The sequence below is a fragment of the Parasedimentitalea denitrificans genome, from assembly GCF_011813015.1.
In the GTDB taxonomy this organism is placed as follows: domain Bacteria; phylum Pseudomonadota; class Alphaproteobacteria; order Rhodobacterales; family Rhodobacteraceae; genus Parasedimentitalea; species Parasedimentitalea denitrificans.
The window spans coordinates 1-82,765 of sequence record NZ_QHLQ01000018.1; the positions used below are offsets into that span (position 1 = coordinate 1).

General features: G+C 56.0%; 104 protein-coding genes. 46 read left to right on the top strand and 58 right to left on the bottom strand.

The window, feature by feature from the left end; all coding sequences use genetic code 11:
- The 3 genes from DL239_RS15865 to parC all read right to left on the bottom strand — a co-directional run.
- The coding region (locus tag DL239_RS15865; protein WP_167683455.1) for a GTP-binding protein at positions 1 to 511 on the bottom strand (511 nt) is incomplete at its 3' end.
- Between the two features lie 132 nt (positions 512 to 643).
- Positions 644 to 1,222, bottom strand: coding sequence for a YnbE family lipoprotein (locus tag DL239_RS15870; protein ID WP_167685085.1), 579 nt, complete (start codon positions 1,220 to 1,222; stop codon positions 644 to 646).
- Between the two features lie 132 nt (positions 1,223 to 1,354).
- A complete protein-coding gene (gene parC, locus DL239_RS15875) occupies positions 1,355 to 3,703 on the bottom strand; it encodes a DNA topoisomerase IV subunit A (protein ID WP_167685086.1) in 2,349 nt (782 codons plus the stop codon).
- 227 nt (positions 3,704 to 3,930) lie between these two features.
- On the opposite strand from parC, the gene DL239_RS15880 reads away from it, so the two are divergent.
- From DL239_RS15880 to DL239_RS15905, 6 genes are all read left to right on the top strand, one after another.
- Positions 3,931 to 4,590, top strand: coding sequence for an SH3 domain-containing protein (locus DL239_RS15880; protein WP_167685087.1), 660 nt, complete (start codon positions 3,931 to 3,933; stop codon positions 4,588 to 4,590).
- A 42-nt stretch (positions 4,591 to 4,632) separates the two neighbouring features.
- On the top strand, positions 4,633 to 5,463 hold the full coding sequence (locus DL239_RS15885) for an SDR family NAD(P)-dependent oxidoreductase (RefSeq protein WP_167685088.1): 831 nt from the start codon (positions 4,633 to 4,635) through the stop codon (positions 5,461 to 5,463).
- Positions 5,464 to 5,545: 82 nt separating this feature from the next.
- A complete protein-coding gene (locus DL239_RS15890; RefSeq protein WP_167685089.1) occupies positions 5,546 to 5,752 on the top strand; it encodes a twin transmembrane helix small protein in 207 nt (68 codons plus the stop codon).
- Position 5,753: 1 nt separating this feature from the next.
- Positions 5,754 to 6,326, top strand: a complete 573-nt coding sequence (locus DL239_RS15895; RefSeq protein ID WP_167685090.1) for a cob(I)yrinic acid a,c-diamide adenosyltransferase — start codon at positions 5,754 to 5,756, stop codon at positions 6,324 to 6,326.
- A gap of 219 nt (positions 6,327 to 6,545) precedes the next feature.
- Positions 6,546 to 7,304: an electron transfer flavoprotein subunit beta/FixA family protein gene (locus DL239_RS15900; RefSeq protein WP_167685091.1), complete on the top strand. Its 759-nt coding sequence runs from the start codon at positions 6,546 to 6,548 to the stop codon at positions 7,302 to 7,304.
- Complete coding sequence (locus tag DL239_RS15905; RefSeq protein WP_167685092.1) at positions 7,304 to 8,233, top strand: electron transfer flavoprotein subunit alpha/FixB family protein; 930 nt, start codon at positions 7,304 to 7,306, stop codon at positions 8,231 to 8,233. Before DL239_RS15900 ends, DL239_RS15905 begins: the two co-directional genes overlap by 1 nt.
- 101 nt (positions 8,234 to 8,334) lie before the next feature.
- Here the strand turns inward: DL239_RS15905 and DL239_RS15910 are convergent, their stop codons facing one another.
- Positions 8,335 to 9,171, bottom strand: coding sequence for a DUF6473 family protein (locus DL239_RS15910; protein ID WP_167685093.1), 837 nt, complete (start codon positions 9,169 to 9,171; stop codon positions 8,335 to 8,337).
- Positions 9,172 to 9,327: 156 nt separating this feature from the next.
- On the opposite strand from DL239_RS15910, the gene DL239_RS15915 reads away from it, so the two are divergent.
- Positions 9,328 to 10,203, top strand: coding sequence for a 3-hydroxybutyryl-CoA dehydrogenase (locus DL239_RS15915; protein ID WP_167685094.1), 876 nt, complete (start codon positions 9,328 to 9,330; stop codon positions 10,201 to 10,203).
- 113 nt (positions 10,204 to 10,316) lie between these two features.
- On the opposite strand, the gene DL239_RS15920 is transcribed toward DL239_RS15915, so the two are convergent.
- From DL239_RS15920 to DL239_RS15950, 7 genes are read right to left on the bottom strand one after another with little or no spacing between them, the layout of a single operon-like run.
- Positions 10,317 to 11,210: a lysophospholipid acyltransferase family protein gene (locus tag DL239_RS15920; protein WP_167685095.1), complete on the bottom strand. Its 894-nt coding sequence runs from the start codon at positions 11,208 to 11,210 to the stop codon at positions 10,317 to 10,319.
- Positions 11,211 to 11,244: 34 nt separating this feature from the next.
- Positions 11,245 to 11,514 carry an HPr family phosphocarrier protein gene (locus tag DL239_RS15925; RefSeq protein WP_167685096.1) on the bottom strand — a complete coding sequence of 90 codons (270 nt, stop codon included), beginning with the start codon at positions 11,512 to 11,514 and terminating at the stop codon, positions 11,245 to 11,247.
- Positions 11,515 to 11,523: 9 nt separating this feature from the next.
- On the bottom strand, positions 11,524 to 11,922 hold the full coding sequence (locus DL239_RS15930) for a PTS sugar transporter subunit IIA (protein ID WP_167685097.1): 399 nt from the start codon (positions 11,920 to 11,922) through the stop codon (positions 11,524 to 11,526).
- A gap of 15 nt (positions 11,923 to 11,937) precedes the next feature.
- Positions 11,938 to 12,810: an RNase adapter RapZ gene (rapZ, locus tag DL239_RS15935; protein ID WP_167685098.1), complete on the bottom strand. Its 873-nt coding sequence runs from the start codon at positions 12,808 to 12,810 to the stop codon at positions 11,938 to 11,940.
- Complete coding sequence (locus tag DL239_RS15940; RefSeq protein WP_167685099.1) at positions 12,797 to 13,246, bottom strand: HPr kinase/phosphorylase; 450 nt, start codon at positions 13,244 to 13,246, stop codon at positions 12,797 to 12,799. The genes rapZ and DL239_RS15940 overlap by 14 nt, the downstream gene beginning before the upstream one ends.
- 3 nt (positions 13,247 to 13,249) lie before the next feature.
- The gene (locus tag DL239_RS15945) at positions 13,250 to 14,959 is read right to left on the bottom strand and encodes a sensor histidine kinase (protein ID WP_167685100.1); all 1,710 of its coding nucleotides are present in this window, start codon (positions 14,957 to 14,959) and stop codon (positions 13,250 to 13,252) included.
- A gap of 33 nt (positions 14,960 to 14,992) precedes the next feature.
- The gene (locus tag DL239_RS15950) at positions 14,993 to 15,700 is read right to left on the bottom strand and encodes a response regulator transcription factor (protein ID WP_167685101.1); all 708 of its coding nucleotides are present in this window, start codon (positions 15,698 to 15,700) and stop codon (positions 14,993 to 14,995) included.
- A 338-nt stretch (positions 15,701 to 16,038) separates the two neighbouring features.
- Between DL239_RS15950 and DL239_RS15955 the strand changes: the two genes are divergently transcribed.
- Positions 16,039 to 17,637, top strand: coding sequence for a phosphoenolpyruvate carboxykinase (locus DL239_RS15955; protein ID WP_167685102.1), 1,599 nt, complete (start codon positions 16,039 to 16,041; stop codon positions 17,635 to 17,637).
- A 65-nt stretch (positions 17,638 to 17,702) separates the two neighbouring features.
- Here the strand turns inward: DL239_RS15955 and DL239_RS15960 are convergent, their stop codons facing one another.
- The 3 genes from DL239_RS15960 to DL239_RS15970 form a co-directional block, all read right to left on the bottom strand.
- On the bottom strand, positions 17,703 to 18,131 hold the full coding sequence (locus DL239_RS15960) for a GFA family protein (RefSeq protein WP_167685103.1): 429 nt from the start codon (positions 18,129 to 18,131) through the stop codon (positions 17,703 to 17,705).
- Positions 18,132 to 18,274: 143 nt separating this feature from the next.
- Positions 18,275 to 19,171, bottom strand: a complete 897-nt coding sequence (locus DL239_RS15965; protein ID WP_167685104.1) for a cation diffusion facilitator family transporter — start codon at positions 19,169 to 19,171, stop codon at positions 18,275 to 18,277.
- A 10-nt stretch (positions 19,172 to 19,181) separates the two neighbouring features.
- Positions 19,182 to 19,949, bottom strand: coding sequence for a sulfite exporter TauE/SafE family protein (locus tag DL239_RS15970; RefSeq protein ID WP_167685105.1), 768 nt, complete (start codon positions 19,947 to 19,949; stop codon positions 19,182 to 19,184).
- Positions 19,950 to 20,120: 171 nt separating this feature from the next.
- On the opposite strand from DL239_RS15970, the gene DL239_RS15975 reads away from it, so the two are divergent.
- The 3 genes from DL239_RS15975 to DL239_RS15985 all read left to right on the top strand — a co-directional run bounded on the left by DL239_RS15975 (position 20,121) and on the right by DL239_RS15985 (position 23,011).
- The gene (locus DL239_RS15975) at positions 20,121 to 21,779 is read left to right on the top strand and encodes an acyl-CoA dehydrogenase family protein (RefSeq protein WP_439650873.1); all 1,659 of its coding nucleotides are present in this window, start codon (positions 20,121 to 20,123) and stop codon (positions 21,777 to 21,779) included.
- A gap of 138 nt (positions 21,780 to 21,917) precedes the next feature.
- On the top strand, positions 21,918 to 22,598 hold the full coding sequence (locus tag DL239_RS15980) for an SGNH/GDSL hydrolase family protein (RefSeq protein WP_167685107.1): 681 nt from the start codon (positions 21,918 to 21,920) through the stop codon (positions 22,596 to 22,598).
- Between the two features lie 20 nt (positions 22,599 to 22,618).
- A complete protein-coding gene (locus DL239_RS15985) occupies positions 22,619 to 23,011 on the top strand; it encodes an META domain-containing protein (RefSeq protein ID WP_167685108.1) in 393 nt (130 codons plus the stop codon).
- Here DL239_RS15985 and recO read toward each other — a convergent pair.
- Positions 22,995 to 23,720 carry a DNA repair protein RecO gene (gene recO, locus DL239_RS15990; RefSeq protein WP_167685109.1) on the bottom strand — a complete coding sequence of 242 codons (726 nt, stop codon included), beginning with the start codon at positions 23,718 to 23,720 and terminating at the stop codon, positions 22,995 to 22,997. The two genes, DL239_RS15985 and recO, sit on opposite strands and share 17 nt — an antisense overlap.
- Positions 23,721 to 23,856: 136 nt before the next feature.
- On the opposite strand from recO, the gene DL239_RS15995 reads away from it, so the two are divergent.
- Positions 23,857 to 24,162: a hypothetical protein gene (locus DL239_RS15995; protein ID WP_167685110.1), complete on the top strand. Its 306-nt coding sequence runs from the start codon at positions 23,857 to 23,859 to the stop codon at positions 24,160 to 24,162.
- Here the strand turns inward: DL239_RS15995 and DL239_RS16000 are convergent, their stop codons facing one another.
- The 11 genes from DL239_RS16000 to folK all read right to left on the bottom strand — a co-directional run bounded on the left by DL239_RS16000 (position 24,163) and on the right by folK (position 32,787).
- Complete coding sequence (locus tag DL239_RS16000) at positions 24,163 to 24,492, bottom strand: DUF1491 family protein (protein ID WP_167685111.1); 330 nt, start codon at positions 24,490 to 24,492, stop codon at positions 24,163 to 24,165. It abuts the gene before it with no gap.
- A gap of 126 nt (positions 24,493 to 24,618) precedes the next feature.
- The gene (era, locus tag DL239_RS16005; RefSeq protein ID WP_167685112.1) at positions 24,619 to 25,524 is read right to left on the bottom strand and encodes a GTPase Era; all 906 of its coding nucleotides are present in this window, start codon (positions 25,522 to 25,524) and stop codon (positions 24,619 to 24,621) included.
- Positions 25,521 to 26,207, bottom strand: a complete 687-nt coding sequence (gene rnc, locus DL239_RS16010; protein ID WP_167685113.1) for a ribonuclease III — start codon at positions 26,205 to 26,207, stop codon at positions 25,521 to 25,523. The genes era and rnc overlap by 4 nt, the downstream gene beginning before the upstream one ends.
- Positions 26,204 to 27,043, bottom strand: a complete 840-nt coding sequence (lepB, locus tag DL239_RS16015; protein WP_167685114.1) for a signal peptidase I — start codon at positions 27,041 to 27,043, stop codon at positions 26,204 to 26,206. Before lepB ends, rnc begins: the two co-directional genes overlap by 4 nt.
- Positions 27,044 to 27,106: 63 nt before the next feature.
- Entirely contained in the window at positions 27,107 to 27,532 is a 426-nt protein-coding gene (gene acpS / locus DL239_RS16020) for a holo-ACP synthase (RefSeq protein WP_167685115.1), read from the bottom strand.
- A 28-nt stretch (positions 27,533 to 27,560) separates the two neighbouring features.
- The gene (locus DL239_RS16025; protein WP_167685116.1) at positions 27,561 to 28,019 is read right to left on the bottom strand and encodes a hypothetical protein; all 459 of its coding nucleotides are present in this window, start codon (positions 28,017 to 28,019) and stop codon (positions 27,561 to 27,563) included.
- Between the two features lie 35 nt (positions 28,020 to 28,054).
- Positions 28,055 to 28,804 carry a pyridoxine 5'-phosphate synthase gene (locus tag DL239_RS16030; protein ID WP_167685117.1) on the bottom strand — a complete coding sequence of 250 codons (750 nt, stop codon included), beginning with the start codon at positions 28,802 to 28,804 and terminating at the stop codon, positions 28,055 to 28,057.
- A gap of 72 nt (positions 28,805 to 28,876) precedes the next feature.
- Positions 28,877 to 29,563, bottom strand: coding sequence for a DUF2062 domain-containing protein (locus DL239_RS16035; protein ID WP_167685118.1), 687 nt, complete (start codon positions 29,561 to 29,563; stop codon positions 28,877 to 28,879).
- Positions 29,564 to 29,608: 45 nt separating this feature from the next.
- On the bottom strand, positions 29,609 to 31,738 hold the full coding sequence (locus tag DL239_RS16040) for a RelA/SpoT family protein (protein ID WP_167685119.1): 2,130 nt from the start codon (positions 31,736 to 31,738) through the stop codon (positions 29,609 to 29,611).
- 32 nt (positions 31,739 to 31,770) lie between these two features.
- On the bottom strand, positions 31,771 to 32,124 hold the full coding sequence (rpoZ, locus tag DL239_RS16045; protein WP_167685120.1) for a DNA-directed RNA polymerase subunit omega: 354 nt from the start codon (positions 32,122 to 32,124) through the stop codon (positions 31,771 to 31,773).
- 93 nt (positions 32,125 to 32,217) lie between these two features.
- The gene (gene folK, locus DL239_RS16050; RefSeq protein WP_167685121.1) at positions 32,218 to 32,787 is read right to left on the bottom strand and encodes a 2-amino-4-hydroxy-6-hydroxymethyldihydropteridine diphosphokinase; all 570 of its coding nucleotides are present in this window, start codon (positions 32,785 to 32,787) and stop codon (positions 32,218 to 32,220) included.
- A gap of 139 nt (positions 32,788 to 32,926) precedes the next feature.
- On the opposite strand from folK, the gene DL239_RS16055 reads away from it, so the two are divergent.
- The gene (locus DL239_RS16055) at positions 32,927 to 33,499 is read left to right on the top strand and encodes a LabA-like NYN domain-containing protein (RefSeq protein ID WP_167685122.1); all 573 of its coding nucleotides are present in this window, start codon (positions 32,927 to 32,929) and stop codon (positions 33,497 to 33,499) included.
- Between the two features lie 111 nt (positions 33,500 to 33,610).
- Here the strand turns inward: DL239_RS16055 and DL239_RS16060 are convergent, their stop codons facing one another.
- A complete protein-coding gene (locus DL239_RS16060; RefSeq protein WP_167685123.1) occupies positions 33,611 to 34,072 on the bottom strand; it encodes a c-type cytochrome in 462 nt (153 codons plus the stop codon).
- 140 nt (positions 34,073 to 34,212) lie between these two features.
- Between DL239_RS16060 and ispH the strand changes: the two genes are divergently transcribed.
- The 5 genes from ispH (at position 34,213) to DL239_RS16085 (ending at position 37,617) form a co-directional block, all read left to right on the top strand.
- Complete coding sequence (ispH, locus tag DL239_RS16065) at positions 34,213 to 35,163, top strand: 4-hydroxy-3-methylbut-2-enyl diphosphate reductase (protein ID WP_167685124.1); 951 nt, start codon at positions 34,213 to 34,215, stop codon at positions 35,161 to 35,163.
- An 89-nt stretch (positions 35,164 to 35,252) separates the two neighbouring features.
- Positions 35,253 to 35,867: a LysE family translocator gene (locus DL239_RS16070; RefSeq protein WP_167685125.1), complete on the top strand. Its 615-nt coding sequence runs from the start codon at positions 35,253 to 35,255 to the stop codon at positions 35,865 to 35,867.
- A 23-nt stretch (positions 35,868 to 35,890) separates the two neighbouring features.
- Entirely contained in the window at positions 35,891 to 36,490 is a 600-nt protein-coding gene (locus tag DL239_RS16075; RefSeq protein WP_167685126.1) for a class I SAM-dependent methyltransferase, read from the top strand.
- Positions 36,483 to 36,953, top strand: coding sequence for a ribonuclease HI (gene rnhA / locus DL239_RS16080; RefSeq protein WP_167685127.1), 471 nt, complete (start codon positions 36,483 to 36,485; stop codon positions 36,951 to 36,953). The genes DL239_RS16075 and rnhA overlap by 8 nt, the downstream gene beginning before the upstream one ends.
- A gap of 22 nt (positions 36,954 to 36,975) precedes the next feature.
- Entirely contained in the window at positions 36,976 to 37,617 is a 642-nt protein-coding gene (locus DL239_RS16085; RefSeq protein ID WP_167685128.1) for a trimeric intracellular cation channel family protein, read from the top strand.
- 48 nt (positions 37,618 to 37,665) lie between these two features.
- Here DL239_RS16085 and DL239_RS16090 read toward each other — a convergent pair whose 3' ends face one another.
- The 6 genes from DL239_RS16090 to def (DL239_RS16115) are packed head-to-tail and all read right to left on the bottom strand — an operon-like array spanning position 37,666 to position 40,605.
- Complete coding sequence (locus DL239_RS16090; protein WP_167685129.1) at positions 37,666 to 37,902, bottom strand: GlsB/YeaQ/YmgE family stress response membrane protein; 237 nt, start codon at positions 37,900 to 37,902, stop codon at positions 37,666 to 37,668.
- Positions 37,903 to 37,907: 5 nt separating this feature from the next.
- Positions 37,908 to 38,144, bottom strand: a complete 237-nt coding sequence (locus tag DL239_RS16095; RefSeq protein WP_167685130.1) for a hypothetical protein — start codon at positions 38,142 to 38,144, stop codon at positions 37,908 to 37,910.
- 12 nt (positions 38,145 to 38,156) lie between these two features.
- Positions 38,157 to 39,062 (bottom strand): methionyl-tRNA formyltransferase, encoded by a 906-nt coding sequence (gene fmt / locus DL239_RS16100; RefSeq protein WP_167685131.1) that lies wholly within the window; start codon positions 39,060 to 39,062, stop codon positions 38,157 to 38,159.
- 36 nt (positions 39,063 to 39,098) lie between these two features.
- Positions 39,099 to 39,596 carry a peptide deformylase gene (gene def, locus DL239_RS16105; RefSeq protein WP_167685132.1) on the bottom strand — a complete coding sequence of 166 codons (498 nt, stop codon included), beginning with the start codon at positions 39,594 to 39,596 and terminating at the stop codon, positions 39,099 to 39,101.
- Positions 39,593 to 40,090, bottom strand: coding sequence for a peptide deformylase (gene def / locus DL239_RS16110; RefSeq protein ID WP_167685133.1), 498 nt, complete (start codon positions 40,088 to 40,090; stop codon positions 39,593 to 39,595). Before def (DL239_RS16110) ends, def (DL239_RS16105) begins: the two co-directional genes overlap by 4 nt.
- Positions 40,087 to 40,605 carry a peptide deformylase gene (gene def / locus DL239_RS16115; protein WP_167685134.1) on the bottom strand — a complete coding sequence of 173 codons (519 nt, stop codon included), beginning with the start codon at positions 40,603 to 40,605 and terminating at the stop codon, positions 40,087 to 40,089. Before def (DL239_RS16115) ends, def (DL239_RS16110) begins: the two co-directional genes overlap by 4 nt.
- Before the next feature lie 96 nt (positions 40,606 to 40,701).
- Here def (DL239_RS16115) and DL239_RS16120 point away from each other — a divergent pair, with 96 nt between their 5' ends.
- Positions 40,702 to 41,874: a MalY/PatB family protein gene (locus tag DL239_RS16120; RefSeq protein WP_167685135.1), complete on the top strand. Its 1,173-nt coding sequence runs from the start codon at positions 40,702 to 40,704 to the stop codon at positions 41,872 to 41,874.
- Positions 41,875 to 41,970: 96 nt separating this feature from the next.
- Here the strand turns inward: DL239_RS16120 and DL239_RS16125 are convergent, their stop codons facing one another.
- Entirely contained in the window at positions 41,971 to 42,327 is a 357-nt protein-coding gene (locus DL239_RS16125) for a hypothetical protein (RefSeq protein ID WP_167685136.1), read from the bottom strand.
- 218 nt (positions 42,328 to 42,545) lie between these two features.
- On the opposite strand from DL239_RS16125, the gene DL239_RS16130 reads away from it, so the two are divergent.
- On the top strand, positions 42,546 to 43,538 hold the full coding sequence (locus DL239_RS16130; RefSeq protein ID WP_167685137.1) for a glutathione S-transferase family protein: 993 nt from the start codon (positions 42,546 to 42,548) through the stop codon (positions 43,536 to 43,538).
- On the opposite strand, the gene DL239_RS16135 is transcribed toward DL239_RS16130, so the two are convergent.
- Positions 43,535 to 43,897: a response regulator transcription factor gene (locus DL239_RS16135; protein WP_167685138.1), complete on the bottom strand. Its 363-nt coding sequence runs from the start codon at positions 43,895 to 43,897 to the stop codon at positions 43,535 to 43,537. The two genes, DL239_RS16130 and DL239_RS16135, sit on opposite strands and share 4 nt — an antisense overlap.
- A 177-nt stretch (positions 43,898 to 44,074) precedes the next feature.
- On the opposite strand from DL239_RS16135, the gene cobD reads away from it, so the two are divergent.
- The 3 genes from cobD to DL239_RS16150 are packed head-to-tail and all read left to right on the top strand — an operon-like array spanning position 44,075 to position 47,155.
- Positions 44,075 to 45,037, top strand: coding sequence for a threonine-phosphate decarboxylase CobD (gene cobD, locus DL239_RS16140; RefSeq protein WP_167685139.1), 963 nt, complete (start codon positions 44,075 to 44,077; stop codon positions 45,035 to 45,037).
- Positions 45,034 to 45,945 carry an adenosylcobinamide-phosphate synthase CbiB gene (cbiB, locus tag DL239_RS16145; RefSeq protein WP_167685140.1) on the top strand — a complete coding sequence of 304 codons (912 nt, stop codon included), beginning with the start codon at positions 45,034 to 45,036 and terminating at the stop codon, positions 45,943 to 45,945. Before cobD ends, cbiB begins: the two co-directional genes overlap by 4 nt.
- Before the next feature lie 40 nt (positions 45,946 to 45,985).
- On the top strand, positions 45,986 to 47,155 hold the full coding sequence (locus tag DL239_RS16150) for a lytic murein transglycosylase (protein WP_167685141.1): 1,170 nt from the start codon (positions 45,986 to 45,988) through the stop codon (positions 47,153 to 47,155).
- A gap of 37 nt (positions 47,156 to 47,192) precedes the next feature.
- Here the strand turns inward: DL239_RS16150 and DL239_RS16155 are convergent, their stop codons facing one another.
- From DL239_RS16155 to DL239_RS16175, 6 genes are all read right to left on the bottom strand, one after another.
- Positions 47,193 to 47,528: a YbjN domain-containing protein gene (locus DL239_RS16155; protein ID WP_240931893.1), complete on the bottom strand. Its 336-nt coding sequence runs from the start codon at positions 47,526 to 47,528 to the stop codon at positions 47,193 to 47,195.
- On the bottom strand, positions 47,525 to 47,665 hold the full coding sequence (locus DL239_RS21740; protein WP_240931894.1) for a hypothetical protein: 141 nt from the start codon (positions 47,663 to 47,665) through the stop codon (positions 47,525 to 47,527). Before DL239_RS21740 ends, DL239_RS16155 begins: the two co-directional genes overlap by 4 nt.
- 143 nt (positions 47,666 to 47,808) lie before the next feature.
- On the bottom strand, positions 47,809 to 48,276 hold the full coding sequence (locus DL239_RS16160) for a YbjN domain-containing protein (RefSeq protein WP_167685142.1): 468 nt from the start codon (positions 48,274 to 48,276) through the stop codon (positions 47,809 to 47,811).
- Positions 48,277 to 48,346: 70 nt separating this feature from the next.
- Positions 48,347 to 51,802: a chromosome segregation SMC family protein gene (locus tag DL239_RS16165; RefSeq protein ID WP_167685143.1), complete on the bottom strand. Its 3,456-nt coding sequence runs from the start codon at positions 51,800 to 51,802 to the stop codon at positions 48,347 to 48,349.
- Positions 51,803 to 52,050: 248 nt separating this feature from the next.
- Complete coding sequence (locus tag DL239_RS16170; RefSeq protein ID WP_206188488.1) at positions 52,051 to 52,311, bottom strand: hypothetical protein; 261 nt, start codon at positions 52,309 to 52,311, stop codon at positions 52,051 to 52,053.
- An 82-nt stretch (positions 52,312 to 52,393) separates the two neighbouring features.
- Entirely contained in the window at positions 52,394 to 53,605 is a 1,212-nt protein-coding gene (locus DL239_RS16175; protein ID WP_167685145.1) for an aminotransferase-like domain-containing protein, read from the bottom strand.
- 171 nt (positions 53,606 to 53,776) lie between these two features.
- On the opposite strand from DL239_RS16175, the gene DL239_RS16180 reads away from it, so the two are divergent.
- Positions 53,777 to 54,547, top strand: a complete 771-nt coding sequence (locus tag DL239_RS16180) for a FadR/GntR family transcriptional regulator (protein WP_167685146.1) — start codon at positions 53,777 to 53,779, stop codon at positions 54,545 to 54,547.
- Between the two features lie 178 nt (positions 54,548 to 54,725).
- Here DL239_RS16180 and DL239_RS21745 read toward each other — a convergent pair whose 3' ends face one another.
- Positions 54,726 to 56,333, bottom strand: coding sequence for an adenylate/guanylate cyclase domain-containing protein (locus tag DL239_RS21745; RefSeq protein WP_167685147.1), 1,608 nt, complete (start codon positions 56,331 to 56,333; stop codon positions 54,726 to 54,728).
- Positions 56,334 to 56,476: 143 nt separating this feature from the next.
- On the opposite strand from DL239_RS21745, the gene DL239_RS16190 reads away from it, so the two are divergent.
- From DL239_RS16190 to DL239_RS16200, 3 genes are all read left to right on the top strand, one after another.
- Positions 56,477 to 57,250: a substrate-binding periplasmic protein gene (locus DL239_RS16190; RefSeq protein ID WP_167685148.1), complete on the top strand. Its 774-nt coding sequence runs from the start codon at positions 56,477 to 56,479 to the stop codon at positions 57,248 to 57,250.
- Between the two features lie 318 nt (positions 57,251 to 57,568).
- Positions 57,569 to 58,474 carry an alpha/beta fold hydrolase gene (locus DL239_RS16195; protein WP_167685149.1) on the top strand — a complete coding sequence of 302 codons (906 nt, stop codon included), beginning with the start codon at positions 57,569 to 57,571 and terminating at the stop codon, positions 58,472 to 58,474.
- Between the two features lie 133 nt (positions 58,475 to 58,607).
- Entirely contained in the window at positions 58,608 to 59,153 is a 546-nt protein-coding gene (locus DL239_RS16200) for a dienelactone hydrolase family protein (protein WP_167685150.1), read from the top strand.
- Here the strand turns inward: DL239_RS16200 and DL239_RS16205 are convergent.
- From DL239_RS16205 to DL239_RS16235, 7 genes are all read right to left on the bottom strand, one after another.
- Complete coding sequence (locus tag DL239_RS16205; protein ID WP_167685151.1) at positions 59,125 to 59,538, bottom strand: ACT domain-containing protein; 414 nt, start codon at positions 59,536 to 59,538, stop codon at positions 59,125 to 59,127. The genes DL239_RS16200 and DL239_RS16205 overlap by 29 nt on opposite strands.
- A gap of 131 nt (positions 59,539 to 59,669) precedes the next feature.
- Positions 59,670 to 60,230, bottom strand: a complete 561-nt coding sequence (locus tag DL239_RS16210; protein ID WP_167685152.1) for a F0F1 ATP synthase subunit B — start codon at positions 60,228 to 60,230, stop codon at positions 59,670 to 59,672.
- A 4-nt stretch (positions 60,231 to 60,234) separates the two neighbouring features.
- Entirely contained in the window at positions 60,235 to 60,783 is a 549-nt protein-coding gene (locus tag DL239_RS16215; protein WP_167685153.1) for a F0F1 ATP synthase subunit B', read from the bottom strand.
- Between the two features lie 85 nt (positions 60,784 to 60,868).
- Positions 60,869 to 61,105 (bottom strand): F0F1 ATP synthase subunit C, encoded by a 237-nt coding sequence (locus DL239_RS16220; protein ID WP_138163833.1) that lies wholly within the window; start codon positions 61,103 to 61,105, stop codon positions 60,869 to 60,871.
- Between the two features lie 82 nt (positions 61,106 to 61,187).
- Positions 61,188 to 61,991: a F0F1 ATP synthase subunit A gene (locus DL239_RS16225; RefSeq protein ID WP_167685154.1), complete on the bottom strand. Its 804-nt coding sequence runs from the start codon at positions 61,989 to 61,991 to the stop codon at positions 61,188 to 61,190.
- Positions 61,991 to 62,353, bottom strand: a complete 363-nt coding sequence (locus DL239_RS16230; protein ID WP_167685155.1) for an AtpZ/AtpI family protein — start codon at positions 62,351 to 62,353, stop codon at positions 61,991 to 61,993. The genes DL239_RS16225 and DL239_RS16230 overlap by 1 nt, the downstream gene beginning before the upstream one ends.
- A 180-nt stretch (positions 62,354 to 62,533) precedes the next feature.
- Positions 62,534 to 63,451 (bottom strand): DMT family transporter, encoded by a 918-nt coding sequence (locus tag DL239_RS16235; protein WP_167685156.1) that lies wholly within the window; start codon positions 63,449 to 63,451, stop codon positions 62,534 to 62,536.
- Between the two features lie 86 nt (positions 63,452 to 63,537).
- On the opposite strand from DL239_RS16235, the gene DL239_RS16240 reads away from it, so the two are divergent.
- Positions 63,538 to 63,873: an ArsR/SmtB family transcription factor gene (locus DL239_RS16240; RefSeq protein ID WP_167685157.1), complete on the top strand. Its 336-nt coding sequence runs from the start codon at positions 63,538 to 63,540 to the stop codon at positions 63,871 to 63,873.
- Between the two features lie 2 nt (positions 63,874 to 63,875).
- Here DL239_RS16240 and DL239_RS16245 read toward each other — a convergent pair whose 3' ends face one another.
- Together DL239_RS16245 and DL239_RS16250 are read right to left on the bottom strand one after the other, a co-directional pair.
- Positions 63,876 to 64,778, bottom strand: a complete 903-nt coding sequence (locus DL239_RS16245; protein WP_167685158.1) for a DMT family transporter — start codon at positions 64,776 to 64,778, stop codon at positions 63,876 to 63,878.
- Entirely contained in the window at positions 64,775 to 65,653 is an 879-nt protein-coding gene (locus tag DL239_RS16250; protein ID WP_167685159.1) for a LysR family transcriptional regulator, read from the bottom strand. The genes DL239_RS16245 and DL239_RS16250 overlap by 4 nt, the downstream gene beginning before the upstream one ends.
- Before the next feature lie 129 nt (positions 65,654 to 65,782).
- Here DL239_RS16250 and DL239_RS16255 point away from each other — a divergent pair, with 129 nt between their 5' ends.
- A complete protein-coding gene (locus tag DL239_RS16255; RefSeq protein WP_167685160.1) occupies positions 65,783 to 66,364 on the top strand; it encodes an FMN-dependent NADH-azoreductase in 582 nt (193 codons plus the stop codon).
- 424 nt (positions 66,365 to 66,788) lie between these two features.
- On the opposite strand, the gene DL239_RS16260 is transcribed toward DL239_RS16255, so the two are convergent.
- Both DL239_RS16260 and DL239_RS16265 read right to left on the bottom strand, forming a co-directional pair.
- Positions 66,789 to 67,286, bottom strand: a complete 498-nt coding sequence (locus DL239_RS16260; protein ID WP_439650874.1) for a prolyl-tRNA synthetase associated domain-containing protein — start codon at positions 67,284 to 67,286, stop codon at positions 66,789 to 66,791.
- A 163-nt stretch (positions 67,287 to 67,449) separates the two neighbouring features.
- Entirely contained in the window at positions 67,450 to 69,372 is a 1,923-nt protein-coding gene (locus DL239_RS16265; RefSeq protein WP_167685162.1) for an elongation factor G, read from the bottom strand.
- Between the two features lie 138 nt (positions 69,373 to 69,510).
- On the opposite strand from DL239_RS16265, the gene DL239_RS21815 reads away from it, so the two are divergent.
- The gene (locus DL239_RS21815; RefSeq protein ID WP_255456305.1) at positions 69,511 to 69,633 is read left to right on the top strand and encodes a hypothetical protein; all 123 of its coding nucleotides are present in this window, start codon (positions 69,511 to 69,513) and stop codon (positions 69,631 to 69,633) included.
- A gap of 171 nt (positions 69,634 to 69,804) precedes the next feature.
- Here DL239_RS21815 and DL239_RS16270 read toward each other — a convergent pair whose 3' ends face one another.
- The gene (locus DL239_RS16270; protein ID WP_167685163.1) at positions 69,805 to 70,311 is read right to left on the bottom strand and encodes a hypothetical protein; all 507 of its coding nucleotides are present in this window, start codon (positions 70,309 to 70,311) and stop codon (positions 69,805 to 69,807) included.
- Positions 70,312 to 70,757: 446 nt separating this feature from the next.
- On the opposite strand from DL239_RS16270, the gene DL239_RS16275 reads away from it, so the two are divergent.
- Positions 70,758 to 71,573, top strand: a complete 816-nt coding sequence (locus tag DL239_RS16275; protein ID WP_167685164.1) for a DUF2189 domain-containing protein — start codon at positions 70,758 to 70,760, stop codon at positions 71,571 to 71,573.
- 103 nt (positions 71,574 to 71,676) lie between these two features.
- On the opposite strand, the gene DL239_RS16280 is transcribed toward DL239_RS16275, so the two are convergent.
- The gene (locus DL239_RS16280; protein WP_167685165.1) at positions 71,677 to 72,189 is read right to left on the bottom strand and encodes a ricin-type beta-trefoil lectin domain protein; all 513 of its coding nucleotides are present in this window, start codon (positions 72,187 to 72,189) and stop codon (positions 71,677 to 71,679) included.
- Positions 72,190 to 72,487: 298 nt separating this feature from the next.
- On the opposite strand from DL239_RS16280, the gene DL239_RS16285 reads away from it, so the two are divergent.
- From DL239_RS16285 to DL239_RS16350, 15 genes are all read left to right on the top strand, one after another.
- A complete protein-coding gene (locus DL239_RS16285) occupies positions 72,488 to 72,922 on the top strand; it encodes a hypothetical protein (protein ID WP_167685166.1) in 435 nt (144 codons plus the stop codon).
- A 143-nt stretch (positions 72,923 to 73,065) separates the two neighbouring features.
- Positions 73,066 to 73,218, top strand: coding sequence for a hypothetical protein (locus DL239_RS21525; RefSeq protein WP_206188489.1), 153 nt, complete (start codon positions 73,066 to 73,068; stop codon positions 73,216 to 73,218).
- A gap of 40 nt (positions 73,219 to 73,258) precedes the next feature.
- Positions 73,259 to 73,561, top strand: a complete 303-nt coding sequence (locus tag DL239_RS16290) for a hypothetical protein (protein WP_167685167.1) — start codon at positions 73,259 to 73,261, stop codon at positions 73,559 to 73,561.
- Between the two features lie 57 nt (positions 73,562 to 73,618).
- A complete protein-coding gene (locus DL239_RS16295) occupies positions 73,619 to 74,119 on the top strand; it encodes a hypothetical protein (RefSeq protein ID WP_167685168.1) in 501 nt (166 codons plus the stop codon).
- A gap of 162 nt (positions 74,120 to 74,281) precedes the next feature.
- Entirely contained in the window at positions 74,282 to 75,796 is a 1,515-nt protein-coding gene (gene ffh / locus DL239_RS16300; RefSeq protein ID WP_167685169.1) for a signal recognition particle protein, read from the top strand.
- Positions 75,793 to 76,131 carry an NIPSNAP family protein gene (locus tag DL239_RS16305; protein WP_167685170.1) on the top strand — a complete coding sequence of 113 codons (339 nt, stop codon included), beginning with the start codon at positions 75,793 to 75,795 and terminating at the stop codon, positions 76,129 to 76,131. The genes ffh and DL239_RS16305 overlap by 4 nt, the downstream gene beginning before the upstream one ends.
- Entirely contained in the window at positions 76,131 to 76,670 is a 540-nt protein-coding gene (locus DL239_RS16310; RefSeq protein ID WP_167685171.1) for a GNAT family N-acetyltransferase, read from the top strand. The genes DL239_RS16305 and DL239_RS16310 overlap by 1 nt, the downstream gene beginning before the upstream one ends.
- Positions 76,670 to 77,275 (top strand): GNAT family N-acetyltransferase, encoded by a 606-nt coding sequence (locus DL239_RS16315; RefSeq protein WP_167685172.1) that lies wholly within the window; start codon positions 76,670 to 76,672, stop codon positions 77,273 to 77,275. The genes DL239_RS16310 and DL239_RS16315 overlap by 1 nt, the downstream gene beginning before the upstream one ends.
- Positions 77,268 to 77,564 carry a chorismate mutase gene (locus DL239_RS16320; protein WP_167685173.1) on the top strand — a complete coding sequence of 99 codons (297 nt, stop codon included), beginning with the start codon at positions 77,268 to 77,270 and terminating at the stop codon, positions 77,562 to 77,564. The genes DL239_RS16315 and DL239_RS16320 overlap by 8 nt, the downstream gene beginning before the upstream one ends.
- A gap of 96 nt (positions 77,565 to 77,660) precedes the next feature.
- Entirely contained in the window at positions 77,661 to 78,017 is a 357-nt protein-coding gene (gene rpsP, locus DL239_RS16325) for a 30S ribosomal protein S16 (RefSeq protein WP_167685174.1), read from the top strand.
- Positions 78,018 to 78,021: 4 nt separating this feature from the next.
- Positions 78,022 to 78,663, top strand: a complete 642-nt coding sequence (gene bluB, locus DL239_RS16330) for a 5,6-dimethylbenzimidazole synthase (protein ID WP_167685175.1) — start codon at positions 78,022 to 78,024, stop codon at positions 78,661 to 78,663.
- On the top strand, positions 78,660 to 78,815 hold the full coding sequence (locus DL239_RS16335; protein WP_167685084.1) for a hypothetical protein: 156 nt from the start codon (positions 78,660 to 78,662) through the stop codon (positions 78,813 to 78,815). Before bluB ends, DL239_RS16335 begins: the two co-directional genes overlap by 4 nt.
- Positions 78,808 to 79,311, top strand: coding sequence for a ribosome maturation factor RimM (rimM, locus tag DL239_RS16340; RefSeq protein ID WP_167685176.1), 504 nt, complete (start codon positions 78,808 to 78,810; stop codon positions 79,309 to 79,311). Before DL239_RS16335 ends, rimM begins: the two co-directional genes overlap by 8 nt.
- A gap of 180 nt (positions 79,312 to 79,491) precedes the next feature.
- A complete protein-coding gene (trmD, locus tag DL239_RS16345) occupies positions 79,492 to 80,298 on the top strand; it encodes a tRNA (guanosine(37)-N1)-methyltransferase TrmD (RefSeq protein ID WP_167685177.1) in 807 nt (268 codons plus the stop codon).
- Between the two features lie 112 nt (positions 80,299 to 80,410).
- Positions 80,411 to 80,746 (top strand): YegP family protein, encoded by a 336-nt coding sequence (locus tag DL239_RS16350; RefSeq protein ID WP_167685178.1) that lies wholly within the window; start codon positions 80,411 to 80,413, stop codon positions 80,744 to 80,746.
- On the opposite strand, the gene DL239_RS16355 is transcribed toward DL239_RS16350, so the two are convergent.
- The 3 genes from DL239_RS16355 to DL239_RS16365 form a co-directional block, all read right to left on the bottom strand.
- Positions 80,734 to 81,273, bottom strand: coding sequence for a P-loop nucleotide/nucleoside kinase family protein (locus DL239_RS16355; protein WP_167685179.1), 540 nt, complete (start codon positions 81,271 to 81,273; stop codon positions 80,734 to 80,736). The genes DL239_RS16350 and DL239_RS16355 overlap by 13 nt on opposite strands.
- A gap of 21 nt (positions 81,274 to 81,294) precedes the next feature.
- The gene (locus tag DL239_RS16360; RefSeq protein WP_255456306.1) at positions 81,295 to 81,723 is read right to left on the bottom strand and encodes a nuclear transport factor 2 family protein; all 429 of its coding nucleotides are present in this window, start codon (positions 81,721 to 81,723) and stop codon (positions 81,295 to 81,297) included.
- Positions 81,724 to 81,849: 126 nt separating this feature from the next.
- Positions 81,850 to 82,765: FkbM family methyltransferase (locus DL239_RS16365; protein WP_206188490.1), on the bottom strand; the 916-nt coding region annotated here is incomplete at its 5' end.

The window sequence follows — 82,765 nt, forward strand, 5'->3', positions numbered from 1 at the left end:
GAGCCGAACCAGGAATCACAGGAATGTCGTCGCCAGGGTATTCGTAAGAAGACAGCAGCTCGCGGATTTCCATTTCCACCAGTTCCAGCAGCTCTTCGTCGTCTACCTGGTCAACTTTGTTCATGTAGACAACCATGTAAGGGATGCCAACCTGGCGACCCAACAGGATGTGCTCACGTGTCTGAGGCATTGGGCCGTCAGCAGCGTTAACAACCAGGATAGCGCCGTCCATCTGAGCCGCACCAGTGATCATGTTTTTCACGTAGTCAGCGTGACCTGGGCAGTCAACGTGAGCGTAGTGACGAGTCTCTGTTTCGTACTCAACGTGAGCAGTCGAAATGGTGATACCACGTGCTTTTTCTTCCGGTGCGCCATCGATCTGGTCGTAGGCCTGGAAGTCACCAAAGTACTTGGTGATCGCTGCTGTCAGCGTGGTTTTGCCGTGGTCAACGTGGCCGATGGTGCCGATGTTGACGTGTGGTTTGTTACGTTCGAACTTTTCCTTAGCCATAATCTAGGCGCCCTTTTGGTAAGTGGGATCGGCAGTCGACCCTGGTCATTGTCGCGGGCGACATAGTGCTTTTATGCACAGAGATCAAGCAATTCGAAAATGAAACTTAAATTACACCCACCGCTCGGTGTTTTAACTGGGCGCAGCGGGGTCCACTTCGGGTGTTTCCGAGGTCGCATCAAACCAACCGTTCGTCTGATGCTCTTCCAGTATCCATTCTTCGATCTGGCCAACCGCATTGCGCGCCAATCCACGCAGCTGCTCTTCTTTGCTTCGAGTATGCCCTGATCCAACCAAGAAACTATCTGCAGTTGTGGTTTCAAATACGGTGAATGTTTTGGCTTCGGGGTTCAGCTTTACCCCGGCGGCATCGTCCCAGACCGTAACTCTGATCGCCAGAACGGACTTTGGGCTTAACACCAGCGGAACACCTGGAGGGGCAAGAAAGAAGCCCTCGATGCTGATTCCAAAGTGATAAAGCTGATCCCCTTCATAACGTGCGAATCGGGCATCTACCTCGCTGGTCAGGACCTCGGTCCACTCTTCTTGGGTTGCGTCACGCGACCCAGGCACCTCTTGCATCTTGGAAGCGATAACAATGTTGTGCCCCAATGAGAACGCACCTAGATCCTCTAGCGGTTCGTCCGGTGTTGCAGGGGTGCAGGCCGCCAGCATGGAAATCGAGGCCAGAAACGCAAGAATTCGGATCATTGGTTAGTCTCTTTTCATAAAATCAGTCCTGAACTGATAGACCGCTATCTAAGGTTGGGTAAAGCGAGACAACCCAACGCCACCAGAGCAAACGCCTCCGGTGGCAGGGGTGTCACAGGTCAGGGCCTGCAATCAGTCAAATTTGTAGGTGCGAGGGAAACCATGCGGCGGGCGCTTGCCCACACCAGCACGTTTACCCAGCCAAGAGCTCAGGTCCGGTTCATGGCGGGTTTTGCCACCGCCCATTTCCCAGGTCAGACCGTCATCCCAGTTGAACGTGGTGATATCGCTTAGCCCGCCATCCAGCTCCAATGCGCCCTGCTTGCCACGGGCCATATTGTACTTCTGCAACCGCACACCTTTGCCACGTGTCAGGTCGGGCATTTCTTCGACTGAGAACACTAGGAACTTGCCGTTTTCAGAAACCACCGCAACGTGATCACCGACCACCGGCACACAGACCTTGGCCCGGTCATCATCCTTGACGTTCAGCACCTGCTTGCCGCTGCGCGTCTGGGCAACGATCTCTTTCTCGGCACAGATAAATCCATTCCCCGCCATCGAGGCCACCAGCAGCTTGCCCTCGGGTTGGTGAATGAACAGATCAACGATTTCAACTTCGTTTGGCAAGTCAACGATCAGTCGCAACGGTTCGCCCATGCCACGCCCACCAGGCAGGTTGGCGGCACTAATCGTATAGAAGCGCCCATTGCTGCCAAAGGCCAGCAGACGATCTGTGGTTTCGGCATGGAAGACAAACCGAGGACCATCACCATCTTTGAACTTTAGCTCACGGTTCAGATCGATGTGGCCTGTCATTGCGCGAATCCAGCCCATCTGGCTGCACACCACCGTTACCGGCTCACGGTCGATCATCGCCTCCAGCGGCACGTCTTCGACCTCGCCCGCCTCGGAAAATTGGGTCCGTCGTGCGCCACCTGCATAGGTCTTGCCGAACTTCTTCTTGGTTTCCTTCAGCTGCCCCGAAATCGTGCTCCATTGCAGATCCTCAGAGGCCAGCAAAGCCACCAACCCAGCACGCTCTTCGCGCAATTCATCGCGCTCGCGGACCAGTTCCATCTCTTCCAAACGGCGGAGGGACCGCAGGCGCATATTCAGAATCGCCTCGGCTTGCACCTCGGTCAATTCACCCGAACCTGCCTTAGGCGAGATGTACTCGGCTTCGGTCAGCGCACGTGGATGATCCTGATCCCAGTTTTCACGCATCAGCGCTGCTTTGGGGTCATCATCGTAGCGGATAATTTCAATCACCCGATCCAGATTGAGGAAGGCAATGATAAAGCCCGCCAACACCTCTAACCGGTGATCGATCTTGTCCATCCGGTGCTGCGAGCGGCGAACCAGCACATCACGTCGGTGATCAAGGAACGCGCGTAGCACCTCTTTCATCGAGCAGACCTTGGGGGTGACCCCGTCAATCAGCACGTTCATGTTGAGCGAGAATCGCACCTCGAGATCCGAGTTGCGGTACATCATGTTCATCAGAACCTCGGGATCAACGTTCTTAGAGCGCGGCTCCAGAATCACCCGGATGTCTTCTGCCGACTCGTCGCGGATATCGCCCAGAATCGGAACCTTCTTGGTCTGGATCAGCTCGGCGATTTTCTCGATCAGCTTGGATTTCTGTACCTGATACGGAATTTCGGTGACGACGATCTGCCACTGGCCACGGCCTAAATCCTCGACCTCATACTTACACCGCAACCGAAACGAGCCACGGCCGGTCCGATAGGCCTGCGCGATATTTTCAGGCGGTTCAACGATGATGCCGCCGGTTGGAAAATCAGGGCCCGGCACATGGTTCAGCAGGGTATCGTCACGCGCATCCGGTGTCTTGATCAAATGCTGGCAGGCGTCGATCAACTCAGCAATGTTATGCGGTGGAATATTAGTTGCCATCCCCACCGCAATACCCGCAGCCCCATTGGCCAGAATATTTGGGAAGGTTGCAGGCAGTACCGACGGTTCGGTCAGACGTCCATCATAGTTGTCACGGAAATCCACCGCGTTTTCGGCCAGACCTTCCAGCATAGCCTCGGCGACGAATGTCATCCGGGCTTCTGTATAGCGCGAGGCCGCAGGATTATCGCCGTCGATGTTGCCAAAGTTACCCTGACCATCGACCAGCGGGTAACGAACGTTAAAGTCCTGCGCCAGACGCGCCATTGCATCATAGATCGCGGCGTCACCATGCGGGTGAAAGTCGCCCATGGTATCGCCTGAAATCTTGGCCGACTTCAGAAACCCACCGGTTGACGTCAGCCGAAGACGGCTCATCGCATACAGGATCCGCCGGTGCACAGGCTTCAACCCATCGCGCGCATCAGGCAAGGCCCGGTGCATAATCGTGCTCAGCGCATAGGTTAGATAACGCTCGCCTATTGCGCGGCGCAGCGGTTCCAGGATCTCATCTCCATCAGGAGAAGAGGGCAAGTCGGAGTGGTCTACCAGATCGGTCATACAAGGGTGATACTTGCCCGGCCGATATTGGTAAAGCGGCTGCAACAAAATTCCTTAGATCTGGGGCGTTACCGCCAGAGATTTATCCTCTGGGGGAGATTTTCACTAACTCTCCCCTGTTTTTCGGCAAAGAAATTACGCTACGTTAAAAACCAGCCGGTACTCTGCCACCGGAATTCTCTTGTGCATTTTTTCTGAAACTAAGTTTTACCCGGGGGGTTAGCGCCATGTCACGGTTTGTGATGGTATCTTTCATGTTCATGGGCTGGGCTTTTTACGAGGTCAGCGGCGGGGCGGATTTTGCACCGCCAGAGAGACCCACGGCCATAGATGTGGCCAAAATGCCTCCTATTGCGGACCAGCATGTGACAGCAGCGTCGCTGGTTACAAAACCTGTAATCCAGCCAGAGCAGACACCCGTTTTACAGCCGAGCATTCCCCATGCGGCAGCCGCCCTGCCCGATCGCCCCAAAGCAGACCCCGACCTGAGATCCAGGGTTGTTCTGAGCCAAATTGCCGCTGTGGGCGAGACAACCTTCGGCTTTGGGATCCAAACGAGCACCACTCCATCGAATGACACATCAGTGCAATTAGCCTCGCTGTCAGGCGGACTGACATCATTAGCCGACAACAAAATCGTATCAGACACTCCGGCCGAGCCGATCACCCCGTTGATCCCGGCAGCTGATTTGCGCCACGTGACCGCCAGCCGCGTCAACATGCGGGACGGCCCCGGCACCTTGCACCCAGTCGTGAGCAAACTGAACCGGAACGCCGCTGTCGAAGTTCTGGGTGATAGCGGCACCGGATGGCTGCGGCTACGAGTCGTTGACGGTGAACAAGTCGGCTGGATTGCCGCTTCCCTGATTAGCCATAAACGCCCATAACCCTGCAAAGGTACCCTTGGTACATCAGGGAATGAGGCGTTTATGAAAAAGACCATTCTGATTACAGGCTGTTCCTCAGGGATTGGCCTGGACGCGGCACGAGGCATGCGAGACCGCGGTTGGACTGTGTTTGCATCATGCCGCCAACAACGCGACTGCGACCGGATGCGCGCCGAAGGCTTTGACAGCCCGCTGATTGATTACACCAAGCCCGACACTATTGCCTCTGGGTTGGATCACGTTCTGAACGCAACCGGCGGAACGCTGGACACCTTGTTCAACAATGGCGCACACGGTCTGCCCGGCGCGGTAGAAGATCTTCCAACAGAAGGGTTGCGCACAATTTTCGAGGCTAATTTCTTTGGCTGGCATGAGCTGACTCGCCAGGTGATTCCGGTCATGCGCAAACAAGGCCACGGGCGAGTCATCCAGAACTCCTCGATTCTTGGATTTGTATCGTTTCCCTGGCGTGGCGCCTACGTTGCGACGAAATACGCCATCGAGGGCCTAACCGACACTTTACGGATTGAATTAAGGGACAGTGGCATCCAGGTCATTCTGATTGAACCCGGCCCGGTCACATCCAAAATCCGCGAAAACTCCATCCCTCACTTTGAACGCTTCATTGATTGGGAAAATTCGGCGCTGCGTGATTTGTACGAAAAAAGCCTGCTGAAGCGCCTGTACAAGAGTTCGGGCCCCGATACGTTCGAACTCCCTGCCTCTGCCGTTACATCCAAATTGATCCACGCCTGCGAATCCCGTCGGCCAAAGCCGCGGTACTATGTCACGACGCCCACCCATGTTGGGGGTCTTCTTAAGCGGATCCTGACAACCCGCGCCACCGATCGCATTCTGGCCAAACTGCGCTGAAAATCCCCGTCGTTTTCAAGGTCGCTTTCCCTGCGCTCCCGCGATAGACCAATGCAAAGAACTTCATAGTCACGAGGGCGTAATGGCTGATTCACTTTTCTATCTGGTTGTTGCTGCAATGGCTTCTGTTGTTGTGGTGCTGGTTATTGGCATTGCGGGTTATGGCAAGGGCGGCGATTTCAACCAAAAACACGGCAACAAGATGATGCGGCTGCGGCTACTGTTTCAATTCATCGCCGTCCTACTGATCGTTGCCTACGTTTACCTGAGGAGCCAGGGAGGCCAGTAACATGGTTGTTCTGAACAAGATCTACACCCGCACAGGCGATAAAGGCGACACCGCGCTTGGCAACGGCGAGCGCGTCGCCAAACATGCCGCCCGCGTCAACGCCTACGGCACCTCGGACGAGCTGAATGCCTTTGTTGGTGTTGCTCGCCTAAAAGCCGAGGGCGAAATGAATCAGGCTTTGGCGCGCATCCAGAATGATCTGTTCGATCTTGGAGCCGACCTGTGCCGCCCCGAAATGGATCAGGATGCTAAGGCCGAATACCCGCCACTGCGTGTAGTCGCGTCACAGATTGACCGGCTCGAAGCCGAAATTGACGCCATGAACAAGGATCTGGCACCGCTGCGCAGTTTTGTCCTACCCGGCGGCTCGGCCTTGTCTGCCCACCTGCACGTGTGCCGCACTGTTGCCCGCCGAGCCGAACGTCTTACAACCGATCTAGCCAGTGCCGAAGACATCAATCCAGTCACCGTCAAATATCTGAACCGACTGTCTGACTGGTTCTTTGTTGCATCCCGCGTGGCCAATCAAAATGGCGCCGGTGATGTATTATGGGTGCCCGGCGCCAACCGATAACAGCGGTTCCGATATCAGACCTTCAACTATCGGTATAAATACCCCAATTGCGCAATATTCTTGCAATGAAGTTGTCCCAAACCAATAAACGCGACGTCGGTGATGGAAAACGTGACGATTTTGCGCTGTTGTGCTGACTTGTGAGCCGATATCAACATCGCGAGAGCATTAAGGGGAGTCGCCCACGCGGCTTGCCATTTGTTAAGGAGAGAACGCAAAATGAAGGTACTCGTGCCTGTCAAGCGCGTGATTGATTACAACGTTAAGGTCCGTGTGAAAGCGGACGGCAGCGGTGTCGATCTCGCCAATGTTAAAATGTCGATGAACCCCTTTGACGAGATTGCCGTCGAAGAGGCGATCCGCCTGAAAGAGGCCGGCAAGGCAGATGAGATCGTTGCGGTCTCGATCGGCGTCAAGCAGGCGCAGGAAACCCTGCGCACCGCGCTGGCCATGGGTGCGGATCGCGCCATTTTGGTAGTCGCCGCCGAAGACGTGCAAACCGACATCGAGCCACTGGCCGTTGCCAAGATCCTTGCCAAAATTGTCGAGGAAGAGCAGCCCGGACTGGTTCTGGCTGGCAAGCAAGCCATCGACAATGACATGAACGCCACCGGCCAGATGCTGTCGGCGCTGCTGGGCTGGTCTCAGGGTACATTCGCATCCGAGCTGGACATCGACGGCGAGCACGCTGTTGTGACCCGCGAAGTGGACGGCGGATTGCAGACCCTCAAGGTTGCGATGCCTGCCATCGTCACCGTTGACCTGCGCCTGAACGAGCCACGCTATGCGTCGCTGCCGAACATCATGAAGGCCAAGAAAAAGCCGATGGATACCAAGACCGCCGAAGACTACGGCGTCGACGTCACTCCACGTCTGGAAATCGTGTCGACGACTGAGCCCGAGGCCCGTTCGGCCGGTATCATCGTAGGTTCGGTTGACGAGCTAGTTGAGAAACTCAAAGAAGCGGGGGCTGTGTAATGGCTGTTCTTCTCCTTGCTGAAGTGTCCGACGGCGCGCTGGCGCTGGATGCCACTGCCAAAGCTGTGACCGCTGCCGGTTCGCTGGGCGATATCACTGTGCTCTGCGCCGGTGCCACCGCTGCTGCTGCCGGTGACGAAGCCGCCAAAATTGCTGGCGTTGCCAAAGTCCTGGTCGCTGAAGACGCATCCCTGGGCCACCGCCTAGCGGAACCCACTGCGGCGCTGATCGCTAGCCTGGCTGGCGACTACGAGCACATCGTTGCTCCAGCTACCACAGATGCCAAAAACGTACTGCCACGCGTCGCTGCGCTGTTGGACGTGATGGTGCTGTCGGATGTCTCGGGTGTTGTCGATGGCAACACATTCGAGCGCCCAATCTATGCTGGCAACGCAATCCAGACCGTTAAATCGTCGGACGCCAAGAAGGTGATTTCCTTCCGGACATCCACCTTTGACGCAGCTGGCGATGGCGGCTCAGCTTCGGTTGAAACCATTGGCGCCGCTGAAAACCCAGGCCTGTCGGAATGGGTTGAAGACAAGGTTGCCGCATCTGACCGCCCCGAGCTGACCTCAGCTGGTGTGGTTGTGTCCGGTGGTCGCGGCGTTGGCTCCGAGGACGACTTCAAACTGATCGAAGCCCTGGCCGACAAGCTGGGCGCTGCGGTTGGTGCTTCGCGTGCTGCGGTGGATTCAGGCTATGCCCCGAACGACTGGCAGGTTGGCCAGACCGGCAAGGTGGTTGCACCGGATCTGTATGTTGCCGTCGGCATCTCAGGCGCGATCCAGCACCTGGCAGGTATGAAAGACTCGAAAGTCATCGTGGCGATCAACAAAGACGAAGAAGCACCGATCTTCCAAGTTGCTGACTTTGGTCTGGTGGCGGACCTGTTTCAGGCCGTACCAGAGCTGACTGAAAAACTGGGCTAAACCCCAAACGGTGCGTGTCGGCACGCACCACACACCAATAGAAAAAGGCCCGCGGATCACCGCCGGGCCTTTTTATTTGGAAAGAAGGGTTAGCTTGGCTGTCAATCAGCCTCCAGAACCTCACGAAGCCCGTCAGCGGCGGCATCGGCGATGCGGATATGCTCCATTGGGCCAATCATATGCCCAGCAGCAGGCAAATCCATCTGCCCCAGAACCATTCCATCGACGTCATCCGCAGGACCTGCTGTCTGCACTGGCACCTCAATGACCGCCTGCACTTGTGACCGCAATGCGTCAATCATATCGGCCTCAATCAATGATGGTTCTTGCCCGAAGGGGCTACCTTCATTGTCCCCTTGCTCCAACTCATAACGCAGCCACAACAGGACAACCTTTCCCTCCAGCTCCCTGATCATCTTGGCCATCCGCTTTACCCAAGCGGTCTCCAGCTCAGCGCGAACTGCAACAAAGCGATCAACCGAACAAGCCTCCAGCCCAGTCAGCAGGTGCTTATTGAAATGGTATTCGGTAAAATCAACCTCGTCGTACAACGCGCACAGCGTGTCACTGGCTTGCAAAAAGCGATCATTGCGCCGGGGATGCACCCGGTACATTCTGTTTGAGAGGTTCTGAGCGCCAAGCACCTGCAGCACCGTCATGTCAGCGCCTCGCGCGACCTGCTTCAGCTCTTCATCATTCACAAAGCTGTCCAGCCCGGCGTTTACACTGCCAAGGTTCACACAGGTCTGCCCCAAAGTCTCTTCCAGCCGGGACACAAAGGGGCGTTCAACGAATCGCCCATAAACCTCTGTCCCACCCATGAACGCCACATACGGCGCCTCAAGGTCCCGTCGTGGGCCTCGCACTAATAACTTCGACTCGCCATACCTACATGGCTCGTCTGAAAGCGCTGACGCGCCTGTCAGTTCATAACTCATAATTCCCACCAAATATTCACCCGAGATCCACTGTGACGTGAGTCTCTTGCCAAATTACTAATGTTAAAAATCGCTTAAATACGGCGCGATCCCACTTGTACCTGCCTCAACCTGCTCGCTAAGATCACGCCGCAGGCAACCCGAAAGGCCCAAGGCATGACTATTCAAAAAATCGGCATTATCGGAGCAGGACAGATGGGCAACGGTATCGCCCACGTGATGGCTCTGGCAGACTATGATGTTGTTCTTAATGACATTAGTCAGCAGGCGCTGGACGATGCTATCGCCTCGATTGAGAAAAATATGTCCCGCCAAGTCAGCAAAGGCAAGGTTTCAGACACAGCGATGACAGCTGCGATGGCACGTATTACGACGTCTCTGACCTTGGCCGACGTCGGCGCAACCGATCTGGTCATCGAAGCTGCAACCGAGCGGGAAACGATTAAACAAGCAATTTTCGATGACTTGCTCCCACATTTGTTGCCTCACACCATCCTCACGTCGAACACATCGTCGATCTCAATCACCCGACTCGCGTCTCGCACTGACCGACCAGAGCGCTTCATGGGCTTCCACTTCATGAATCCCGTACCGGTGATGCAATTGGTCGAGCTGATTCGGGGCATCGCGACGGACAAGGAAACCTACGAGGCCTGCCATAGCGTGGTCGAGCGCCTGAACAAAACCGCTGCCAGCGCCGAAGATTTCCCTGCCTTCATCGTCAATCGTATTCTGATGCCGATGATCAACGAGGCGGTCTATACCCTCTACGAGGGCGTTGGCTCGGTGCAGTCAATTGACCTGTCGCTAAAGCTGGGCGCCAACCACCCGATGGGACCGCTGGAATTGGCGGACTTCATTGGCCTGGACACCTGCCTGGCGATCATGAACGTGCTGCACGACGGGCTAGCCGACACCAAATACCGCCCCTGCCCGCTACTGACCAAATACGTCGAGGCCGGCTGGCTGGGCCGCAAAACCCAACGTGGTTTCTATGATTATCGCGGAGAGACACCGGTCCCGACCCGCTAACCGCAGCCTGAACCAGCGCGTCACGTGGAACGCCTTATCTACACGTGACAGCGCGGCCCGCTCTATGGCGAACAAACCAGAGCGCCAAAGGCGCACATTTCTTAAAACTGGGATTAAGTCTTGTCGCCTAGGTTTAGCGTGTGCTGCCGCAGCCAAGCCATGAAGCCACGTGGATCACTTTTCAGTTGCTCCATCTGTTCGTCGTTCACGACCTCACCAATGACAGGCGACTGCGGGCGATTACACGACCGAACAATTTCATGCAGCAGTAGCCCCTGACGCAGCACCGCCGAGATCCTGTTGGCAATCTGATATGCCCGCGAATTGCTGCCCGGAAAATACAGCGGCACGACCTTGGCACCTGACCGACGGATCATCTGCGCGGTGAAAACATTCCACTCAGCCTCTTGCGCGGGACCAAACATCGTTTCTGACGACATCACCACCCCCGAAGGGAACAGGGCAACAACGCCGCCCTCTTTCAGGTGCGCCATCGCCTTGGCCCGCATTTCAACCATCTTGCGTTGCGCCTCGGGGTCGTCCGGGAACGGCACAGGAATCATGAAAGACGTAGCTGCCTCGTCCAGACCGGTCAGCACCGAGCGGGTCAGGATGCGGTAGTCCTGACGTACCCGCCCAACCAGTTCAGCAATGACCATACCATCGACCATGCCGTGGGGATGGTTTGCCACCACAACAACTGGCCCCTTGGACGGGATGTTTTGCAACTGATCAGCTGGGGTTTTCAGTTCGATCCCCATGGTATCCAAAGCGCCGCGCCAGAATTCCTGGCCCCGGAACTTTGCGTTGTTCTTTTCAAACTTGTTGACCATGCGAAGGATAGACAACTTGCCCGTGGCCCATTCGATGGTCTTGATCGCCAATGACGTCCAGCGATCGTCGAACGAATTGGCATAGGTCAGGGTGCGGCGATCATAGACCTCGCCGTCTTGCCCTTGCGCCTGCGTGATGCGGGAGCCGTCCCTATCCTGAGTGGTATCCGCCAAAGCGCACGTCCTGTCTTCTCAAATGCTGGTCAGGCTAAAAGCCTTCGCCAAACTTATCAGCAACCAATGTCTCCAGCGCCTCCGCCAGTGCAACACTATCCGGACCCGAAGTTTCGACGTCAATAGTCGTTCCCATCGAAGCTGCCAACATCAAAAGTCCCATAATACTATCGCCCGAGGCGGACAACCCGTCCCGTGAAACCTCAGCCGAGGCGTCAAAGCCTTCGACCACTTCTACCAACCTGGCGGATGCACGGGCATGCAGTCCTTTTTGGTTCACAATTTTGAGTGTTTTCTGCGTCATCGAAATCGATTATTCCCCCTCGGGGCTGATGTTCTGCGAATTGATATATTTCTTACCTGCTTCCAGTGCTTGGCGCACTGCGTCAGCAACCGGCAAGTGGCGTGTTTTAGCCAGCTTGATCAGCAAAGGCAGGTTAGCCCCATAAAGAATGCGCCGATTGGACGGAGCGCACGCTTGCAGGCTCAGGTTTGACGGCGACCCGCCAAACAGGTCAGTGACGACCACAACACCGGACCCGCTGTCCACCTCATCGGCGGCAGCACAGATCTCTTTTTGCTTGGCGTCCCGGTCATCTTCCGGGCCGATAGATATCGCCTTCAGATGCGGTTGTTCACCGACAACATGCTCAACTGCGGCCACGTATTCCCTGGCCAGTCCACCATGAGCAACAATCACAATCCCGATCAATACGGCCTCTCTGTTCTACTGCTGGCCCTGCAGCTCGCGATGTCTAATTGACACCTGCTGGCCATCTTCTGCAAGGGCCTTGGCCAGTGTTTCTGCCAATGTCACTGATCTATGTTGCCCACCAGTACACCCAAATGCGATTGAAAGGTGTGATTTCCCCTCTTCGCGATAGGCTGGCAGCAGCATTTGGGCCAAACCCAGCACCCGGTCAAAAAACTCGCTGTACCGAGGGTCGGCCTTTACATGCGCCTGCACCGCCGCATCGCGCCCATCCATCCCACGCAGACCTTCCTGCCAATAGGGGTTCGTTAGAAAACGACAATCGAACACCATATCAACGCTATGTGGGATACCGCGCTTGTATGAAAAGCTTTGCACTGACAGCGCCAGTGATCGCCCATTGGGGGCAAACCAGTGTTCGATCTCGGCCTTTAGCTGGTGCACATTTAAGTCCGAGGTATCCAGCAACAAGTCAGCCCGCTCGCGAATTGGACGCATCAAGTCCAGATCACGGGTAACGCCGATTTCTGGCGTTTCCGCAGGCGCCAGCGGGTGACGGCGGCGGGTTTCAGAATATCGCCGCAACAAAACATCCGGGCGTGCATCCAGATACAGAACCGTCAGCGCAATATTCTGATACCCTTCAAAAACCGCGATTAGCTCTAGCAAGGCTTCCGGTGTGAAATCACGATTTCGGCAGTCTAACCCCAAGGCCATCGGCGATTCGATTTTGTCGGTCATCACCAATCGCGGCAATAATCGTAGCGGCAGATTATCAATCGCCTCAAACCCCAGATCCTCAAGCACATTGATTGAACTGGACCGCCCCGCACCAGACGGGCCAGTCACCAACACCAAAGGCGTAAGAGTATCTTTACGTTGCTCCATCTGAGTCTGGGTCCTGTCGTCCGCGCTTGAGGTATTGTAACAGAGCGGGCGCCAAATGGGCAGTGCTAGGTCTGTGTAACAATGTCACCGACTGCCCCAAGAGCATGACTGTACGGATTGGCGGCAGTCGATCTGTTTCTGGGGTATCCATATCGATCACCGTGTCAACAACGGTCTGAAAGCAACGGTCAGCGCTCAGAATGCCCAATCCACGGGCTTCGATCAAACCAGCTATAGAATCGGGTGCGCGGGCAATCAGATCCCCCTGCTCTAGCGTAAGCAGCACCCTGTCATCGGCAACCAACTTGGCCCCCAAAGCCATCAGCGACAGGGCCAGCGTTGATTTGCCACTGCCCGAGCCCCCCCGGATCAGCAGTCCATTCCCATCTAAAGAGACGCAACTTGCATGCAAGCACAGATCACCGGTGCCGCCCATGTTTTAAACCGGCAGACCAACGACAAATCGCGCGCCCAGTGGTTCTGACGTCATATCAACTTCTGTTGGGCGAATGTTTTCGGCCCAAACCACACCACCATGCGCCTCGACAATCTGCTTTGAGATCGCCAGCCCAAGGCCCGAGTTATTGCCAAAGTGCTCGTCCGGGCGCTGCGAATAGAATCGTTTGAAGATCTTGTTCAACGCCTGTTCGGGAATGCCGGGGCCTGTATCTTCGACCACGACAAGCACTCTGTTCGCGCGGCGTCGGGCCCAAACGCGAATCGCGTCACCCTCGTCACAAAACGAAATGGCATTGGTGATCAGATTGACAAAGACCTGCGCCAACCGTGCCTCTAGCCCGGAGAGCATGATCGGACCTTCGGTCATGTCAGTGATATAATCGATTCCCTTGGCGCGGGCATCTTCACCCAAATACTGGTTCAGGTTGCCAATCATTTCCAGAAGATCAAACTGCTCTTCTTCTTCTTTCACTAATTCCGCATCCAGACGTGAGGCGTTGGAGATGTCGCTAACCAGCCGATCCAGCCGCCGCACATCATGTTCAATCACCGACAATAGGGTTTCACGCTGATCCTCGCGCTTGACGATACGCAGCGTTCCAACCGCCGATTGTAGGCTAGCCAGAGGGTTCTTGATTTCATGCGCCACGTCCGCGGCGAATTGTTCATTGCTATCAATACGACTGTAGAGCGCCTTGACCATCCCACGCAGAGCCCGGCTTAGGCGGCCAATTTCATCTGGGCGGGCCGATAGATCCGGAATACGAATGCGGCCTGGTTGAACCCGACGCGCATCACGATCACGGCCCAATTCAGCTGCTTCGGCAAGGTCTGCCAATGGGTTAGCGATGGTCGACGCCAGCACAAGCGACAATCCGACAGATACCAGAAGCGCAATGACAAACATTTGGTAGACGCGCTCGCGTTCGGCCCGGACAAATGCGTCGATTTCGCCGGACGGCGATGCGACTGCGACCACACCAATCGGTTGACCATTTTGCACGATTGGGGATACGGCAGTGTAGACAGTACCACCTTTGGCGTCGCTGGCGGACTGAATTCTGGTGCCTTCTGACAGAGCCTGAGGCACCATGGTCCGCAACTGACTTTCCAGACTTTCGAACTCCTGAGCAGTCCCGGAAGGCGAGATCCACTCAGCCACGCCCCAAACTGCAGACAGTCCATCGCTGATCATAGTACGACCAGATGAGCCACCATTCAGCTGGTCCAACACTTGATTTTCTGATTCGCCAACCGTCTTTTCAATCAGATTTTCCGAGGTATCGAAGATGTAGACTTCGACACCAGTTCGCAGGCTCAGTTTCTGCAGAGTACCGCTCACATCAATACCATCCGCCGAAGCAAGTCTCACCGAACCGTCAGTTGGCAATTGCGCTTCAAACACATCTGCAATCAACCGCGCTTCGCCAGCCACGGCGCCCGCGCGCTGTAAAACAAGGCTCTGACGTGACGAATTAAGGTACAGGATGCCTAAGACCAGTATCACCAACGCAATTAAATTGAAGATGATGATTTTTCGCGTCAGCGGCGATCCCTTGAGTGAAAACAGCCCACGACGTGCGCGCTTGGCCAGCATTTCACGCTCGACAATGCTCTCCGGGGCGACCCAATCGTCGCCCAGGACAACGTCACCGTCGTTCTGGCTGTGTGTCATTCCCGTGTCGCGCATTGGCGCCCTTCCAGCAAGACCCATCAGGGCCACTTAGTCTTCGTTGTACCGGTAGCCGATGCCATACAGAGTTTCGATCGCAGAGAAGTCGGAATCGGCACTGCGCATCTTTTTACGTAAGCGTTTGATATGACTGTCGATTGTACGGTCATCCACATACACTTGATCGTCATAGGCCACATCCATCAGCTGGTCACGGCTTTTGACAAAACCCGGACGCTGGGCCAGGGCCTGCAGCAGCAGGAATTCGGTTACCGTCAGCGAGACGTCCTCGTCTTTCCAGCGAACCGAATGGCGCAGCGGATCCATGCGCAGCTGACCACGTTCCATAACCTTGGTTTCCGCCACCGGCGCACCACTTTCCGTGTCGCCGCTGATTGCATCCTGACGACGCAGCAAAGAGCGGATACGTTCAACCAGCAGACGCTGTGAGAACGGTTTCTTGACGTAGTCGTCCGCCCCCATGCGCAGGCCAAGAACCTCGTCGATTTCATCGTCTTTGGAGGTGAGGAAGATCACCGGCATCTGAGATTTCTGCCGCAAGCGCTGCAACAAATCCATGCCATCCATACGCGGCATCTTGATATCCAGAACCGCCATATCAGGCAGTTTTTTGTTGAACGCGTCCAACGCCGCCTGACCATCGTTGTATGTTTCGACCTCAAAGCCTTCGGCTTCGAGTGTCATTGAGACGGAAGTCAGGATGTTCCTGTCATCGTCGACCAATGCAATCTTTGACATCTTTGTGCCCCTAATCTGCTCTGTACTGCCTGTTTTTTTGCAGTATTCATCGCTGTTCTGCCGGTTCGAATCAATCCCCATTAACGAATTGAGACAATGTTGCGTCTATATAGAGACAAAAATACCTTAGTATTCCCTGAACAGGTGCTGCAGTTTTCATCGTTAGAAAGATGGTTGCGCTAAAATTTACAATGGTTGCGCTAACTGCGCGGAAGCGTCCTGTTCACGCCCTAAATCACCATGTTATGACCCCCTTTATCGGTCGCTTGATCGTTTCCATAATCCCACGGCGAGGCAGATCATCGTAATGGTGCCCGCCGACATAGGAGAAAGAACTGATGACATTAGGACGGGTTAACCCGCAATTCCGACTCGAAGATCAGGGCATCGAGGGTCTGGGACATGTCTATTATAACTATATGGAACCGGCACTGATCGAAGCTGCGCTAAAGCGTGGCGAGGGGACTTTGGGTAACGGCGGAGCCTTCTTGGTTACCACCGGCAAGTTCACTGGTCGGTCGCCAAAAGACAAACATGTGGTGAAAACCGCGAATGTTGCTGACACCATCTGGTGGGAAAATAACGCAGAGATGAGCCCCGAGGGCTTCGACGCTCTCTATGCGGACATGCTAGAGCACATGAAGGGCAAAGAATATTTTGTTCAGGATCTGGTCGGTGGTGCGGACCCTGCGCATTCGATCAATGTCCGCATGGTGACCGAGCTTGCCTGGCACAACCTGTTCATCCGCCACATGCTGCGTCGCCCGGACCGTGAAGATCTAAACGACTTCCTTGCCGACTATACAGTCATCAACTGCCCCAGCTTTCAGGCTGACCCAAAGCGTCACAACTGCCGCTCTGAAACCGTCATCGCGATGAACTTTGAGCGCAAAATGATCCTGATCGGCGGCACCGAGTATGCTGGCGAAAACAAAAAGTCGGTCTTTTCGCTACTGAACTACCTGCTGCCGGAAAAAGGCATCATGCCGATGCACTGTTCCGCGAACCACGCCACAGGAAACCCTGTCGATTCGGCCGTGTTCTTTGGCCTGTCCGGCACCGGTAAGACAACCCTGTCGGCAGATCCGTCGCGCACCCTGATCGGTGACGACGAGCACGGCTGGTCCGACAACGGTACGTTCAACTTCGAAGGCGGCTGCTACGCCAAAACCATAAACCTGAACGCAGAAGCCGAACCTGAAATCTATGCCACCACCTCGAAGTTCGGCACCGTGATTGAAAACATGGTCTACGACGAGGAAACCAAAGAGCTGGATTTCAAGGACGACAGCCTGACAGCCAACATGCGCTGCGCCTACCCTCTGGAATACATCGCAAACGCGTCGAAAACCGCGATGGGTGGCCACCCCAAGAACATCATCATGCTGACATGTGATGCCTTTGGTGTACTGCCTCCTATTGCCCGTCTGACCCCGGCGCAGGCAATGTATCACTTCCTGTCTGGCTTCACCTCCAAGGTGGCCGGAACTGAGCGCGGTGTAACCGAGCCCGAGCCAACATTCTCGACCTGCTTTGGTGCTCCGTTCATGCCACGCCGCCCTGAGGCTTATGGCAACCTGCTGCGCACAAAGATTGCTGAGCATGGTGCAACCTGCTGGCTGGTGAACACTGGCTGGACTGGTGGTGCCTATGGCATCGGTTCACGGATGCCAATCCGTGCAACACGCGCCCTGCTGACAGCTGCGTTGAACGGATCCCTGGCCGAGGCCGAGTTCCGCAAGGACAGCAATTTTGGCTTTGACGTTCCAGTAGCCGCCCCCGGTGTTGCCGAGGTCCTGCTGGACCCACGCCGCACTTGGGACGATCAGGCTGCCTATGACGCTCAGGCTGCCAAACTGGTACAGATGTTCTCGGATAACTTTGAGCAGTACCTGCCCTACATTGACGAAGACGTCAAATCAGCCGCAATCAGCTGAGCCTAACCAGTCACAAACAAAAGGCCCCGGTATTCCGGGGCCTTTTTTGCATTCGGCCTCGCGACCTATTCATCCATAGTATCGCCACTCCCGCCTAACTCTGCCGGGAAATCACGTAGCTTCGGCAACCCATCTTTGATTGGTAAAACTGTCTCGGCATAGTTCACGTGCAAGGCCGGTTCGAATTTTTGTGTTGGGATAGAGGCGGCATAGACATCAACCAGACCGAAGCCCTTGTGCCCGGTCATCACATGCCCTCCGCACTGCGTACAATACTGCCGCTGACTGTTCTCCGTCTTCTCAAACGTCGCCAGATGCTCGGCCCCTTTGGTCACACTCACGGCTTCTGGCTTCCACAGAGTGAAGGCATTCACCGGACCAGCCGACCACGAGCGACAGGATTCGCAGTGGCAATATCCCATTGCCTCGGGGGCGCCTGTCACTTCGATAGCAACGGCACCACAGAAACACTGTCCTTGTTGAACGTCAGTCATCGGTCACCCCCAAATCTAAATCGCACACCCTTTCTCCGATGCCGAAGACCGGAGATCAAAACCCATGAGGAAGTGCTCTGCATTTCACGAGACGTGTGCAGCGCTCCAACACGCGCCCTATACTGGCCGAGACATAGAGTGGCTTATGCCGGGTTCAAGCCTACCGGCTCTAGCTTGCTGTCTGGCTCGACATGAATGGTGGCGTTAATACCGGGGATCTGCGCCCGCAGCTCCGCCTCTATCCGATCACAGATTTCATGTGAGGCAGCTACCGTCATGGTACCTGATACCACCATGTGGAACTCGACAAACAAAGCCTGCCCTGCGCGACGGGTTCGAATGTCATGCACCTGCAACGCTCCATTGGCCGCCGCGTGAATAGTCTTATCAATCTGTGCCTGCTCATCCGGTGACGCTGCCGAATCCATCAACCCGCCAATCGAAGAACGGATCACATGAAGACCCTCGCGCAGGATGTTCAAAGCCACGATGATGGCCAGCAATGGATCCAGTATCGCCCATCCTGTCAGCACAGCCAGCAGTAGCCCCGCCAGCACGCCAACTGATGTCCACACATCGCTCATCAAATGGCGCCCGCTGGCCGCCATGGCTGGCGAGTGATGCTTTCGCGCCCAAACGATCAATACCCGCGCCCAGGCGAAATTGATCACCATCGCCACTGCGTTCACAGCCATACCAACTGGCCCTAATTCACTAAGATCGGGCGCATAAATCGCGTCCACCGCCTGATGAACAATCAACAACGCAGCCACCACAATCATGATGCCTTCAGCTACAGCAGAGAAGTACTCGGCCTTGTGGTGCCCATAGGGATGACCACGATCAGCCGGCCGCTGCGCATAACGCACGGCGATCAAAGCCAGTGCAGCCCCACCAACGTTGACCAGCGACTCTAGCGCGTCGGAATACAGCGCCACAGATCCGGTCATCCACCAAGCCAGAAATTTGAGCCCCAGAACGAGCAACGACACCACTATAGAGCCTAATGCAAGGCGTTCGGCCGAGACTGAACTGCTCATGGCGCTGTCCTCATCCAAACACGCCCCGGCGCACCAGGTTCAATCCAGCGACGGATAGCACCACCAGCGTAGCCTTGCGGAATGTGGCTTGGTCGATACTGTCATGCCAGCGAACTCCAAACCACATACCCATCATCGCAGGCGGTAATAGAGCGAGGGACAGTGGCAGGGTCTCTGCCCGCAACACACCTGACCCGGTGTGGGCCGCCAGTAGTGCCACAGCCCCTAGCCCGTAGATCACCCCCTGCACCCGGATGTGCTCACCCTTTGGCGTGTCCAATGCTGTTAGATAGGCCACCGTCGGAGGTCCCCAAACGCCGGACAACCCGCCGATAAAACCCGCAAAGGCGCCAACTGCCGCCTCAATTCGGGCGGATGGCTTAGACAGGTGAAACCGCAGGCCAAACAGTTGCAGGAATGCGAAAACTGTAACCGGTACTCCTAGCACCAGCAATAATACCTGAGTGGGCAACAACCGCACTAGCTGCGCGCTGGACACCAGAAATACAAACCCAACCAACAGAAACACACGGAACCGCTTCACCGACTGCCACGCGGCAGACCAGCCCTGTCGTAGGGCCTGCACACCATTGCTCGCCACTGTCGCCAGAATCAGCCCCGCCAGGGCCAGTTCCGGGCTTAGAAACACGCTAAGGCCGGAAATAAGGATCATCGGCATGCCGAACCCCACCATGCCCTTGATCACTCCTGCAAGCAGGGCAACACCAACGGCGGCGGCCAATTGAAAGGGAGAAATCAATAAGAATAAGCTATCCATAGAACCCCTGTAGCATATCCACAGCAAGCTGCATGCAGGAAATGACCGCGCAACAATTGTCCAAAATGCCGCGATGCAGCGTATTTTTGTTGCGCTGCAGTTGCAAAGTGATTACCACCTGACAGGACTGAACAGATGTGCCCCATCGCCCAAGACAAACTGGAACTGCTTATGACACCGATTCTTCTTAGTGATCTTTTGGCACTAACCAACGCCGCACTGCCGCCCGTTGACCAGCTGTTCCAAACCGCCCGCACATCCGTCGCCGCGATGGTCAGCGAAAATGGCCGCATCTCGGGTCGGCTGATCGAGCAGAACCAAACCGCAGCCCACGGGTTGTCATGGCTTGCCACTTATCAGCAAAGCCTTGTGCAGATGCAGAAGTGGGCCGAACGCCTACAGGCCAACGGGAATTTTGGCGAAATAGAACAGCTGATCCATCAGATCGCCTTTGGGGAATATCTTAGCCAGATCCATGGCGGCATTCAGATGAACCAGGGCGAAGTTGTCCGCGCTCAGGACATGGGCCTTAGTCTAGATGACCTGAACGCGATGATGGAACCAGCGGTTATTGCCCTGACCCAGAACGGCAATACTCAGGCGGCACGTACCCGTTTGGTCGAACTGATGCAGGAACAATCCGCCAACCTGACCACCGGCGCCACCGGGTTGGACGAAGAGCTGGAAATGATCCGCGAGCAGTTCCGCCGTTTTGCGGTCGAACGGGTCGAGCCCCACGCCCACGACTGGCATCTCAAAGACGAACTGATCCCAATGGAGATCATCGACGAGCTGGCAGAGATGGGCGTGTTCGGCCTGACGATCCCCGAGGAACACGGCGGCTTTGGCCTGTCCAAAGCCTCGATGGTAGTGGTGTCCGAGGAACTGTCACGTGGTTACATTGGCGTAGGCTCACTGGCGACGCGTTCAGAAATCGCAGCCGAACTGATCATCTGCGGCGGCACCGACGAACAGAAAGCCAACTGGCTGCCCAAAATCTCAAGCGCTGAAATTTTACCGACGGCGGTGTTCACCGAGCCAAATACAGGCTCTGATCTTGGCTCTTTGCGCACCCGCGCGACCAAGAGTGAGGCCGGGGACTATACCATTACCGGCAACAAAACCTGGATCACCCACGCCGCCCGCACACATGTCATGACACTACTGGCGCGCACCGATCCCGACACCACTGACCACCGTGGCCTGTCAATGTTCCTAGCCGAAAAGACCCCTGGCACCGAGCAAGACCCATTCCCAACCGAAGGCATGACAGGCGGCGAGATCGAAGTGCTCGGCTATCGTGGCATGAAGGAATACGAGCTGGCATTCGACGGTTTTCAGGTCAAAGGTGAAAGCCTGCTGGGTGGCGAAGAAGGCAAAGGCTTTAAACAGCTGATGGAAACCTTCGAATCCGCCCGCATCCAAACCGCTGCCCGTGCCATTGGCGTTGCGCAATCGGCACTGGATATCGCCACCCAATATGCGCAGGACCGTAAACAGTTCGGCAAGTCGCTGATCGAATTCCCTCGCGTATCAGGCAAGCTGGCAATGATGGCTGTCGAGATCATGATTGCCCGTCAGCTGACTTATTTCTCAGCCTGGGAAAAAGACAACGGCCACCGCTGCGACCTAGAGGCCGGAATGGCCAAACTGCTTGGTGCCCGTGTCGCATGGGCTGCTGCTGACAACGGCTTGCAGATCCACGGCGGCAACGGGTTCGCGATGGAGTACAAAATCAGCCGCGTACTTTGCGACGCCCGCATTCTCAACATTTTTGAGGGCGCCGCTGAAATTCAGGCACAAGTTATCGCGCGTCGCTTGCTAAGCTAAGCCATATCACTTTGCAGAAACAGACAGCCCGGCCATTGCGCCGGGCTTTTCTTTGCGCGATGGCCCCTCACTTCTCGGAAAGGGACTGTTTCTACGCGATACTATTATCTTACGTCAGCTTTCTCGCTATAGAACCCCATGCGAATTTTTATACACCTGCTAGCCGTGACGGCCCTGTTAACCGGCTGCGCCGACACCACACCCAAGGATCAACCTACCCGTATTCTAGCGATGGGCGATTCCTTGATGGCCTGGAACAACATCAGCAGCCAGTCGATCCCGAATACGGTTGCCAAAACTCTGGATGAACCCGTCGTCGACCGGTCAGTTTCCGCCGCGCGGATTATCTATCGCTTGCCAATATCCGGTAGCGCAGGCCTGAATATTGGCAAGCAATACCAAACAGGCGAATGGGACTGGATTATCGTGAACGGCGGCGGCAACGATCTGCTGCTCGGCTGCGGCTGCATGGCCTGTGATCGCAAGCTGGACAAACTGGTCACCGATGACGGCACCACAGGCGCGATTCCCGGCATGGTGTCAGAACTACGTAAAACCGGGGCCAAGGTAATCTACGTCGGATACCTGCGCAGCCCGGGTGTTGGTTCTCCGATTGAACATTGCCGCTATGAAGGTGACATTCTAGAGCAGCGCGTTGCGCGCATGGCTGACCTAGACGCTGGCGTCTATTTCCTATCGCTGCGCGATCTGGTTCCCCATGGCGACCGGTCCTACCACACGCTCGACATGATCCACCCGTCGATCAAGGCCAGTACGGCAATTGGTAACAAGATTGCTCAGATCATTCAAAGCGAGTGACACAGCGAACGGAGCCCCTGATGTTACGGACCATCTTACTACTGACATTGATCTTGATGACGGCCTGTACAGGTGATGAAACCGTTGCCGCCTATGGAGCCGCCGAGATCGAATGGCGGCTGGTTGAAATGGACGGCCAACCCTTTACAGCAACCACTACTCTACACTTCCCCGAACAAGGGCGCATTGCGGGGGCTGCCCCCTGCAACACCTTCACCGCGACAATGGATGCCCCCTACCCTTGGTTCGAGATCCAAGAGCTTAGCCTGACCCGCATGGCCTGTGACGACATGACGATGGAACACCAGTTCCTACAGACCCTACAGGACATGACCCTATCCGAAGTTTCGGCAGGCACCATGATCCTTAGTAACGTCGACGGCCGTGAAATGGTTTTCAAAGCCGCCGAGTAAGCGCATCAACAAACCGACCGCGTGCCTCTGGCAGTGGATTACGACCCAGCGATGGGGCCAGTCGGGTTTCAAGAAAGAAACCTGTGGTCCGCAAACCTTGTACGATCTCAGCATCATCCGCGTCGCCCTCACCCAGCAAAACCGGTGGCAAAGCCAGCAAGCGGCTGACCCAGTCCCCTGCCCCCTTGGCTGACACCGCCCGCCCAGATTTCGGAGAGACATAGATCAGCCCTTCGGTCGCCCCTGTTACCGCGCAGTTGGTTAGATCCAGGCCAAAGCCCATCTCCTCTAACAACATCATCTCCCAGCGCAGATATGCCAGAGGCCACAGCTCTTCCTGCTCTAGCAGATCCAGCAACTGCTCTGACTTCGCATACAGGCTGGCATGGGCTTCGCGTTCCGGTAGGCAAAACGACAACAACGCCGTCACCGCATTCAACCCCGCCAAAGCCAAACGCCCCGAAAATGCCGCTACCGCGCGACTACGCAGCAACTCCGCCTGATAGCTTCCTAGATGGTCTTCTAACCGTGCACGCCAGATCAGATCCAGTTGCGCACCGGGTTGTAAGATCGGCGCTTGCTTGCGGCTGGCACCGCCACGCACCACTCCTGCATGGCGGCCGTGCTCCGCAGTAAAGACATCTATGATTGCCGAGCTTTCGCCATGGCGGCGCAGACTTAGCAAAATGCCGTGATCACGCCATTCCACTGGCTGCTCTCCCTACTCGGATCCGATTTCCCGGCCAACAGACCGCAACACACAACAAACTGCAAGGTACCCCTTGTATCGCTGCACCCATTGCCTACCTTTGATTAACTATTTTGTTAATTACAGGAAATCCACAATGCGCGGCATAACGATCACTTACAAATACAGCGGCGACGAAACCATCTGGCAAAGTGCCATGTCCGATTTTATCTCTGCTATCGACAACGATCCAGAGATCGCGGGTAAGTTCACCTATCAAGTGGCCACCGCCGATGACAAGGAAACCAGATTTCACTGGGGCCGTTGGGACAGTGCCGAAACTTTGAAACACGTCCAATCACAGGAGTACTTCAAAACCTTCGCTGGACGGGTAAAGGAATTTGCCGGTGGCGTACCCTCTGCGACAGGCCATGACATCTCGCACAAAACCACCGGCTGGTAGTTACTCTAGTCCCGGCTCATCCAGCAAATGGCGGCCTTGCCGGTCCTCGACCTCGATCACCCATAGATCGGGGTCAAACTCCCCCTGCTTACAAACCGAGGCATCCACCTCGCGCTCGTCGCCATTGGCCAGCTCAACCCATTTCCGCTCGCCGCTCATCAGATCATATGAACGATGAAATGCTACCGCCTGACCGTCCAGCGTATTCAGCTTAACCAGCACAGCTCCAGCCGTGTCGTCACCATGTGACACTACAAAGGCCGGTATCTCCTGAAATCGAAGCCGCGCCAAATAGGCCTGCACCCAGAATTCGGCGGTTAGCCGGGTCACGGTGCAGCGCGCTCAACACAGGGCCGCACGCGGCCCGTTGATGCCGCCGGGTGTGGTCGGGGGCAAAAAGATCCGACATTAGCCTCGGCGGCCACCGATCCTGATGCGCCCGATACAATCACAGTCCTAGTTCCCGTCTTTGAAATCGAGCCCCATTTCAGAGTACCGCTCGGACTCGTCCTGCCAGTTTGGCCGCACTTTGACCTGCAAAAACAGGTGCACTTTGCGGTCCAGAAACTCAGTCAATTCGGTGCGCGACGCCTGACCAATCGACTTGATCGTTTCGCCGTTTTTGCCCAGCACAATGCCCTTGTGTCCATCACGAACCACATAGACCACCTGATCGATCTTGACCGATCCATCCTTGCGATCTTCCCAGCCTTCGGTCTCAACAGTCATCTGGTAGGGCAGTTCCTGATGCAACCGCAGCGTCAGCTTTTCGCGGGTCATCTCAGCGGCAATCATCCGCAACGGCAGGTCGGCAATCTGATCTTCGGGATACAGCCACGGGCCTTCGGGTACTTTTCCAGCCAGCCAGCTGCGCAGGTCGTCGACCCCATGGCCACGTTCGGCAGAGATCATAAAGGTCTCAGCAAAGGCATAGCGCTCATTCAGCTTTTGGGCCAAGCCCAACAGAACCTCAGTTTCCACCTTGTCGATCTTGTTGATCGCCAGTGTCACAATGCGGCCTTCGCCGATCTCGGCCAGGCCTTCCAGGATCTTCTCAACCCCTTCGGTGATACCGCGGTGGGCCTCTACCATCAGTACGATCACATCAGCATCCGCAGCCCCGCCCCATGCAGCAGCAACCATCGCCCGGTCCAACCGGCGACGCGGCGCAAACAGGCCGGGGGTGTCAACAAACACGATCTGGCTTTGATCATCCATCGCAACACCACGAATACGCGCGCGTGTGGTCTGCACCTTATGGGTCACAATCGACACCTTGGCCCCAACCATCCGATTCAGCAGCGTCGACTTGCCTGCGTTCGGTTCACCAATCAGAGCCACAAATCCGGCACGAGTACTCATTGTTTTTGCTCCAGCTTACTAAGCAGCGCGGTGGCTGCGGCCTGTTCGGCCTGACGTTTTGATCCAGCAGTGGCCTGCGCCTCGGCGCCATCGTCCAACCGCACAGCTATTGTGAAAACCGGCTGATGATCCGGCCCAGTCCGTGACACCAGCTCATACGCCGGTGGTTTTTGCCGCTTGGCCTGAACCAGTTCCTGTAGCGAGGTTTTCGCATCGCGAGCATCTGCCTCGACCGAAGTAATGCGATTACCCCAAAGCCGCAGGATCATCGCCTGTGCGGCCTCAAACCCGGCATCCTTATAGACAGCGGCAATCACCGCCTCCATCGCATCACCCAGCAGCGCCAGCTTGCGTCGCCCGCCTGACATCATCTCTGACCGGCCCAGCTTCAGGACTTCGCCCAGATCGATTTCGCGCGCCACATCTGCACAGGCTTCTTTGCGCACCATAGCATTGAAACGAGGCGCCAACTGGCCCTCGGATGCCGACTTGTCATCCTCTAGCAGCGCTGTTGCCATCACCAGCCCCAGCACCCGGTCACCCAGAAATTCTAGCCGCTGATTGTCACTGCGTGTCGGTGACGAAATAGAGGCATGTGTCAGCGCCCGCACCAACAGTTCGGGCCGGGCAAACTCGTGCCCAATCCGATCCTGAAAGCCGCGCATTTCTTTTGACAGCTTCACTTGATCCCCTTGAAGAAACGATCACTGCGCCACGTCCAGAAGTACAACATCGAACGCCCCGCAGATGAGAACATAATACGATCCGCCCGGCCGATCAGGTTTTCGTAAGGCACAAACCCTACGCCACCCGCCGACTGAGGCACCCGGCTATCGGTCGAGTTGTCGCGATTGTCACCCATGAAGAAGTAATGCCCCTCGGGCACCAGATACACGCCGGTGTGATCGGTGGACTGATTGCCGATGTTCAGAATTGCATGCTCGACACCGTTTGGCAGAGTTGCAATCTGACGCGTCTTTTTACAGATGCCACCTTCACCGACGGCTCCGTCATTGTGGCAACGCGGGTACCGCCCCTGTGGGCCTTGGCGTTCCATGACTTCTTCGAAATCACCGGCGTCTTTTAGGGCAACCGCTGTATCGTTGATATACAGAACACCGTCTTTGACCTGAATTTTGTCGCCAGGCAAACCAACCAGCCGCTTGATAAAGTCAGTATTGTTCACAGGGTGCCGGAACACAGCCACATCTCCACGCTCAGGCGTTCCGCCGAACAGTCGGGTGTTGTCTCCATCCAGGAATCCGCAGATGTCCTCGGCGTCGATATCGACCCCAAAACGCGCCATTCTCACGCTTGGACAGGACGCATAGGAATAGCCATAGGCCATCTTGTTGACGAACAGAAAATCACCGATCAGCAGGGTTTCTTTCATCGACCCTGACGGGATCCAGAATGGCTGAAAGAACAGGGTGCGGAAAACACCAGCAATCAGCAACGCGTAGACTATGGTTTTGATCGTTTCAACGATCGAATTTCCCGCTTGGACTTTGGTCGCCATCAGGCTCTCCGGTTCTAAAATAGGTCCGAGGCTACATGCGGCGCGGATGGGGGTAAGTCAAGCTTAGCCCCTATCCCTACGGTCAAGATCAGCAATCACCCGCGCCTCTATCACCACAAAAGCCTGCGCCCAGGGGTGATCATCGGTCAAAGTCACGTGAATCACTGCTTCGTGGCCCGGCGGCGTCATCTCCTCTAACCGCGCGGCCGCCCATCCGGTAACATGCATCACCGGTTGCCCGGTACGCAGATTGCTAACTGCCATGTCCTTCCAGGCGATTCCCATGCGCAATCCTGTGCCTAGCGCCTTGGAACATGCCTCTTTAGCCGCCCAACGTTTGGCATAGGTACCAGCCACATCCAGACGACGCTCAGCTTTGCGCTGTTCAACGGTAGTGAACACCCGGTTCTTGAACCGATCCCCAAACCGGTCCAGCGTTCGCTGGATCCGGTCGATATTTGCAAGATCGGTTCCGATACCAAGGATCATGGTTCACTCAACTGTTGTTTGCCATTGATCAGTTGCTGGCTTTCTTTTTCAAGACGTTGCCAGACTTGGTCAGCATCTCAATCTTGACCACACCAGTCGCTTGGTTGATCCGCACGGGGACGCGCATCGGATTGTTGGAATCAGAAGAACCGGTGGCTGGGTCAAAGCGACCAACAGACACTTGCAACAGTATCCCCTTACCTGGATCATAACTTGATTCAATCCCAGAGGAGAAAACCCGGCTAAACCCCACGCCAGGTTGGTCAGACAGCACATGACAAGCCTGACCGTATTCCGGATTTGGGGACAGGATCAACAAATGGCTAGAACAGCACGCAGGTTCACCACCGGTATCCAACTCCGCCACCCGGATATCACCATTTGCAAAGGTACGGCTGGTTTCCGACCAAGGCTCAACCAGATTGGCCGCCGAGGCGACCCAATCACAGCTCTGAATCGACTGAGACGCCCCTGATGTTGCAAGCAAACAAATAGCCGCGGTGGCAGTCAGAATCTGGGCCTTCAAAGTTCTCTGGCCTCATCCATCAGACGGCGCATTTCATGCACCGCTGGAGTCAGACCACGAAACACAGCTTCGCCAATCAGAAAATGGCCAATGTTCAATTCGCACACCTCGGGAAAGGCCGCGATAGGTTTAACGCAGTCATAGGTCAATCCATGGCCCGCATGCACCTCTAGCCCAAGAGAATGCGCATAGGTGGACATCTCGCGCAGGCTCTCAAACTCGGCGTCGCGTGTTTTGAAATCACCTTCGGCGTGGGCATCGCAATAGGCCCCCACGTGCAACTCGATGATATCAGCGCCAACCCGATGCGCGGCTTCGATCTGTTTCATATCAGCGGCGACAAACAGCGATATGCGGCTACCTGCCTCACGCAGCGGCGCAATGAAATCAGCCAGCTTGTTGTGTTCACGCGCCACTTCCAACCCGCCCTCGGTAGTGCGTTCCTCGCGCTTCTCCGGGACAATGCAAACCGCATGCGGTTTATGACGCAATGCAATCTTCTGCATCTCGTCCGTGGCTGCCATTTCAAAATTCAGCGGCAGTGTCAGCGCCTGCATCAGATTTTCAATGTCTGCGTCAACCATATGGCGGCGGTCCTCACGCAGGTGCGCGGTGATGCCATCAACACCGGCTTCTTGCGCCATTAATGCAGCCCGAACCGGGTCAGGATTAGACCCGCCCCGCGCATTGCGCAGCGTCGCGACATGATCGATGTTCAGCCCTAATCGCAAAGAATTATCAGCCATAATTGCAAGTCCTAACAAGCCCATTTTCTCTGACATTAGACATCAGAGCAAAAAGAGCAAACTGCAAAAACTCTACTGTACCTTGTGCGACGGGACTTTCATTGAAACTGGCGTTTTGGGGATCCCGCTTTTCACCTTTGCACGCGCCTTGATCGCCTTGAACTTGGCTTTGATCTTAGAGCGGCGGCGCTGCTGATACACTCTGATCAACGGCACGCTAAGGACATAACAAACTGTCGCTACGACCAGACCTGGAACCACTCCGCCGATCAAATATGGCAGGAACACCTCGTTGTAGAAAAGCTGCAATCCCTGCCAGTCAGCTTCGCGATCCGCAATCAGGGCTACCAGATTATTCCATATATCCTTGCTGACACCAAAAAACTTGCCAATCAGCGAGTGGTCTACCTCAGTGTCAAATTCAGTTCCCAACAACCAATGGCCGGTCTGCAGCGACGCCACGCCAATTGGCACATAGGTCAGTGGGTTGCCAAAGAAGGTCCCACTCAGCGCGGCAAGGATATTGCCGTTGATTAAACGCGACACCAATACCGCCACAACAAAGTGCAGCCCGTAGAACGGGGTAAAGGCGGTAAATACGCCAGCCGCAATTCCACGCGCAATTCGTTCAGGCGAATCGGGCAGCCGACGCACCCGGTGTTTCACGTAATGGAATGCCCGCGCCCATCCGCCACGTGGCCAGATGAAGTCCGCAATCACACGAATCATAGAACGTCGGTCACGGCGCCTGAATACCAACGTTTGCGTCCTTCCAAGTTACGGCCCGACTTAGCGTTAGGGCTTCTAGTTTGTGCTGGTTTTTACAGGGTGATCTCGCAGCCGCTCGACTGCGGCGACATCACTTTCTGCTTCCAACATTAGTATCAGCGAGTGCAGCTGTTCAACATCTCGTAGCTCGACATTTATCACCAAACGGTAAAAGTCTGGTTTCCGATCAATAAACTCCAAGTCCGAGATATTGGCCTTTTTCTCGCCAATCAATGTGCAAATTCGTCCCAGCACCCCGGCATCGTTGCCAATGGTTAGCCCAAGGGTAACGCCATATACCGCAGGGTGGGTACCATCATGCCAATGCACGTCCACCCATCGTTCTGGCTGGTCTTCATAATTCCCAAGATGGTCACAATCTGCGGCATGAACCACCACACCGCGACCCCGATAAGTAATCCCGATGATTCGCTCACCCGGTAACGGCTGGCAGCAGGTCGCACGTTCAAAACTCTGCCCCGGTTCAAGACCGATCACCGCGCGCCGCGGAGAGATTTCATCCCCCGTGTCCGGGGCCAGATCCGGATAAACCGCCTGCACAACATCATGACCGGTAATTTCAGCGGACCCAAGGCGTGCCAGCAACTCATGCGCATTGCCCAACCGCAGTGCCCGCGCGGCAGTTTCCAGAGTCTTGTCGGTGGACTTGCGTCCAACGTGCTCAAACGCCGACCGCGCCAGTTCGCGCCCCAGCTTCACAAACCGTTCGCGGTCTGCATCCCGCAAGGCACGGCGGATGGCAGTACGCGCCTTACCTGTGGTGGCGATTTCCAGCCAACTGATCTGCGGCGTCTGCCCTTCGGCGGTGATGATGTCGACCGACTGACCATTGCGCAACCGGGTCCACAGCGGCACTCGAATGGCATCCACCTTGGCACCAACACAGGCATGGCCGATCCGAGTGTGGATCGCATAGGCATAATCAATCGGTGTCGCCCCTTTGGGCAGCTTGATCACATCGCCTTTGGGCGTAAAGCAGAACACCTGATCCGAATACATCTCCAGCTTGACCGCCTCGAGGAACTCGTCGTGGTCCTCTTCTGCATCAAACTGTTCAGTCAGCGATGCGATCCATTTGGCTGGGTCCACCGCAAACGGGTTTTGTGTCCGCACGCCATCACGATACGACCAGTGCGCAGCCACGCCGGTTTCAGCAACGTCGTGCATCTGCCGGGTACGGATCTGCACCTCGACCCGCTTGCCGTCGCGCCCAGAAACCGTGGTGTGAATCGATCGGTAGCCGTTTGTTTTTGGCTGACTGATATAATCTTTGAACCGTCCCGGCACAGCCCGCCAGCGCTGGTGAATAGCACCCAGCGTGCGATAGCTATCTTCTTCAGTGGCGGTAATGATGCGGAAACCATAGATGTCGGACAGGCGTGAAAACCCCTGATCCTTTTCCTGCATCTTCCGCCAGATCGAATAGGGTTTCTTAGCGCGACCAAACACTTCGGCTTCAATACCCGCCTTCTCTAGCTCACTGCGCATGTCGCCGGTGATCCGGTGGATCACGTCGCCGGTTTCACGTTGCAGGGTGATAAAGCGGCGGATGATCGACTGTCGGCCTTCGGGATTCAGAACGCGAAACGCCAGATCCTCCAGCTCTTCCCGCATCCACTGCATCCCCATACGGCCCGCCAGCGGTGCATAAATGTCCATCGTCTCACGCGCTTTTTGCGCCTGCTTATCCGGACGCATCGCCTTGATGGTTCGCATGTTGTGCAACCGATCGGCCAGCTTGACCAGAATGACCCGCAGGTCCTTGGACATCGCCATGAACAGCTTACGAAAGTTTTCGGCTTGCTTGGTTTCCCGGCTGGATAGCTGCAGGTTGGTCAGCTTGGTTACACCATCGACCAGCTCAGCAACCTCTTTGCCGAACCGCTCCGAGACCTCATCGTAATTGGCCTTGGTATCTTCGATTGTGTCATGCAACAGAGCGGTGATGATGGTGGCATCATCCAGGCGCTGTTCGGACAGAATGGCCGCAACTGCAACCGGATGGGTGAAATAGGGTTCACCTGAATGTCGGAACTGCCCCGAATGCATTTCTTCGCCATAGGCGAAAGCCTCGGCGAGACGCTTTTCATTGGTCTTGGGATTGTAGTTGCGGACCAGCGCAATCAGATCTTCAGTTGCAATCATTTCCGGTCCGCAGCCTCAATTATGTGTGCGGCTTAGCCCTGTCCTTGGGCTTCCATCAGCGCACGAAGAAGTTTTTCTTCGGACATGTCATCGTCTGCCGGCTTGTCAGCCTCGCCGCCCATCAACAGAGCCATCGAATCTTCTTCGGGCTCGTCGACTTCGATCTGGCTTTGGTTGCTTTCGATCAGACGCTCACGAAGCGAATCGGCGCTTTGTGTTTCGTCAGCAATTTCACGCAGGGACACGACAGGATTCTTGTCATTGTCACGCTCAACAGTGATCGGCGCACCAGCCGCGATCTCGCGGGCACGGTGGGCAGCCAACATCACCAGCTCAAAGCGGTTGGGAACTTTATCAACGCAGTCTTCAACCGTTACGCGGGCCATTAGCGACTCTCCAAATGAGTAAGGATCCAGAAAGCTGGTATGTAAGCCCGAATCTTTGTCTTGACAAGCGCTGAATACAACACTTTTGCCGCATCACAGCGGTTGAACCTCGGCAACGGAACCTTTTGGAAGAGCTGCCAGCATTTCCATTGCCGACACCCCAAGCACCGGATGCACCCAGTTCGGCGCAATATCACATAGCGGCACCAATACAAAACCACGATCCTGCAGACGGGGATGTGGCAATATCAACTGCTTAGGAGCTTGGCGCACTTGTTCGTCTGGCGGTAGATTTTGCCAATGCTTATACGTCCTCAAATCCGGTGAAACCTGATCATCACGCGCGATCAGATCCAGATCAAGCGTCCGCATCCCCCATCGCTGATCCCGCACCCGTGCAAACTTCGCTTCCACTTCATGTAGAATCGCCAACAGATCCGCGGACGGAATATCCGTTTTCACCTGAATTACCGCATTGACATAATCCGGCCCTGCACCGGCTGGGAAACAAGGCGTCCGAAAGAATCGGGAAAGTAACTGCACATACAATCCACGCCGCGAAAGCTCTGCAATCGCAGCGACTAAGGTGCTTTTCGGCTCTCCAGCCGCCGATGGCAAATTTCCGCCTAGGGCAATTAACGCTTTTGACCGGAATTCGGTCATTTTTGACCCCATTTCATATGTTCATTCCACTTGCAGCAGGTGGTAAATAACTTACATTAGATGCATTCGCATTGTGTGATTTAAGCATTCACTCACGGAACATACAGCACATTGCGATTTATACCGGAAGGACATTATTATGTTTTACAAAGACGAACGGCTTGCGCTGTTCATCGACGGGTCGAATCTTTATGCTGCAGCCAAGGCGCTCGGCTTTGATATCGACTACAAGTTATTGCGTCAGGAATTTATGCGCCGCGGCAAAATGCTGCGCGCATTCTACTACACTGCGCTGCTTGAGAACGATGAATATTCGCCGATCCGACCGCTGGTAGACTGGTTGCATTACAATGGTTTTACCATGGTGACCAAACCCGCCAAGGAATACACCGATAGCATGGGCCGCCGTAAGGTTAAGGGCAACATGGATATCGAACTATCTGTGGATGCCATGGAACTGGCTCCGCGCGTTGATCACATTGTGCTGTTTTCCGGGGATGGGGATTTCCGGCCGCTGGTTGCCAGCTTGCAGCGTCAAGGTGTTCGCGTGTCGGTCGTGTCGACCATTCGCAGCCAACCACCAATGATTTCGGATGAACTGCGTCGTCAAGCCGACAATTTCATCGAACTCGAAGAGCTGAAGGACGTTATTGGACGCCCTCCACGCGAAATGCCAGCTGAAGAGCGCAATGTTGCGTTTGCCGGCAAGTAAAATTCCTCACGAATTCTGAGGTACAACCAAACAGGCGCCGGATGAGAATCCGGCGCCTGTTTTTGTTTAACTGACAATATTCTGGCTGGTGCACCCACGCAAAGTACCGCTTTACCCGCCAACCTGTGCGTTGATCTCATTGTGGCGTTCAATCACCTCTGGCGGCCATGTGCTTTTGATAAAGGCCAACACCGCCAGAATATCCTGCTCGCTCAGAATATCCTCATAGCCCTGCATCCGACTACGATAGCCAGACCCTACCAGGGCCTCTGTCCCTTTCAGGGTCGTCGCCAGCAACTGTGCATCGCCATGGTGCCAGGTATGGCCCGTCGCATCATGCGGAGGCGCAGGCAGATACCCTTCGGCATCGCGTTCCCGCCAGTTTGGCTCGCCCTGCAACTGCCCCCCATGGCAGCTGGCACAATAGTCTTGATAGACCTCTGACCCGCGCGCCACTGCAGCTTCATCCTGATACGGAAGCACCCCGGCTGCCTGTACGGCAATCCCTTGGCTCCACAACAATGCCGCAACCGCAACCGCGCCAACTGCGGCGCCAACGAAAATAATCTTCATCACTGGTCCTTTTTCACCTGTATTTCGCCCCCCCCCTGCCACCTTCCCGCGCAGGAAGCTCTAGTCACAAAATCGCGATCACCACACCCTATGGACCTGACGTCGCGAAAGCCGTACCTCTACGGCACAAGGAGACACCAATGACCAAACCCGCCCTTACTTTGTACCTTGCCGCTCCACGCGGATTCTGCGCTGGTGTCGACCGCGCGATCAAGATCGTTGAAATGGCAATCGAGAAGTGGGGCGCACCTGTCTATGTGCGCCACGAAATCGTGCATAACAAATTTGTGGTGGACAGCCTACGCGACAAAGGGGCCATCTTTGTCGAAGAGCTAGAGGACTGCCCCGATGATCGTCCAGTAATATTCTCCGCCCACGGTGTACCGAAATCCGTCCCCGCCGCAGCCACACTGCGCCAGATGGTCTATGTCGATGCGACCTGCCCGCTGGTCTCCAAAGTACATATCGAAGCCCAGCGCCACGCAGCGTCCGGCTTGCAGATGATCATGATCGGCCACAAGGGTCACCCCGAAACGGTCGGCACCATGGGCCAACTTCCCGATGGTGAGGTTTTGCTAGTGGAAACGGTAGACGATGTCGCCACTGTCGAGGTGCGCAATCCAGAGCAACTGGCTTTTGTCACCCAGACCACCCTATCGGTCGATGACACCAAGGACATCGTGGCCGCCTTACACACCCGGTTCCCCGCTATCATCGGGCCCCACAAGGAAGACATCTGTTATGCCACCACCAACCGCCAGCTTGCGGTCAAAGCGGTGGCCCCAAAAAGCGATGCCCTGCTAGTGGTCGGTGCGCCAAACTCCTCGAACTCGCGACGCTTGGTTGAGGTCGGAGCCAAGGCCGGATGCAAATACTCACAACTGGTGCAGCGGGCTGAAAACATCGACTGGCGCGCCCTTGATGGCATTCGCAGCATTGCCATCACCGCCGGCGCCTCGGCCCCTGAACTGCTGGTGAACGAGGTGATCGATGCCTTCCGCAGCCGCTATGACGTCACCGTCGAAGTGGTGGAAACCGCCATAGAGGACATCGAATTCAAAGTCCCCCGTGTGCTGCGTCAACCGGCCTAGGCTCGTCACAGGCCTTTTTCAAGCCTGTGCCAAACACTCAACTTCGTGTTAGGCCTTGGGAATTGATAACCCATACCCGAGGCCATTTGATGATTTCCCTGCATTTCCTGCTGACCGCATTTGTCGTTGTTCTGGCTCCCGGAACCGGCGTTATCTACACGCTGGCGCTTGGGCTGGGTCAGGGGCGTCAGGCAGCGTTCTGGGCTGCATTGGGATGCACGGTTGGCATTATTCCGCATCTGGCAGCTGCCACCCTTGGTCTGGCCGCTGTCCTGCACAGCTCTGCTGTTCTGTTCCAAGTCGTCAAAATCGCTGGCGTCCTTTACCTGCTGTATCTTGCCTGGCAGGCGGTGAAATCCGGCGGCGCACTGGCGATCACATCAAAAACCACCACCCAGTCCGGCCTGAAAATCGCCCAGCGTGGCGCCCTAATCAACATCCTGAACCCCAAGTTGTCGATCTTCTTCCTCGCCCTGCTGCCACCGTTCCTCAGCGGCAACCCTGCATCGGCCACCATGGAAATGACCCTGCTAGGATCGGTGTTCATGGCACTAACCTTTGTTATTTTCGTAATGTACGGGTTATTCGCCGCCACTGCCCGCGACTACGTACTGGGATCGGAACGCGTACTGGCTTGGCTGAACCGGGGTTTCGCCGCCATCTTTGCCGGTCTTGCCGCCCGTCTGGCCATCGAACGCGCCTAACGCACTCTGCAAGTGGAACAACCATGACAGACTGCGAAACCATGGAAGTCTACGCCAAGGCCGCAGAAGAATACGCGGCCAAGTTTGCCGACACGGATGGCGAAAACCAAGACGACGACTTTGACGCCTTTCTAAACAACATCCCCGCCGATGGTCGGGTTCTTGATCTAGGCTGCGGTCCAGGGCACTGGGCCGCACGTTTACGCGATACGGGCCGGACCGTTGATGCTATGGACGCCTCACCCGAAATGGCACAGCTCGCGAAAGACAAATTTGGCATCGACGTTCAAACAGCCCCTTTCGAAGGCCTAACAGCACAGAACCGCTATGACGGCATCTGGGCCAACTTCAGCCTGCTACATGCGCCACGTGCCGACTTCCCCAACCATCTGGCGCGCATTCATTGTGCCCTGCGGTCTGGCGGCTGTTTATCTATCGGCATGAAAATTGGCACCGGCGAACACCGCGACCACCTAGGCCGCTTCTATGCCTACTACGGTGAACAAGAACTGCGCGATCTTTTGACCGATGCAGGGTTCACCGTAACCCGTACTAGACTTGGAAATGGCAAAGGATTGGCTGGCAGTGACGATACCTTCGTAGTAATGACCGCGCATGGCTGACTTATATGCATATACCGACGGAGCATGCTCCGGTAATCCCGGTCCCGGTGGATGGGGCGTGCTGCTGCGCGCCCTCGATGATGACGGCAAAATTGCCAAAGAGCGTGAGCTGAAAGGCGGCGAGCCCGACACCACCAACAACCGGATGGAGCTACTGGCTGCGATCAATGCGCTAGAGTGTCTAAGCCACCCCTCGACCCTGACCGTAGTGACCGATTCCGCCTACGTGAAAAACGGTGTCACCGGCTGGATCTTCGGCTGGAAGAAAAACGGTTGGAAGACCTCTGCCAGGAAACCGGTCAAGAATGTCGATCTGTGGAAGCGCATTGACGAAGCACAGCTGCGCCATCAGGTGACATGGAAGTGGATCAAGGGTCACGCCGGCCACGAAGAGAACGAGCGCGCTGACGAACTGGCCCGGGCAGGTATGGAACCGTTCAAGCCCAAGAAATCCAAATCGTGAAACCACGAAGGGGCAGACTGTCATGAGCCTTCTGTCCCTGCTGGATTACGCGTCCGTCTTGGTCTTTGCCCTAACCGGAGCGCTGGTCGCCAGTCGCGCCCAGCTGGATATCGTCGGATTTGCCTTTGTCGCCTGCCTGACCGCCGTCGGCGGCGGCACCATCCGAGATCTGCTGCTGGACCGGCACCCGGTGTTCTGGGTGGGCGAACCAACCTACATTCTGCTCGCTACCGGCGCTGCGGTGCTTGTCTTTTTCACAGCTCACCGCGTTGAAAGCCGCCAGACGTTGCTGATCTGGTTGGATAGCTTTGCCCTCGCCATAGCTGTATCCGCCGGTACAGGCGCTGCATTGGAGTTGGACAAATCACCCGTCATTGTGGTCCTGATGGGAATGGCCACCGGCTCGCTTGGCGGGCTGATGCGCGATGTGGTTTGTAACGAGGTCCCGCTAGTGCTGAAACAGGGCGAACTATACATCACCTGCGCCATGGCCGGAGCGATAACCGCGGTAGGAATAGAAGCATTAGGCATCGCCGAGGACTTCGGCCTGCACGACCTCACCGCTCTGATCGCATGCGCCATTGTCTGCTGGGCATTGCGGGCTGGATCAATCCTGTTTGGCTGGCACTTGCCCGTCTACAAAAGCCGTCCGCCAAAAAACTAGGGCTGCGCTTAACCTATCAGCCGGGCAACCGGTTTAAAAAGGCTCTGCCTACTTTTGAAAATAATTCTGCCACAACCAGATCAGCAGCAGCGCCCCCAGCACCGCACCAACAAACCCGGCCAGCATCCCCATCACTGTCAGCAGGAACCGCAACACCAGCCCGCCAATCAGTGCCCCGGCCATGCCGATGACCACCGTGGTCACCACATTCGCTTCGATTTTCATCAACCGCGTCGCCAGAAATCCAGCCGCAGCACCGATGATAATAAGCGCTATAATTGGCATATCCGTCACCTCTTCCAGTGAAAGGGCACAATGATTAGCGCCCCAATTGACGATACAATGGCATTCCAGCCCGCCGCTTGAAACCCGATACCAAACATCAGCCGAACGAAATAGAACAGAAATGCGCCACCAACACAGATGATGATCGACGGAATATAGCCGTTACTGGTGAACCCGGACCGCTCGGCCGCGTAGCCAACAATCCCGGCTATCACCACCGTACCCATCAAGGTCAGAAACATCCGGCTCTCCGTTTAAAAACTGTCGCCCGGCGTTACTGGGAACCCACGCAAGAATACTTCACGATCCTGCGCGCCCTTGCCTGCCCGTTGCAAGCGCAGCAACTCAACTGCACCGGAACCACAAGCAATGGTGAGGCTTTCGTCCAACACTTCACCCGGCGTCCCCTGCCCTTTGGCCAGACGCGAGGCGAGCACCTTGACCCGCTGCCCGCCAAGTTCGCTCCAGGCCCCGGGAAACGGAGAAAGCCCACGAATCTGCCGGTCCACCTCAACCGCCGGGCGGCTCCAGTCGATCCGCGCTTCTGCCTTGTCGATCTTGGCGGCATAGGTCACGCCATCCTCGGGTTGCACATCAGGCGAGAGCCCATCTAGGTGGCGCAGCGCGGTGACAATCAACGAGGCCCCCATCTCTGACAGGCGGTCATGCAACTGCGCGGTTGTTTCCTCTTCGCCAATTGGCGTGCCTTCGCGCAGCAGAACAGGCCCAGTGTCCAACCCGGCCTCCATCTGCATGATACAAATCCCTGTCTCATCATCGCCCGCCATGATCGCCCGGTGAATAGGCGCCGCGCCGCGCCAGCGCGGCAACAGGCTGGCGTGAATATTCAGGCATCCCTTGGCGGGCGCATCCAGAATGACCTGCGGCAGGATCAGCCCATAGGCCACTACCACCGCCACATCGGCGCCCAGCGCCGCAAACTCTTCCTGCGCCTCCGCTGTTTTCAACGACACCGGGTGCCGCACCTCCAGCCCCAGCTCAACCGCGCGGGCATGAACAGGCGTTGGCCGGTCCTTCTTGCCTCGCCCAGCCGGGCGTGGTGGCTGACAATAGACCGCAGCAATCTCGTGCCCGGCATCCACTAAGGCTTCCAAAACCGGAACCGAAAACTCGGGCGTTCCCATAAATATGACGCGCATTGCTCTGCCTTCTGTTTGGGGCGGACTAGTTGGCTCTTAACCGTTCAACTTCTTGGCCTTGCGCAACAGCATGTCACGTTTGACCTTGCTCAGGTTGTCGAAAAACATCTTGCCGTTCAGATGATCAATCTGGTGCTGCACACTGGTCGCCTCGATGCCAACAAAATCCCGTTCTTCAACCTCACCCGCCTCATTCAAGAACCGCACTGTCACCGCACGCGGCCGTTTGATCTTGGCAGACACACCGGGCAGGTTCGGGCTGGCCTCTTCGTGCTCGCGTAGCTCGATCGAGGCATGCAACACCTCGGGGTTGGCCATCTTCACCGCCTTGCCCCGCTCTTTTGATCCATCCACAACAGCCAACCGCTGCATCACCCCGATCTGCGGCGCGCCAAGTCCAACACCGGGCATCGCCTCCATGGTATCCACCATGTCGTTCCAGATGGTGCGGATCTCATCGGTGACCTCTATCACCTCCTCGGCCTGAGTACGCAGGCGCTTGTCAGGCCACGGCAGGCAAATACGGGATGTCATGAGTGTTTCTCCAGAAATTCGGCCTCGGCCTTGCTACGTTCCGCTGCTGGCAAATGGTCAAAGGTCACAACGCCGTTCAGATGATCGAATTCGTGCTGAATGCAGCGCGCCTCGAACCCGTCAAAGTCAGCCATGTGGATGTCCCCCTCGGGCGCGGTCCATTGCACTGTCACCGCCTTGGGTCGCTCAACAGGCACTAGGATACCCGGGATGGACAAGCAGCCTTCCTCGACCACCTCGGGGATACGTTCTGCTGCCATGATGGTTGGGTTGATCATGGCCATCGGCGATTTTTCTCCCTCTTTCCATGTGCAATCCATCACAAACAGCCGCTTCATCACACCAACCTGCGGAGCGGCCATTCCACGACCCTCGGCCGCGTACATCGTCTCGAACATATCCGCGATCAAATCATCCAGATCCTCACCCTGCACAGAATCACAACGCTGAGACAGGCGGGCATCCGGCCAGATCAAAATCGGCAATATGCTCACTTGCGTGCCATCTCGCGTTTCAGCTTTTGCATTTTGCGGGTAATCATCTGGCGCTTCAGCGGCTTTAGGTAATCGATGAACAGCTTGCCTTGCAGGTGATCAATCTCGTGCTGCACACAGGTCGCCCACAGATCATCAAATGTCTCACGCTGTGCATTGCCGTCGCGATCCATCCATTCAACGTCTACCACCTTGGGCCGGGTCACCTCGGCATATTGCTCGGGGATCGACAGGCAGCCTTCCTCGTACACGTTGGTCTCATCCGACGAGGCCACGATAACAGGGTTGAACATCACCAAGGGGCGCGGAGCTTCACCGTCCTCTTTGACACAGTCCAGTGCGATAATCCGGTCCATGATGCCGATCTGCGGTGCCGCCAGGCCAATGCCTGGCGCGTCATACATGGTTTCCAGCATGTCATCAGCCAGCTTGCGCAGATCATCAGTGATATCACTCACTGGCGCACAAACCTTCTTCAGGCGAGGGTCGGGATGGATCAAGATACTACGTTTCATGCCCCCGATTTAGGCCATTGCCTCAACCTCCGCAACGCCCCCCTTGCACCTATCGAAATTAGCAGTAGCTTCACGCCAAGCAAAGGAGTGACCTGAATGAGTTTTGACGACCCTATCGACCGCCGCGGCACCAACAGCACCAAATGGGACAAGATGGAGATGCTATACGGCGTTTCCCCAGATGACGGTCTGGCAATGTGGACGGCAGATTCGGACTACGCCACTGCCCCCTGCGTCATCGAAGCTATCCACAAGGCCGCCGATCACGGTGTCTTTGGCTATTCGTGGGATCACCCCGATTATCTGGCCGCCGTCCAATGGTGGATGAAGAACCGCCACAACTGGGAGATTGAGCAGGACTGGATCCTCACCTCGCAAGGGCTAGGCAACGCCATCGCTCTAAGCTTGGATGTCTGGAGCGAACCCGGCGACGGTGTGGTCATTTTCTCGCCTGTCTACCACGAGTTCGCATCCAAGGTCGCCAAGACAGGACGCACGCTGAACGAATGCCCGCTGAAACGCGAAGGCGACACCTACGTTCTGGATCTCGATGACGCCCAAAGCCGTCTGACCGGCAACGAGAAACTGCTGCTGTGGTGTTCACCACAGAACCCTTCAGGCCGCGTCTGGACACCCGAAGAACTGCGCGAGGTCGCAGCCTTTGCCACCCGCAATGATCTGATTTTGGTTTCGGATGAGATCCACCACGACCTTGTCTACCCCGGCAGCACTTTTGTCCCGATGGACGTCGCAGCCCCTGACGCCCGCAACCGGACCGTAACGCTGACCGCGTCCTCCAAGACGTTCAACATTGCGGGACAACGCACCGGCAACATGATCATCCCAGACGACACACTGCGCAAGGCGATGAAACATCGTCTCTCCACGCTCGACTACGGCGCTGGCAGCTTGGCGATCAACATGATCACCGCCGCCTATTCGCCAGAAGGGGCCGAATGGGTCGACGCACAGATTGCCTACCTTGAAGGCAACCGCGAGATCTTTGACAAGGCGATCAACGCAATCCCTGGCCTGAAGTCACTGCCGCTGAAATCCACCTATCTGGCATGGGTCGATTTTGAAGACACCGGCATGACCCATGACGAGGTTGCAGCCCGCATCCGCGACGTCGCCAAGATCGCAGTCTCCCAAGGCCCCGGATTTGGCGCAGGTGGGGAATTGTTCCAACGCTTCAACCTAGCCACCCAGCGCAGCCGCGTGATTGAAGCCTGCGAACGCATGACCCGCGCATTTTCGGATCTGCAGTAAGCGACTTCAGACGAATCATGCCAACGGCATAGTCGTTATTAGACACTAAAAAGGCCCCGCATTCGGGGCCTTTTCTATTCGATTTGCAAAATGCGTTTAGGCCGCGTCATTCCCGATCAAAGCTACCGGAGCATCCGGCGCGAGATAGAAATCCAGCGCTGGTTTATCCGCAACCGCAGTGGCGCGTTTAAACTCATATTGCATCTCACCGCCCTCGGCCTCGGTTCCTACAATCAGACACTGATACAGGTGATTGGTGCCGTCATATATATCAACCAAACCGCGCAGGTTCGGGACAACCCCATCTTCAACGGCAAAGCCGTCTTTCCACATCCGCAATACTCGATAGACTTCGCCCTCGACACAAACCCGCAGACGGCTGGACTTCTTCATCGCCTTGATACGGGCGGCGTCCAATCCTTCTTGAACTTCTTTCGGTAGGTATGTCGACATCTGGCTAACCTCTACTGTTCCGAATCTAACAGTGCTTTTCTAAAGTCTAAAATCAAGTGAACTTTTTTAAAATTCGACAATCCCATACATCTTTTTCACCATTGGCTCACGTGCAGCAAAGCTTGTGCACCAACGCAGAGGTCTTGCGCGTATCCGGCGATAGGACTGCTCGCCAGTCCACACTATCTTTGCTCCAGAACACAAATAGGAGCAGCCACATGGGACTGTTAATTGACGGAAAATGGCACGACCAGTGGTATGACACTAAAACCACCGGCGGCGCCTTTAAACGCACCGAAGCCAAGTATCGCAACTGGATCACAGCGGACGGCCAGGCTGGCCCCTCTGGTGATGACGGGTTCCAGGCTGAAAGCGGCCGTTACCATCTATATGTCTCGCTGGCCTGCCCCTGGGCGCATCGCACACTGATCTTCCGTCAACTCAAATCCTTGCAGGACCACATCAGCGTCTCAGTCGTGCACCCTGATATGCTGGGCGAAGGCTGGGGCTTTGAAACGGACGAACATGGCGCAACAGGCGACACACTGTTTGGCTATTCAAACCTGCATCAGGTCTACACCCGCGCCGATGCGGACTTTACCGGTCGTGTCACGGTTCCAATCCTATGGGACAAACAGCGCAACGCCATCGTGTCGAACGAAAGCTCCGAAATCATCCGGATGCTGAACTCTGCTTTCAATGACATCACCGGCAATACCGATGACTATTGGCCCGAAGAACTGCGCGAACCGATCGAGGCCGTCAACGCTCGCATCTACAGCACGCTGAACAACGGCGTCTACAAATGCGGTTTTGCCACCACACAAGAGGCCTATGACGCAGCAATAGAGCCGCTTTTCGACACTCTGGAATGGCTAGATGACCTGCTGTCCGAACACCGGTATTTACTGGGTGACACACTAACCGAAGCCGACTGGCGCCTGTTCACCACTCTGGTCCGCTTCGATTCCGTCTATCACCTGCATTTCAAGTGCAATCGCAAGCGGCTGATCGACTACCCCAGCCTTTGGGCCTACACCCGCGAGCTGTACCAATGGCCCGGCGTTGCTGAAACAGTTGGCATGCAGCATATCGTGCGACACTACCACTACAGTCACGAAACCATTAATCCGTATCGGATTATCCCGACCAATCCGGTACTGGACTGGACCGCACCTCACGGGCGCACAAGCGCACGTTCTGCGGCCTAGTGGTGCCCCGCATAATGTTCGACCATCGCCGCCAGATCCTCTGGCGGCGTCCCGCTCTGCACAAATGCACAGGCGTTGGGACTATGGGCAAAGATCGACCCATCTGAGAAGAAACTGGTGTCGGTGACAAAAATCACCCGCGCGTTTGGTCGGCGATAGCTGGCAAAATCAGACACGGCCAGCGCACTGCCATCATCAATCACCAGATCCAGAACGATAATGTCATAATCGTCGTCAGTCAGGGCAATGATTGCAGCCTCTTGACTCTGCACCAATGTAACCTCAGCCCTTTGTCGCTCCAGATGCCCCTTCCAAAGCACCCCCAGATCCGAGCTACTCTCAACAATCAAAACACTCATACAACAACCGGGCACACTCGTTAACACAATGGTTCTCCCACTCGTAACCGTTAAAATAATGTTACCAAATTTTACGGTGATCACCAAGTATGGTTGCCTGATGCGCAGTCTTGCACCATATGCACGTAACCATGTTCAAAGTGGCTGAACCTTCAACAGTATTCGTCAGGCGTTGCCATGCCCAGTTCAACCAATAAAATACCGCAAACTCAAAGAGATCACGGCGGAGGCCTTGACGCCGCCGTGACGCTATATGGCGGCACCCGATCCGACTGGCTGGATCTTTCTACGGGGATCAACCCGGAATCTTTCCCCATACAGAACATACAACCCGAAGCATGGACTGCGCTTCCAGACCACAACGCACACAAGAACCTAATCGAATCAGCCCGAATCACTTGGCAGGTGCCTGCAGGGGCAGCGATTCTCGCCGCACCTGGTGCTTCGGCTCTAATTGCTACTTTACCTGCGCTTGCGTCCCCGAAAACGGTGCAAATTACCCCACCCACATACAATGAACACGCCGCCGGATTTCGCGCCCACGGCTGGGCAGTTAGCGATGCAGGCCCCGCCGAGGCGCGGGTTCTCGTTCACCCTAACAACCCCGATGGTCGGCTATGGTCAGCGCAGGACATCACCGCTCCACTAACCGTCATAGACGAAAGCTTTTGCGACATCTGCCCGGAACAGAGCCTGATTTCATTGGCCGACCACCCCGGCGTCATCGTGCTGAAAAGCTTTGGCAAGTTTTGGGGATTGGCCGGGTTACGGCTTGGATTTGCCATCGGCCACCCAGATCTGATTGCCCAACTGGAAACATGGCAGGGGCCATGGGCGGTTTCAGGCCCTGCACTGCAAATCGGGGCACAAGCCCTACAGGACGACGCCTGGGCCACCACCACCCGCAAGCGGTTAACGCAGGATGCCGAGCGACTGGATGCGCTGGTGCTGGCGCGTGGGGGGCAATTGGTCGGCGGCACGCCTTTGTTCCGCCTATACGAGGTCGACGATGCCGCCGCTTGGCACGATCGGCTTGCCCGCTCTCATATCCTCAGCCGTGTTTTCCCCTACTCAAAAACCTACCTACGCCTTGGCCTACCACCCTCTAACGGTTGGAACCGGCTAGAGGCTGCCCTATGAGCACCGCCGCCATGCTGGTGGCGGCCTTGCTGCTGGATGCCGCGCTGGGTGAACCAAAATGGCTTTGGTCCCGCCTGCCCCACCCTGCGGTCCTGATGGGGAAACTGGTAAATGCGCTGGATCAGAGCCTAAATAGCGGCAGCGCTCTCCGCATAAAGGGCGGTATCACCGCCGCCGCGCTGATCGCAGCCGGGCTGATCCTTGGCTGGCTGCTCTCGCTCTTTGGGCCAATCGTCGAAATCACCTGCGCGGCAATTCTGATCGCACAACGCTCGCTGGTGGATCACCTGTCCGCCGTCGCAACCGGCCTGCGCCGATCTCTACCAGATGGTCAGCGTGCCGTGGCAATGATTGTCAGCCGTGACACCGCCACCATGACCAGCCCCCAAGTCGCACGTTCCGCCATCGAAAGCGGAGCTGAGAATTTCTCGGACGGTATCATCGCCCCCTCTTTCTGGTTTCTGGTTGCAGGCCTACCGGGGCTGCTGGTCTACAAGATGATCAACACCGCCGACAGCATGATCGGCTACCGCAATGACCAATACGAAGAGTTCGGCAAAGCATCTGCCCGTATGGATGATCTGCTCAACCTGATCCCCGCCCGGCTGACCGGCTTTCTGATCGCTCTTGGCAGTGGTCAGTTGCGCCACTGGCGCGCTATCATCAGCGATGCTCACCAACATCGGTCACCTAACGCCGGCTGGCCCGAGGCCGCAATGTCGCGCGCTCTTGGCCTCGCCCTTTCGGGTCCCCGCTCCTACGACGGGCAAATGCGAGATTTCCCGTGGGTCAATGAACCCGCGAACAAAGCGATCAGCGCCTACGACATTGACGCCTGCACCAGTAAACTCTGGCAGGTCTGGGGAATTGCTCTGGCTATGACGGTTGCTTTGGCACTGCTGTTCTAGCTAACAAGGGGCAACCTTTTTTCATTACGGATTGCCCCACATGCGCCTATTGCCCCTTGCCCTAGCGGCCTGCCTTTTACCCGCCTCTGTCTTTGCCCAATGCGGCGGCAGTTTTTCGGGTTTTGTCAAAGACCTGAAACGCGAGGCCATCGACAATGGCCACAACGCTGCCGCCACCAAGGCCTTTTTCAAATCCGTCAAACAAGACCCCAAGGTACTGCGCGCCGACCGCGCCCAGGGCGTGTTCCAGAAACCGTTCATTGAATTCACCCGTCACCTGATCTCGCAGAACCGGGTTGGTCGTGGTCGTTCTATGGCCAAGAAATACAACGCCACCTTTGACCGGATCGAAGCAACCTACGGCATCGACCGTGGCGTACTGCTGGCGTTCTGGGCATTTGAAACGGACTACGGTGCCTTTCAAGGGAACTTTAACACCCTGAACGCGCTGGTAACCCTGTCGCATGACTGCCGCCGCCCCGAACTGTTCCGCCCACAAATCTTTGCTGCGCTAGAGCTCTATGAACAGGGCGCCTTTGACCCGATCAAAACCACAGGCGCATGGGCCGGTGAAATCGGCATGGTGCAAATGCTACCCCGCGACATTCTGGAAAACGGTATTGATGGCGATGGCGACGGCAAGGTCAGCCTGAAAACTTCGGCCCCAGACGCGCTGATGTCGGGCGGCAAGATGCTGTCTCATCTGGGCTGGAACCCCGGCCAACCCTGGTTGCAAGAGGTGACGATCCCCAGCGGATTGGATCTGTCGAAAACAGGCCCTTCGCAAAAGAATTCGGTCTCTAACTGGGCCAAAATGGGCGTTCAGCCACGCGCAGGTTCACTAGCCAACGGCAACCTTCAGGCCTCGCTTTTGCTGCCACAGGGTCACAAGGGACCAGCCTTTCTGGCCTACCCAAACTTCGACGTCTATTTTGAGTGGAACCAAAGCTTTACCTACGTCCTGACCGCCGCTTACTTCGCCACCCGCCTAGAAGGCGCCAGTGTCTATAAGGCTGGGAAACCCGATCAGGGCCTAAGCGGCGCACAGATGAAGCAGCTACAAAAGAAACTACAGGCGCGCGGTTATGATGTGGGTAAGGTCGACGGGATTTTAGGTTCTAAAACCCGTATCGCTGTTCAAAAAGAACAGCAACGTCTGGGCCTGCCCGCCGATGCCTGGCCTACGCCAACTCTGCTGAACAAGCTCTAAAACAGCAAGGGCGGGGAATATCCCCGCCCAGCTAAACTCACCAGTCGATGAACTCTTCGAAATTCTTCTGTTCCCGAACCCACGTGTCGGCCAAAACAATAAAGTCATAATGCGACACGCCGGTCTGACCAAGGTAGACATAGTGCCGGATCTGAGCCGATCCGTTGTCCGAGATATACGCTTGGGGAAACCGGTTTTCCGCATTCCATTCGTTGGCCTTCGCCTTCCGCACCCTACCCTTGGTTTTGTAACCTGAAGCAAACTGGATTGAGTCGCAGTTGGTTTTGTTAGAACAGCCGTAGAAATAGACGACGAAATCCGCACCATCAAAATTTACCTGCAATTTTGGATCACCATCCGAATCTTTGGTCAATTCGACGTCGGCGTCCAATTCATAAAAAACCCCTTCAACCCCTCGGATGAACCAGCGACAATGTTTGGATACTCAGCCGCCAAAATGCCCGGCAGAGCAATCAAGGTTGCTGCCGCAAGTTTAGCTAGAAAATTCATATTCAGTTCCTGTATTTACAATGCAGCCCGTGTGACCTGAGTCACGGACACCTCAAATGCAAACAGCCCCCAACCATTAGGTGAGGGCTGTTGTTATTCCGAATCGCTGGCATTAAGGGATTTGCCCCTCCGCCCAGCTAAACTCACCAGTCGATGAAATCTTCGAACTCAGCTTCGGCTTTGCTCCATTTGGCAACCAGCGCGGCAAAGTCATCCGCATCGATGCCTGCGTTGCCAAGATACAGATCGTGTTCAATCCGGGCTGATCCGCTGTCAGAGATGTACGCGCGCGAGAAACGGTTCTCGGCGTTCCATTGGTTCACTTTAGATTTGCGTACGCTGCCCTCGGTTTTGTAGCCCGAGAAGAACTGGATTGATTTGCAATCGGCATTGTCAGTGCAATCATAGAAATACAAGATAAAGTCCGAACCGTAGTATTCGACCTTCAGCTTCGGATCACCCGCATTGTCCACGGTGCGCTCTACATCGCCACCTTCTTCGACAAAGAACTCAAGCAGAGTGTCAGGGTCAGTTGCCACCAGCATTTCAGCGGATGCCAGCGAAGGCAGGGAAAGCGCGGCAACGGCCGCCAGCTTTGCAATAATTTTCATGTGTATTTCCTTTTTTCTTACAAACTCACGCTATCTAAACTTGGTCCCATCCCGCAAGAAATAAAGGAGATCAGGCCACCATCGCCTCAGCCTTTTTCAGGTCAACCGACACCAGCTGACTCACCCCTTGTTCCTGCATGGTAACACCAAACAACCGATCCATGCGCGCCATTGTTACGGCGTGGTGCGTGATGATCAAGAACCGCGTGTCCGTTTGACGGCACATTTCGTCCAACAAATCGCAGAACCGGGTGACGTTAGCATCATCCAACGGCGCGTCGACCTCGTCCAGCACACAGATCGGCGCTGGGTTCGCCAGGAACACCGCAAAGATCAGCGCCAGCGCGGTCAGGGTCTGTTCACCACCCGACAGCAGCGACAGTGTCGACAGCTTTTTGCCCGGCGGCTGGCACATGATTTCTAGCCCCGCATCCAGAGGGTCGTCGCTTTCAACCATCACAAGGCTTGCCTCGCCGCCGCCAAACAGATGCCGGAACAGCGATGTAAAGCTACCGTTGACCTGTTCAAATGCCGTCAGCAGCCGTTCGCGCCCTTCGCGGTTAAGACTGGCAATTCCGTTGCGTAGGGTCTTTACCGCCTCTTCCAGGTCGGCCTTTTCACTAACCAGAGTGTCGTGCTCTTCCTGTATCTCACGCGCGTCTTCCTCGGCACGCAGATTGACCGCTCCCAATGCATCGCGCTGCCGTTTGTGGCGGTTCACTTCAGTTTCAAGCACTTCGGCGTCGGGCATATCCTCGGGATTGGCATCCAACTGGTCCAGCAATTGCTGCGGCGTCACCTGCTGATCCTCGGTAATCCGCTCGGCAGCATGGGCCACGGTTTCGCGTGCAGCTTCGCTCAGGGCTTCGGCACGGGCGCGGGCCTCTCGTGCCTCTGACGCCAGCCTCTCGGCCTCACGTTCGGTCTGCACCTTGTCACGCAACATGGTTTCAGCCCCGACCAATGCGTCACTGGCCAAGGTCTTGCGCGCCTCCGCGTCCTCGATCGCCTCGGTCAGCTCCTCGCGCTTTTCAGCAATCTCAAATGGAACCGCATTGGCCTCTTCCAGTTCCTCCTGCGAGGCCTCGCGGCGTTCGGCCAGTTCGGTGATCCGCCGGTCAGCGCTGTCTAGGCGGTGCTTCCAGCCACTGATCTCTTTTGTCACCTGTTGCGACCGTTTGGTCCGCGCTTCGCCCTCTCGACGTAACTCGTCATGGGCAGATCTGTTCGACAGCATGGTAACGCGAGCGGCCTCTACTACCTGCTTGACGTCCTCAACACTGGCACGAGCTGTGGACAGGTCGCCAAGCTCCTCTACCGCTTCCTTCGCTTCCAGCAATTGCGCCTGCGCCGCTTCGGCGTCTTCATCATGGCGTGCCACCGCGATGCCCAGCGTCTCCAGCCGTCCCTCGGCCAGGTTTCGGTTGGCCTCTGCCCGGCTAAGCGCCCGCGCACTGTCGGCCACGCGCTGATCTGCAACGCGACGGGCTTGCCGTGCATCCTGATCCGTCTGGGCCACTTGCTCCAACTTACGCACCAGCACCTCATGCGCAGCACGCGCACCGTCGGCGCGGGCCCCTACCCGCTCCATCTCTTGCTTCAATGCTTCCAACCGGTTCAGCTGCTCCAACCGCAGTGCCGCTGCACTTGGTGCATCTTCGGCCCAAGCCCGGAAGCCATCCCAACGCCACAGATCCCCCTCAAGCGAAACCAGCCGCTGTCCCGGCTGCAACTGCGCCTGCAACCGTGGCCCGGTATCGCCATCGACCAATCCAATCTGCGCAATCCGCCGTCCCAGAGTTTCAGGCCCTGACACATGCCGCGCCAAGGGCTGAGCCCCTTCGGGCATCGGTAAATCCCGATCATAGACAGGCAGATCAACCCACCCCGTAGGCCCATCAGCGGCCACCAGCGGCACCCGCAGATCATCCGCCAGCGCTGCCCCCAGCGCCTTTTCATAACCCGGCTCTACGTGCAGTTCGTCCAACACCTGACCGCCCTCAGCGGTGTCGCGTTCCACCAGTTTCGCCAGCGCCGTCACCTCGGCCCGCAACGCGCCCAGTTCACCCTCGGCCTCGGACCGTTGCGCCCTGGCATCCGACTCGCGCGCCTGTGTTTCACCGCGCATCTCATCCGCAGCCACCATCGCCTCTTCGGCTTGCTCCGCTGCCTCTCGGGTTTCTTCCTCTGCTTCGATTGCGGCTTCAAACTCGGATTCCACCCGTGTCAGAGACACTTTTGCCTCGTCCACAGCTGCCCGTGCCTTGTCACCTTCTGCTGTCGCCCGCATCAGTGACCGGTTGTGGTCTTCGACCAAACGCTGCGCCGACTGATGCCGCGCCGCCAACCGGGCCACATCTTCGGTCAACTGCGCCAGATGGTCCTCATGCCCCTGCAAAACACCCGAGGCATCGCGAGACCGTTCAACCGCCTCAGCCAGTCTTTCCTCTTGCCCCTCACCAGCCTTGGACAGTTCACGGGATTCCCATTCCAACTGTTCAATTGTTTCTCCCGCGTCCCGGTTCAACCCGCTTTCACGGTCGATGTCGCGGCCCAGCTGCAAAACCCTGTTGGTAAGAGTCTCAATCGCCTGCCGCGCCTGCGCTTCCTGCGCAGTCAGCGCACCACGCTGCACCACCAACCGCTGCAAAATTGCTGCCGCAATGGCATCCTCTTCCCTCAAGGGCGGTAGATTACTCTCCGCTTCGGTCCGTTGCTCTGCCGCCAGTCGCGCCATGGCTTCAGCCTTGGCCGCCTGAGTAACCCGTGCACGATCGACCTCTTCTGCCTCTTGCCGGGCGTCATCCGCCTCGCGCCAACGGCGATACAGCAACATACCTTCAGCCCGGCGCAGTTGCTCGCCGATATCACGATACCGCTGCGCCTGCCGTGCCTGCCGCGCCAGTTGGGACAGTTGCGACGCCAGTTGCTCGATCACATCATCGACCCGCAGCAGATTGGCTTCGGTGCCCTTCAGCTTCAACTCGGCCTCGTGCCGCCGTTGGTACAGGCCGGAAATCCCCGCCGCTTCCTCTAGGATCCGCCGCCGCGCCTTGGGCTTGGCGTTGATCAACATCGAGATCTGCCCCTGCCCAACCAGCGCCGGGCTATGCGCCCCGGTTGATGCATCGGCAAACAACATCTGAACATCACGGGCCCGCACGTCTTTGGAGTTGGCTTTGTAGGCACTCCCCACATCCCGCGTAATCCGCCGCACAATTTCTAAATGATCACTGTCGTTAAACCCCGACGGCGCCAGCCGCTCAGTGTTGTCGATCTGCAAACTGACCTCGGCAAAGTTGCGCGCCCCGCGTGAACTGGCCCCGGCAAAGATCACATCCTCCATGCCGCCGCCACGCATCGACTTGGGCCGGTTCTCACCCATCACCCAGCGCAAGGCTTCCAAAAGGTTAGATTTTCCACAGCCATTCGGCCCGACAACGCCGGTCAAACCATCCGAAATAATCAGGTCGGTCGGGTCCACAAAACTTTTGAAGCCCGTTAGTCTGAGTTTGGAAAAGCGCAAAACCGCCCCTTTTGATTCCGTCTAACAGAAATGTGAGCGGTTCTAGGGACTTGAGTCAACAATGCAGCCCCAAAACCCAGCCTTTGACGGCCCCATAACCACTATATGTTGCGAATATCACCGCTTTTTCAGGGTTTAGGCGAACATCCATAGGCCGGATAGGCCTGTTCCCTGCCCTATTTCAGCCACTGAAGAACATCCAGGCAGCCATAAAGGCCCTAAACAGCAACACGAAGCCGTGTCAGGTTTTAGCCAAGGATAGAAAAGACCACCAACACCACAATAAGAAGAAGAGAGCCTGTCACAGATAGATTGAGTAGAAGACCATAGCCGAAAAACATTAGAAAAGTTGCAAACAATTCGACGCGGTCTGCAGTCTTAAAGTCTTCGAACTCTCTCGTTTTTTCAAAGGTAATTGATCCAAGCAACATTAATAATGCCCCTACCGGCATTAGCCAATATTCTAGAAGTACACCCAGAAATTCCTGCATATTGGTATTATAGCACATTTAGAGCACCTCAAGCTACGCGCTTGAGGTTTTTTCAGCCAACAGACAACGACTCAGTCCAGACTTGATTAACAGACGCTGTTCAGCAGGTGCGCACCACGTGCCCCAACCGCCGTATGCCTTCATTGATTTCATCCGCATCGGACAGTGAAAAACTCAGCCGAATGGTGTTCGCGCCGCTCTCATCTGCATAAAATGCGCCCCCCGGGACAAAGGCCACACCGACAGTCTCAATCGACTTCGCCAGCAGCGCGGCCCCGTTCAGCCCCGATGGCAAGGTCAGCCAAACAAACATACCACCTTCAGGCCGGGTCCAGCTCACCCCCTCGGGCATATGCTCACTCAGCGCCGCCAGCATCGCATCCCGCCGCTGCCGGTACGCACTGCGCACCGTTTCAACATGACTGTCAAAAATGCGCGAGGCCACATCATGCACCGCAATCTGGTTCAGGCTCGGCGTGTGCAAGTCCGCCGCCTGCTTGATCAGTACCATCTGCGAAATCACCGGCTTGGCCGCAACAACCCAGCCCACCCGCAATCCCGGCGACAGGGTCTTGGAAAACGACCCGCAATAGATCGTCCGGCACTCCTCAATCGATCCCTTCCGCGCAATCTCGGTCGCAAGAACAGGCTGCACCGGGTCCCCGTCATACCGCAGCGACTGATAGGCCGCATCCTCGATCACCGCACAGCCCAACTCCTCGGACAACGCCAACAAATTCTCGCGGCCCTGCTGCCCCAATGTCTCACCCGTCGGGTTGGCAAAATCCGCCGACAGATAGGCAAACTTCACTTCACTGCCATCCGCCCCGGCGCCCTCGGCATAACTTGCCGCCGTGCGGTTGCCACTTACACTCAACTGATCATACCGTGGCTCATAGGCATTGAACGCCGCCAGCGCGCCCAAATATGTCGGATAGCCAACCAGCGCCGTATCACCGGGCGACAGGAACAGTTTGCCCAGATAGTCCAGCGCCTGCTGCGAGCCCGAGGTGATCAGCACGTTGTCCGCATCACAGGGCACACCAATCTTGGCAATCTGCCCCACGATCCATTCCCGCAGCGGCAGATAGCCTTCGCTCACCGAATACTGCAATGACTGCGCCTGCTGATCAGGCTCTAACCCACGGGCAAAGGCATCGGCAAACTCCTGCGCCGGGAAAAGCGCTGGATCGGGAATGCCCCCTGCAAATGAAATCAGCCCCGGCTTGTCCAACAGCTTCAACAGCTCACGAATTTCCGAAGCCGTCATGCGCGACGCGCGACTGGCAAAGCTCTCTGGTAAGGACGACATGCTGGCTCCTGTTCGCTGGTTAGACCTACGAAGCTAAGCAATGCCAATTAAAAGTCAACAATACTGACCTAATATTTCAGCATCGTGATAACTCGCGCAATATTCGTTCCCTTGCAGCACTCCGCCACTCGTGGTCAAATGAATTGACCAATTCGCCGCCAAGAGCCTCATATGCCGTTTCAAAAAGTCCAGCCCGAGAAGATCTCTGTCTCTGTCGTCCGCCAGATCGAACAGTTGATCCTGCGCGGCATCCTGTCACCCGGCGAACGCCTGCCCTCTGAACGCGAACTGGCCGAACGGCTCGGCGTCTCTCGCCCCTCACTGCGTGACGCCATATCAGAACTGCAAGAGCGAGGCCTCCTTGCATCCCGCGCCGGGTCCGGCGTGTTCGTTGCCGACGTCCTCGGCTCCGCCTTCTCACCAGCGCTGATCCAACTGTTCGCCAGCCACCACGAGGCAGTGTTCGACTACCTCTCCTTCCGCCGCGATATGGAGGGCCTCGCCGCCGAACGCGCAGCACGTTTCGGCTCTGACGCCGATCTCGCGCTTATCCAGACTATATTCGACAAGATGGTCGCCGCCGGTGACCCATCCCTGTCAGACGAGGCCGCCAATCTGGACGCCCAGTTCCACTCGGCCATCATGGATGCCAGCCACAACGTGATCATGCTGCATATGATGCGGTCAATGTTCGACTTGCTGCGCGAAGGCGTGTTTTACAACCGGCGGATCATGTTCAGCCAACACATCACCTATGACGCCCTGCTGGAACAACACCGCGCCATCAACGCCGCCCTACAAGCCCGCGACCCCATCGCCGCCCGCACCGCGGTTGAGACCCACCTAGACTACGTCCAGCAAGCGCTAAGCGACCACCAAAAAGCCGAAGCCAACGCCGCCATAGCGCAACAGCGACTACAGCATGAAGCTGAGAAAGGGTGAGGTGATTGGCGTGCCATTAGTCCCATGTTTTCAACAATTAGCGCAAAAATCTGAAGTTCGAATATTTCCTCACAAGTGACATTTCCATCCCGAAACAGACACTCGTTTTGCTTGCCAGGCCTACAGCGTAAATCATGCGGAAAAGGGGGGAGCTTTCTTGGGGTAGACTGATTACTGTCTATCCATCTTGATCTCGTCGCGGATCTCCAGTTGTTCGGTCTTCACATGACAGCTGTTTTAACGCCTGCTGTAGGATCGAAGCGGCCTTGTCCCGCTCATCTGATGTCATTTGGTTGGTGTTGAATTTAATCGTGAGCGACGGGAGACTTTCGTAGAAATGCCCCGTTTCGCGCTGGTCTACATCTACGGTATCTACAACCTGGTAAGTGCTTATTGGATAGGCAATGCCTTTAACCTCAACTTTATCGCGCTCGCGACAGCAGATTTCCTCTGACACCAGAGCATAGGTTTCATAAGAAATCAGAATCCCGCCCGGAGGGGCAATTGCTTCCAACCGGGCGGCAGTGTTCACCGCTCCTCCGATGATGGTGTAATCCAGTCGATCATCGCTGCCGAAGTTGCCAACGGTGCAATATCCGGTGTTGATCCCCATCCTGACCTGTAATGGTTTTTCGATACCCGATTGGCGCCAGATATCGGCCAGTTCCCGCATACGTCGTTGCATTTCAATCGCCATGCGCACGCAGGCCAGCGCATCCTGCTGAACACCTTTGGTTTCTGGGTCCCCAAAGAAAATCATGATGGCGTCCCCAACGTATTTGTCGATGGTCGCACCATGCTCAAACGCAATCTGGGACATCTCGGTCAAATAGCGGTTCAACAGCTGCGTGAGTTCCTCAGACTCCATCCGATCGGCCGTTTCTGTGAATGCGACGATGTCCGAGAAAAACACGGTCAGCTTCTTTCTTGCCGAGGTGCGCACCACCTTTTGGCTGCCTGAAAATATGGAATCGTAGATTTGCGGTGAAAGGTATTTGGCGAGCTGACTGGACAACTGCTCCATTTGCCGACTTTTGATGGCCAGTTCTTCGGTCCGCTCAATAACCCGTTCTTCGAAAGTGTCACGCGCGGACCTTAGTTCTGTTTCGTAGTCCTGCTGGCGGGTCTGCATTTGGTTATAAGCGTTGATAACCTGCCCCAGTTCGTCGGTGCTGTTCCAGATCACTTTCTTCGGGCTGGCAGCCGTGCGCTTCTCGTCAATAGACGACAACAGCCGTTGCAGCGGCTGCCCAACAATACGGCGCAGCGCAAACAGCGCCGATGCAACCTCGATTGACACCGCAACCAATGCAACGACTGCGGCGATCACGAGCCGTTTTCGGGTGTTCTCTCTGACAAATTGTCTGGTGGCTATCAGCTCCAATGCCCCGATCATGCGGTCGCCATTTCCGGCATTGTAGAGGATGTCTTGGGAGAGCGGAATGAGTTCAGAAGGAGAGGCATTATCGGGCACACTTCCAGCCGCACTCATCACATTTCCTTTCTCATCAAACACTGTTGCGGAGAAAATTTCGAGGTTTGTGACAACAGCCTGAAGACTCAGAAGGATCTGATCACGATCAAGGTTCCAAACTGGATTGGAGAGCGCGGCAGCCTGAGTCCGGATGATGCCTTTCAACGTCTGCTGCAACTGGTCTACCGATGTCCGATGTGCAAGCAGCTCGATCACGGAAAACACCCCAGCTACAGATAAGAATATCAGCGGGATGGTAATGCGCAGGAATTTACCGCGCAGTGTCTGGAGCGCCTTTTGCTTCGAACGCATGGTGCCCTTTCATAGATCGGCGAAGCAGACCGCAATTGGGCCGGACTAACGTTGTGTTCGAGCTACATAATAGGGCGATTTGGTCAGGCCGGCCAAAATACATGGAACGAAGGCCTGCTAGTTGCAGTGAAAGGAATATCAAAATGCGCGCGCTACAAGCCATCTTCGTTTCACTTCTGCTTGCCTTGGTCAGTTTTTCTGCCACGGCTCAGGAAACTCTCCGGATTGGCTACTTCGATATTCCACCACATGTCACTGGGGTTAAGGATGGTAGACCTCGCGGAGCCGCTATTAGTTACTTCGAAGAGCACATTGCGCCACGTTTAGGTTTGCCATTTGAATGGGCAACCGAAGTGACCGCCCCCACCCGACTGATGAGTCAACTGAAAGAGGGGGAAATCGACGCGATGATTTTCCTTGGGAAAACAGATGAGCGCACGCAGATATTTCACTATCCCAACCCCTATCTTATTATCCCTGAGGCCATCGCCCTAAAGGTAGAGAACCCGCTTGAGCGGATCAGCTCCATTGACGAGCTTTATGGTCAAAGACTTGGTTTCTTGGTCGGCGGGCGCATCCCAGAACCCCTGCAATCTGACCAGATCACATATGATTTAATAGCTGGAAAGCGTCTTATGGAGCGGAATGTTGAAAAGCTGCTGATGGGACGTATTGACGGAATATATGCTCCGCTTTCAACAGCAGTTTCGAACATTCTTGAGGACACCGGCGCGTTCGACGAAGTCAAGCTGGTGCCGATAGAGTTTCTGGCCCCTGTCGAGATTTACACCGTTTTTTCCAAGCAAACCGTCCAACTCGACACTATTGATCGCTACAACACCGCATTGGCAGCTGCCTCAGCTGAGGTCGAATACAAAGAGTATCTGAAGGGTTATTTGTCTACCGCTCCAGACTAATCACGAAAGAAAACTCTTAATCCGCGAAGTCCAATCAGAAAGGCCGTTTTCAACGTTGGCCTCGAAGTTTCGCACAGAGCCGGTCATTTGGTGACAAAACGTTCAGCCGACGCAACTGTAAAAAGGTCAATTTCTCCGCACTGATGCCGGTTGAAAACTGTAGAATGCGACACACTGGGCTCAAAGAAGACCTATACAATTGTCACCTACAAAAGACAGAAACCAACGCCGCCATAACGCGCAATCATCGACCTTTCACCAATGTCTGCTTTTACCTAAGGTACGGGGAAGTGTACCCAATGACCTGCTGGAAAGATGATGCTGAATAGTTTTAGCGATGACATAATCGAACTGCCATCCGGCATAAAATTGCGAGTAAGATGCGCAGGCAATGGACCTGTTGTCTTGCTGCTGCACGGATATCCTCAAACCCATGTGTGCTGGCACAAGGTCGCTCCGCTACTTGTTGATGCAGGGTTTTCGGTCGTGCTCAGCGACCTGCGTGGCTACGGCGATTCAGATAAACCACCATCTGATGAAAACCATTTGCCCTATTCCAAGCGAGCTATGGCAGCAGATCAGGCCGAACTAATGCGGCATCTGGGGCATGAAACCTATTTTGTCGCAGGGCATGATCGCGGTGCACGCGTTGCCCATCGACTTGCCCGAGATTTTCCCGATGCAGTTGCGGCGGTATCGTTTCTGGACATCGTGCCGACCGAGCATATGTACGCGCATACGGAACAAACCTTCGCTACCGGCTATTACCACTGGTTCTTTTTGATACAACCCGCGCCTTTGCCTGAGCGGTTAATCGGTAACGAGCCCGGCTTCTACCTTACCTCCAAGCTTAGTGCCTGGAGCAAGGGCAACGACAGCGCATTTGAAAGCGAAGCTGTCGCGGAATATATCCGCTGCTTTGATGCCGCATCCATCCATGCAACCTGCGAAGATTACCGGGCGGGTGCATCCGTTGATTTACAGCATGATGCACATGATCAAGGAACTTTGTTGAAGATGCCAGTGCAGGCCTTGTGGGGGCAAAAAGGACTGGTTGCAAAGCTCTACAACGTGCCTGAGGTCTGGCAAGGCTATGCTGAGAATGTGGTAGGTGAGGCCATGCCATGCGGACATTTCCTACCAGAAGAAGCGCCCGAACAAACAGCCAATGCACTGGTTGATTTCTTCAAAAGCAGTGACAGTAGCAAGGCTGAAGGATCGTAAAGCGGCCATCGGTAGAGACCGTGGAATTGCTCACCAAGGCCTCATTTCAAACCTGCTGACCATAGTCACCAACCAAGTGATCTAGGCCAACGCCCGGATTGCAGATCGCGTTGCCGCACAATACTACCGGCGCATGAAACTCTATGTCATCACAGATATTCACAACAAGCCCACTCAGAACCAGTGCTTTTCTACAGGCATAATAGGCTCCGCCCAAGTGATCAGGCTGGCGTTGAATGAGCTGTCTGGTCGGCCAGAACTGACCGGAGAGGCCTTGCATCAGCATCTATTTCGTCACGGAGGCATGGACGACGTTGTAACTGCTCTCAAACAGATCCTGAAGGGAGAGTTTGCAGGTTTGGGCTACAGCGCCGGTGGCACAGCCCTTTGGCGCGCTGCCGCAGTAGGATGCTCTTTCACCGCACTGTTCTGCGTTTCCTCGACCCGCCTCCGAGACGAAACAGCGATTGCTGCACCGAACCATGTGTTTTTCGGTAGCGAAGACCAAGGAAAGCCATCCTCGCAGTGGTTCGCAACCGTCCCAGATCAGTCCACAGTATTCGAAGACGCCGGGCATACATATTACCTTCACCCATCATCCGCCGCTGCACATGAAACCCAAGCCCAAATTTCAGCTCGCATGATGCTCTCTACTGCTGTTCCTCGTTCTGCAAACTGACCAGCACCTGCATTGCCTGCTCGCTCATCTCAGCGGGCACAAAGACATGATCATGATGATAAGCCGCCACCATATTGCAGGGGATACCGACCTCCCCCAGCGCATTGGACACAGCCGCTGTCAAACCAACGCCTTGCAACGACGAATAAACGTTCAGGGTAATACAGCACATTTCATCTTCAACACTGATGCCCGCGCCCTTAGCCACATCGACAGGAAGGATCAACGATATCCCTTCCGACTCTTTGAAGACAGAGATTGCCTGCTGGATTAGATCGCCTTGATCCTTGCCATCTGGGAAAGTCGCAAACACAAAGCCCCCAAGTTGCAGTTCTGGGGTCATATTGGAAATCATGTCTGACTTGGTTTCTGCAATGTTGCCCATGAATGCGTCCTTTAGATAATCAACCAAACAACAAAACCAGTGTAGGCCACGCATTCATCTACACCACCCCAAAAGCAAAAGACCCAGGCCAAGGCCCGGGTCTCTTTGATCTCGTCAGTGTGGCCCGCAGCTTAGTGCAGCTTGGCGTCCACGTCTGTGATAGCCGCGTCGATCAGCTTGTTGGCTTCGGTTGCGGTCATCTGCTTGGCGATAACCTGATCCGCTGCCGCAATGGCAATGGTGATTGCCTGATCGCGCACGTCTTTGACCGCAGCAGCCTGGGCCGAGGTGATCTGATCTTCGGCGGCAGCCAGACGGCGTGCAATCGAAGTTTCCAGATCGGCTTTGGCCTGTTCCGCCGCAGCAGAGGCATCTTCGCGGGCTGCCGCAACGATGCGGTCGGCCTGATCCTGAACCTCTTTGTGCTTACGCTCATAAGACGCCAGAACAGTCTGGGCCTCTTCACGCAGCGCACGGGCTTCGTCCAGCTCGGACTGAATACCAGCAGCGCGGTTGTCCAACTGACCACCCAGCATGCCAGGTACTTTGACCAGCAACAGGATACCTACGAACAGCAGGAATGCCAGCCACACAACAAAGTTGGTGTTCGCCATCGAGAAGAAAGGACCCGATGCAGCCAGCGCAGGGCTTGCAGCACCAAATGTCAGGGCAAGAGCAATAATAGTACGCATGGTCTTATCCTTTCATCCGGTTAGAAACAGCCGCAGCAATTGCTTTGGCGTCAGCTTTGCCGCCCAGGGCAGCTACAACTTCGGCAGCAGTATCGTTGGCAACAGCGGTGATGCTGTCCAGCGCGCCTGCTTTGATCTCAGCAATGGCTTTCTCAGACTCAGCCGCCTTGGCAGCAATGTCTACGTCAGCCTGAGCAATCGCTTCGTCCAGACCGGCCTGAATTTCGGCACGGGTTTCAGCAGCGATACGCTGAGCTTCGGCACGGGCATCCGCCAGCGCCTTGTTATATACGTTTTCAGCCTCGACCGCTTTGGCTTTGAGATCCTCAGCCGCTGCGATGTCATTGGTGATGGTTCCCTGACGCTCGGCCAGAACTGCCGCAATACGAGGCAGCGCAACGCGCGACAGGATAAAGTAGATCGCTACGATCGCGACCGCGAGCCAGAAGATCTGGTTCGAAAAGGTAGAGAAGTCCAGCTGCGGCATCGAAGATCCGCCACCGTGGGCGGCCTCGGCTGCACCGTGACTAGCCTCTTGCGTAGTTGATGCCATGTCGTCCTCCAAAGGAACTTGCCGTTACATCGGGCAGTACGTTGATCGCACTGCCCGACCGTAAGGATTTAGGTTCCGTAGAGTCTTAGACTGCGAACATCAGCAGCAGAGCGACCAGGAACGAGAAGATGCCCAGGGCTTCTGCAAAGGCGATGCCGATGAACAGAGTAGCAGTTTGGCCAGCAGCGGCCGAAGGGTTGCGCAGTGCGCCTGCCAGGAAGTTACCAGCTACGTGGCCAACACCGATCGCGGCTGCGCCGGAACCGATTGCTGCCAAGCCTGCGCCGATGAACTGACCCATTTCTGCGATATTACCTTCCATGTGTATTTCTCCTTACGATGGAATGTTTTGATTAGGATTGGATGGGTCTGACGACCCAGCCGGTAAACTTTCAGATCCTGCCTTAGTGGCTCGGGTGCAATGCATCCTTCAGATACACACAAGTCAGGATGGTGAAGACATATGCCTGGATAAAGGCCACCAGGACCTCAAGGGCGTAAACTGCGGTGATCGCAAAGATCGGCAGGAAGCTGAACAGACCCAGTGCGCCAGCAAAGCCTGCGAACACTTTCAGAACCGCGTGGCCCGCCATGATGTTGCCGCCCAAACGAATGGAGTGGCTCACGGGGCGCACAAAGTACGAGATCAGCTCGATGATAGCGAGGATCGGACGCAGGGCCAGTGGCGCGCTGGATACCCAGAACAGACCCAGGAAGCCTGCACCGTTCTTGACGAAACCAACGATAGTCACAGTCAGGAACACCAGCATCGCCAGTACAGCTGTAACCGCGATGTGCGACGTTGTTGCAAAGCTCTGCGGGATCAGACCCAGTGCGTTGGACATTACGATGAACATGAACAGGGTCATGATATATGGGAAGAACTTGACGGCGTCCTTGCCAGCAACGTCTTCGACCATTTTGTAAACAAAGCCATAGGCCAGCTCAGCAATCGACTGACCGCGCGAAGGAACGATTGCACGGCGCGAAGAACCCATCACCATCAGCGCGAAAACAGCGGCTACAGCCAGCAGCAGCCACAAGGTAGCGTTTGTTGGGGTGTACCAGGAAATCTCACCGTGGCCAAACAGCGGCTGAACGATGAACTGCTCCATCGGGTGGATCTGCAGGCCAGCCTGCTCGGGCGCGAAAATCAGGCCGGAAACAACGGCCAGTGCCAAAGCCACGTAAAAGAAAATCTTACCCATCAGTCCGCTTCTCCTGTCGCCGGGGGCTCACCCCGGTCTTTCGCATTTTTTTCGGCCTCGTCGGCCATTGTCTTTTCCTGGATCTCTTGCGCGCTGCGAAGCATAGTCTTCACCCCGGCCGCAAGACCCAGCATTATAAACAGCACCATGAAGATCGGGAGAGTCCCGAACAGGCTATCCAGCCCGTATCCGATGCCAAAGCCGATCCCTAGACCGGCAACTAATTCTATTACCATCCGCCAGGCCATATTGGCCATCGAGTAGTGTTCATCCGCGCGCGGCTTGGGCTCTTGGGCCTTACGCGCCGCTGCGAGGCGATCCTCGAGCTGCGCCATGCGCTGCTTTTGATCGTCATCTGTCACGGCGCCATCCTCACGCGAAATCTGTCTGTGGTGCTAAGGGCCTAGGAGCACAGAGTCAATTATTCAATTGTTAGCGCCGAAATTTCACCAAGTCGTTGTTATATAGAGCATTTTAGCGAAAAAGAAACACGGGCGGGCGCCGCAGTTTGCGGCGCCCGTGCCCAAATGGAGGTGAATCTGTTATTCAACCGTTGGGTTGATTTTGGTTTCTACAGGGGTTGGTCGCATTGCGCGCACTATCCGACCGTCGATCAGCAGCAACCCCGCCAAGATTGCCGCCATCCCCATCAGATGTGCAGGCAACAAAGTTTCACCTAAAATCCAGCTCCCGAGGATCAGGGCTGAAATCGGCGCAATAAATGTAACCATGGTGATATTGGTTGGCCCCACTCTGGGCAGCGCCCAGTAGAACAGGATGAAGGCTGCCGAGGTTAAGATGAACCCAATAACGGCCAGCGAGGCCCACGTCTCAACCTTCGTGATCACCGGAAAACCCTCGCTCCATAGGGCCAGCGGAATGATCGCAATCGTCGCTCCGGTCAGGGCCAGGGCAACCAGCACAACCGGCTCCATATCACGAAAGGCGCGCGCCAGATTGACCGACAACGCATAGCAAAGAGGTGCACATAGCGTCAGCAGCACGGCCCAAAGCGCTGAGGTCTGACCAGATTGCAGCACCGGCAGCGATAGGACCACGATACCGCCAATACCGCAGAGCACGCCGAATGACTTAAGCACGGTGGCGCGCTCGCCGCCGGGCCAGAAATGCGAAACCACAACGGCAAAGGCTGGGGTGATGGCGTTGATGATGCCGGCCACACCACTGGCGATGTGTTGTTGGCCCAGCGCGTAGAAGGCAAATGGCGCGGCATAGCTCAGCACACCAAATCCCAGCAACGCCACGGCTCGGCGCAAAGTGATCTTTACCGGCTTGCGAGCAGCCAGCACATAGATCCAGCAGCCCAGCGCGCCCAGACCAACCCGGCCCATCGAAACAGACAACGGCCCCAGCTCGCGCAGCAGGATGGCGTTGAACATGAACGACATGCCCCAGCCGATGCCCAGAACAAAAATCACCGCCCAATATTTAAGTGCCATTGCGCCTATCCCCGTGCTGCAGGCGCTCTTATGACCGCAAACCATCGGGATTGTCGATCCGGAACTTGCGGTTTAGAGGTAGGCGCATGAGTGACCCGCTTGATACCGTCTTTGCCGCATTGGCTGATCCCACCCGCAGGGCGATCCTGACTATGCTGTTAGAGGATGATATGGCGGTGACCGATGTTGCCGAACCGTTCGAGATTTCACTGGCAGCAATTTCCAAACACCTGATGATCCTTGGCCGCGCCGGCCTGATCGCGCAGGAAAAACGTGGCCGGGTGAAATGGTGCAAACTGCAACCCGACGCCATGCGCAACGCCAGCATCTGGATGCAGGGCTTTGGCCAGTTTGAACCGGTTCATCTAGAGGCATTCGAGCGGTTTCTGGCGGCCGAGCTACCGGATACCGCTCAAGACTAAGGTCAGGCTTTGACCTGCTTTGGCTTGGTATGATCCTCAAGCAGCATCACCAGTGCGATCACTGTCATCACAATCCCCACCAAGACCATCCCGGCCGGGGCGGGACGACCCTGAGCGATTTCCCAAATGATAACCCAACTGGGGGTCAGATAGGTATAGGCCATCACCTTGGCCGACGGCAGATGCAGTGTGGCAAACTGCAACAACACAAAGGTGGCAGAACTGGCGCATATCGCCAGATAGCCAAGCCCAATCCAGACAATTGTTGGCAGGTTCATCCAGTCTGTGGCGCGGATTTCAGACCAACCAAACACCAGCAGGATTGCGGCACCGGCCACCAGCATTCCAAATGTAAACACCACCGGCGGCTCACCCCGGTTCAATTTACGCACCAGCGGCGTATAGACTGCATGCGCCACGCAGCCCCAGAAATAGATCGCCTCGCCAGTGCCTAGTTGAAACGCACCAAGCGCCGCCCAGTCCGCGTCAAATATCACCCACAAAGCTCCGGCCCCACCGATAGCCAGCGCCAAGGCCATGCGCGGCGTCGTGACCTGACGCAGCAAGAACCACCCCGCAATTGCGCTTAGCACCGGGGTAAGGGTGAACACCGCAGCCGCACTGACCGGTGCAGCGGTTTTGAGCCCATAGAACATCAGCACAAAATAGCCAGCGAACATGCCACCCAGCAGCATATACCGCCAGGGTGCGCGAAACTGCTCTCTCCGTAACCCGTGGGTGACGCTGGCAACCGTGCCAATCACCACGGCCGCAATGACAAACCGGGCTGCGTTTAGCGCGGCAGGCGTGATCTCATTCGCGATCATGGATCCCAGCGAAAACGACCCGGCCACCAGCGCCGAAAACGCCAGCATCGCCAGATGGCCACGTAGCGCGTTACTCATTTGCACCAGCCCTTGGCGTGTTCCTTCAGGAAGGTCAGAAAGGCCTGCACTTTGGTTGTTCGGTGCAGATCAACATGGGTGACCAGCCACAACGCGCCCTCCCATTCAGCCTGCGGTTCCATCATCTGCACCAGATCCGGATGACGCGCCGCCTCCCAGACGGACATAAACCCGATCCCAGCACCACACAGCACTGCCTCTTGCATGGTAAACCCGTTGGTGCAGCGGAACGTGATCGCCTCAGGCGGAGCATATTCCCGCAGCCATTTGCTGAACGGCGCGCGGCTGTTGTCGTCATCAGAACCGATAAAGCGGTGATTGGAAAAATCCTCGACGCCGTTTAATCTCCCGTGACGTTCAATATAGGCGCTGGAGGCATAAAGACCGATGCGCTGTTTGACGAAAGGTTGCACCACGTTGTCAGGCTGATCAGGGGCGGCCCCAGCCCGGATTGCCACATGCGCCTCACCATATTCCAGCCGGAACAACCGGTCGCCCGTCAGGTACCGTAAGATCAGCCCCGGATGCTGCTCCTGAAATGCCGTCAACACCGGCACCATCATCGGTGCCTGGGTCGCCAGGGATGTCACCACCAGCTCGCCCGAGACATCATCGCCCTGCCCCTTAAGCCGCCCAACCAATTGGCCAAACTGATCATCCGTCGCCTGCGCCACTCTCAGCAGATCAGCACCTGCTTCGGTAGCGGTATAACCGCGGGCATGGCGTTGGAACAGTTTCACGCCCAACCGCGCTTCAATGGCATCGATATGGCGAATGACCGTAGCGTGGTGCACGCCCAGAACCTCAGCAGCGCCACTGACCGTTCCCATACGGGCCACTTGATATGCGGTGCGAACTTCGTCCCAGTTTTCCATTTTCTTGCTCCCTGAATTTCGCGTCGACATACACATTTTCGCACACGACATGTGAGCTATCCATCATTGCGTTCGAAATTGCAATAACCCAAGTAAGTACCAAGCAACACAAACCAAGGATCCAAAGATATGACCCAGACTGTTCTGCACATCGACGCCTCCGCCCGCACCCAAGGCTCCACCTCGCGCGGTCTATCCGCGAAGATCATCGAGCGTTTAAACGCCGACACAGTGATCCGCCGAGATCTGACCAGCGCCCTGCCGCATGTGACTGAGGACTGGATCAACGCCAACTTCACCCCAGCCGACGACCGCGACGCAGCCCAGCGCGATTTGCTTGGCCTGTCCGACCAGTTGGTTGAAGAGGCAAAAGCTGCAGACACTCTGGTGATCGGCGTCCCAATCTACAACTTTGCAGTGCCAGCCAGCCTAAAGGCGTGGATCGACCTGATGGCTCGTGTTGGCCTGACTTTCTCATATACCGAAAACGGCCCCGAAGGATTGCTGAAAGGCAAACGCGCCATCATCGCCGTGGCCTCTGGTGGGACACAGGTTGGTTCAGATATCGATTTTGCGACCGGTTACCTGCGCCATATAATGGGTTTCATTGGCATCACCGATGTGCAGTTTGTAGCTGCCGACGCGCTAATGGCAGATGCAGATGCCGCGATGGCGCGTGCCAACAGTGCAATCGAGGCCCTTGCCGTTTGATCAGACGATCGAATTTGAGTATTTTTAGCAAAAAGAAGCCAAAGGGGCGCACAATCCCCATGCTTCTTTTTGCCTCCCAATACTCATATCGCAACGTTTCCACGCGATCCGCTTTATCAGATAAAGCGTTGCGTGCAGGGCGAACGGTCAACTCATACAGTTTTATCGTTCGCCTGTCATAGTGCAGCCCAATCGCGATTACCGCCGGGCCTGACCCCCCCGGCACCAGGAACAGGGTCCCGAAAAGCTAGGGGCGCGCAGAGACAACGTTTAGCACGCGGGACTGATCTCCCGTCCGCATCCGCTTTGGCGACGTCGCCACTCTTACCATTTTGCCGATCCAACATACGGCATGGCACACTCAATTAGCCTTAGAATTGGCACTTACCGGCATGGCATTCGTCTTGGCGGCAAATAACTTATGTCAAACCCAAGTAACCGCACAGCCGATACGCTCAAAGAAAGCCATCAAATCACTGCGTTTCAGTCCCACGGTCCGGGTGTTCACCAGCGGATGCATATAGATCACATCAGCCTGCTGCGCGGCGCTGTCCATGTAGAACGCCACGTCTTTCTCTACTCCGTTGATCATCGACAAAGGCGTCACCGCACCGGGCAAGATGCCCAGATGCTGCATCAACCGCTCGGGTGAGCCGAACGACAGTTTACCCACACCCAGTTCAGCGCCCAGCTCCTTTAGGTCGATCTTGCGATCCTGCTCTAGCGTCACCAGGTAATTGCGCTTTTTCTTGTCCCGCAGGTACAGATTCTTGACCCGAAGCGCGTTTTCACCGGGCACCACCATCGCCGCCTCGACCTCCTTGGCCTCGCCAACTGAATGCAGCGGAGGGTGTTCGTGCAGGACATATCCCAGCCCCCAGTCATCCAACTGCGCCAGCAGCGCGTCTGAGGAAACAGGCATGCTGTCCAGGTCTAAAGGTGCGTTGTCCATATCAGGTCAGTCCGTCGTAAAACTCTAGTCGGCGCAGATCACGCGGAACCACGGTGAATTGCAAGGGGCAGAACAGCCAAGTGCCCGACCATTTACAGCCGGGCACCTAACAGTCTTGCATCAGCTTGCACTTTTACGCGTCAGCAAAGTCCGCGCGCTTGGCCTCTTGGTAGTGATCGAAGTCAGTGCTGAACCACCCGGTACCGCGGGTGACACTTGCCAGCGAGCTGCACAGCTCATCCTGAACTGCCATCGGCAGCAGGGTTTCAAACACATCCCAACCGGCGGCATCCGGGTTATTTTCAAACCCCAGGATCTGCCCCTTCATACCGCTGACCACCGGCACCAACCCACCGGTGAATACCGTTGGCACATGGATATGCACTCGCATGATCGGTTGCAGCAACACCGGCCCGGCTTCTTTCAAAGCTTCGCGCACCGCGTTCTTACCCGCCGTGCGAAAGGCAAAGTCGGAACTATCTACCGAGTGGTGTTTGCCATCTTTCAGGATCACACAGAGATCATCCACCGGATGGCCGTTCAATCCCTCCGCCAGCGCATCTTTCGCACCAGCCTCGACCGAGGGGATATAGTTCTTGGGCACTGCCCCGCCCTTGATCTGCTCTTCAAACTTGAACCCCCAACCGCGTGGCTGCGGCTTCAGTTCAATCTTGATGTCGGCAAACTGCCCCGCCCCGCCGGATTGCTTGCGGTGACGATGGTGGATTTCAACCGACTGAGTAATCGTTTCACGCAGTTCTGGCGGAACTCTTACCTCTTCGACATCAACACCAAATCCCTGCTTCAGCACGCTCAGTATACGACGCATGTGCAGCGGCCCCTGCGCGTTCAACACCGCATGCCCCGTCTGAGCATGATGTTCGACCACCAGTGCCGGATCGATTTCCCCCATCTTTTCCAGAGCCACTGACAACCGGGCATCATCGCGTTCCCGCACAGGCGTCACCATCCGCCGAAAGGTTGAGGGATGCGGCTGCGCCCACTCTGGCAAGGTCGCGCTGCCATCCCGCATATAGGCATAGCCCATATTCAGATGGTCAGACTTTACTGCCTGCCCCAGATCACCCGACGCAATGCCGCCACCGTTGGATCCTGCTGCTACCCCGGTCAACGATCCCAGCGCCGCGCCGCCAACGGCCGCACCATTGCCCATATCGCCATCCATTGCCCGGACGGTCACCGTCTTACCCAGATGCTTGACCAGATTTGCCAGACAGCCAACCGCAACCACATCGTTGCCCTGTTTCGAGTCCCGCGACAGGCGTTCCAGCGTCACCCCAACACTCGGCACCTCGTGCCGCAAAGATTTCATCAACCGCTGAACCCCATTGCAATGACTGGCCGATCCCAGCAACACCGGCACCAGATCATTGTGCTGCAACACCTTGGTCGCTACATCATATACTTCGGCGGTCAGAACCTGATGATCCTCGATCAGCTCTTCCATCAGATGATCGTCAAAATCCGCCAGCGCCTCCAGCATTTCACCGCGCGCCTCTTGCTCGCGCCCCACCATATCGCCAGGTATCTTGACTAACGCCGAGGGCCGACCCTCGTTATACTTCCACGCCCGTTCAGAGATCAGATCAACCGCCCCCACGACCTCACCATGCTCGCGCATTGGCACCTGTCGCAGCACCAGGTTATGCCGACAATAGGTCTGCAGGGATTCGACAATCCTCGCCACTCGATGCGGGGCCACGTCCATGCGGTTGATAAAAAGAAAGGCGGGGATGCCCGCCTCTTCGATCAACCGCAAATACGGTGCGCTCAGCACCGCCGCCTCAGCATCTGCAGGGACGACCAGCACCGCCGCGTCACTTGCCGCCAATGCAGGCCCCGCCTGCGCCAGATTTTCCGGCCCGCCTGCAATATCAATCGCGGCCCAGTCTTCATTCATAAATCGGAACGGTTGCAACGCCGCCACCTGCGCCACGTCCTGACGCTTGCCCGCCGTGCCCTCCAGCGCGGCCAAAGCTGCCGCAAGTGTCGATTTACCCGACTGCGACGGCCCCAAAATCGTAAATACCCTCATACTCATATTCCTCCTCGGCGTCCAAATAGGCTGCACGAAAGGAAAGCGCGGATGTCTCAGCCGCGTTTACTGTCTGAATATGAGCTCTGCCTCGCCCCGTCTGGTCGCAAAGTGACCCCCCGGTTCGGGAGTCGGGCCATGGCGGTATGGGTCCAAGTGTTTGCCAAGGGTGCGATTCCGTCAAGGGACAATTGCCAGATGGTCAATAAGCCGCGCGATCACCTGCCCGTGGGGGTGAGAACCGATCAGGAAATGATCTAGGAGATCATGTCAAGCTTGAACAGGCGGAGCCCATGCAGGCGATCATGCGGCGGCCTTCGGCCTTGTTCAGCGGGTTACGAAACCTTCAAAGCCACGACCAATTTTGCTCTTTCTGCCCAAGTCGTGAGTGTCAACTGTGCGGGGCTTTCCGCCCTTGGACTTCAGCAATTTTCAAAGGATATCTGGAAGCTCTGCTTCTGGTCTTTCATCTGCTGATACGAACGATATTGGAACACCATCGGGCGCGTTTGGGGTTTCGCTGAATGCGCCGAGATATATCAAATCAGTGTAGTACTGCGAAGCGCCACTTATCTCTTGGCGAGCAGTCATACTCTTTTCGCATGAAATGCTTGCCCGGACATCGAAAGATAACGGTTCTACCGTAAATCCAAAACATCCATTTTGACCTTCATGGATCACATAAATCCCTGACTTATGGCGATATAGGTGTGAGCCTCTCCACCAACCCGTATCTTCAAACAAGTCTTGTTGGATTTCTTTTGCGCCATATTTCACACTAATCGCCCGTGTCCAGTCACTGTGGAAACCGAACATCGACGTCACGGTGTAAGTGACTCTCAAGCCTTCTTGAGGAACAGCGGTTGCATCGTAACTGCGTGGATTGCACCCGGTTGCTACAATCACCGTTCCACCTAACAGAGCAATCCATTTTTTCACTGGACAACTGTTCCTTCCACAAACTACGCAGCGCATTCATTCATAACCTAAGAGAATTCACAATGGGCTCTGACATGCCATTGATTGATCGCAGAGAATGCGAAGTATGAATCTTATAAATGACCCGCTACCCTACCTCACATCACAAAAACCACCCACAACACACCTCAGCAATTGATCCTTGCCAACAAACTTTGGCTGATTAGCATTGCACCGCGGCCTGCAGCTTTGTTCCACGCGTGGCGAGATCTCCAAGGCCGCGACCCATTGCGGTTCGTTCCACCCAAATAGCCAATATCATTTAGGCGGACTTACCTGCCATGCTTGCCTCTTGCCCGCATACCTCAACTGACGCAAACTTGTTTGCGAAGGAAAGATACCTGTTGGACCCTTGGGTCTGTTGGCAAATGGACGAGCACAGCGCCATGCTTTGGGAGGAGCGTGTCATGACACCCAAGACCGAAGGTTCCAGACCACAAGAGAATTTGGCACCACGGCCAGCCATGCCCAAGGTCAATAAAATGACTGCGGGTGATATTACCGCGTCGCTAAAGGCCGGGTTTTCCGACTTTCTGGCGCGCCCCTTCATGAGCGGTTTCTTTGGCTTGTTCTACGCGGTGTTCGGGCTGCTGTTTGTTTGGTGTCTGGTCTGGCTTGGTAAGATCTGGATGATCATTCCCGCCATTATAGGCTTTCCACTGGTCGCCCCCTTTGCCGCCGCCGGGCTATATGAAATGTCACGCCGGTTGCAGAACGGAGAGGGTTTCGGCTGGGTAGATATCCTTGGCGTCATGGCCAATCAACGCAAGCGCGAACTTGGCTGGATGGCTTTTGTCACGCTGTTCATATTCTGGGTCTGGGTTTACCAAATTCGGCTTTGGCTGGCGATCATCCTCAAAAATGCGTCCTTTGGGGATTTTGACGGGTTTCTGAACACGGTTTTCTTCACGCCCGAGGGCTGGATATTCCTTGCAATTGGCACCGGCGTCGGCGCCTTTTTGTCGGCTGTGCTGTTCACCGTAACCGTTGTCGCCATGCCCATGTTGCTCGACCGGGAAACCAATTTTGTTACTGCCATGCTGACGTCCATTCGCGTTGTCACTGAAAACCCAGTGGTCATGCTCACCTGGGCAGCGATAATCTCGGTCACAATGCTGTTGTCGCTGGTTCCGGCGTTTCTGGGCCTGATCTTCACCCTGCCGATCCTTGGCCACACCACATGGCATCTTTATCAGCGGGCCGTGACGCCAGCGGAGGGGTGATCCATCCTGCACCAGCTTGAGAAGGTACGTGTTTTCGTCCGCAGGGGCAGTGCAAACAAAAGGTACATTGGCAGCAATTGCAATTTCGATATGTGTTATGGTTCTATGGCTTGATGACCCATGTTTTAAGGAGATCATCAACTTGCTCGCAACTGACAACCCCTAACGTGCGCGACATAAATGGCCCTGCAGATCGGCTCGCGTCTCCAACAACCAGACAGTTATCCTGATCGCTTTCGGGTCTGAACGTCATTGTGGGTTCATCATATACAAAAGCCTGAGAGGCGGCGTCTTCGCAAGCAACCAGCCCAAGAGGCAAGGTTCCAGAATAACTTGCGCACAGATTATCGAAGGCAACAGACTTGATGTGACCAGTTTCCGGCTCGAAGCTGAATTGAACATCCCCACCTTGCGGCTTGCAAGAATGCGCGTGCAGCTGATCTGAAAGGCCACGTCCGAGGGTGTCGATACACCACCCAAGCCGATCTGCTTCGTCCAGATTGTCGGCCAGATAAATGACGGGCGAAGGTGTCCGCAACTCGGGAGGGGCCGCCTGTACCGGCAAAACGGCCAGAGCAGCGAAAATCCCGGAACAGAGTGTCACGATTGTCTTCATTGTGGGTTAGCTCCCTTGATACGTCGCTTCCTTCAATAAACGCATGACGAAACAGGTTCCGTCGATATTCTCTCAACCAGGTTCAGTTTGCGCATGTATTTTTTGATTGCATGGTCTGTATGGGTCAAGTCCTTGCCAAGGGGGCGATTGTGCCTTTTGTCCGTTCAGGCGTGAAGGTCGTCAGGATTGTCTGAAAATTGATTTTTGCAGCGCTTTAGCTAAATCTTGAAGTAAGGGAGCGATTTCTGTGTTCACCATCTAAGAAGTTGTCGCGTTTTTCCCTTGGGCAGGAGGCATTATGGCGAAGTCGAAACACCCGCCGCTGTTGAAAGCCGCGCTGGCAGACATCGCGAGCATGAAAAAGAACATAGACAAAAACCTTACAACCATGAAAGCCATTGCCAAGGCCTGCGCAAGCACGCAAAGCTCCGCGACCGCCACCAGTTCGGGCTTCAACAAGCAGTACAAATACCTTCAGGACGTCGTTGAGAAGTACGCCACTCAAATCGTCGAAATAGGGCAACTGGAAACAGACTTGGCAGAGGCCAAGGGCAACAAGAAAAAAGAGGCTGAGATCAAGAAGGCGCTGGCCAAGGCCGAGAAAGCGGGCGATGCAAGCCGCAAAGAGTACAATGTCGGCTGCAAATTGATGGCCACTCTTTCACAAGGGATGATTGACCAAGTTGACGGCGTTGCCGCAGCGGCCGAAAAATTTGTCAAGTTCACCACATAACAAAGGTCGCGAGCCCGGCGCCTTTTGGTAGATTTCAGTTCGCTCCATGCCAAACTCTGCAATATCAAACGCCAGCTGAACGGTTTGCAGATTGTGATACGTCTATCGAGTGAAGCCACCACTATGTAAGGCCAATGGGTGGCATGAAACCAACACAAGACCAGTTACTCTATTCCCACTCCATGAAATTCATCCGCAGCTCACCTCAGCAACTGATCCTCGCCAACAAGCCTCGGCTGATGGGCCAATCCATCAGAAACCCTGACGATCTAGCTATTACTGACTTTCGACCATAGACTAATCAGAGAACCGCAGATCATCAGGGAGAACAGTCACATGGACCGTGAAACCTATAAGGATCCACCAACCCGGTGGGAAAAAACCGCCTCTCATGAGGCTACCGGCCGCAGTGCTTTTCAGAGAACCGTGGATTTTATGAACACGGGAAACAACGAAGGCAGTATGACGGTCGAAGTACAGGTGATGGAAAACACCGGTACGATCATCGCGGAAACATCCATGTATATCGAATGGGAATACCACGGCGGCGTGCGGGTAGACTTTGCAACCGACGGTCAGTCCATCACTCTGACAGGGTCAGATGGCGATGTCGAAATCGTTCCCTTGCCCGCCAAGTGATAGCCTCCGCTGACAGACAGTATCCATCCAACAAACGAACAGTTACCCTCGCTCACTATGAAAGTCGTCCGCAACACACCCGAACAGCTGATCGTCGCCAACAAGCCTTGGCTGATCGGCATTGCCTTGATTCTGTTCATTCTGGCCTTTGTCGGCGCCGGATTGCTGGTCGCCACCGAGGAACCCCTGTTCGGCATTCCTTTTGCACTGTTTGGCGGTGGCATCGGCGCGGCTTGCTTTGTTGCCTTTGTACGCCGGGTGCAGGTGATATTTGACTGCGGCAGCAATCTCATCACCATCCGCACACAATCACTCTATACCTATCGCGAAGACACCCACCCCCTGTCACAGTTGAACAAGGCGGTATTGGAAACCACGGTCTCGTCCATGAACAATAGCAATGCCAACACCCTGTATCGCCCCTCGCTGGACATCGGCGGCACCCTGCACCCCATGGTCGTCAGCTATACCAATACCCGCGGTCCAGCCCGGCTGGTCAATGCCGTGAACAAGTGGCTGCAGGCTGCCCCGCTTGACTCTGCCCGCGATCAGGCGTAACGCCTCCCACAACATCCGGAAGAACTGAGTCTTCCGGTCCCTGCTTGTACCAGGGATCGCCCCCCACCAGCGTGTTACGCCCGTGGGGGCAATTGTGTATGGACCCGGCATTCCCTACATAGGGCAGGCCAAAACCGAAACCGGCTAAGGAGGCCGAGAGGCATGTTTGAAAATCTATCCGAACGCCTGTCAGGTGTCTTTGACCGGCTGACAAAACAAGGCGCGCTTTCTGAGGAAGACGTCAAAACCGCACTGCGCGAAGTCCGCGTTGCCCTGCTCGAGGCCGATGTCTCGCTGCCGGTTGCGCGTGAATTTGTCAAAAAGGTCCAGACCGAAGCCACTGGTCAGGCCGTCACCAAATCGGTGACCCCCGGTCAGCAGGTTGTCAAAATCGTTCACGACGCCCTGATCGCCACCCTGCAAGGTGAAGGTGATCCCGGTCAGCTCAAGGTCGACAACCCACCTGCCCCAATCCTGATGGTTGGTTTGCAGGGTTCTGGTAAGACCACCACCACCGGTAAGCTCGCCAAGCGCCTGAAAGACAAAGAAGGCAAAAAGGTCCTGATGGCCTCGCTTGACGTCTATCGTCCGGCGGCGATGGATCAGTTGGCTGTTCTAGGTACTCAGATCGGTGTCGACACACTGCCTATCGTCAAGGGCCAGAACCCAGTTGATATCGCCAAGCGCGCCAAGCAACAGGCGATGCTGGGTGGCTATGACGTCTATATGCTGGATACCGCCGGCCGTCTGCACATCGACGAAGTCCTGATGCAAGAGGTCGAAGACGTCCGCAATGCGGTCGAGCCTCGCGAAACTCTGCTGGTTGTTGATGGCCTGACAGGTCAGGTCGCGGTCGAGGTTGCACAGGAATTCGACGACAAAATCGGTATTTCCGGCGTGGTCCTGACCCGGATGGACGGCGACGGACGCGGCGGTGCTGCCCTGTCCATGCGCGCTGTCACCGGCAAGCCAATCCGCTTTGTCGGTCTTGGCGAAAAGATGGACGCGCTCGAAACGTTTGAGCCTGACCGTATCGCCGGCCGTATCCTCGGCATGGGTGACATCGTAGCGCTGGTCGAAAAGGCCCAGGAAACCATCGAGGCCGAACAGGCCGAGAAGATGATGAAGCGCATGATGAAGGGTCAGTTCAACATGAACGACCTGCGCACTCAGCTGGAACAGATGCAGCAAATGGGCGGCATGGAAGGCATGATGTCGATGATGCCCGGCATGGGCAAAATGGCTAAACAGGTTGAAGAGGCCGGTTTCGACGACAAAGTCCTGAAACGCCAGATCGCTCTGATCCAGTCGATGACCAAGAAAGAACGCGCCAATCCCAAGATCCTGCAGGCCAACCGCAAAAAGCGGATTGCACGCGGTGCAGGCATGGAAGTGTCCGACCTGAACAAGCTTCTGAAGATGCACCGCCAGATGGGCGACATGATGAAGAAGATGGGCAAGATGGGCAAAGGCGGCATGCTCAAACAAGCCATGAAGGGCATGATGGGCAAAGGCGGCGGCATGCCCGGCGCCGGCATGGATCCCAGCCAGATGGACCCCAAAGCACTAGAAGCAGCTGCCAAAGCCATGGGCGGCAAGATGCCCGGTGGCCTACCCGGTCTGGGCGGCGGCATGGGCCTGCCCTCTGGCCTGTCTGGATTTGGTAAAAAGAAATGATCACCTGCACGGTTGTATACGAAATTGACCCCAATCAGGTTGACGTCTTTGAGACGTACAGCCGGGTTTGGATCGGGCTGGTCAACCGCATGGGCGGCACCCATCACGGCTATTGGCTGCCACACGAAGGCGCCAACGACATCGCCCATGCCAAATTCTCGTTCCCCTCGCTGGCAGATTACGAAGCCTATCGCATCGCGTCGGTAGATGATCCTGACTGCCAAAAGGCCTTTGCCTTTGCGAAAACAACGGATTGCATTCGCCGCTATGATCGCAGCTTCACCCGCCCAGTGCTGGACGCCCTGCCTATCGAAGCGCTCGAGGATCTGGCCTGATGCTGATCCCCACAATATCGACCCCACGCCTGACGCTGCGCGCGCCTGAAACCGGTGATTTCCCGGACTTCGCCGCGTTCTATGCGTCTGAGCGGTCGAAATTTGTGGGTGGCCCCGCAACCGAAGAGCAAAGCTGGCGGATGCTGGCAACCGAGCTGGGCCATTGGCCCCTGCGCGGCTATGGCCGTTGGGCTGTTGAAGAAACCGAGACCGGCAAACTGGCTGGCATCATTGGTCTGTGGAACCCCAATGGCTGGCCTGAGCCCGAACTGGGCTGGGACCTAATGAACGGGTTCGAGGGCAAAGGTTACGCGACCGAGGCTGCACTTGCTGCACGCGAGTACGCTTATGACTCCCTCGGCTGGACAACGACCATCAGCCTTGTCTCTCCCGCCAACGACGGCTCGCGCAACGTCGCCAAACGTATGGGCGCGACATTCGAGGGCATGTTCGAACACGAGCGCCACGGCACACTGGAAATCTGGCGTCACCCATCGCCTGAAGACCTGACCGCCGGTGGAATGGAGGCCTACGCCTGATGCCTGCCCAGAACATCCCCACCATCGAAACCAACCGCCTGATCCTGCGCGGCCCCGAGGCCGAGGACTACCCGGATTTCAAAGCCACGTTCAGCTCGTATCGTGCGCGTTTCATGGGCGGTCCGCTGAACACCTATGAGGCCTGGATGCTTTACGCGGCCGAGATCGGCCATTGGCAGATCCACGGTTTTGGCATGTGGATGATCCACGACAAGGTAACAGACGAAACCTACGGCATGGCTGGCGGCTGGATGCCTGCTGGTTGGCCGGAAAAGGAAATCGCTTGGATCATCTGGCCCGATGCCGCTGGCCGTGGCTACGCGCTAGAGGCAACACATGCCGCGCGCAACTACTTCTACAACCAGCAGGGCTGGGATGGCGCGGTCAGCTACATCGACCCCAAGAACCTGGACTCGATCCGCCTGGCCGAACGCCTTGGCGCGGCCAAGGACAAAGACGCCAATACCATTGACGGCAACGACGCGGTCTACCGCCATCCCTCGCCCGACGCGCTGAAGGATAGCCAGATCGCTCATGGCATCGAGATGGAAATCAGCCACTACGCCGACCCGCTGTTCAAACCAAAAGGATGGGCCCTTGACTGACAACGTGACACGCGCTGCGGAGATCCTGAAAGGTCACCGCGAAAGCATCGACCGTCTGGATGCGATCCTCGTCTACACTCTGGGCGAGCGGTTCAAGCACACCCAGGCGGTGGGCAAGCTAAAGGCCGAACATGACCTGCCGCCCTCGGACCCAACCCGTGAGTCCACTCAGATTGCCCGTCTCGAAGATCTGGCCAACCGCGCCGATCTCGACCCCGAGTTCGCCAAGAATTTCCTGAACTTCATCATCACCGAGGTGATTCATCACCACAAGAAGCACCAGGAATAACGAAACAAAGGGTGTGTGCCCGCACGTACCTGACTACGACAACCAAGAATGCCGGTGGAGATACCACCGACACAGCCACTTAAAGGAGAAACTCTCATGGCTATGAAAATTCGTCTCGCCCGCGGCGGTTCCAAAAAGCGTCCTTTCTATCGCATCGTTGCGGCTGACAGCCGTATGCCACGCGATGGTCGCTTCATCGAAAAGCTGGGCACATACAACCCACTGCTGCCAAAAGACAGCGAAGAGCGCGTGAAAATGGACGTTGAGCGCGTTCAGCACTGGATCAGCAAGGGCGCACAGCCAACTGACCGTATCGCACGTATGCTGGAAGCAGCTGGCGTTCGCGAAAAGGCCGAGCGCAACAACCCTAAGAAGGGTACGCCTGGCAAGAAAGCCGTTGAGCGCGCTGAAGAAAAAGCTGCCAAGGCTGCAGACGCCGACGCTGCAGAATAAGATTATGACGGCGCGGAAATCTGAGTTTTCCGAGGATTTCCGCGACCAGCTTGATCTGCTGATGCGGCTCCGGCGCGACGTGCGCCGGTTCCGCGACACACCGGTGGATGAGGCCGTGCTAACCCGCTGTCTCGACGCCATCCGCCTGGCCCCCTCTGTGGGACTGAGCGAACCTTGGCGCATCCTGCGCATTGACAGCGAGACGGCCCGCGCCGCCGCTTTGAAGAATTTTGAGACCGCCAATGCCGAAGCCTTGGCAGGCTACTCTGGCGAAAACGCCAAGATCTATTCACAGCTAAAACTGACTGGCATGCAGGACGCCCCCGTCCAGCTGGCAGTCTACTGCGACGATTCCACCACCAAGGGCCGGGGCTTGGGCGCAGGCACCATGCCGGAAATGCGCCGCTATTCTGTCGTCACTGCCATCACCCTGTTCTGGCTGGCCCTACGCGCCGAGGGTCTCGGGCTCGGATGGGTCTCCATTTTGGACCCTGAACAGTTGAACCGCGACCTGAATGTGCCTGACGACTGGCAGCTGATCGGCTATTTCTGTCTGGGCCACCCAGAGGAAACCTCTGAAACACCGGAACTAGAACAAAAAGGCTGGGAGACCCGCCAAGACCGGCTAAAGATTGAAACCCGATGAGCCTACTGCTACGTCCTGTCCGAACGCTGATGATGCTGGCAGTTGCCTTTACTGCCGGAATATTCTTTGACCGCATGAAACACACAGAGCGCTGTCATATCGCAGGCGGCTCGGTCGTAGCCGGGCTATGCGCAGGAGAAAACAATGAGTGATCTGATTTGCATCGGAGCTGTTGCTGGCTCTTTCGGAGTGCGCGGCGAGGTCCGCCTGAAAAGCTTTTGCGCCGTTCCCGAAGATATCGAAGCCTACTCTCCGCTGCAGAACGAGGACGGCAGCCAAAGCTACACGGTCTCGCTGACGCGCGTGACGAACAATGGGTTTGTGGCCATCTTGGGCGGCATTGACACCAAAGAGCAGGCCGATGCCATCAAGGGCCTGCGCCTGTTTGCCCCACGTGACGCCCTGCCCAACCTGCCGGATGATGAATACTATTATTCTGACCTGACCGGGCTGGATGTATATGACACCGGCGGCACCTTGCTGGGACAGGTCAAGTCTGTGATGAACCACGGCGCCGGCGACCTGCTAGAAGTTCACGGGCCAGGGTTGAAGGACACAGTTCTGCTCCCCTTCACCCAAGAGGCTGTCCCGACTGTGGATATGGTCCAGCGACGCATCATCGCCAATCCGCCCGACGGATTGTTCTGACCAGAACTCTCAATGGGGGCTTTGCCCCCTCACGCCAAAGGCGCTCACCCCCAGGATATTTGGGGCCAGATGAAAAGCGGATCCGCATCTTCATCTGGCTAAAAATATCCCGGAGCGCGAGGCAGAGCCTCGCACTTGCGCAGCCTTTCCTTCCTTCCGTCCCTATCTTATGAATGCGCCATGACCGAGAGCCCAAATAAATCCCATGGCCGCAAGGCCATTCGCCCGACACTAAAGCCACGCGAGCTGATGACGGCGACGCCCGATCTGGTGGGCGTCTGGAAGGCCAAAATCCTGACCCTGTTCCCATCAGCATTCCCCGGTGTGTTGGGTGAAAGCCTGACTGGCAAGGCTCTGCAAGAGGGCTTGTGGCAGCTGGAAACAATAGACCTGCGCCAGTTTGGGCTGACCAAGCACCGCAACGTCGATGACACCCCAGCCGGTGGTGGCGCTGGCATGGTGCTGCGCCCCGACGTGTTGGGCAACGCCATTGAACACGCCATGGAGGGGGTCACCAGCAATCACCCGCTGATCTACCTGACCCCACGCGGTAAACCTATGGATCAGGCGATGATGCAGAACCTGGCCCGGGCCGATGGCGTCACCCTGTTGTGCGGCCGGTTCGAAGGCGTCGATGAACGGGTGCTGGAGCATTACAACATCCAAGAGGTCTCTCTGGGGGACTTTGTGATGACCGGCGGAGAGCTGGCAGCACAGGCGATGATTGATGCCACGGTACGACTGATCCCCGGTGTGTTGGGCAACCAGGCCTCAGCCGAGGAAGAGAGCTTTTCGTCAGGCCTGCTGGAACATCCACAATACACCCGCCCCGCCGAATGGAAGGAGCGCAAAATTCCTGATGTTTTGATGTCTGGTCATCACGGCAATGTCGCCAAATGGCGACACCAGATGAGCGAAGAGATCACTCAGGAGCGGCGCCCCGATTTGTGGGAAGAGTATTGCCGCAAGAAAGATGAAAAACGCTGATCTGACCCAAACATCTCGGTCCACTTTCATCGCCTATCGGCCAAGACGTTGCTGTCTCGCCCTAACCGTGTTTTAGTTCGCCTATACTCAATAAGACATAGGAGCATTACGCGTGGCTGGGAAATTCGAACTATACACCGACAAAGCAGGTGAATTCCGGTTCCGTCTAAAAGCGGGCAACGGCGAGAACATTATGGCCAGCGAAGGCTACAAGCAAAAGTCCAGCGCCGAAAACGGCATCGCATCGGTTCAGAAAAACGCCGGTGATGACGCACGGTACGAGCGCAAAGAGACCTCATCAGGCAAGCACATGTTCAACCTGAAGGCCACCAATGGTCAGGTGATCGGCACATCGCAGAGCTATTCCAGTGCTTCGGGCCGCGACAACGGCATCGAGTCGGTTATGCGCAATGCGCCAGAAGCTAAGATTGACGATCAAACCGACTGATATCTAAGCACCTCTGCCGCAAGTGTCGGCAGATCAACCTGAGCCTCGGTATTCACCGTTATCAAGGCTCCCAGACCCAACGGATACCCACTGGCAAGCACGGCCATGTCTGCTGCCAGATCCGCTGGGTCCCTGTCCTGATCAAGATGTCCGGGGTGCCTGGTTCGGTTCAAAAAACGAGTGGTCGCCATCTCTGGCGAGCACTCGCAATTGACCTCGACGATCCGGTCGAAGTGCTTTTGTACCCACTGCGTTGGAGTTCCGGTATCTTGCAGCCCACAGCTTGGCCGCCAATGTGACACCAGAACAACCGCATCCAAATTCAGCGCACATTGTTGAAACAGTGTATCACTGATTTTGCTGAGCTCCCTGCGCTCATCCCGCGTTTCTGGGAACTGCTCTTCGTAGAGCTCCTCAAGAAAATCATCCTTGTCCAGCAGCGGCAGGTTCAGAAGCTCCGCCAATTGCCTGGCCACAGTGGTTTTCCCACTTGCCGGTAATCCGGTGACAACAACAGCTTGCTTCAATGAACCATCCCCTACCTGGTATTAGCTTTCACCTGTCGGATACGCAGCGCCCTCATCCTGAGACCCCGCCGCAGCCGAGGCATGACGGTGGACCCATTTCCAATCATCACCAATTTTGACCAATGACACCGTCCATCTGACCGGAACCGTCAGGCTCTCGCCGGCGATGTCCAGATGAATGTCCAGTGTCACCGCAACGGTTGCCGCCGTACCGTGCACAGCGATGTCTTTCCACTTCCATGCAAACTGCTTGGCAGTCGCATCGCGGAAATTGCGTTCAAAAACGCCAGCGACTTGGCTCCTCCCTGAACACAACTCATCCGCGCCGGTGCCGATTAAGGATATGCCCTCCCCCTCAACAAAGATCGCCATCAAGCGATCCAAATCTTTAGCGCAATACGCATCTGCGTATTCTTCAAGTGTTGCCATTATTGCATTATGGTCTGTCAAAGCGATCTCCTGCCCTCTGAATTTTAAGAGGTAGCCTACACTTTGATGGCAAACGCACCAGCCATAATTGATACTGGCGGGAACGGGGTTTTCTAGTCCAACTGGATCACAAACCTGTGCCGCATCCTATTTCGGCAATGCAATCAAATCACAAACTCTTGGATACTCTGACTGCTTCAACGTGAATGGGCGCCCATCTGCATGGTGGACCTCATACCCCTTCTCTCGCAGAAGCGTAATTGGCGCATCAATATCCATACCTCTAATCGCATGAATTCTTGGGCTAAATTCAAACAACACGGCCCCGATCATTTTTTGACCCAGCAAGTCTGCCGCACCTTCGATCACTTCCGCCTCAAAGCCCTCTACATCGATCTTCAGTAACCCGATCGGTTCATTGATATGCTCTTTCCAAAAATCATCCAGTTTTTGAACCTTAATTGGAATATGTGAGACTTCCTTGCCCCTATTGTGCGGCCCCAGGCTGTGTATGCCGTGAGACTCGCGTTCAATCAGAGCTGTCTCTCCGTTAAAACTTGACAAAGCCATTTGGAAAGTTTGGATTTTCTCCAGCTTCCGAATTCGAATGTGATCCGTCAGGTTTGCATAATTCCCGGGATGAGGTTCGAAGGCAAAAACCGTACTCGCATCGTTCGCAAAACTCCTGGCCGTAGCTCCACAGTTCGCACCGACATCCACAACGACCTTTCCACTGTAGTCGCAAATTTCCTTCAGGTTAGGCCAATTGTTTGTTGCCCCAAGTGCCTGCCCTTTCGCCAGCTTACTGATGCCTCTTGCTCGCCAAATGACAGGGGTCAGCGCATCGGCCTTTCTGTCGTATTTCAGAAGGGTAATCCCTTCCTGCTTGGCCATGTGACGTCTGATAACTTTGAGCGCAACGTTAAGAATTTTTCGGTTAGCAGCGTCCGCGACGTATCGTGCAATACGGCTTTGTTGCACAAATCGGTTGATGGGATTCACTGTATGAATCCAGCGTGATAGTTGGGGTTCATGAGCAGGTGGACACCGACGACTTACAAGA

Bases quoted from the DNA above. Each gene is read 5' to 3' on its own strand.
- rimM (WP_167685176.1), top strand. From the start codon at position 78,808: ATGAGTGATCTGATTTGCATCGGAGCTGTTGCTGGCTCTTTCGGAGTG.
- DL239_RS15985 (WP_167685108.1), top strand. From the start codon at position 22,619: ATGTTACGGACCATCTTACTACTGACATTGATCTTGATGACGGCCTGT.
- DL239_RS16225 (WP_167685154.1), bottom strand. From the start codon at position 61,991: ATGGGTAAGATTTTCTTTTACGTGGCTTTGGCACTGGCCGTTGTTTCC.
- DL239_RS16130 (WP_167685137.1), top strand. From the start codon at position 42,546: ATGGGACTGTTAATTGACGGAAAATGGCACGACCAGTGGTATGACACT.
- DL239_RS16030 (WP_167685117.1), bottom strand. From the start codon at position 28,804: ATGGCTGATAATTCTTTGCGATTAGGGCTGAACATCGATCATGTCGCG.
- DL239_RS16090 (WP_167685129.1), bottom strand. From the start codon at position 37,902: ATGCCAATTATAGCGCTTATTATCATCGGTGCTGCGGCTGGATTTCTG.
- DL239_RS16240 (WP_167685157.1), top strand. From the start codon at position 63,538: ATGAGTGACCCGCTTGATACCGTCTTTGCCGCATTGGCTGATCCCACC.
- DL239_RS15925 (WP_167685096.1), bottom strand. From the start codon at position 11,514: ATGACGCAGAAAACACTCAAAATTGTGAACCAAAAAGGACTGCATGCC.
- DL239_RS15910 (WP_167685093.1), bottom strand. From the start codon at position 9,171: ATGAGTTATGAACTGACAGGCGCGTCAGCGCTTTCAGACGAGCCATGT.
- DL239_RS16275 (WP_167685164.1), top strand. From the start codon at position 70,758: ATGACACCCAAGACCGAAGGTTCCAGACCACAAGAGAATTTGGCACCA.
- DL239_RS16235 (WP_167685156.1), bottom strand. From the start codon at position 63,451: ATGGCACTTAAATATTGGGCGGTGATTTTTGTTCTGGGCATCGGCTGG.
- DL239_RS21745 (WP_167685147.1), bottom strand. From the start codon at position 56,333: ATGCGTTCGAAGCAAAAGGCGCTCCAGACACTGCGCGGTAAATTCCTG.
- DL239_RS15955 (WP_167685102.1), top strand. From the start codon at position 16,039: ATGACATTAGGACGGGTTAACCCGCAATTCCGACTCGAAGATCAGGGC.
- DL239_RS16315 (WP_167685172.1), top strand. From the start codon at position 76,670: ATGCCTGCCCAGAACATCCCCACCATCGAAACCAACCGCCTGATCCTG.
- DL239_RS16060 (WP_167685123.1), bottom strand. From the start codon at position 34,072: ATGAAGATTATTTTCGTTGGCGCCGCAGTTGGCGCGGTTGCGGTTGCG.
- DL239_RS21740 (WP_240931894.1), bottom strand. From the start codon at position 47,665: ATGAATTTTCTAGCTAAACTTGCGGCAGCAACCTTGATTGCTCTGCCG.
- DL239_RS16245 (WP_167685158.1), bottom strand. From the start codon at position 64,778: ATGAGTAACGCGCTACGTGGCCATCTGGCGATGCTGGCGTTTTCGGCG.
- DL239_RS16120 (WP_167685135.1), top strand. From the start codon at position 40,702: ATGAGTTTTGACGACCCTATCGACCGCCGCGGCACCAACAGCACCAAA.
- DL239_RS15945 (WP_167685100.1), bottom strand. From the start codon at position 14,959: ATGCGCGACACGGGAATGACACACAGCCAGAACGACGGTGACGTTGTC.
- rnhA (WP_167685127.1), top strand. From the start codon at position 36,483: ATGGCTGACTTATATGCATATACCGACGGAGCATGCTCCGGTAATCCC.
- def (WP_167685134.1), bottom strand. From the start codon at position 40,605: ATGAAACGTAGTATCTTGATCCATCCCGACCCTCGCCTGAAGAAGGTT.
- DL239_RS16285 (WP_167685166.1), top strand. From the start codon at position 72,488: ATGGCGAAGTCGAAACACCCGCCGCTGTTGAAAGCCGCGCTGGCAGAC.
- DL239_RS16220 (WP_138163833.1), bottom strand. From the start codon at position 61,105: ATGGAAGGTAATATCGCAGAAATGGGTCAGTTCATCGGCGCAGGCTTG.
- DL239_RS15900 (WP_167685091.1), top strand. From the start codon at position 6,546: ATGAAGGTACTCGTGCCTGTCAAGCGCGTGATTGATTACAACGTTAAG.
- DL239_RS21815 (WP_255456305.1), top strand. From the start codon at position 69,511: ATGGCGGTATGGGTCCAAGTGTTTGCCAAGGGTGCGATTCCGTCAAGG.
- trmD (WP_167685177.1), top strand. From the start codon at position 79,492: ATGACCGAGAGCCCAAATAAATCCCATGGCCGCAAGGCCATTCGCCCG.
- rpsP (WP_167685174.1), top strand. From the start codon at position 77,661: ATGGCTATGAAAATTCGTCTCGCCCGCGGCGGTTCCAAAAAGCGTCCT.
- DL239_RS15895 (WP_167685090.1), top strand. From the start codon at position 5,754: ATGGTTGTTCTGAACAAGATCTACACCCGCACAGGCGATAAAGGCGAC.
- DL239_RS16295 (WP_167685168.1), top strand. From the start codon at position 73,619: ATGAAAGTCGTCCGCAACACACCCGAACAGCTGATCGTCGCCAACAAG.
- DL239_RS16190 (WP_167685148.1), top strand. From the start codon at position 56,477: ATGCGCGCGCTACAAGCCATCTTCGTTTCACTTCTGCTTGCCTTGGTC.
- DL239_RS15960 (WP_167685103.1), bottom strand. From the start codon at position 18,131: ATGACTGACGTTCAACAAGGACAGTGTTTCTGTGGTGCCGTTGCTATC.
- DL239_RS15905 (WP_167685092.1), top strand. From the start codon at position 7,304: ATGGCTGTTCTTCTCCTTGCTGAAGTGTCCGACGGCGCGCTGGCGCTG.
- DL239_RS16290 (WP_167685167.1), top strand. From the start codon at position 73,259: ATGGACCGTGAAACCTATAAGGATCCACCAACCCGGTGGGAAAAAACC.
- ffh (WP_167685169.1), top strand. From the start codon at position 74,282: ATGTTTGAAAATCTATCCGAACGCCTGTCAGGTGTCTTTGACCGGCTG.
- DL239_RS16135 (WP_167685138.1), bottom strand. From the start codon at position 43,897: ATGAGTGTTTTGATTGTTGAGAGTAGCTCGGATCTGGGGGTGCTTTGG.
- fmt (WP_167685131.1), bottom strand. From the start codon at position 39,062: ATGCGCGTCATATTTATGGGAACGCCCGAGTTTTCGGTTCCGGTTTTG.
- def (WP_167685132.1), bottom strand. From the start codon at position 39,596: ATGACATCCCGTATTTGCCTGCCGTGGCCTGACAAGCGCCTGCGTACT.
- DL239_RS16180 (WP_167685146.1), top strand. From the start codon at position 53,777: ATGCCGTTTCAAAAAGTCCAGCCCGAGAAGATCTCTGTCTCTGTCGTC.
- DL239_RS15995 (WP_167685110.1), top strand. From the start codon at position 23,857: ATGCGCGGCATAACGATCACTTACAAATACAGCGGCGACGAAACCATC.
- folK (WP_167685121.1), bottom strand. From the start codon at position 32,787: ATGACCGAATTCCGGTCAAAAGCGTTAATTGCCCTAGGCGGAAATTTG.
- DL239_RS21525 (WP_206188489.1), top strand. From the start codon at position 73,066: ATGAAACCAACACAAGACCAGTTACTCTATTCCCACTCCATGAAATTC.
- DL239_RS16095 (WP_167685130.1), bottom strand. From the start codon at position 38,144: ATGTTTCTGACCTTGATGGGTACGGTGGTGATAGCCGGGATTGTTGGC.
- DL239_RS16070 (WP_167685125.1), top strand. From the start codon at position 35,253: ATGATTTCCCTGCATTTCCTGCTGACCGCATTTGTCGTTGTTCTGGCT.
- DL239_RS15885 (WP_167685088.1), top strand. From the start codon at position 4,633: ATGAAAAAGACCATTCTGATTACAGGCTGTTCCTCAGGGATTGGCCTG.
- DL239_RS16205 (WP_167685151.1), bottom strand. From the start codon at position 59,538: ATGGGCAACATTGCAGAAACCAAGTCAGACATGATTTCCAATATGACC.
- lepB (WP_167685114.1), bottom strand. From the start codon at position 27,043: ATGGCGACCAAAGTCCAAGCGGGAAATTCGATCGTTGAAACGATCAAA.
- DL239_RS16170 (WP_206188488.1), bottom strand. From the start codon at position 52,311: ATGTGCTATAATACCAATATGCAGGAATTTCTGGGTGTACTTCTAGAA.
- DL239_RS16210 (WP_167685152.1), bottom strand. From the start codon at position 60,230: ATGCGTACTATTATTGCTCTTGCCCTGACATTTGGTGCTGCAAGCCCT.
- DL239_RS16310 (WP_167685171.1), top strand. From the start codon at position 76,131: ATGCTGATCCCCACAATATCGACCCCACGCCTGACGCTGCGCGCGCCT.
- DL239_RS16215 (WP_167685153.1), bottom strand. From the start codon at position 60,783: ATGGCATCAACTACGCAAGAGGCTAGTCACGGTGCAGCCGAGGCCGCC.
- DL239_RS15870 (WP_167685085.1), bottom strand. From the start codon at position 1,222: ATGATCCGAATTCTTGCGTTTCTGGCCTCGATTTCCATGCTGGCGGCC.
- DL239_RS16040 (WP_167685119.1), bottom strand. From the start codon at position 31,738: ATGATTGCAACTGAAGATCTGATTGCGCTGGTCCGCAACTACAATCCC.
- DL239_RS15965 (WP_167685104.1), bottom strand. From the start codon at position 19,171: ATGAGCAGTTCAGTCTCGGCCGAACGCCTTGCATTAGGCTCTATAGTG.
- DL239_RS16280 (WP_167685165.1), bottom strand. From the start codon at position 72,189: ATGAAGACAATCGTGACACTCTGTTCCGGGATTTTCGCTGCTCTGGCC.
- DL239_RS16255 (WP_167685160.1), top strand. From the start codon at position 65,783: ATGACCCAGACTGTTCTGCACATCGACGCCTCCGCCCGCACCCAAGGC.
- DL239_RS16125 (WP_167685136.1), bottom strand. From the start codon at position 42,327: ATGTCGACATACCTACCGAAAGAAGTTCAAGAAGGATTGGACGCCGCC.
- parC (WP_167685086.1), bottom strand. From the start codon at position 3,703: ATGACCGATCTGGTAGACCACTCCGACTTGCCCTCTTCTCCTGATGGA.
- DL239_RS16055 (WP_167685122.1), top strand. From the start codon at position 32,927: ATGTTTTACAAAGACGAACGGCTTGCGCTGTTCATCGACGGGTCGAAT.
- DL239_RS16260 (WP_439650874.1), bottom strand. From the start codon at position 67,286: ATGCCTGTTTCCTCAGACGCGCTGCTGGCGCAGTTGGATGACTGGGGG.
- DL239_RS15980 (WP_167685107.1), top strand. From the start codon at position 21,918: ATGCGAATTTTTATACACCTGCTAGCCGTGACGGCCCTGTTAACCGGC.
- DL239_RS16150 (WP_167685141.1), top strand. From the start codon at position 45,986: ATGCGCCTATTGCCCCTTGCCCTAGCGGCCTGCCTTTTACCCGCCTCT.
- cobD (WP_167685139.1), top strand. From the start codon at position 44,075: ATGCCCAGTTCAACCAATAAAATACCGCAAACTCAAAGAGATCACGGC.
- DL239_RS15950 (WP_167685101.1), bottom strand. From the start codon at position 15,700: ATGTCAAAGATTGCATTGGTCGACGATGACAGGAACATCCTGACTTCC.
- DL239_RS16200 (WP_167685150.1), top strand. From the start codon at position 58,608: ATGAAACTCTATGTCATCACAGATATTCACAACAAGCCCACTCAGAAC.
- DL239_RS16265 (WP_167685162.1), bottom strand. From the start codon at position 69,372: ATGAGGGTATTTACGATTTTGGGGCCGTCGCAGTCGGGTAAATCGACA.
- acpS (WP_167685115.1), bottom strand. From the start codon at position 27,532: ATGATCCTTGGTATCGGAACCGATCTTGCAAATATCGACCGGATCCAG.
- DL239_RS16250 (WP_167685159.1), bottom strand. From the start codon at position 65,653: ATGGAAAACTGGGACGAAGTTCGCACCGCATATCAAGTGGCCCGTATG.
- DL239_RS16075 (WP_167685126.1), top strand. From the start codon at position 35,891: ATGACAGACTGCGAAACCATGGAAGTCTACGCCAAGGCCGCAGAAGAA.
- DL239_RS15880 (WP_167685087.1), top strand. From the start codon at position 3,931: ATGTCACGGTTTGTGATGGTATCTTTCATGTTCATGGGCTGGGCTTTT.
- DL239_RS16160 (WP_167685142.1), bottom strand. From the start codon at position 48,276: ATGAAAATTATTGCAAAGCTGGCGGCCGTTGCCGCGCTTTCCCTGCCT.
- DL239_RS16335 (WP_167685084.1), top strand. From the start codon at position 78,660: ATGAGCCTACTGCTACGTCCTGTCCGAACGCTGATGATGCTGGCAGTT.
- DL239_RS15940 (WP_167685099.1), bottom strand. From the start codon at position 13,246: ATGGGCGGCACCGGTGATCTGTGCTTGCATGCAAGTTGCGTCTCTTTA.
- rpoZ (WP_167685120.1), bottom strand. From the start codon at position 32,124: ATGGCCCGCGTAACGGTTGAAGACTGCGTTGATAAAGTTCCCAACCGC.
- ispH (WP_167685124.1), top strand. From the start codon at position 34,213: ATGACCAAACCCGCCCTTACTTTGTACCTTGCCGCTCCACGCGGATTC.
- DL239_RS15890 (WP_167685089.1), top strand. From the start codon at position 5,546: ATGGCTGATTCACTTTTCTATCTGGTTGTTGCTGCAATGGCTTCTGTT.
- DL239_RS15915 (WP_167685094.1), top strand. From the start codon at position 9,328: ATGACTATTCAAAAAATCGGCATTATCGGAGCAGGACAGATGGGCAAC.
- cbiB (WP_167685140.1), top strand. From the start codon at position 45,034: ATGAGCACCGCCGCCATGCTGGTGGCGGCCTTGCTGCTGGATGCCGCG.
- DL239_RS16305 (WP_167685170.1), top strand. From the start codon at position 75,793: ATGATCACCTGCACGGTTGTATACGAAATTGACCCCAATCAGGTTGAC.
- DL239_RS16195 (WP_167685149.1), top strand. From the start codon at position 57,569: ATGCTGAATAGTTTTAGCGATGACATAATCGAACTGCCATCCGGCATA.
- bluB (WP_167685175.1), top strand. From the start codon at position 78,022: ATGACGGCGCGGAAATCTGAGTTTTCCGAGGATTTCCGCGACCAGCTT.
- DL239_RS15975 (WP_439650873.1), top strand. From the start codon at position 20,121: ATGACACCGATTCTTCTTAGTGATCTTTTGGCACTAACCAACGCCGCA.
- DL239_RS16085 (WP_167685128.1), top strand. From the start codon at position 36,976: ATGAGCCTTCTGTCCCTGCTGGATTACGCGTCCGTCTTGGTCTTTGCC.
- era (WP_167685112.1), bottom strand. From the start codon at position 25,524: ATGAGTACTCGTGCCGGATTTGTGGCTCTGATTGGTGAACCGAACGCA.
- DL239_RS15970 (WP_167685105.1), bottom strand. From the start codon at position 19,949: ATGGATAGCTTATTCTTATTGATTTCTCCCTTTCAATTGGCCGCCGCC.
- DL239_RS16175 (WP_167685145.1), bottom strand. From the start codon at position 53,605: ATGTCGTCCTTACCAGAGAGCTTTGCCAGTCGCGCGTCGCGCATGACG.
- rapZ (WP_167685098.1), bottom strand. From the start codon at position 12,810: ATGGAGCAACGTAAAGATACTCTTACGCCTTTGGTGTTGGTGACTGGC.